The organism is Klebsiella sp. F11 (genome assembly GCF_056712265.1).
In genome coordinates this window covers 1132045-1244181 of the sequence record NZ_CM160060.1, presented here as the reverse complement: position 1 = coordinate 1244181, position 112137 = coordinate 1132045, and the positions used below count along the sequence as shown (strand labels likewise).

Here is a 112137-nt window from a genome sequence, read left to right as displayed (position 1 = left end):
TGAGATGGTCGCGCATAAAGCCCGCGAACAGGTGCTCAAGCGTGTGAATGCCTCTTTCCGGCATCACTTCCTGATTCGGTATGCAAAAACGCAGATCGAAAACGGTAATTTCATCGCCGTGCGGCGTGTTCATTTTCTTCGCGACGCGCACCGCAGGGGCTTCCATTCGGGTATGGTCGACTGTGAAACTATCTAACAACGGCATTCTTCACCTCCGATAGTGATTTTTTTTAAATAAAAATGAACTCTTTTGACACCCGCTAGTCTGAGTATGTGAAAGACGCGCATTTATTATCATCATCATCCCTGAATCAGAGATGAAAGTTTGGCCACATTGATGTGGCCTTTTTCTTTTGTACCGCTTTTTGCTACGCGTGTCTCGCTAACAGAGCACTAAACGGTTCGCTATCTTCCGCTTCTATCTTCTGCTGACGCACGGCTGACGCTTCACGCTCGGTAATGAAATCCTCTTCGCGTAAAATCTCCAGCGGCTCTTCCCGCAGCATCGTACGATACCGATCGGCCAGCCCTCTACCGGTGCCGCCAATCCCTTCTTCAAGCATAGAACGCAGAATGCGCGCTGAGAAAGTTAATTCCGGATCGTCGAAGCTGGCAACCAGCTCGTCGCACACCTGCTGATAGGCATCGCCGCCGTGAATACCGTCCAGTATCTGCGCAACGCGGCGCAAATCGCGGAACAGATCTTTACCCACCTTAGCCAGCGGGAACTGCGCGCTTTCGCAGCCGATCCCGAGAGTCAGGCCCGGCTTACGCCCTTCAAGAATCACCCGATTCCAGTTAGTGCGCGTGCACAGCAGCTCGTCGCTGCTCATTTCCGGCGCGTCGGCCAGCGCGCACCAGACCATAAACAGATCGAGGAAGCGCACCTGCTGCTCGTCCACGCCAATCGGCGAGAACGGGTTGATATCCAGCGAACGCACTTCGATATATTCGATTCCGCCGCGCAGCAGCGCGTCCGACGGCGTCTCGCCGCTACGGGCCACGCGTTTCGGGCGGATTGGCGCATAGAGCTCGTTTTCAATCTGCAGAATATTACTGTTAATTTGCAGGTACTTACCCTCTTTCTCGAGGCCAATTTCCGCATACTCTTGCGACGGGGTTTTAATCGCCCGCTTCAATCCTGCCACATACTCCTGCAGATCGTTAAACGTAATTCCGAGATTGCTTTGCGACTTATTGGTATAACCGAGATCGCTCAGGCGCAGGGAGGTTGCGTACGGCAGGTAGTACATGCCGTTTTCCGCTTTCTCAAACGGCAGCGTGGTCGGTTTCCCCTGCAGGAAAGAGGAGCAGATCGCCGGAGACGCGCCGAACAGATACGGGATCACCCAGCCAAAGCGGTAGTAGTTGCGGATCGAGCGGAAATAACCCGCCGAAATGGCCTCTTTCCCGCTCTCCTCATCCTCAACGCCGCACTTCGCCTGCCAGAACGCCATCGGCAGAGAGAAGTTATAGTGCACGCCCGAGATGGTTTGCATCAGCGCGCCGTAGCGGTTTTTCAATCCTTCACGATACAGCGTTTTCAGACGGCCGATATTCGAGGTGCCGTACTGCGCCAGTTCGATGTCCTGGCCGGGAGCAATATAGCAAGGCATGCTCAGCGGCCACATCCGCTCATCGCCGAGGTGGCGGGCGGTATAGCGATGAACATCGCGCATAAAGGTAAGCATGTGCTGAATATCGCCATCAACCGGCGTAATAAACTCCAGCAAGGCTTCAGCAAAATCGGTGGTAATCCATTTATGCGTCAGCGCCGAACCCAATGCCTGAGGGTGGCCGGTAGTGGCCAGCGAGCCATCGGCGTTAACGCGCAGCGTTTCGCGCTCAAGGCCGCGATGAATGCCCTTTAGCGCCTGCGGATTTTTTTCCAGCCAGGCCAGCGCCTGTGATACGTCCGGGATCAATTTGACCTCCCGCCTGTCGAAATCATTTGAATAAGCATAATTGTAATGGTGACCATACAGGTTATTCCAGCAGACGTTATTGTTACGGCCTGCCGGGAGTGCCTCAGCTCCACAATTAGTGCCACCATGTAATGCCCTGAAGCGTAACCAGCGCAATGACGATATAGCGCAGCGCTTTACCAAGGCATAAAAAAAAGAGCACTGGTCCCCAGGAAATGCGCATCCATCCCGCCAGTAAACACAGCAAATCGCCGATCACCGGCGCCCAGCTTAATAATAATGTGACCGCGCCGTAGCGCTTTAGCCAGCCGGATGCCTTCTCCTGCCAGCGCGAGGTTTTGCGCAGCGGAAACAGGCGCCCCAGAATAACGTTAGTTACCCCTCCAAGGCTATTGCCGATTGTTGCTATTAATACCAGAATCCACGGCTGGCTCGCTCCCGTAAGCAGCATCGCAACCAGCACAACTTCCGAATTGCCGGGAAGCAGCGTGGCGCTGAGAAAGCTGCTGGCAAACAGCGATATCAGCGCGAACGCGTCGCTCACAGCAGCCGAACGTCGACGGCATCCATTCCCGCACGCTGTGCGGCCTGCAGACCAAAGTCAGCGTCTTCAAACACCACGCATTTTCCCGGCGCAACGCCCATGCGCTCGGCGCACAGCAGGAAGGTATCAGGAGCAGGCTTGTGGTTGGTTACGTGATCGGCAGCAATGACCGCGGCGAAATAGTGGCGCAGGCCGAGATGAGCCAGCAGCGCTTCCGCAACGGCGCTTTCGCTGCCGGTACCCACCGACATCGGGCGGCGGCCGTGCCACTCTTTTACCACCTCAATCAGCGGTAAGGGGCGCACGCTATCCAGCAGCATCGCTTTGACGGCGCTGGTCTTTTCCAGCGCCAGCCGGTGGGGGTCTAAATCCGCCTGGTTCAGTTCGATAATCATCTGGGCAATACGCCAGGTCGGAGAACCATTGAGCGCAACCATCGCCTGCTCGTCGAAACGCATTCCGTAACGGCCCAGAACCTCGTGCCAGGCCTTGCGATGCGTCGGCTCGGTATCAAGAATAGTGCCATCCATATCAAAGATAAGTCCTGCGTAACGTTCGTACATCGTGTTCTCACCAACCGGATAGGAAAAGGCTACTTTATCGTAAAAGGCGCATATTGTCGCGGGCGGAGGCAGAAGCAGCAAAGGCGCCACAGGGCGCCTTTATCATAACCATACAGCGGCTTATTTGATTTTCAAATCATTCTCAACCACACGAACGCCCTGCACTCTGCGGGTCACCTCTACGGCGCGATTAGCATCCGTCTGCGACGAAACAAAGCCGCTCAGCTGAACGCGACCTTTGAAGGTCTGCACGCTAATTTCAGTGGATTTGATCTCTTTTTCGTTAAACAGCGCGGTTTTAACTTTGGTGGTCACGACGGTGTCGTCGATATAGCCGCCGGTGCTTTCCTTAGTGGCCGATCCGGCACAGCCAGCCAGAGATACGGCGACCAGAAGCGTCGCGCAAAAGGCAGGTATTGCTTTGAACCATCTCATGGATTTCTCTCCTTGCACTCATCTCACCCGAATCAGGTCGATATACAGGGGTAAATTATAGTGGAAAGAGCAACTTGCCAATATAAAAAAGTGCGGAAGAGCGTGCTGAAACGGCTAAGCGACGGCGGCTGACGGGAGGTTGGGCGACAATGTTTTCGAACGCGGGACTATTTCGCAGACCATGAAGCAATAATATTGGGAGTATTTTGGAGAAAATGGTGCATCCGGGAGGATGACTCACCGGGTTCGCCCTGCGGGCCGTCGCTTACGCGACGTTATCCTCCCTGGTACTGGCGATGATTTCGCAGACCATGAAGTAATAATGTTGGGGTTATTTCAGGAGAAAATGGTGCATCCGGGAGGATTCGAACCTCCGACCGCTCGGTTCGTAGCCGAGTACTCTATCCAGCTGAGCTACGGATGCATCAGGGGGAACTTCTTTACTACGCTATCTTCCCTGGCGCTGGCGATTATCTCGCAGACCATGAAATAACAGATTTGCTGTTATCTCGAAGAAGATGGTGCATCCGGGAGGATGACTCACTGGGTTCGCCCTACGGGCCGTCGCTTACGCGACGTTATCCTCCCTGGTGCTTGCGATTATCTCGCAGACCATGAAACAACAGCGTGGCTGTTATCTCAGAGAAGATGGTGCATCCGGGAGGATTCGAACCTCCGACCGCTCGGTTCGTAGCCGAGTACTCTATCCAGCTGAGCTACGGATGCATCAGGGGGAACTTCTTTACTACGTTAACTTCTCTGGCGCTGGCGGTTATCTCGCAGACCATGAAACAACAAAAGTGCTGTTATCTCGAAGAAGATGGTGCATCCGGGAGGATTCGAACCTCCGACCGCTCGGTTCGTAGCCGAGTACTCTATCCAGCTGAGCTACGGATGCATCAGGGGAACTTCTTTACTACCAGCAAGCGCCGCAAATTAAACATTGCCACGCTTCACAAGATGGTGCATCCGGGAGGATGACTCACTGTGTTCGCCCTACGGGCCGTCGCTTATGCGACGTTATCCTCCCTGGTGCTTGCGGTAATTTCGCAGACCATGAAACAACAGAGTCGCTGTTATCTCTGAGAAGATGGTGCATCCGGGAGGATTCGAACCTCCGACCGCTCGGTTCGTAGCCGAGTACTCTATCCAGCTGAGCTACGGATGCAAAATGGCGGTGAGGCGGGGATTCGAACCCCGGATGCAGCTTTTGACCGCATACTCCCTTAGCAGGGGAGCGCCTTCAGCCTCTCGGCCACCTCACCACACGCCTCTTTCGAGTGCTTCGAAGAACTTGTTTCTGCTCTTCGTCGCTGCGATGGCGCACATATTACTTTCTGATACTTATAAGTCAAACAATTTTTCGAGACCTTTTTTCCGTTTGCACACTTACCGCGCAATCAGCCTGCAAAAACGGCAAAAAGAGCGTTTAATCAACAGAAATTGAGGGTTTACGGCCTGCTACAGGCAAAAAATAAAGATAGTCGACGATGGGCAAGTAGCGGAAAAGAGAGGCGTCTGAAGTAGAAAATAGAGAGAAATCGGCTGGCGGCGGGATGCGCCTCACGAAATCGCGAGGCGCGAAAGCCTTAGTAACTGGACTGCTGGGATTTTTCAGCCTGGATACGCTGGTAGATCTCTTCACGATGCACGGAGACTTCTTTAGGGGCATTAACGCCAATACGTACCTGGTTACCCTTAACCCCTAAAACTGTCACAGTGACCTCATCTCCAATCATGAGGGTCTCACCAACTCGACGAGTCAGAATCAGCATTCTTTGCTCCTTGAAAGATTAAAAGAGTCGGGTCTCTCGTATCCCGGCATTATCCATCATATAACGCCAAAAAGTAAGCGATGACAAACGCCTCACGGCGTAACGCAGTCATGGCATCACATTCTGTTAAACCTAAGTTTAGCCGATATACACAACTTCAACCCGACTTTATCGTTATCAGTGCTTCTCTTGCAAGGTACCGTAATCCGCAGATCACGGTACCTATGCGTTTATAGTTATTACAGTTTTGCGCTTACCCAGCCTTTCACACTGGCTAATGCAGCGGGGAGAGCAGACGCATCGGTACCGCCGGCCTGAGCCATATCCGGACGACCGCCCCCTTTACCGCCCACCTGTTGAGCGACCATACCAACCAGCTCCCCTGCCTTCACGCGATCCGTCACATCCTTAGACACACCGGCAATCAGAGAAACCTTACCATCCGCCACCGTGGCTAACACAACAACCGTTGAACCTAGCTGGTTCTTCAGATCGTCAACCATGGTACGCAGCATTTTTGGCTCGACGCCGGCCAGCTCGCTGACCAGCAGCTTAACGCCGTTAATCTCTTCCGCTTTGCTGGAGAGGTTTGCGCTCTCCTGCGCTGCCGCCTGCTCCTTCAGCTGCTGCAGCTCTTTTTCCAGCTGGCGAGTGCGTTCCAGCGCGGAGCGTACCTTATCGCCGAGGTTATGGCTATCGCCCTTCAGCAACTGTGCGATATCGCCCAGCAGATCGCTTTGCGAATGCAGGCTCGCAATCGCGCCCTCGCCGGTCACCGCTTCAATACGGCGCACACCCGCGGCGGTCCCGGATTCGGAAGTGATGCGGAACAGGCCGATATCGCCGGTGCGTGAAGCGTGAGTCCCGCCGCACAGCTCGGTGGAGAAATCGCCCATTTTCAGAACGCGAACGCGGTCATCATACTTCTCGCCGAACAGCGCCATGGCGCCAGATTCACGAGCCGCATCGATATCCATAATGTTGGTTTCGATAGTCAGGTTGCGGCGAATTTGCGCATTGACCAAATCTTCAACCGCGCGGATCTCTTCCGGCTTCATTGCTTCAAAATGCGAGAAGTCAAAGCGCAGCGCTTTGTCATTTACCAGAGAGCCTTTCTGAGCCACGTGCGTACCGAGAACCTGGCGCAGCGCCGCATGCATCAGGTGGGTCGCGGAGTGGTTCAAACGGATACGCTGGCGACGGGCGCGATCGACATCGGCCTGCACCGCGTCGCCCACCTTCAGGGTACCGCCGGCCACTTTACCGATATGACCAATGGCCTGGCCGTACTTCTGCGCATCGCTGACGATGAGCGAGAAGCCCGTGCCTTTCAGCTCGCCCTTGTCGCCGACCTGGCCGCCGGACTCCGCATAGAACGGCGTCTGGTCCAGAATCACCACCGCTTCCTGGCCGGCGCTGACGGTATCAACCGCCTTGCCGTCGATGAACAACGCGGTGACCTTGCCGTTCAGCTCGAGGCTATCGTAGCCTTTAAACTCAGAAGCGCCCTCAACGCGAATCATCGCGTTGTAGTCGGCGCCGAAACCGCTGGACTCACGCGCGCGACGGCGCTGCTCTTCCATTGCCGCTTCGAAGCCCGCTTCGTCAACTTTGATATTGCGCTCGCGGCAAACGTCCGCGGTCAGGTCAACCGGGAAGCCGTAGGTATCGTACAGGCGGAAGGCCGTTTCGCCGTCGAGAGTGTCGCCTTTCAGCTTAGACAGCTCTTCGTCCAGCAGCGCCAGGCCGCGTTCCAGGGTACGAGCAAACTGCTCTTCTTCCGTTTTCAGAACCTGCTCAACCTGAGCCTGCTGCTGCTTCAGATCTTCGCCGGCGGATCCCATAACTTCGATCAGCGGCGCAACCAGTTTCCAGAAGAAGGTATCTTTTGCGCCGACCATATTGCCGTGGCGGACGGCGCGGCGAATGATACGACGCAGCACGTAGCCGCGGTTTTCGTTCGACGGGATCACGCCGTCGGCGATCAGGAACGCGCAGGAGCGAATATGATCGGCAATGACGCGCAGAGACTTGTTGGTCAGATCGGTGGCGCCGGTCACTTTGGCCACGTTCTCGATCAGCTGACGGAACAGGTCGATGTCGTAGTTAGAGTTCACGTGCTGTAGAACGGCGGCGATACGCTCAAGGCCCATTCCGGTATCCACGGACGGCTTCGGCAGCGGCTCCATAGTGCCGTCGGCCTGACGGTTAAACTGCATGAAGACGATGTTCCAGATCTCAATGTAGCGATCGCCATCCTCTTCCGGGCTTCCCGGAGGGCCGCCCCAGATGTGGTCGCCGTGGTCAAAGAAGATCTCGGTGCACGGGCCGCAGGGGCCGGTATCGCCCATCTGCCAGAAGTTATCGGAGGCAAACGCGCCGCCTTTATTGTCGCCAATGCGAATAATGCGCTCACGCGGAACGCCAACCTCGTTGGCCCAGATGTCGAACGCTTCGTCATCGGTTTCGTAAACGGTTACCCACAGCTTTTCTTTCGGCAGAGCGAACCAGCTTTCGCCGGTTAACAGCTCCCATGCGTACTTGATAGCATCCTGCTTGAAGTAGTCGCCGAAGCTGAAGTTGCCCAGCATTTCAAAGAAGGTATGGTGGCGCGCGGTGTAGCCGACGTTTTCCAGATCGTTATGTTTACCACCCGCGCGAACGCAGCGCTGCGAGGTGGTCGCACGCGAATAATTACGCTTGTCGAGGCCAAGGAACACGTCCTTGAACTGGTTCATCCCGGCGTTGGTAAACAGCAGGGTCGGGTCGTTGTGCGGCACCAGGGAGCTGCTGGCAACTACCTGATGTCCCTTACTATGGAAAAAGTCGAGAAACGCCTGACGGATCTCAGCAGTGCTCTTGCTCATAATTATCCTGAAATCAAGCTATACACTTCATCCTTCGCGCCGCCTCTACGCTGGCTGCGCTCGTGCACCTCAGTCACGTACCTGCGTACGCCTCAGGGACTCGCTCCGTTGCTGCCTTGATGCAGCGCGAATGATTTGTGTATAAGGAATAATCGCCCTGGGCGCTGACTGCCTTTTAAACAGCCAGCGGCCGGACGGAATAAAGTGGGAATAAGATAAGTTTTCTTTACGGGGAAGTAAAATCCCCGATGGGTCAATCTGCAAAATTTCGCCAGATTTCCTGGATATCTTCCATCAGGTAGCCGCGGTACAGCAAAAAGCGCTGAATTTTCACTTTTTCGGCAAATACGGTGGGGAGCGGATCGCCATACTTTCGCTGCGCCTGCTCTTTCGCCAGCAGCGCCCAGTCGATTTCGCACTCGCGCATCGCGCGCTCGCTCTCTTCGCGAGCGATACCTTTCTGGTTTAGCTCCTGGCGAATGCGCGCCGGACCGTAGCCTTTGCGGCTGCGGCTGGCAATAAACTGGCGGACAAAGCGCAGGTCATCGAGGTAGCGGTTTTCGATGCACCAGGCCACAACCCGGTCGACCTCTTCCGGCGTCACGTCCAGCGCCTCGGGGCCATTTTTCCCCATAACCGGCGCGGCCAGCTTGCGCCGCAGCTCCTGTTCGCTATGGTCGCGCATCGCCAGGATACGAATCGCGCGATCCAGCAGGCGGGCGTAGCCGGAGCGGCGGGATGAAGATTCAGTCACGGGCACCTCGATAATCAAAAAGCAAAAGGGCCGCATAAGCAGCCCCTCGTTTTCCCGTCTTATTCAAGCCGCATGCGCGCCGGCTTTGCCTGCCCTGCCACCTGAACGATTCGGGAGATAATTACCTGACGGTATCAGAAATCCTGTTCGCTTTCTTCTTCGCTTTTGCCATCAACCACGAAATCCGGCGTGGAGTCCTGGTTGTTCAGCAGCAGCTCGCGAATTTTCTTCTCGATCTCTTTCGCCGCGGCCGGGTTCTCTTTCAGCCAGGAGATAGCGTTCGCTTTACCCTGACCAATTTTGTCGCCGTTGTAGCTGTACCAGGCGCCCGCTTTCTCGATCAGCTTCTCTTTCACGCCCAGATCGACCAGCTCGCCGAAGAAGTTGATGCCTTCGCCGTAGAGGATCTGGAACTCAGCCTGCTTGAACGGCGCGGCGATTTTGTTCTTCACCACCTTCACGCGGGTTTCGCTACCGATGACGTTATCGCCATCTTTTACCGCACCGATGCGGCGGATATCCAGACGCACGGAGGCGTAGAATTTCAGCGCGTTACCGCCGGTGGTGGTTTCCGGGTTACCGAACATCACGCCAATTTTCATACGAATCTGGTTGATGAAGATCAGCAGCGTGTTGGACTGCTTCAGGTTACCCGCCAGCTTACGCATTGCCTGGCTCATCATACGCGCCGCGAGGCCCATGTGGGAGTCGCCGATCTCGCCTTCGATTTCCGCTTTCGGCGTCAGCGCCGCAACGGAGTCGACTACCAGCACGTCTACCGCGCCGGAGCGCGCCAGCGCGTCGCAGATCTCAAGCGCCTGCTCGCCGGTATCCGGCTGAGAGCACAGCAGGTTGTCGATATCGACGCCCAGCTTGCGGGCGTATACCGGGTCCAGCGCGTGCTCCGCATCGATAAAGGCGCAGGTTTTACCTTCACGCTGTGCGGCGGCGATAACCTGCAGCGTCAGCGTCGTTTTACCGGAAGATTCTGGCCCGTAGATCTCGACGATACGGCCCATTGGCAGACCGCCGGCGCCGAGGGCGATATCCAGCGAAAGCGAGCCGGTGGAGATAGTTTCCACGTCCATGGAACGGTCTTCACCCAGGCGCATGATGGAGCCTTTACCGAACTGTTTTTCGATCTGGCCCAGTGCTGCCGCCAACGCTTTCTGTTTGTTTTCGTCGATAGCCATTATTACTCCTGTCATGCCGGGTGGAACCGGGTAGTGAATTCTGTTCTGTTGAAGCAATTATACTGTATGCTCATACAGTATCAAGTGTTTTGTAGAAATTGTTGCCAGAGGAGCTGCAGGGCGTAGGCCGTGGCCTGACGGCGCACCGACTCGCGGTCGCCGGCGAAACTTTCGCGCCGCGTGACCCCCTGCCCGTTGGCGCAGGCCACGCCAAACCACACCGTTCCGACGGGCTTTTCCGCGCTGCCGCCGTCCGGCCCGGCCACGCCGCTCACCGAGATCGCGTAGGTGGCGCGCGCGGCGCGCAGTGCGCCAATCGCCATCTCCACCACCACCGGCTCGCTCACCGCGCCGTGCTCGAGCAGCGTCGCTTCGCTGACGCCGATCATCTGGGATTTAGCTTCGTTGCTGTAGGTGACAAAACCGCGCTCAAACCACGCCGAGCTGCCGGCGATATCGGTAATCACTTTCGCGATCCAGCCGCCGGTACAGGATTCCGCCGTGCTCACCGTCGCGCCCTGCGCCTTCAGCGCCTGCCCAATGCGCTCACTCAGCTGCATTAATTCTGAATCTGTCATCGTCGCCCCGTATAAGCCAGATAAAGAGGCCATCAAAGATAGCACTTTCAGCACCGATATGGGGATGAGGAGATGAATTTACGAGGGGGCTTGCGAAAATGAACGGTCCCGAGGGCCGGGACCGTGGAATAGCGCGCTACTTCATGCTGGCGGCAATCAGCTCAACGTTATGACGCATCATTTTCACGTAGCTGTCCGCCACGCCGCCCGGTTTGGACAGCGCTTCCGGATAGAGCTCGCCGCCCGGCTGCGCGCCCGTCGCGTTGGCAATCTGCTTCACCAGCCGCGGGTCGAGCTGGTTCTCCATAAACCAGGTGTGCACGTTATCGGCTTTGATCTGTTTAATCAGCGCTGCCACCTGCGCGGCGCTGGCTTCGCTCTCCGACGACAGACCCTGCGGCGCAAGGAAGGTCACGCCGTAGGCGCGGCCGAAGTAGCCGAACGCATCGTGGCTGGTCAGAACCTTACGTTTAGCCAGCGGAATGGCGCTGAACTGGTTCTTCGCCCAGCCGTGAATCTCGTTGAGCTGGCCGATATAGCGCTGCCCGGAGGTCTCAAGCGCTGCTTTATCCTCCGGGTCGGCTTTGACCAGCCCGGTAAGGATGTTTTGCGCGTAAAGCGCGCCGTTGGCGGCGCTGTTCCAGGCGTGCGGATCGGTCACCGTTTTCCCGTCTTCATCGAGGGTATGGGTTTTTACGCCCGTCGACGCCACCACCAGCTCGCCTTTAAATCCCGATGCCTTGATCAGCCGGTCGACCCCCCCTTCCAGCCCCAGGCCGTTGACCACCACCACGTCGGCCTTGCTGAGCAAAGCGCTGTCCTGCGGCGATGGCTCAAAGGTGTGCGGGTCGCCGTCGGGGCCAACCAGCGTATCGACGTGAACGTGCTCGCCGCCGACCTGCTGCACGATATCGCCCAGCACCGAAAAGCTGCTGACCACGTTGAGCGTTTTCGCCATCGCCCCCTGCGCCGCCAGGCCCAGCGCCAGCGCCAAAACTACCCCGGTACGTTTCATCATATTTTCCTTACCCCATTAATTTGCGCCAGCCGACCACCAGCCGGCTGCGCGCGCCAAAAAACACCGAAATAAAAAAGATCCCGCTAGCGGTCAGCACGATGGCGGGGCCGGCGGGCAAATTCGCCGCCCACGACAGGCTAAGCCCCATCCAGGCGCAGGCGCTGCCGATCAGCGCCGCCAGCAGCAGGATGGCGGGCAGCGTTCGCGCCCAGCAGCAGGCGGCCACCGCCGGGAGCATCATCACCCCCACCGCCATCAGGGTGCCCAGCACCTGGAAACCCGCCACCAGGTTCAGCACCAGCAGCGCCAGAAACAGGCCGTGCAGCAGCGCGGGCAGCCGGCGGTTATTCACCTGCAGCCACGCGCTGTCGAAAGCCTCGTTCACCAGCCCGCGATAGAGCAGCGCGATGCAAACCAGCGTCAGGCTGGCGACCCCGGCGACGAACAGCGCCGCGTCGTTATCCACCGCCAGAATCGAACCAAACAGCAGATGCAGCAGATCGACGCTGGAGCCGCGCAGCGATACCAGCGTTACCCCCAGCGCCAGCGATCCCAGATAAAACCCGGCGAAGCTGGCGTCTTCTTTAAGCGGCGTGCGGCGGCTGACCCACCCCGCCACCAGCGCCACCGCAATGCCGGCGATAAAACCGCCGACCGACATCGCCAGCAGCGACATGCCGTTAAGCAGATAGCCCACCGCCACGCCGGGCAAAATCGCGTGCGACAGGGCATCGCCCATCAGGCTCATGCGCCGCAGCAGCAGGAAAACCCCGAGCATGGTGGTGCTCAGCGAGAGCGCCAGGCATACCACCAGCGCGCGGCGCATAAAGCCGAATTCGATAAAAGGTTGAAAGAAGGTGTGCCAGATCATGCCAGCCTCGCGGAGTCAAAGGCGGGAAGCACGTTGCCGGTCTCGCCCCAGCGGGCGTTTCGCGACTCCAGCAGCAGGGTTTCCGGAAAGTATTCGGCGACGCGCTGATTGTCGTGCAGCACCGCCAGCACGGTCTGCCCCTGCCGGTGCATCTCGAGGATCAGCGTCATCAGCTCACGGCTGGTGGACTCATCGATCCCGGTAAAGGGCTCATCGAGCATCACCAGCGGGGCCTGCTGGACCATCACCCTGGCAAACAGCATGCGTTGAAACTGCCCGCCGGACAGCGCCTCAATCGGCGTTTTCGCCATTGACGCCAGGCCGACGCGATCCAGCGCCGCGTCAATGCGCCGGCGGATCTCGCCGCCCAGACCGCGCAGGAGCGAGACCTGCGGCCAGGCGCCCTGGCTCACCACGTCCCGAACCACGAGGGGAAACTGTGATTCCAGCGAATGCCGCTGCGCCAGCCAGCCGATGACCGGCCGCGACGTCGTCCAGCGCAGGCGACCGCTCACCGGGGGAATAAATCCGGCCAGCGTTTTCAACAACGTCGATTTACCGCAGCCGTTGAGGCCGACAATGGCCGTCAGGCTGCCCGCGGCGATAGCGCCGCTCAGCGCTGGGGTAATCGCCAGCTCACCATACCCGGCGACCAGGTTTTCCAGTTCAATCATGGCAGGGTTACCGCCCACCATGTCGCCAGCCACAGCAGCGCCAGCAGGGCGCAGGCGAAGCCCACGCGCAGCGCGGCCGAGCTCGAAAAAAGAGAGATGAACATCTTTGCCCCAATAAATATGTTATAACATAACATTATTGGATCGGCGGGATAATGTAAATCAGCGTCAACGAGGGGAAATGCTGCAAAATGTTACAGACTCCCCTCCGGGCGGAGGGGAGCCGGCGGGAAGGCTTACTGTCCGCGGGCCTGGGAAACGGCCAGGCCGAGCTGCCAGACGGCCATCGCGTAGTGGGTGCTGTGGTTATAGCGGGTAATGGTGTAGAAGTTCGGCAGCCCGTACCAGTACTGGTAGCCGGTGCCGATATCGAGGCGCAGCAGGCTCGCCTGCTGATGGTTGCCCAGCGGCTGCGTTGGCGTCAGGCCGGCCGCCGCCAGCTGCGATAGGCTGTAATTGGTTTTAAAGCCGTTCTCCAGCCCCGGCGCCTGGCCCATTGCCGGTACCGCGACCAGATCGCCGCTCGCCCAGCCGTGCTGCTTGAAGTAGTTAGCCACGCTGCCGATCGCATCCACCGGGTCCCACAGGTTGATATGCCCGTCGCCGTTGAAATCCACCGCGTACTGGCGATACGAGGAGGGCATAAACTGGCCGTAGCCCATGGCGCCGGCGAACGAGCCTTTGAGGTCCAGCGGGTCGTCGCTTTCGCTACGCGCCATCAGCAGGAAGGTTTCCAGCTCGCCGGAGAAGTACTCCGCGCGCCGCGGATAGCTGAAGGAGAGCGTCGCCAGCGCGTCGAGAATGCGGGTTTTCCCCATCACGCGGCCCCAGCGGGTTTCCACGCCGATAATACCGACGATGATTTCCGGCGGCACGCCGTAGACCTGCCAGGCGCGGTTCAGCGCGTCCTGATACTGATTCCAGAACGCCACGCCGTTTTGCACGTTATCCGGGGTGATGAACTGCTTTTTGTAGCGCAGCCACGCGCCGGTCGGCCCGGTCGGCGGCAGTCCGCTCGGCGCCTGGCGGTCCATCAGGCGCAGGACGTAATCCAGGCGCTTAGCCTGGGAGAGAATTTCGTGCAGCTGCTGCCGGTCAAACCCGTGCTTGCTCACCATTTTGTCGATGAACTGCTCCGCAGCAGGATTGTTGGCGAAATCTCCCCCCATATTCATAACGGTATGCTGCGGCTCCAGCAGGAAGCCACCGGATCCTCCCGTGGTCTCCGTTACTGCGGTGGCTTTAGGTTTGCTGCTGCAGGCAGCGAGGAGTACGCACAGCGGGAGTAATGCCAGATAGCGACGCTTCAACATGGGACTTCCATTTAACAAATTCGGCAAAGGGTAATTATGGTAAAGCATGCGGCCATCAACAAGGAAGCGGCAATCTATTGGCGGGCAAAATAGTCCTGCCCTTCGCCCTTTACTCCCGCCAGGTCCCTCTTCCCTGCACATTTTCAGGGTAAAATTTTCATCCCATCGGCAATAAACTTTCAAATTAAAATATTTATCTTTCATTTTGCGATCATTTTAACACTTTTAAATCTTTCAAAGTGATTAAAATCAGCTGCCAGTTAGCAAGAAAAATAACGCTACAGAGGAGAGAATAATGATCGAAGTTATTACCCACGGCGCCGAATGGTTTATCGGCCTGTTTCAGAAGGGGGGCGAGGTCTTTACCGGGATGGTAACCGGGATCCTGCCCCTGCTGATCAGCTTGCTGGTTATCATGAACGCGCTGATCAACTTTATCGGCCAGCAGCGGATCGAAAGGCTGGCGCAGCGCTGCGCCGGGAATCCCGTCTCCCGCTACCTGCTGCTGCCCTGCATCGGGACCTTCGTTTTCTGCAACCCGATGACCCTGAGCCTCGGGCGCTTTATGCCCGAGAAGTACAAGCCCAGCTACTACGCGGCGGCCTCCTACAGCTGCCACTCCATGAACGGCCTGTTTCCCCATATCAACCCCGGCGAGCTGTTCGTCTATCTCGGGATCGCCAACGGCTTAACCACCCTCGGCCTGCCGCTGGGGCCGCTGGCGGTGAGCTATCTGCTGGTCGGCCTGGTGACCAACTTCTTCCGCGGCTGGGTGACCGATCTGACAACCTCCATTTTTGAGAAAAAAATGGCCATCCAGCTTGCACAAAAAGTGCATCTGTCCGGAGCTGCATCATGACGCGTATTCGTATTGAAAAAGGGGCCAGCGGCTGGGGCGGCCCGCTGGAGCTGGACGCCGTAGAAGGCAAAAAAATAGTCTACATCACCGCCGGCACCCGCCCGGCCATCGTCGACAAGCTCGCTCTCCTCACCGGCTGGCAGGCCGTGGACGGTTTTAAAGAGGGGGAACCGCCGGAAGATGAGATCGGCGTCGCCATTATCGACTGCGGCGGCACCCTGCGCTGCGGCATCTATCCGAAGCGGCGTATTCCGACCGTCAATATCCACGCCACCGGCAAGTCCGGGCCGCTGGCGCAGTATATCCTTGAGGACATCTACGTCTCGGGCGTTAAGGAAGAGAATATCCATCCCGTCGACGGCGCCGACGCCGACGCCGGCGAACCGGCCCCGCCTCAGCCCGCGGGCCGCGATTACGACGCCAGTAAAAAAATCACCGAGCAGAGCGACGGCCTGCTGGCCAGGGTCGGCATGGGAATGGGCTCCGTGGTAGCAGTGCTGTTCCAGGCCGGGCGCGACACCATCGACACGGTGCTGAAAACCATCCTGCCGTTTATGGCCTTCGTCTCGGCGCTGATCGGCATCATCATGGCCTCGGGCATCGGCGACTGGATTGCCCACGGCCTGGCGCCGCTCGCCAGCCATCCGCTGGGGCTGGTGACCCTGGCGCTGATCTGCTCCTTCCCGCTGCTGTCGCCGTTCCTCGGCCCTGGCGCGGTGATCGCCCAGGTTATCGGCGTGCTGATCGGCGTGCAGATTGGCCTCGGCAATATTCCGCCGCATCTCGCCCTCCCCGCCCTGTTTGCGATTAACGCCCAGGCGGCCTGCGACTTTATTCCGGTCGGCCTGTCGCTCGCCGAAGCCCGGCAGGAGACGGTGCGCGTCGGCGTCCCGTCGGTGCTGGTCAGCCGCTTCCTGACCGGCGCGCCAACGGTGCTGATCGCCTGGTTCGTTTCCGGATTTATTTACCAATAAGAGGTTCCTGAAGATGACCGTGATTTACCAGACCACCATTACGCACATCGGCGCCAGCGCGACGATGGCGCTGGAGGATCGGATGCTGATTACCTTCCGCGAGGGCGCGCCGGCGGATATCGAAGAGTACTGCTTTATTCACAACCACGGCGAGCTTGTCGGCGCGCTGGCGCCGGGGGCGCAGCTCCAGCTGGGAGAACAGCGCTATCCGGTCACCGCGGTGGGCGAGGTGGCGGAACAGAATCTGCGCGAGCTGGGCCATATCACGCTGCGCTTCGACGGCCACCACGTGGCGGAGTTTCCGGGGACGGTGCACGTGGCCGGCCCCGTGCCGGAGGCGATCGCCCCCGGCTGCGTACTGAAATTTTTTGCTTAAGCTGTAAGGAGAGAACTATGAGTCAGGTTGCTGTTGTCATCGGCGGAGGACAAACCTTAGGTGAGTTTCTGTGTCGTGGGCTCGCCGCCCAGGGGTATCGCGTGGCGGTGGTGGATATTCAAAGCGATAAGGCCACCCGCGTGGCTCAGGCGATTAACGCCGAATATGGCGAAGGGACGGCGTACGGTTTCGGCGCCGATGCGACCAGCGAGGCCAGCGTCGTCGCCCTCGCCCGCGGCGTGGACGAGATATTCGCCCGCGTGGATCTGCTGGTTTACAGCGCCGGGATCGCCAAAGCGGCCTTTATTAGCGACTTTGCGCTGGGCGACTTCGACCGCTCGCTGCAGGTCAACCTGGTGGGCTATTTCCTCTGCGCCCGGGAGTTTTCACGGCTGATGATCCGCGACGGCATTCAGGGGCGCATCATTCAGATCAACTCCAAATCCGGCAAGGTGGGCAGCAAGCATAACTCCGGCTACAGCGCGGCGAAGTTCGGCGGCGTCGGGCTGACCCAGTCGCTGGCGTTGGATCTGGCGGAGTACGGCATTACCGTCCACGCGCTGATGCTCGGCAACCTGCTGAAGTCGCCGATGTTCCAGTCGCTGCTGCCGCAGTACGCCCACAAGCTCGGTATCGCCGAAGATCAGGTCGAGCAGTACTACATCGACAAGGTTCCGCTCAAGCGCGGCTGCGACTATCAGGACGTGCTTAACGTGCTGATGTTTTACGCCAGCCCGCAGGCCTCCTACTGCACCGGGCAGTCCATCAACGTCACCGGCGGCCAGGTGATGTTTTAACCGCCGGCTCCCGGATCGCGCCGCGGTCCGGGTTCTTCCCGATACCACGCCTTAAGGAAATGTTCATGGTTAGCGCATTGATTACCGTCGCCGCTATCGCCTGGATCGCCCAGCTCGCCTTCGGCGGCTGGCAGATCCGCCGCTTTAACCGCGCGTTTGATAAACTCTGTCTGCAGGGGCGCGTCGGCGTCGGGCGCTCGGCGGGCCGCTTCAAGCCGCGGGCCATCGTCGCCATCGCGGTTGATGAACACGACCGCGTCAGCGGCACGCTGCTGATGAAGGGCCTGACCGTCTTCGCCCGTCCGCAGCAAATCCCGGCGCTTGAAGGCAAACTTTTGCAGGAATTGCGGCCAGATATGATCTTCCCCCATGATTCGCTCTGTCGGAATGCACTATCATTAGCGCTTAAACCGAAACATGTATAATTTCGTTGTAAAAGTAAATATCTTGCGAAATTATCATATCGAAACTTTAAACGCAGGATATAACCGCTATGAAACCACGTCAGCGACAGGCAGCTATTCTTGAGCATCTGCAGTCGCAGGGTAAATGCTCGGTCGAAGAGCTGGCGCAACACTTCGATACCACCGGCACGACGATCCGCAAGGATCTGGTTACCCTCGAACACGCCGGCACCGTTATTCGCACCTACGGCGGAGTGGTGTTGAATAAAGACGAAAGCGACCCGCCTATCGATCATAAAACGCTGATCAATACCGCCAAGAAAGCGCGCATCGCCGAAGCCGCCGTGCGCTTCATCCACGACGGCGACTCGATCATCCTCGACGCCGGCAGCACGGTGCTGCAGATGGTGCCCCTGCTCAGCCGCTTCAATAACATCACGGTCATGACCAACAGCCTGCATATCGTCAACGCCCTCTCTGAGCTCGATAACGAACAAACGATCCTGATGCCCGGCGGCACCTTTCGCAAGAAATCGGCGTCCTTTCACGGACAGCTGGCGGAGAATGCCTTCGAGCAGTTCAGCTTCGATAAGCTGTTTATGGGGACCGACGGCATCGACCTCAACGCCGGCGTCACCACCTTCAACGAGGTGTATACCGTCAGTAAAGCGATGTGCAACGCCGCCCGGGAGGTGATCCTGATGGCTGACTCGTCGAAGTTTGGCCGCAAGAGCCCGAACATCGTCTGCGGTCTTGAAAGCGTGGATATGCTGATTACCGATGCCGGCATCGACCCGACGTTCCAGCGGGCGCTGGAAGAGCAAGGCATCAAAGTTATTATTACTGGAGAAGATCATGAGTAACTTTCTGTTAGAAGCCGGACGCCAGACCCTGCTGCTGGAGCTCCAGGAGGCGAGCCGCCTGCCCGAGCGCCTGGGCGACGACTTCATCCGCGCGGCGGAAACCATCATCCACTGCGAAGGCAAACTGATTGTTTCCGGCATCGGTAAATCGGGCCATATCGGCAAAAAGCTGGCCGCCACCTTTGCCAGCACCGGTACGCCGGCGTTTTTTGTCCACCCGGCGGAGGCGCTGCACGGCGATCTGGGGATGCTCGATAGCCGCGACGTGATGCTCTTTATCTCCTATTCCGGCGGGGCGAAGGAGCTCGACCTGATCGTGCCCCGGCTGGAGGAAAAATCGATTCCCCTGCTGGCGATGACCGGCAAATCGAAATCCCCGCTGGCGCTGGCGGCCAGGGCGGTGCTGGATATCGCCGTAGAGCGCGAAGCCTGCCCGATGCATCTCGCCCCGACCTCCAGCACCGTCAACACCCTGATGCTCGGCGACGCGCTGGCGATGGCGGTGATGCAGGCCCGCGGCTTCAACGAAGAAGATTTTGCCCGCTCGCATCCGGCCGGCGCGCTCGGCGCGCGACTGCTGAATAAGGTCCATCACCTGATGCGCCGCGACGATGACGTGCCGCGCGTTGACGTCGCCGCCAGCGTGATGACCGCCATGCTCGAACTCAGCCGCACCGGGCTGGGGTTGGTAGCGGTATGCGATGCGCAAAACCGCGTCGAGGGCGTATTCACCGACGGCGACCTGCGCCGCTGGCTGGTGGGCGGCGGCACCCTCGAGGATACCGTCAGCCGGGCGATGACCCGCAGCGGCGTGACGCTGCAGGCCGAGAGCCGCGCGATTGAAGCCAGGGAGCGCCTGATGAAGCACAAAATCAGCGCCGCCCCGGTGGTGGACGAGAGCGGCCAGCTGGTCGGCGCGATTAACCTGCAGAACTTTTATCAGGCCGGGATTCTTTAAGCCCCAGACGCTTCGCCAGCCGATGCAGGTTGGCGACGTCCAGCGCCAGCGCCCGGGCCGCCGCCGCCCAGCTGCGGTTATTCTCCGCCAGCGCCCTGGCGATCGCCTCGCGCTGGAAGGCCTCCGTCGCCTCGCGCAGGTTTATAGTCTGCGTCGGCGCCAGCGGCGCGGCGTTCGCCGGGTTCGGCGCGTCGCCGGCAAACTGAAAGTGCTGCGGCTCCAGCACGATTTCGTCCCCCGCCTGGGTTGCCCGCGCCAGCACCACCGCGCGATGAATCGCATGCTCCAGCTCGCGGACGTTGCCCGGCCACGACCAGGCGCCCAGCCTTGCCCGCGCGGCGCCGCTTAACACCACCTGCCCCAGCCCCATCCGCAGGCGGCACTGCTCGCAGAAATAGCCCGCCAGCAGCACCACGTCCTGATCCCGCTCGCGCAGCGCCGGCACCGACAGCGGAAAGACGCTCAGCCGGTGATAGAGATCGGCGCGAAAGCGCCCTTCGACCACCTCCTGACGCAGGTCGCGGTTGGTGGCCGCCAGCACCCGCACGTCCACCCGCAGGCTGCGATCGTCCCCGACGCGCTGAATGTCGCCATACTGCAGTACCCGCAGTAGCTTTGCCTGCAGCGCCAGCGACAGTTCGCCGATCTCATCGAGGAACAGCGTGCCGTTATCGGCCATTTCAAACTTGCCGCTGCGGTTGCTGATGGCCCCGGTAAACGCCCCTTTGACGTGGCCGAACAGCTCGCTCTCGGCCACGCTTTCCGGCAGCGCCGCGCAGTTAAGATAGACCAGCGGATTGGCGGCGCGCGGCGAGCCCTGATGCACGGCTTTCGCCACCAGCTCCTTGCCGGTGCCGGTTTCACCGTCAATCAGCACGTTGAGATCCGACGCCGCGACGATATCAATCTCCTTTTTCAGCTGCAGCATCGGCGCCGAAAGGCCGATAATCTCCTGCCGTTCGGCGGCCGGGTAGCTCGCGCTCGGCTCCGGCAGCACGTTCTGGTTCTCCAGGCGGGCGATCAGCAACGCGTTGTTGAGCGCCCCCGCCACCAGCGCGGCAATCAGCCGCAGCTCCTCATCGCTGAAGCTGTCAAAGCGGTCGGCGTCCATGCCGTCGAGGGTCAGCGCGCCGATCAGCGTCTGCCCGGCAAACAGCGGCAGCCCTACGCAGGCGTGAACCTTGAGGCTTTCCTGACCGGGGATCAGCCCGTCATACGGGTCCGGCAGGTCGCTATCCGCCGGGAAGCGCACCACGTCGCCGGCGCGGGCGATGGCCTCTAAACGCGGATGCCCTTCGAGGGAAAAGCGCCGCCCCAGCACGTCGTGGGCGAGGCCGTCGATGGCCAGCGGCACAAACTGATGCGCCTCATAGCGCAGCAGCGCCGAGGCATCGCAGCCGAGGATCTGCCGCAGGGTGGCAATCAGCCGCGAGAAGCGGTCGGCGTGGCCGATATCGCTTTGCAAATCAATGGCGATTTTCGCCAGCGCCTCTACGGAAAAGCTCATTGCCGCCTCGCTGTCATTTTGACAATCACAATAGTCATAACGACTATTTTAACCATTGTCATTTTGACATCAACGTTTTTAATCAAAAATAACAAAACAAACAAAATCAATAGATTAAAAAGTTGGCACGCAACTTGATATAAGCAAAACATCTTATTTTGAAAACGCTGAATTAATTGAGGTTGCTATGTCTATTCTGGTTAAAAATAACATTCATTGGGTTGGCCAACGCGACTGGGAAGTGCGCGATTTCCACGGAACCGAATATAAAACGCTGCGCGGCAGCAGCTACAACAGCTATCTCATTCGCGAAGAAAAGAACGTCCTGATCGATACCGTGGATCATAAATTCAGCCGCGAGTTCGTACAGAACCTGCGCGGCGAAATCGACCTCGCCGATATCGACTACATCGTAATTAACCATGCGGAAGAGGACCACGCCGGGGCGCTGACCGAGCTGATGAACTCGATCCCGGACACCCCGATTTACTGCACCGCCAACGCCATCGACTCCATCACCGGCCACCACCATCACCCGGAGTGGAACTTTAACGTGGTGAAAACCGGCGACAGCCTCGATCTCGGCAACGGTAAGCAGCTGATCTTCGTGGAAACCCCGATGCTGCACTGGCCGGACAGCATGATGACCTATATGACCGGCGACGCGGTGCTGTTCAGCAACGACGCCTTCGGCCAGCACTACTGCGACGAGCACCTGTTCAACGACGAAGTGGATCAGACCGAGCTGTTCGAGCAGTGCCAGCGCTACTACGCCAATATCCTGACGCCGTTCAGCCGCCTGGTGACGCCGAAAATTACCGAAATCCTCGGGTTCAACCTGCCGGTGGATATGATTGCCACTTCCCACGGCGTGGTATGGCGCGATAACCCGACGCAAATCGTCGAGCTGTATCTGAAATGGGCGGCGGATTATCAGGAAGATCGCATCACCATTTTCTACGACACCATGTCCAACAACACCCGCATGATGGCCGACGCGATCGCCCAGGGCATCACCGACATCGACCCGCGCGTGGCGGTGAAAATCTTTAATGTCGCCCGCAGCGACAAAAACGAAATTCTCACCAACGTCTTCCGCTCAAAAGGCGTGCTGGTGGGCACCTCGACCATGAACAACGTCATGATGCCGAAAATCGCCGGCCTGGTGGAGGAGATGACCGGCCTGCGTTTTCGCAACAAGCGCGCCAGCGCCTTTGGCTCCCACGGCTGGAGCGGCGGCGCGGTTGACCGCCTCTCTACCCGCCTGCAGGATGCCAGTTTTGAAATGTCCCTGAGCCTGAAGGCGAAATGGCGCCCGGACCTGGATGCGCTGGAAATTTGCCGCGAGCACGGCCGCGAAATCGCCCGCCAGTGGGCCCTCTCCCCGCTGCCGGCCAGCGCTGATAAAAAAACGTCGGCTGAACAGAGCGACTGCGCCTGCGCCGCGGCGGCAGCGGCCGACCTCGGCCCGTCAATGCAGTGCAGCGTGTGCCAGTGGATCTACGATCCGGCGAAAGGCGAACCGAACCAGGACGTCCAGCCTGGCACCCCGTGGAGCGACGTGCCGGATAACTTCCTGTGCCCTGAGTGCTCTCTCGGCAAAGATGTCTTTGACGTTCTGGCAACGGAGGCAAAATGAGTGATGGCATCGTCATCATCGGCTCGGGCTTCGCGGCCCGCCAGCTGGTAAAAAATATTCGTAAGCAGGACCCGCAGATCCCGCTGACGCTGATCGCCGCCGACAGCATGGATGAGTACAACAAACCGGATCTCAGCCACGTCATCAGCCGCGGTCAGAGCGCCGAGGATCTGACCCTGCAAACCGCCGGGGAGTTTGCCGAACAGTATAATCTGCGCCTGTTCCCGCATACCTGGGTGAGCGATATCGACGCCGAGGGCAAAGTGGTCAAAAGCCAGGATCGCGAGTGGCGCTATGACAAGCTGGTGCTGGCGACCGGCGCCGCGCCGTTTATTCCGCCGGTGCCGGGCCGCGAGCTGATGCTCACTCTCAACAGCCAGCGGGAGTACGGCGCCGCCCAAACCCGGCTCCACAACGCGCGCCGCGTGCTGATCGTCGGCGGCGGGCTGATTGGCTGCGAGCTGGCGATGGATTTCTGCCGCGCCGGCAAAGCGGTGACGGTGGTCGACAATTCCGCCAGCGTGCTGTCGGCGCTGATGCCGCCAGAGGCCAGCAGCCGCCTGCAGCATCGATTAACCGACATGGGCGTGCACCTGATGCTGAAAACCCAGCTCGAAGGGCTGGAGCAAACCGCCGACGGCATCCGCGTAACCGTCGACCGCCAGCGCAGCGTGACCGTGGACGCGGTTGTTGCCGCCGCCGGCCTGCGCCCGGAAACCGCCCTGGCGCGTCGGGCAGGCCTTGAGATTAACCGCGGCGTGGTGGTCGATAGCCGCCTGCGCAGCAGCCATCCGGCAATTTTTGCCCTCGGCGACTGCGCCGAAATTAACGGCATGGTGCTGCCGTTCCTGCAGCCTATTTTGCTCAGCGCCATGTGCCTGAGCAAAAATCTGCTGGAGCAGCCGGGCGAGCTGAAGCTGCCGCCGATGCTGGTGAAGGTGAAAACCCCGGATCTCCCGCTGCATCTGGCCGGAGATACGCGGCGCGAAGACCTGACGTGGAATATCGTGGCCGCCAACGACGGCCTGGTGGCTAAAGGCGTGGATGCGGAAAACCGGCTGCGCGCCTTTGTGGTCAGCGAAGACCGAATGAAAGAGGCCTTTGCCCTGCTCAAGCAGCTGGTGAGCTAAGCGCTTTCCCGGGTCGCGACGTCAACGCCTTGCCCGTGTATGGATCCCCCCGTTATACAACCCCTCTCTTTAGTTGTGTAACGGGGGTATATTGCGTTTGTATATCCGGCCCCTCTCTCAACACCATCACCATCGTATACGGCCAGAATGCTATCTGCGCCCCTGCTTCCTTTTGGGCTATCGACTTGTTTGTCAGAGCGCCTTAGCCAGGCCAGCTTATTATGAGAAATGTTTATCTGGTAACAATGCCCAACCAATTGCGTCCATTGCTCCCTGGTTTCGCAAAGTGAATGGGCTAACGCCAAAAGACGTGTGTGAAAGGTGAAGAGTACCCAGCAGACTTACGCTCCCCTGCCATGGACAGAATCACCGCAAAATCCTTCAGGATGAAAATTAATTTTACCCCTACATATAGTAATGGCTAAGTGAAGGAGGTTCATCTATTCTGCCTTTATCAGCGAGCAGGCCGGAGTTACTCTTTGTGGATAATCCCATTCTTCAGAAAACCCTCATCATCTTTATTCTCATCCTGTGGGTAATCGATGAATTCCGGACCAGGGCCAGGAAAATAAAAAATTCTGACCCCGCTATTGAAGCAGCTGATGCCAGGGAGCGCCATCAATGGCGCTATCTGAGATGGGGGTTCCGGGCAATACAAGCGGCAGCGACGGTGTATATCTTCGTTCAGCTGATTCAGGTCTTACTGAGATAGATGCCACAGGCAGGTACAGCTGGATAGAGACATTTTACTGTCCAGTTAGGACCAGGTGGGCGCCGTGGTGTAGATGCCATGAGTGCCAATAGCAGACATTCCTGATAAGTAACTTCCCATTTTTCCGAGGCATTGTTAGATTATTTATTAACGAGGGTTATTGCCAAAAAATCAATGGTGTAAGGAGAATGAAATGATATTCGAGATTAGAAAAGATGACAAAGCTATTGGTGTATCCGAATTAGAATTTGGTGATCCTCCGATGGGAATCGTTCATGGAGCTTTAAGACCAACTCAGTTCTACTCTCCAAATGCCGATACAACGGGCTGTAGATTATTCATTAGCGAAACTGATGAAGAAATAATCTGTGGTTTTATCGCTATCGAAGATTTCTCACAAGATCTGGATGAACCTGCTATAGCAGTTACCGTATTAATTAGTGATTCTAAGGATTACGATAAATTTTTCAAACATCATGTAGATATGTACGAAAAACAATTCAACTGATAGATATGCCAGTAGCATGCGTTTTCTGCAAATATCCATCATTCACTTTATTGACGGCACGTCAATATAAGACATGCTCTGTCTCCAGGTTTGCTTAACCTGTCGTCTCCTGTGTGCCAAAAGAAGGCAAATAATTATGATGCGCTGTATTTTGAATTTATATAGACATAAGTGGCATTCTTTCATGCCCAATATAGCAGGACTTCTCTCAGTTTTAACTGCATTTAAAGTCCTCTCCTCACTTATATACTCAATAAACTTCAAAGTGCAGATTGTTTCAGGGAGCCACATTAAGTCCTGCAGATGAAAATATTTATTTTTGACTTTATTGAGTGTTTTAACCTTGGTCTTTATTATCAGCAGCCATTAACTCCAGCAGATTTCCATCAGGATCCCGAAAGAAAACAGATTGTGATGGCTGACCTGAACTCGTTTCACGGGGCACCGGGCCATGGATTATTTCGATATCGTTTTTCTCAAGTAGCTCTAACACGCTGAGAATTGTCCCTCCCCACCGGAAGCATAAATCAGCACTCCCTGGCATTGGCCTTTTAGCTACAAGTTCCACGCCATTCTCAACCTGATGTAAACTCAGGACAATATCACCCAGCGATACCTGCCTTACAAGCAGTTTCCCAAAGGGGGCGTACTCTGCATGAATTTTTGCACCAAACAATTTATCGTAAAAACAGTAAGATACTTCAAGGTCGGCAACAGTTATTGCAACATGATCAATGAGAGTTATTTTGTTCACAGGTGAACACCTTACGCTATACGTCGTTATGTCTCTGACACGGAACTGAGCACCTGAAAATTGTCGTTGATACGACAGCCCAGTTTCTGCCCCAGTTCCGGCAGGGTTCGTTCAAAAAATCCTCTTATCGCGTCCCTGAAGGCTTTCGCTGACGCAAAATACCGGTTATTCCGCACATGCTCATTCATCACCTTCCACAACCGTTCTGTCGGGTTCAGGTTCGGGCTGTACGGCGGCAGATAATGCAGTTCAATATTCATCACGAAGGCCCAGTCCTTAACCAGCGATGCCCGGTGATAAGGCGCACCGTCCAGTATCAGATGCACTTTCTGCGACACCGGATAAGTCTGGCGAACTGCAATAAAAAAACGGCAGATAGCATCCGCATTAATCTGCGGATAATCACGGGTCACCGTCCGGGCCAGGTCGTTCACGCTGAGGGCGCTGATGATGTTCAGGCGGGTCCGGCTCCCGGTGGTTTTCACCGCTTTCAGTTCCCCCTTTCTTATCCAGCCACAGCTCAGCTTCGTTGACTGCGTCGGATGTACCGCATCCATAAACAGAATGGGTTCGCTGTCACCGGCAGCCTGCTTCAGCGCTTCATAATGCGTCATGAACTGCTGCTGTTGTGCCGGGCAGAACTTATGGGGAATACCTGACGGTTTTTTCCAGGTGAACCCGTTGCGGTGAAGCCACTTATTCATACCCGGAATGCTGTAGCGCACACCGAAGCGGTCACGGACAAGCGACACGATACTGGCCGTCGTGATGTGAACAGTGTCAGTCAGAAGCTGACGAAGTTCGGCAGACTCCCCGGGAGTCAGATGCTCCTGCGAACCGCCGTTATCAGAGGTGAGCTTACCGTCGCTGAGATAATCCGATAGATGACGCAGAACCGTGGTCTCATGAATGAGCTGAGACTGCGCAATCATGGCAGGAGACCAGCCCTGAGCAGAAAGCAGCACGCAGCGTATCCGGTCGCAGACACGGCGGTCACGACTCTGCCGGTGCTGAGCCTCAAGGGCGGCAATCTGTGCGGAGGTCAGTTTTACGTTCATGGCCTGAGCATGATCCTCAGCACCGACGAAATCAAGCAGTTTCAATGATCACGGGTATAGCTGCCCTTTAGCATTACCGTTCACCTTGTTGCCTGTAACATCTGGCTCGCCCCAGTTTCCAGGAGACCGGGAGAGGTATTCGTCAGTCCGCCATTCTTGACAGAAGACAGAGGATAGATACCCTCAATGCCGCGACCAATGGCAAAAGACCTGTATACTTTTATTAATAATGCAATGTTACATGAAGTTATATTATTTCCTGAATCCACGTCGCAATAATCAATATTGTCCATGAAATATATACTGTGTTTTTATTCAGTACAGTACAATAAATAAAGCCAGATAAGATCCTCACCTGTCATAACGGAAGGATGGAATAAGCAGGAAGATTTTTAAAGAGCGCGGTATGAAAGTGTTACCAGCACTTCCACACCGCTAACCACAGACAACTAAACCGGAGTTGAATATGGCTGAGCAGAATTTTAAGCCAGAAAGTGCTATTGCCAAAATAGATTCTGATGAATCAGAAATAAGTGGTAAAAATTGCGAGCTGGAACGTAAAAAACCCGTTAAGCACTTGCAGAATAAATCCACAACGGAGTCACCACTACCGCTTGACCGCACGGAGTTTTATGACCGTATGCGGCATGACTATATCCCGCTCCAGGGTGACTGGCTTTCGCAGGCCGGATTTACGTCGGGTATGCCGGTAAAAATCAGAGTGATGCCAGATTGCATTGTGATCACCGCCCAGAACAGCCGGGAGCTGTTCGGTTGTGCCGAAGGGTTAAGCGCGGCTCATTTCAGCAAGAAGAAAATGGACTTGTGGATCAAGACGTTTCCCGGTGCGCTTAACGATACCGGTGACCTGCCGGTCATCCGGCGGGAGAATCCCCGCTATGATTGCCTGAAGCGAAGCCGTGACTGACCCTTAAGGTAAAATCCCGGCTCAGGCGGCCGGGATTTTTATGAAGATCAATCAGGATCTGAAGGCGGTGGTTTACGGGCTTTTCGCTCTTCTAAATAGCTGCCTTTCCCGGCTCTGGTGAATAATGCGCGAGCCGGAACGATATCCCCCGACCTACTGCGCCAGATTATCGTATCCGCGCCAGCGATAGTTAATCACCGACAGCACCCAGCAGGCGACAAACAGCCCGATAACCACAAAGCCGGCGTTGCCAAGATTATCGTTCAGCGCCCCCACCCAGCGCCACGGCCCACCGCTGAGCGCAAACTTATCCATCAGCAGGCCCAGCGCTTCCATGCCGCCGATAAACAGCGCCACCACCACCGAAGTTCCGGTAATGGTCATATTGTAATAGAGCTTGCGCTGCGGCTTGCTGAACGCCCAGCCGTAGGCGCCTACCATCAGGACGTTATCGAGGGTATCCACCAGCGCCATGCCGCTGGCAAACAGCGCCGGGAAGACCATAATCGACCAGATAGAGATGCCGCTCGAGGCGCTGGCGGCGGAGATGCCGAGCACGCCAATTTCTGTCGCGGTATCAAAACCGAGGCCGAACAGAAAGCCGACCAGGTACATCTGCCAGCTGCGGCTAATCAGGCGGAAGGTTTTGCCGAACAGCCAGCTCATCATCCCGCCGCCCGCCGCCACCTCATCGCTCACCTTCTCCCCGCGCTTCCACGCCCGAAAGCTGCGCCAGACGCTGCGCAGAATAACCAGGTTGATAAAGGCCATCAGCAGCAGAAACAGCGCCGAAACGGCGGTGCCGATCGCGCTGCCGGTATCGTGAAACCAGCTCATCTGCTGGCCGAACGCCGTCGCGGTGGCGGCAATGGCGGCGGAGGCCAGCACCACAATAGACGAGTGCCCAAGCGAGAACCAGGCGCCCACGCCGAACGGACGCCGCCCCTGCTGCATCATCTTGCGCGTCACGCTATCGATCGCCGCAATATGATCGGCATCGACCGCATGACGCAGGCCGTATCCCCAGGCCAGCAGGCTGGCGGCCATCAGCGCGCCGCTATCGCCAAAGGCCTGCCACGCCCAGACCCAGGCGATCAGATTGGCCACAATAAGCCCCAGCACCAGCGCCGCCGCGCGCGGCTGCTGGCGTAAAATCGTCACTATCATGATGGTATCCTGTGAACCTGCCGGCGCCCGACCGAACGCGATTGTTCCATCACCGGCAGGCAGCTGATGCGGAAATAGCAGAGTAAAATCCACCAGATAAAACGTCAATCGGCAAACCAGCAGCCGGTTGTGCGGACGTTAGCGCAGGGCGCCTCTTCACACTAACGTCAGGCCGTTGACGCTCCTGATGACGATCTCAGGCGCCGGGACCAGCGGTAAGAGATTCGCGTTCAATCAGCTCGCCGGAGAAGGTTTGCTGGAGTTTGAAATCGCCGCCGTCGAGCATAAAAATCAGCCGGTTAATACTCTCTTTGATCATCTCCGGCACCGGAATTTTGACGCTGGAGAGCGCCGGGATCATATAGGGCGCCAGTACGATGTCGTCGAAGCCAATCACCGAGACCTGCTCCGGCACCTTCACACCGTGCAGATGCAGCTGCTTCATCGCGCCAATCGCCATATCATCGTTGCTCGCCACCAGCGCGCTGTAGCTGACGCCGCGCTGGCGCAGGGTCTCAACCCCGGCCGCGCCGGTTTCCGGGGTCCATTTCCCCTTCACGATTAGCGCTTCGTTGAGCGCGATATCGTGCTGAGCCAGCGCCTCTTTGTAGCCGGCAAGGCGCTCGATGCCGGTAGGGGAATCCAGCGAGCCGGTGATAAACGCGATCTCACGATGGCCGCGGGCGATGAGCTGCCGTACCGCGGCCAGGGCCGAGGCTTTTTGATCGGACCAGACGCAGTGGCTGGCGTTGCGCCGCAGGCGGCGGTTAAGCACCATGATCGGCCGGTCGTGCTGCTCAACGATGGCGTCCATTTCATCGACGCTGAGAAAACGCGGATAGATAATAATCGCGTCGCAGCGCAGGTCGAGCAGGTACTGAATCGCCGCCCGCTCTTCGTCGGCGCTGTGCTTGCCGTCGGCCAGAATCAGCTGCCGCCCCTTGTCTTCGGTCATCCGCGCAACCTGGAACAGCAGCTCGCTGAAGTAGACCCCGTGATAGAGGGTGTTGGTGACCACCAGTCCGAGGGTCTGGCTCTTTTTGGTGGCGAGGTTGCGCGCCAGCAGGTTCGGCCGGTAGCCGCTTTCGGCAACGGCCTGGAACACGCGATCTTTCGTCTCCTGGCTGACGTAGCCGTTGCCCGATAGCACCCGCGAAACCGTCGCTTTCGACACTCCTGCGCGCTTAGCGACCTCCAGCATCGTTGCCATGTTGTTCTTCCTGTTGCAAAAAGATGCCCGCAGTGTACTGCACGCCCTGCCGTTTTACAGCCTCCACGCGCGCCCCGGAGCGGATTCTTTTCCGCGGCATAATCCGATCAAAATCACAAAATGAAAATAGTATTTTTTTAGATCTTGTTTACCAGTATGAAACTCATCATGATTTTGTGGAACCGGTTTCCTACACATGCACGATGCCACGCCGCTTTATGGCGCGGTGAAAAGCCAGTACCTCATTGATAAACAGGATAAAATCCGATGTCTAAAAATTATGCAGCCCTGGCGCAGCAGATCGTTTCGGCGATTGGCGGCGTGGATAACGTCAGCGCCGTCACCTACTGCATGACCCGCCTGCGTTTCGTGGTCAAAGACAACGAGCGGGTGGATAGCGCGACCCTAAAAGGGCTGAAAGGCGTACTGGGCGTCGTGCGCAGCGATAACCAGTGTCAGGTGATCGTCGGCAACACCGTTTCCCAGGCCTACCGTGAAGTGATGAGCCTGCTGCCGGGTGAGATGCGCCCGGCGGAGCCCGTCGGCAAGCCGCCGCTGACCTTCAGGCGGGTCGGCGCCGGGATCCTCGATGCGCTGATCGGCACCATGTCGCCGCTGATCCCGGCGATTATCGGCGGATCGATGGTCAAACTGCTGGCGATGATCCTCGAAATGAGCGGCGTCCTGACGAAGGGCGCGCCAACGCTCACCATTCTGACGGTGATTGGCGACGGCGCCTTCTTCTTCCTGCCGCTGATGGTCGCCGCCTCCGCGGCGGTCAAATTCAAAACCAATATGTCGCTGGCGATTGCCATTGCCGGGGTGCTGGTGCATCCGAGCTTTATCGATCTGATGGCCAAAGCCGCTCAGGGCGAACACGTCGAATTCGCCTTTATTCCGGTCACCGCGGTGAAATATACCTACACCGTGATCCCGGCGCTGGTGATGACATGGTGCCTCTCTTATATCGAGCGCTGGGTCGACAGGATCACCCCAGCGGTGACGAAAAACTTCCTCAAGCCGATGCTGATCGTACTGATCGCCGCGCCGCTGGCCATTCTGCTGATCGGCCCGCTGGGGATCTGGATCGGTAGCGCCATCTCGGCGCTGGTTTACACCGTGCACCACTATCTCGGCTGGCTGTCGGTGGCGATTATGGGCGCCCTGTGGCCGCTGCTGGTGATGACCGGGATGCACCGCGTCTTTACGCCGACTATCATTCAGACCATTGCCGAAAGCGGCAAAGAGGGGATGGTGATGCCGTCGGAAATCGGCGCCAACCTGTCGCTGGGCGGCTCATCGCTGGCGGTGGCCTGGAAAACGAAAAACCCGGAGCTGCGCCAGACGGCGCTGGCGGCGGCCGCGTCGGCCATTCTCGCCGGGATCTCCGAGCCGGCGCTGTACGGGGTTGCGATACGGCTCAAGCGCCCGCTGATCGCCAGCCTGATCAGCGGCTTTATCTGCGGCGCGGTCGCCGGCATCGCCGGGCTTGCCAGCCACTCCATGGCGGCGCCGGGCCTGTTTACCAGCGTCCAGTTCTTCGATCCGGCGAATCCAATGACTCTCGTCTGGGTCTTCGGCGTGATGGCGCTGGCGGTGGTGCTGTCGTTTGTTCTGACCCTGCTGCTCGGCTTTGAGGATATCCCGGTGGAAGATGCCGCCGCCGATGCCCGGCAGCGCCAGGCGACGAGCGAAGCATCCCACGCCTGAATATAATTTTTGATACAGAGGTAACGCATGGCGACTTTTCCACAAGGATTTTTATGGGGCGGCGCGCTGGCCGCTAACCAGGCTGAAGGGGCATATCTGGAGGGCGGCAAAGGGCTGACCACCGTCGATACCCTTCCCCACGGCGCCAGGCGCCTGCCGGTCAAGCTGGGGCTGGAAAAGCGCTTCCAGCTGCGTGACGATGAGTTCTATCCCAGCCATACGGCGATAGACTTTTATCATCGTTATAAAGAGGACATCACCCTGATGGCGGAGATGGGCTTTAGCGTATTCCGCACCTCCATCGCCTGGAGCCGCCTGTTCCCCAACGGCGACGAGCGGGAGCCGAACGCGCAGGGGATCGCCTTCTACCGTTCGCTGTTTGAGGAGTGCAAAAAGCACAATATCGAGCCGCTGGTAACCCTGTGCCACTTCGACGTGCCGATGCACCTGGTGACCGAGTACGGCTCCTGGCGCAATCGCAAAATGGTCGGTTTTTTTACCCACTACGCCCGCACCTGCTTTGAAGCCTTTGACGGGCTGGTGAAGTACTGGCTGACCTTTAACGAGATCAACATCATGCTCCACAGCCCCTACTCCGGCGCCGGCCTGGCGTTCGAAGAGGGGGAGAATCAGGATCAGGTGAAGTATCAGGCCGCGCACCACGAGCTGATTGCCAGCGCCCAGGTGACCAAAATCGCCCACGAGGTGAACGCGCAGAACCAGGTGGGTTGCATGCTGGCGGGCGGCAACTTCTATCCTTACTCCTGCAAGCCGGAAGATGTGTGGATGGCGCTGGAGAAAGATCGCGAAAACCTGCTCTTTATCGACGTGCAGGCGCGCGGCGCCTGGCCGGTATGGGCGGCGCGGATGCTCCGCGAGAAAGGCGTGACGATTGTCAAAGAGCCGGGCGACGACGAGATCCTGCGCAACACCGTCGATTTTGTCTCCTTCAGCTACTACGCCTCGCGCTGCGCCTCGGCGGAGATGAACGCCAGCAACACCAACGCGGCCAATATCGTGAAGTCGTTAAAAAACCCCTATATTCAGGCCAGCGAATGGGGCTGGGGAATCGACCCCCTCGGCCTGCGCATCACCATGAATATGATGTATGACCGCTACCAGAAGCCGCTGTTCCTCGTGGAAAACGGCCTCGGCGCGCGGGATGAAATCGACGCCAACGGCGAGATTAACGACGACTACCGCATCAGCTATCTGCGCGAGCATATCAAAGCGATGGGCGACGCTATCGCTGACGGTATTCCGGTAATGGGCTACACCAGCTGGGGCTGCATTGACCTGGTGGCCGCCTCCACCGGCGAGATGAGCAAACGCTACGGCTTCATCTACGTTGACCGCGATGACGCCGGCAACGGCACCCTCGACCGTAAGCGCAAGAAATCGTTCTGGTGGTATAAAAAGGTCATTGCCAGCAACGGCGAAGATCTGGCGTAACGGTCATCCCCCGGATGGCGGCGCGGCCCGTCCGGGGAAGCCTCACCTCGCCAGCGCTTCCGGCGCCCGGGCCTAAAGCGTCCCCCCTGCTTTCGCGGATGAAAAGATGGGGCATGTCCAAAGATGAGCTACTATAGGTTCGACACGCACTCAATCGGGTACATAAGGAGATTCTATGGCGGTATCAGCACGTAACCAGCTCGCCGGCACGGTCAGCGCGGTAGCCACGGGCGCAGTCAACGATGAGATTGAATTAACCCTCGCGGGCGGCGCGAAGCTGGTGGCAATTGTCACCCACAGCAGCAGGGAGGCGCTGGGCCTGGCCGCAGGAAAAGAGGCCATCGCGCTGATTAAAGCGCCGTGGGTCACCCTCGCGACCGAAGATTGCGGGCTGAAGTTCTCCGCGCGCAACCAGTTTGCCGGTAGCGTGACCCGCGTAACGCAGGGCGCTGTCAACGACACCGTACATATTCAAACCGATGCCGGTTTTGAGGTTGTCGCCGTGGTCACCAACGAAAGCCAGCAGGAGATGCAGCTCGCCCAGGGCAGCCGCGTCATCGCGCTGATCAAAGCGTCGGCGATCCTCATCGCCACCTGCGCTTAAGTCATGCTCAAAACGCCGCTGCACTCTACGTTGCGTGAAGCGGCGTTGTTCATTAAGAACGCCCGCTAACCGGCGGCGCTACGCCGATCTATTCTTCCCACGCTCATTATTACCCCGCCATCTAAATAATAATCATTTCCATTTATCAATAGCCTGTGCTATATAACATAGCACAGGCTATAAATGATGCTTAATTAATCGCAACGTTGTGAGGGAACCTATGCTGCACCTGCCACCGCTGAAACACCTGATATTTGCCGCCACCCTGGCGATCTTCGCCGCCGCCCCCGCGCAGGCGAAGGAGAAATTTAAGGTCATCACCACCTTTACGGTGATCGCCGATATGGCGCAGAACGTGGCCGGCGACGCCGCCGAGGTCAGCTCAATTACCAAACCGGGAGCCGAGATCCATGAGTATCAGCCCACGCCGGGCGATATCAAGCGCGCCCAGGGAGCGCAGCTCATTCTCGCCAACGGCCTGAACCTCGAACTGTGGTTCGCCCGCTTCTATCAGCACCTCAACGGCGTGCCGGAAGTGGTGGTCAGCAACGGCATTCAGCCGATGGGCATCAGCGACGGCCCCTATAACGGCAAGCCCAACCCGCACGCGTGGATGTCGGCGGACAACGCCCTAATCTACGTCGATAACATCCGCGACGCGCTGGTGAAATACGATCCCGACAACGCCGACGTCTATCGCCGCAACGCCGAGGCCTATAAGGAAAAAATCCACCAGACCATGGCGCCGCTGAAAGCGCAGCTGGCGAAGCTGCCGGAGGATAAGCGCTGGCTGGTCACCAGCGAAGGTGCATTCTCCTACCTCGCCCGCGATAACGGCCTGCAGGAGCGCTACCTATGGCCGATTAACGCCGACCAGCAGGGCACGCCGCAGCAGGTGCGCAAAACCATCGACACCATGAAAAAAGAGCATATCCCGACCATCTTCAGCGAAAGCACCATCTCCGATAAGCCGGCGCGCCAGGTCGCGCGGGAAGCGGGCGCCCACTACGGCGGCGTGCTCTACGTTGACTCCCTGAGCGCCGCCGACGGCCCGGTACCGACCTATCTCGATCTGCTGCGGGTGACCACGCAAACCATCGTCCAGGGCATCAACGACGGCCTGAGGAAACAGTCATGAGTACAGAGTCGGCGGGGCTGGTCATCGACAGGGTCAGCGTCACCTACCGCAACGGCCATACCGCGCTGCGGGATGCCTCCTTCAGCGTCCCGCAGGGTTCGATTGCCGCGCTGGTCGGCGTCAACGGCTCGGGGAAATCAACCCTGTTTAAAGCGCTGATGGGCTTCGTGCGTCTGGCGCGCGGCGAGATTGCGATCCTCGGTCGGCCGGTCAACCAGGCGCTGCGGCAAAATCTGGTGGCCTACGTCCCGCAGTCCGAGGAGGTCGACTGGTCGTTCCCGGTGCTGGTGGAGGACGTGGTGATGATGGGCCGCTACGGCCATATGGGCTGGCTGCGGCGGGCAAAAGCTCGCGACCACCAGATCGTTGACGCGGCGCTGGCGCGCGTGGGGATGAGCGAATACCGCCAGCGGCAGATCGGCGAACTCTCCGGCGGCCAGAAGAAGCGCGTGTTCCTTGCCAGGGCCATCGCCCAGCAGGGCAAGGTGATCCTGCTGGATGAACCCTTTACCGGCGTCGACGTGCAGACCGAAGCGCGGATCATCTCCCTGCTGCGGGAGCTGCGCGACGAAGGCTGCACCATGCTGGTCTCAACCCACAATCTCGGCTCGGTCAGCGAATTTTGCGACTACACCGTGATGGTCAAAGGCACCGTCCTCGCGAGCGGCCCAACCGAGACCACCTTTACCGCCGAGAATCTCGAGCTTGCCTTTAGCGGCGTGCTGCGCCACGTGGTGCTCAAGGGCGGCGAGGAACGGATTATTACCGACGATGAGCGGCCGTTTATCAGCCGCCGGGCGACGGGAGGAGAAGGATGAGCTGGCTGCTGGAGCCGTTTGGCTATCAATATATGCTGAACGCGATGTGGGTCTCGGCGCTGGTGGGCGGCGTGTGCGCGTTTCTCTCGTGCTACCTGATGCTGAAAGGCTGGTCGCTGATTGGCGACGCCCTTTCCCACTCGATCGTTCCCGGCGTGGCGGGGGCCTATATGCTCGGCCTGCCCTTTGCGCTGGGCGCCTTTCTCTCCGGCGGGCTGGCGGCGGGCAGCATGCTGTTTCTCAACCAGCGCTCTAAGCTCAAGGAAGACGCCATTATCGGGCTGATTTTCTCCTCCTTCTTCGGCATCGGGCTGTTTATGGTGTCGCTCAACCCCACCTCGGTCAATATTCAGACCATTATCCTCGGCAATATTCTGGCGATTGCTCCGGAGGATATTATCCAGCTGGCGGCGATCGGTTTTATTTCGATAATCATCCTGCTGCTGAAGTGGAAAGATCTGATGGTGACCTTTTTCGATGAAAGCCACGCCCGCTCCATCGGCCTCAACACCACCGGGCTCAAGCTGCTGTTCTTCACCCTGCTGGCGGCCTGTACCGTGGCGGCGCTGCAGACCGTGGGCGCGTTTCTGGTGATTTGCCTGGTGGTCACCCCCGGCGCCACCGCCTGGCTGCTCACCGACCGCTTTCCGCGCCTGCTGGCGATTGCCGTCGCCATCGGCAGCCTGACCAGCTTTTTCGGCGCCTGGCTGAGCTACTATCTGGACGGCGCCACCGGCGGCATTATCGTGGTGGCCCAAACGCTGCTGTTTCTGGCGGCATTTATTTTCGCGCCAAAGCACGGCCTGCTTGCCAGCCGCCATCGCACCAGGGAGGCCTCATGCTGACCGCTCTGCTCGACCCGTTCCAGTTCCCTTTTATGATCAACGCCATGCTGGTGGCGGCTATCGTTGCCGTTCCCTGCGCGCTGCTGTCGGTGTTTTTGGTGCTTAAAGGCTGGGCGCTGATGGGCGACGCCATGAGCCACGCGGTGTTTCCCGGCGTGGTGGTGGCGTACATCGTCGGCATTCCGTTCGCCATCGGCGCCTTTATTGCCGGGCTGTTCTGCGCCATTGCCACCGGCTATCTTGATGACAACAGCCGCATCAAGCGCGATACGATTATGGGGATCGTCTTTTCCGGCATGTTTGGCGCCGGCCTGGTGCTGTACGTCGCCATTCAGTCCGAGGTCCATCTCGACCATATTCTGTTCGGCGATATGCTGGGCATCTCCGCCAGCGATATCGCGCAAACCTCGCTAATCGCGCTGGCTATTGCGCTGATTATTGGGCTGAAGTGGCGCGATTTTCTGCTGCACGCCTTCGACCCACATCAGGCTAAGGCCAGCGGCCTCCGCTGCGGGCTGCTGCACTATGGGCTGCTGTGCATGATTGCGCTGACGATCGTCGCGACGCTGAAAGCGGTGGGGATTATTCTGTCGATTTCGCTGCTGATCGCCCCGGGCGCTATCGCCCTGCTGCTGACCCGGCGTTTTATCAGCGCCCTGCTGCTGGCTGTGGCGCTCGCCGTGGGCTGTTCGTTGGGCGGCGTCTGGCTGTCGTTCTATCTCGATAGCGCCCCGGCGCCCACCATCGTGGTGCTGTTCACCGCGCTGTTCGTCATGACGTTCGTTTATACGACGATGCGCGATAGCCGGACGCAGGCCGAATCCGCGGAGGCCGAGAGCTAGCGCCGGCTATTTTTTAGGCCGGTACTTTTCCGGCAGCTCGGGGACCGGCCGCTTATCGTCAATCAGATGACGGATGGTTAATATCGGGTGGCGCCAGAGCATTCGCGGCCCCGCCCAGCGCATGATCTGCTTCATCTCTTCGCGTCTTGCCGGCTGATAGCAGTGCACCGGGCACTGCTTGCAGGCCGGCTTTTCTTCACCAAACACGCATTTATCCAGCCGCTTATCGGCATAGGCATTGAGCGCCTGATAGTGCTCCGCGTCGGCGAGGGCATCCGGACAGCGGCGCTGATAGAGCGAAATCATCCTGCTGATGGTCTCTTTTTCGCGATCGATACGTTTACCCGCCATAGCCTGCCCTCGGCAACAAAGATGCACCTATAATACACCTTCAGACGGCGCGGCGCAGCCGCTTACTCCCTGAGGATTAGGCCGGTTTATCCACGTGTCCCAGCGATTTTTCCGGGAAGCAGACGTCGCGCACCCGCCGCTTAAGCTCCGCCGCATCGGGGAAGCCCTCATCCTGCTTGCGATCCCAGATTTGCACATCGTCCACGCTGATGGTGAATATTCCCCCGGTTCCCGGCACCAGCGTGACCGAGGCGATATCGGTGCTGAAGGTGTGCAGCAGCTCCTGCGCCATCCAGCTGGCGCGCAGCATCCAGTTACACTGGGAGCAGTAGGTGATGGTAATGGCGCGTTTAGTCATTGTTGTCCTCAATAATCCTTACCCAAATGATCAGGTACGTTAATCGTTAAGCCGAATTGTAATCAACTTTATGGATAAAATGTGGAGATATAATGAATTGGTTGCAAATGGAAATACTTATCATTAGTATTAGCAGGATCACAGGGAAGGAATTCGCCAGCAAAGGGAAATCACGGGGTGAATCGACCAATCTGGAAGTAACGCGTGGGCCAATACTAATAATTATCAAGGCGTGGCTACTATGTACAAATCCACTCAGTCAACGGCATGGTTTAAAAAAAGCCTGCTGGTGACTTCTTTGCTCGCAGCAATTTATCAGACCACCGCCGGGGCGGCTGACAGCACCAATAAAAACCTTACCAGCGATGCATCATCCGATGATAGCTCGGAGGTGATGACCGTGACCGCACCGGCTCCCGTGCTGAAAGCAGGCAGCGAACACTCCATTAGCGCTCAGGATCTGCAGGACAAAGGCGCCAAAGATTTCGGCTCCATCATGCGCTATGAGCCGCTGATTGGCGCCACCGGCGCCAGCGGCGGATCGGGCAACGGCAAAAGCGGCTTCGACCGCGGCGGCTACACCGGCTACAACATTCGCGGCATGGAGAGCAACCGCGTCGGTATCGACGTCGACGGTATCGCCCAGCCGAACGCCACCGGACGCAGCTACGTCAGCCGCGCGGGCCTCAACACCTTCGGCATCGGCCGCGACTACATTGACCCGTACATGTACGGCAGCATTGATATTCAGTCCGGCGCCACCTCCACCGAAACGGCCAACAGCTCCATCGGCGGTAACGTCTCTTTCCGTCCGAAATCTGCCGATGACTACCTGCGTCCGGGCAAAACCAGCGCCTTCGGCTACCAGAGCGGCTACGACTCCGCCGACCGCAGCTGGCACAACGGCGTCACCATCGCCGGCGGCGATGAGACCCTGCGCGGGATCTTCGTCTACAGCCGTCGCGACGGTCAGGAAACGGAAAATAACAGCGGAACGATCGATTCATACCCGGCCAACTGGCACTCCGACGCCTTTATGACTTCCGGGATCTGGCAGCCAAATGAAGAGCACAAGCTGACCGGCACCTTCGATTACTACCATAAAACCAACCATACGCATTACGACACCTGGGACTCCAGCGGCAGCAGCGTTATCGGCACCGCCAACCAGACCAGCCAGACGCGTCGCTGGGGCCTGAGCCTGAAAGACGACTGGACGCCGATGAACGACTATATCGATAGCATGTCGACTAAGGTCTACTACCAGCATACCGAGGCCCATGACTGGACCTATATGCCGGATAGCACCACCCTGGCAATGGAGACCGTGAACTCGAACTTTGACACCGACACCTGGGGGTTCCAGACCGCGCTGGCCAAATCCGTGGGCCGTCATGACCTGAGCGGCGGCCTCAACGCCAGCACCAGCAAAACCCAGCGTCCGTTCAGCCAGTCCCCGGTGCCGAGCGTCTACAGCGCGATCATGCAGCCGGAAGCGGATAGCCGCGGCTACGTCATCGCCGGCTTCGTGCAGGATAAGATTAACTTCGATCTAGACAGCCATAACTTCGCCGTGATCCCGGGCATTCGCGTAGTGCACCAATCTACCAAGCCTGAGAACCTCTCGGATCTGACCACCAACAGCAGCGTGCTGACCGGCTCCGCCGTCTCGACGCTGTACGGTAAGAACTCCGATACCCAGGCGCTGCCGTCGCTGACCCTGCAGTACGAGATGACTCCGCGCCTGATGACCTACCTGCAGTACCAGCGCGGCGCGCAGTTCCCGAACGCCAGCCAGCTGTACGGCTCATGGAACCTCGGTTCCAGCTATGCCGGACGGGCGCAGTACGCGCTGATCGGCAACACCGATCTGAAAACCGAAACCAGCGATAACTTCGAGTGGGGGATGAAGGGCGAGGTGACGGAAGGCATCACCATGCGCACCGCGCTGTTCTACAACAGCTATAAAAACTTTATCGCTTATAGCCGCTATACCCGCTCCGGCAACCCGGATCACTTCACCAACGTGCCGTCAAATATCTACACCATTTACCAGGCGGAAAACCGCGATAAGGCCTATATCTACGGCGGCGAAATCAGCGCCAAATTTAACTTTGGCACCTGGTTTGAAGAGGTTAACGGCCTGAGCGCCACCCTCGCCTACGGCTATAGCGAAGGGAAATCGAAGTCCAGCTATAACGGCGACAAGTACGTTGACCTCGATAGCGTCGCGCCAATGAAGGCTATCGTCGGCGTGGCGTGGGACGACCCGGCAAAAGTGTACGGTACCGCGCTGACCGCGACCTTTGTTAAGGGCAAACGTGCCAGCACCACCAACCGCGAAAGCTATACCAACACCGGCTCGGCGATCACAGATTCCACCAGCGAATATATGCGCGTGCCCGGCTACGGCATGCTCGACTGGACCGCTTACTGGCAGGTGGCGAAGAACGTGCGCCTGAACGGCGGGATTTACAACATTACCGATCGTAAATACTGGGATTACCTGAGCAGCCGTAATATTGAGACATCGACCAACCAGGATGCCAACGACAAAGCGCTGGCGACGATGCCTGGCCGTACCTGGCAGCTGGGCGTGAACGTCGATTTTTGATCGGCCAGATAATAAGAAACCTGCCCCCGGCCATCGTGCCGGGGATACTCATCGTAGAGAAGGATGTGAATTATGCGAGACGCTCAACATCAACATGCCCCGCTGTGGCAGCGCTATCTGACCACTAAAGCGCAATCTTCCGCCAAATACGCCCGCGATATCGCCGCCGAAATGGGGATTAGCGAAGCCGAACTGACCGAAGCTCGCCTCGGCTACGATGCCGTGCGTCTGCAGGACGACGCGCGCGCGATTCTGGCCGCGCTGGAAGCGGTCGGCGAAACGAAGTGCATTTGCCGCAACGAATACGCGGTACACGAGCAGGTCGGCGAATTTACCCACCAGCACCTCACCGGCCACGCCGGGCTGGTGCTCAACCCGCGGGCCCTCGACCTGCGCCTGTTTCTCAGCCAGTGGGCTAGCGCGTTCCACCTGACCGATAACGATCGTCAGAGCATTCAGTTCTTCGATCATCACGGCGACGCGCTGCTGAAGGTCTACGCCATCGAGCAAACCGATATGGTCGCCTGGGACGCGCTGATCGCTGAGCATACCCAAAACGAACCAACGCCGCTGAAAATTCGTCCGGCGGAGATCGCAAAATATGCCGATACCGTCGACGCAGCCGCGCTGGAGAGCGAATGGCGCGCGATGACCGACGTGCACCAGTTCTTCGTCCTGCTGAGAAAGCACAATCTGTCGCGCCAGCAGGCTTTCCGGGCGGTGAGCGACGACCTCGCCTGCCGCATTGAAAACGATGCCCTGCCGCGCCTGCTGGGCACCGTCCGCGAAGAGGGCAACGAAATTATGATTTTCGTCGGCAACCGCGGCTGCGTGCAAATTTTCACCGGCGCGCTCGAAAAGCTGCTGCCGATGCGCGGCTGGCTCAATATTTTCAATAGCACCTTTACGCTGCACCTGCGCGAAGACAGCGTTGATGAGGTTTGGGTGACCCGCAAGCCGACCGCTGACGGTCACGTCACCAGCGTCGAGCTGTTCGCCAAAGATGGCACGCAGATCGCCCAGCTCTTCGGCCAGCGCAGCGAAGGCCACCCGGAGCAGGAGCAGTGGCGCAGCCAGGTTGACCGTCTGACGACGGAAGGACAGACCGCATGAAGCGCTGGCTCGTACTGCTGACGGCCTTGCCGCTGTTTGCCAGCGCCGCCGCCGAGCGCATCATCACCCTCGGTGGCGACGTCACCGAAGTGGTTTACGCCCTCGATGCCCAGCAGCAGCTGGTCGCCAAAGACAGCACCAGCACCTGGCCCGCCGAGGCCCAGTCGCTGCCGGACGTTGGCTATCTGCGCCAGCTCAACGCCGAAGGGATCCTCTCGCTGCGTCCGACCCTCGTGCTGGCCAGCGCCCAGGCCCAGCCTTCGCTGGTGCTAAAAAAGGTGCAGGAAAGCAGCGTGAAGGTCATCGACGTACCGGGCGGCTACGATCTGGCGGCGATCGACAACAAGGTCGCTACGATTGCCGGGGCCTTAGGCAAACAGGCACAGGGCGATGCGCTGCTGCAGACGCTGCACCAGCAGATCGCGCAGATCCCCACCCGGCCGCTTAACAAGCGGGTGCTGTTTATTCTCAGCCACGGCGGAATGAGCACCCTGGTTGCCGGGAAGCAGACGGCGGCCGATGGCGCAATCCGCGCCGCCGGCCTGCAGAACGCGATGCAGGGCTTCGACCACTACCGCAGCATGTCCCAGGAGGGGGTGATCGCCAGCCTGCCGGACCTGGTGGTGATTTCCGCCGACGGGCTTAAGGGCATGGGAGGCGAAGCGGGCCTGTGGAAGCTCCCCGGCCTCGCGCAAACCCCGGCGGGCCGCAATAAGCAGGTGCTGGTGATTGACGATATGGCGCTGCTCGGGTTCGGCCCGCGCACGCCGCAGGCGGTGCTCGAACTGCGGCAAAAAGCGGAGCAGCTGCCCTGATGCGCGTTGCTCCCGCCCGAACGCTGTGGCTCATGCTGCTGCTGCTGGCAGGGCTGACGCTGTTCGCCACCACTCTCGGGGCGATGCGTCTGCCGCTCGCCAGCCTGTGGCCGTCCGGCGATGAAGTGCTGCGCCATATCTGGCTGACGATTCGCCTGCCCCGCGTGCTGCTGGCGCTGCTGGTGGGTGCCGCGCTGGCGCTCTCCGGCTGCGTGATGCAGGGGCTGTTTCGCAACCCGCTCGCCGACCCCGGCCTGCTGGGGATCAGCAGCGGCGCGGCGCTGGCGGTAGCCTGCTGGCTGGTGCTGCCGCTGTCGGTCCCGGTGCTGGTGGCGCTCTACACCCCGATGCTGGCGGCGTTTATCGGCAGCATGGCGGTCATGGTGGTAATTTTTATCCTCAGCCGGGCCGGCGGCGGCTCGCTGTCGCGCCTGCTGCTGGTCGGGATTGCCATCAACGCGCTGTGCGGCGCGCTGGTGGGCGTGCTGGCGTGGATAAGCAACGACACGCAGCTGCGCCAGCTTTCGCTGTGGGGAATGGGCAGCCTCGGACAGGCCGAGTGGCCTACGCTGCTGGTGGCGGCCACGCTGATGGTTCCGGCGTCAGCGGCGGTATGGCTGATGGCGACGCGCCTCAATTTACTGCAGCTCGGCGATGAAGAAGCGCACTACCTCGGGGTCAACGTCCGGGCGCTGCAGCGACTTCTGCTGCTGTGCAGCGCGCTACTGGTGGCGGCGTCGGTCGCCGTCAGCGGAGTGATCGGCTTTATTGGCCTGGTGGTTCCGCATCTGATGCGGATGTGGCTGGGGCCGGACCATCGCGGCCTGGTCCCCGGCTCGCTGCTCGCCGGCGCGATTTTACTGCTCCTCGCCGATACCCTCGCCCGCACCGTCGCCGCGCCCGCCGAAATGCCGGTCGGCCTGCTGACCAGCATGCTCGGCGCGCCGTGGTTTTTATGGCTTATTTTCCGCCAGCAGAGGACGCTCAATGGATAACAGCTATATCGCCCGCTCTCTGTCGCTGCGCGTCGGCCAACGCCTGCTGATTAACGATATTTCTCTGCAGCTGAGCGCAGCCGGAATGACGGCGCTGATTGGCCCGAACGGCGCGGGCAAATCGACCCTGCTCCGCCTGCTGACCGGCTTTTTAACCCCCGACAGCGGCGAACGGATCGTGGAGGACCGGCCGCTGGAAAGCTGGACGCCGGAGGCGCTCTCCCGCCGCCGGGCGGTGATGCTGCAGCGCACGCAGCTGCACGCCGACTGGCCCATTGAGACGGTGATCGCCATGGGGCGCTCGCCGTGGGGCAAAACCCCCGACCTGCAGACGGTACGCAGGGTGATGGCGGAGACCGGCTGCGACCATCTGGCCGGCAGGCGCTACCCTTCGCTCTCCGGCGGCGAGCAGCAGCGGGTGCAGCTGGCCCGCTGCCTCGCCCAGCTGTGGCGCGACAACGCGCCGCAGGGCTGGCTGTTTCTTGATGAGCCGACCTCGGCGCTGGATCTCTACTATCAGCAGCACCTGCTGCGCCTGCTGAAGCGGCTGACCCGCAGCGGCATGCTGCACGTCTGCATCGTGCTGCACGATCTTAACCTCGCCGCGCTGTGGGCCGACCATATCCTGCTGATGCATCAGGGGAAGCTGGTGGCGGAAGGCACGCCGCATGAGGTGATACAGCAGCCGATCATCAGCCGCTGGTACGGCGCCGACGTGCGCACCGGCCAGCACCCCGACCACGCGATCCCGCAGGTCTATCTGGCGCCCTAATCCCGCCGCGGGTAGCGCGATCGTCCGCGCTACCCGCTTTAGCAACTGGAACGCGGATCGCTGCATCTCGTTTCGTCACTTTCCCTGAAAGTCGTATCTCCGTTATGATGTCTCTCCAATGTGATACCAACGAAAACAAAAAAGATCGCAACCCATTAAAACCCAGGGAGCTGGATAACTTTCTATGAGTACAATCGACAATCTCGACGCCCACACCCCAATGATGCAGCAGTATTTTTTATGTTTTTTAACACGTTGATTTAAAACAAGAATAATAATTGTAAGGAAGTTTGAGTTACTTATGGGTTACTTCTTGGGGGATTAAAAAACGTACAGAATGGTGAGAAGGTCTAAAGTAACACCCGAACAAAACAATGTCGAGTGTTAATGAGGCGTATACTTGTATTTTTTGTGCTTCTCAGGTTTAGGCCCTGGTCGAGGGCGTGGATTAGGCTCGGATTGCTCCCTGATTTTTTTCTCGCGTTCAAACAGAGCCTTGTTGTTTTCTGTACTGTTGTAGTTGTTTGAGTACTCTGTCATTTTGTCCCATTGAACTGTTGAAATCATTCTTCTGGTAACGGGATCAACCATGACGCTATCGTCTTTCTTCTCGGTAATGCACCCAACTTGCTGATTTAGTGTATGATGGTGTTTTTGAGGTGCACCTGTGGCTTCCGTCTCCGTCTGCTGTCCCTCCTGTTCCGCCACTGAGGGCGTGATGCGTAACGGCAAAAGTACTGCCGGGCATCAGCGTTATCTCTGCTCTCACTGCCGTAAAACATGGCAGCTTCAGTTCACTTATGCCGCTTCTCAGCCCGGTACACACCAGAAAATCATTGATATGGCCATGAACGGAGTCGGTTGCCGCGCTACCGCACGCATTATGGGCATTGGCCTCAACACCATTTTCCGCCATTTAAAAAACTCAGGCCACAGTCAGTAACCTCCCGGATAAATCCGGGAAGTGACGTCATCGTCTGTGCGGAGATGGACGAGCAGTGGGGTTACGTCGGGGCCAAATCGCGCCAGCGCTGGCTGTTTTACGCGTATGACAGGATACGCAGGACGGTGGTGGCACACGTCTTTGGTGAGCGGACCATGGCCACACTGGAACGTCTTCTGAGCCTGCTGTCGGCTTTTGAAGTGGTGGTATGGATGACAGACGGCTGGCCGCTGTATGAATCCCGTCTTAAGGGAAAGCTGCACGTTATCAGCAAGCGTTACACGCAGCGTATTGAGCGGCACAACCTGAACCTGAGGCAGCATCTGGCGCGGCTGGGCAGGAAGTCGCTGTCGTTCTCAAAATCAGTGGAACTGCATGACAAAGTCATTGGGCACTATCTGACGATAAATCATTACCAATAAATTGGAGTCATTACCTTTCTTCTCTTGTTGAATAGCAGGACTCTTTAAAACACTATTACTGACAGCCCCTTGATGGTTGGATTCTTCTTTTGTTTTTTTCTCAAACTTACCTGCAAAAATGTCTTGTATACGATTTACGAACGCCATCATTAATGCCCCTGCCATTTTAGATAGCTGTTTTCCTGGGGTGTCGTTTTTCTTTGCTTTATGAACGTCTAACACCTTATTTTCGCTATTGGCACTCGTTCCAGCATATGAAGATGCTGGTTTACGTGCGAGCGGGGATTTTATCTCATTGTTTTTAGATGTTGTATCAGGAGAGGAAAACATAACTTTATTGCGTGGTCTTCTGACTTTTACAATTTCAACAGGTTTAGATTCTTTTTTTTTCTTCTCTGGTTTTTTAAGATCAATAATAATAGGCTCCTTTGTATTTAATATATTTTTAAATGATTGGTATTCCTCATCAACTTTTTTATCGTGTTCTTGTCTTTCGTAGACACGTTGATTTTTCACATCATCATTAAAATCACGCCTGTTAATGTATTTAGTTGCAGGTCTGTCTAACTCAATAACCTTTTTATAATTTTCGGCGGATGGATCTGATTCAAAGTTATCAAGAGCATCTTTTAACTGTGCTTCAAGTGTACGGTGATCAATGCGTGTTTGATGGCCATATTTTGCAAGATGCTTATTTGCTATATCAGCCCAACCTTTTCGCCACTGCTCTAACATTTCATCGTTATTCCATGTTCTTCCGATCACGTTCTTTTTTGCAAACTCCTTACCGTTTATGGCAAGTTCCCTTGTCGTTGTCATAATGTGGGCATGAATATTTTCAGGGTTATCAATATGAATAGCATAGTTTGCAATCATGCCCTGTTTAGTAAAATGTTCCGTGATGAAATCTTCAAGTAGTTCTCTATTCTGCTCATGCTTTAACTCATTAGGTAAAGCAATAATGAACGAACGAGCAAGGCGACTGTTAGAACGATTTTCTTTCTTTTCTACTTCGTTCCAAAGATAAGAAGCATCTTTAAATTTAAGGTCTGCACCCTCTGGAAGCAAAACATCAGAATGATAAATATCATCATGCTTTTTCGCATACTTCCATGTTGAACCATCACGATCATTATGTAGATCTTGACGATTAATATATGCAGCATGAGCGACTGCATTATTGAGTTTTCCTGCACGGGAAACTATCTTACATTGAAAACTATATATAGCCATGTGTAATCCTTTTCTCTTGTGTTTCTCTTTTTTTGCTTTTGATTTTAGAGGCTCCCGCCAGACCCGCTACAAAAATAAGCGCAGCGAAATTTTTGTGTAAGCGGGCATTGCTTTGTTATTTTTCATCGCTGGTCGCTCTGAAAATAACTGCAATGAAAATCTCGTTTTTCTTTATATATAAGTTTTAACATGGATATTCACTTTTGACAAATTGACGGAAATATATTAATAAATAGACATAATAAAAATGCAATGCATTAAATCCAATATTTAAATAAATGCATCAAAAAAATATTTTATTATTTGCGATCGGCACGGCGAGCGAAGCGATACAATGCCTATGGCAAGAATTCCACAAAATAATAAGAGAGGTAAAAAATGGCAGGAAAAACACTAGAAGAAAAACTCATATATCATCAACAAAAACTTAATGCGATTAAAAATAAAGTGGTACAACGAAATAGAAAACAGAAAGAAGCAGAAAGAAGAGAACGCACGCACAATATTATTGTTTTCAGCACTGCGATAATGAAACTATTAGATTTAGACCATAAAGAGCTTGAAAATAACTTACCTTTTATGCTCGGTTTTCTGGAACGTAAAAAAGACTATATTAATCAAAAACAGAATAAAGACCGAGGATTAGAGATTTTAAACGCGTGGCGTTTAAATAATGATAAGCCTAAAAATGAAGATCAGCCCACGGCAAAGGTTCCGCCCCTTTCAAATGCTGATAAAACTGATAAGAAACCAGAATTATCAGAAGATGCATTAGCATTGTTGGATATGAATAGATAAAGTATATCAGCTAGGATTCGACCTGACACACCCATGGCACAGAGAAAAACCTAATCTGACAGGCAGCCCTGTGCCATAAGCGAAAGTTGATGGGGCAACTTAAACGCGAACATTATACGACAAAGCTCTTGATATTGTATCTGTATACTGTATATTTAAACATAATTTAAATTGAAATGGACATTTTAGATGAATAGTATTGTCGAAGAGATAAATTTAGAAGTCTGCGCAAATCCTGACGCTACACAATTACTTCCTATTGAAGAAGGTCTTAACAATTTCAACGAATTAATGACAGGGATGAGTGATCGCCAGCCATTGGCTGTATTAATAAAATCAAATAAAAATGGTGAAGTACTAGGGGGAATGCAAGGGCGCTCTTCATTAGGTCTACTTTTTATAGATCTTTTCTATCTTCCACCGGAGTTGCGGAATATGGGGATTGGCACAGAAATCCTTTTCCGCTTTGAGGAGGAAGGAAGGAAAAGGGGCTGTACTGCAGCATTCTTATACACAATTAGCTTTCAGGCCCCTGAATTCTACAAAAAACACGGTTGGGAAGAATTCGGGCGAATTGACTGCAAACCCGAGGGAACGAGCCGTATCTTTATGAAAAAGTCTTTATAAACTATCAGCTCAAATCTGAGCTGATACAGATAATAACCCTTTTTTTAGACCCTTTTATAAGTTTCGTACTTAGCAAAATGAATGATAGCTCTTTGTTTTAAGCTATCTAACATATCAAAATGAGTTAGTATTAGTTCAATGTTTGGTTTTCCATCGTTCCTAAACATAAAATCTTTTCTCATTTTTTCATCTTCGAAATATTCGCCTATCATGTCCAGTTCTGCATCATCAAGAGTGCTAATCTCTTGTACCACTATTTCTACTCTTTCTTTGTCTGTAAATACCACACAACACCCCATAGTTTAAATTGTCAAACGCTAAATCGGAGGTTCCCTTTTAAGGGTTCCGATTTAGTGATTGACAACTCTACCATAGAAAAACTTGGCAAGGGTAGAAGGCGAACGAAGTGAACCCTCTACCTATTAGACAAATGATTTTAATGACCAATTTGATCGGTAACAACGATCATATTTCACTATATGATAGCCTAAAACTATCAAAACACATATCATCGATCGGTAAAACAATTGATTTAATCGATCAATAAAAGATAATATAATAGTTAAAACCTATCATAATTTGATTTTTGATCGATACAAACGATATGACAGTCCTTTCGAAAGGGATCAATTATATCAATTAGTTATGAACTCATACTAAGGAAAGAACATGTCAGAGTGCCCATTTTGTAAAGCCGCAGTTCATGAGGAAGCTACGGTTTGTCGTGGTTGTGGGGCTGAAAAAGTCAGCTCACTTGCTCGTCATTTGCAGAAGCAGGAAAGACAAGTTGCTGCCACAATCATTCCATGCGGTATCTTTGGTGCGATTTTCGGTGTTTGTGCTGGGGTGATGGCGCACAGTTCAGTGGTTGGATATGGCATTTTCATCTTGATGTTGCTCCTCCCTATTCTGGTAATTTATTTTTCAAAAAGAAATAAAACCATCTGGTACAGATAGCTTTATTAAAAGACATAGGTGCATCTTAATGAAAAGAACCATTGCCGCTTTATGCTTTCCATCGTTGGTAATGCCTCCAATCAGTAGAACATGTACTTTTCGATGAAGGCACCGATGACCTTTTCGTGCAATTCGATGGAACGTGAAAAACATATTGTTTTGCGTGCCAGCCGCTTGATACGGGTTCGCAGCGTCAGATTGTTTCGCTCAATGCGCTGTGTGAAAATTTTACCAGTCAGATGTATCTCCTTCGGCACCTCTCTGGCATAACTGCCCCAGTTATCGCTGGTAATCATGCCGATGCTAAAGGGCGTCAACAGGGCCAACAGTTCCCGACATGTCTCATCGGTACGTGGGCCGAAAGTATAAGCCAGTACGCCACCCGTTTTGGTATTGTAAGCATACCAGAGCCAGTGCTGCCGGGCTTTACTGCCAACAAAGCCCCACTGCTCATCAAGCTCGCAGATGAGTGCCACATCGGCATGAGCGACAGGAGAAGCGGTTATCCGGGACGGCGAGAGCTTTTTAATGTCCGTATGACGGTATTGATACCGACCTTAAGAACTCTGGCGGTATCGCGGACGCCGGCACCGTTGTGTGCCAGTTCAACTATCTGTTCTTTTACACCGGGTTTTCTGGCTTCATAGGTATAAGCCAGCTGAAAAACGCGGCGACATGACCGGCAACGAAAGCGCTCGTGCCCGGAACAGCTGTGCCCATGGCGATAAACAGAATCGGAATGGCAACGAGGACAATGAACAGTAACGGTAGCCATAGAAAGCCCTAAATACCAGTAGCATATCATGGTTTTCTATCGATTGAAGGCATTACCCCATCGTTTTTGATGACAGCAGGGTGCCAGCAGTTAAATAATGCTGCTGATACATTAAGCTCGTCATTCTCTTCTTTAAATAGTGTTTTAAGCCCTTCTGGTAATAAAAGTAGTACATCCGAAGCGGATAACCTTCCCGTCAACACTGTTAACGGATTAGGGGCTATTTGCCGTGATTATGAAGCTAATGCAATGGCCGGTAAGAAAAATTGGATTGGCAAAAGAGTTTCTATAAATAACGCAACAGTGTTAGAAGCACAGGAAGCTTATGATACTATGAAGTATCTTGGTGCACAGCGTGATCATAAAACCTATGCGATTATCTTCAAGACTTCCGACACCAATTACTGTGGCGGCGCAGTTCTGTTGAACTACTATGCTGGTCAAGATGATGATATTCTGAAATACAAAAAAGGTCAGAAAGTGAATATTACTGGCGTTGACATTGGTGACAGAACGTTTAATACACACAATAATGGAAACATGGCATGGAAAGTTATTAAGATGAAAAGTGGTGTTATTCGTTAAATATGATAGCCATTTTAAATAAGGGGGGATTCCCCCTTATTGTCCCTTCCTAATAAGCATTGCAAAAATATCAACAAAAAATAAAACATTGCAGAAAATGAAATATGGCGCACATTGTCCGCGCCCCTCCCCTTGATATATATAGAAACAACTCGCAATGCACAATATGCTTGCAAGCCTTACGGAACGGGGCTTGCAAGCATATTGTTCGTAAGAAAAAAGAGTTGTTTCTATATATTTTGGGATGCCCTGCTGCGGGTATTTTTATAAAAATACCTAAGAGCTGATAAAAAACTAAAAATAGACAAAGGATTATGATGGAAATACTATGATAATATATTTATTCGGAATACTTATATTTGACAAAAAGAAAAAAACCTCTTATCTATTAACTTACGAAGGCTAAATAAATAAAGAGGTTTTAAATCGTTTACATGTTTAATATTATACAAGAAAAACAAAATGTCAAATATAATAATAAAGAACCAGCAAAAAACTTTAAAAATATATTTGACTCTATCTATAATTCTAACGTTATTAGTTCATTGAGACTAAAAGACATAGCTCCTGCAAATGCAGGTATATTGAATAAAAGAAAGTCTCATAATATAGAAATAGCAAAACACGTCTATAAAAAAGCCAATGTTTCTAAAAACAACACTATTCTAAAAAGGGCTGGTAGAATCTATGCTTGTCGCCAAAAAGGTTTTTATCTTGTCGCGAATGATAAAGCTACAAGCCTTTTAAATCATCGCTGTCGTGATAGATTATGTCCTTACTGTCAGAGAATAAGATCTTTTCTCTTACAGGATCAGATAAAACAAATTGTTCCCAGGGTGTCAGAAGAAAGAGATAATGACAGTTTTTTAATGCCAACCTTCACAGTTAAAAACCCTCTCATAGAAGATGAGAATAAAGTCATGTCTGCTATGAGTTGGGCGCATAGCGAAATGCTTCGTAGAGAACCTTTTACAAAGTTCCTTATTGGTGGTTTCAGATGTTTTGAAACTACACGAGGAAAAACAGGTCCTAAACATTGCCACCCTCATATACATGATCTTTGGCAAGTAAAAAATAGCTATTTCTGCAACTATTATCTATCAGAAAAAAAACTATCTGCAATCTGGACTATGTGGCTTAAAAAAGGATTTAAAAGATATGGATTAGAGTGGAATGACGCTGATTATCCTGATGGTGCTATTGTTAATATTAGAAGATTATTATCTGACAAGGGCATAGAGAAAAATAAAATAAACGAACAGAAGAAAAAAGAGCGAAAAAAGAAGAAGAAAACAGGCATAGAATTGACAGCAGAAGACGATCTGGAAAAACTAGCTGTTGAAGATTATTTAACTACTAAAAACTTCTTTGATAATGACAATGCTGAAAGAGCAATCTATTACGTAACGAAATATATGACGAAAGATGACAGTATATTTAATGGTGATAACTGGTCATGGGAACATGATAAACAGATTAGGGGTAAAAGATTGATTTCTTTTTTCGGTGCTTATAAAGAAGAAAAAGCAAAAATAAAAAAAGAAAACACTGGTAAATACTATAATGAAAAAGAGTTTTTAGATAATATAAAAGATAAATGCAATCTTGATGAAATAAAAGATAGCCATATCTTTCTTGCTGGTTTCTCTGAAAAAGAAAAAGAATACTACGTTGAAAAATCAACATTAGAAACTGCCTTCTTTAACAAACGTTTTTCTATTGTAAAATCCATTGAAAACAAAAAGGTCGAAATGGATATATTTAAGAAAGCGATGAATATCGATTACGACAAAAATATTCATCTAAAAATGCAATTGTATGATGATGCACCAACCTCTCGTAATCTTAAAGAACTTAATAATAGTATTATAGAACTTAATGAAGAGAAAAAAGCTAAGAGGAGAGATCACAGGAGACTTGTTGATTGTGGTCATAGAGTTATGATTAATGAATATGAGTACTACATGGTTCATGACAGAAATCATGTATACGATATATTTGATTTCTGTGCTGATTTAGACCTAGTGGAGCCAGAATGCAATATATTTATCGATAGCCTAAATTTTATAGACTGTTTAAGTCAATTGGATTTTTAGGTGTTGGTTAGCATAAAAGAAAAATAATCATTGACTATATGACGCGAAGGTGATAAAGGGAAACCTTATACCACATTAAGGTTAAATATTAACATGAGCACGTATAAAAAAATAGCCTTAACTATAATCATATCTATGACAAGTATTTCAGCTTTGGCTGATTCATCATTTGAAACTGATATTTATTCCAGAGTAAGCACTGGGGTTAAACAAAAGCTTAAAAGCTGTCAAGATATAAGTGTTGACAATGCTTCTTATATTGATTGCTACGATACAGCTATAAAAGATGAAGATGTATATCTTTCTTTTTTACGAGCGCATATACAAAATAACATTATAAATAATAAATCAACATTAATTGAATTTGATAAAGATGTTAAATGCAGTAAATCTATGGAGGAAAAAATTTCAAATAATACGGGATCAGTGTGGCCTGGAATAGCACTTAATTTTTGTTTAATTTCTAAAGATAATGCTTTTAGAAAATGGAGTTTCTTTTATGACTCATTAAAATCGTCAGAGCAATATCAAAAAAACATGAGAGGAATGTTTGATGAGCAATAAATATAAAATAACATATACAGTTAATAATAAATCTACCACTCCAACAACCAATACAATTATCATTACTTGGAATTGCGAACCTACAAGCGATCAGATAGTCGAATACTTGCTGAATCCCTCTAACTCTTTGACAGAGGTCAAAGGTGGGATGGATTCTATTACTGTACATTCTATAGAAAATATATAATATCAACATTTTTCTATCACTACTGATGGTACTAAATAAGGGCACATGGTATAAAAATGTGCCCTTATAATATATTAAAATACTTCACATATTTAAGGGTGGATATTTCTCAGATGCAAGAAGATCGTTATAGAGCCGTGGCGACTTAGACAAAATATTTAGTTCAATGCGTTGCAAGGATTCTTTTAATCGGTTCCAATCAGGATCGGCATAACGTTCTGTTGGGTCAATCGTATTTCTGTGATTGAGCAATCTTTTAACTACTGAATAAGAGGCTAGTTCTTCCGCAACACGCCCAAATGTTCGGCGTAGATCATGCATACCTAACTTTACTAATCTTGCTTCTTTGCAAAGTTTAATGCGTAACTCTTGTGAGTCAGAATAATGCCCCGTCTTACTTCTTTTAGAGCGAGCAGGGAAAACATATTTTTCTAGCCGGGCATAGCCTATGTAAGTCTCTTCGACGAGATCTCTTCTATCTTCTAAAATTCTATACATAGCATCACATATAGGCAATGTATGATTATTTCTGTTTTTCGTATCGTAGAAAAACATAACTCGATTATCTAAATCAACATAGTTAGTTATTTTGGCTTCTTCGTCTGTTATTTTTTCACGCCAGCATAGCGAAGCTGACTCTTCTTTTCTTGTGCCGCTCAAAATTGTGACGAGCAAATAATCAGCCCCTAACCGATTTGTAAAGCGTTTATAGTACAACGCATCTAAAAACTGTTTCAGCGTGTCTCGTGGTGAAAGCGGGTTTCTTACGTTCTTTTCTCTGTACGATTCTTCAAGCTCTGAGCGTGTTCTATACTTCTTTTGGACAGATAAAATCGTAAAAGGGTTGTAAGTCAATGACGCTGCACGCTGCTGTGTTTGGGCGTTGATTGCTTCCATCTCTATTGCATGCCGTACAGCTACATTAGCCCACCGAAATGTTTGCTCTGCTGCTGTTCGTGCTCTTGAAGCGATTTCATCAAACTTGTTTAAAATCGCTGCACCTGACAGATCTTTGATTCTGTATCTACGCCACTCATTTAAGCGATTTTCTGCTTTGTCGAAAACAGCTAATGTATTAGGTTTAGCGGGCTTAGCTCTTGATGTGAGATGATTCCTGTACTGAGCGAATACCTCACTTAATGTTAATTCTGCTGCATCAAGTTCACGCCTGATCGCATTAGGATTTCGCTTTGTGCTCACCATTGTTTGAGCAAGTAGCCTAGCGGCATCACGTGCTTGTTCTAATGATGAAAAGTCTTCGATGTTTCCTACCTTCGCTTTGATGACTCTTGATTTACCACTTTCTCTTGTGCTGATACGATCAGATGCAACTCGACGTTGTAGAACATACGTTTTCTTTGTAGCACTGACCTTAACGCCGAAACCCACAGGAGCGTCACGATGAGCATCAAAGACGATGTAAGGCTTACGATCTGGATTTGGCTCATAGTCAATCAAACCATCAAAAGTAACCCTGGGTCGCACGTCTATTGACAACTTGTTGAGAATCATTGTTTTAGAAAGAATTATGTTCATAAATCAACCTGTGTAGCCTAGTTGTGTTTTTTTCTGATACCAAAATCATAACTGAGTTACACGTGGGCTACAAATTGAACTTTTGAGTGTGTTATATGTAGCCTAACACACTCACTTGAAAACTAGCGCAAAAGGCTAAAAATGTGTAAAATCAATGATAAACATAACGAAGCACAAGGCTTAGAAAGCCATACCCCCATGATGCAGCAGTACCTTAAACTGAAGGCGCAGCATCCGGAGATCCTGCTGTTCTACCGCATGGGCGACTTTTACGAGCTGTTCTATGACGACGCAAAGCGCGCCTCGCAGCTGCTGGATATCTCGCTGACCAAACGCGGCGCCTCGGCGGGCGAGCCGATCCCGATGGCCGGGATCCCCCATCATGCGGTGGAAAACTACCTCGCGAAGCTGGTGAATCAGGGCGAGTCGGTGGCGATTTGCGAACAGATTGGCGATCCGGCCACCACCAAAGGGCCGGTCGAACGCAAAGTGGTACGCATCGTCACGCCCGGCACCATCAGCGACGAAGCGCTGCTGCAGGAGCGCCAGGATAATCTGCTGGCCGCCATCTGGCAGGACAGCAAAGGCTTCGGCTATGCGACGCTGGATATCAGCTCCGGGCGTTTTCGCCTCAGCGAGCCCGCGGATCGCGAAACCATGGCCGCGGAGCTGCAGCGCACCAACCCGGCAGAGCTGCTATATGCCGAAGATTTTGCCGAAGCGGCGCTGATTGAAGGCCGCCGCGGCCTGCGCCGTCGCCCGCTGTGGGAGTTTGAAATCGACACCGCGCGCCAGCAGCTGAATTTACAGTTCGGCACCCGCGACCTGGTGGGCTTCGGGGTCGAGAACGCCCCGCGCGGCCTGTGCGCGGCGGGCTGCCTGCTGCAGTACGTCAAGGATACCCAGCGCACCTCCCTGCCGCATATCCGCTCGATTACCATGGAGCGCGAGCAGGACAGCATCATTATGGATGCCGCCACCCGCCGCAACCTCGAGATCACCCAGAACCTGGCCGGCGGCACCGACAATACCCTCGCCTCGGTGCTCGACTGCACCGTCACCCCGATGGGCAGCCGGATGCTTAAACGCTGGCTGCATATGCCGCTGCGCAATTCCGCGGTGCTTTGCGAGCGCCAGCAGACCATCGGCGCCCTGCAGGAGCGCTACGGCGAGCTGCAGCCGGTGCTGCGTCAGGTCGGCGATCTGGAGCGTATTCTGGCGCGCCTGGCCCTGCGCACCGCACGGCCGCGCGATTTAGCCCGCATGCGCCACGCCTTCCAGCAGCTGCCGGCGCTGCGCGAAATGCTGGCCGACGTCCCCTGCGCCCCGGTGCAGCAGCTGCGCGATAAAATGGGCGAGTTCGCCGAGCTGCGCGAGCTGCTGGAAAAAGCCATTATCGACGCGCCTCCGGTGCTGGTGCGCGACGGCGGCGTGATTGCCCCGGGCTATAACGAAGAGCTCGACGAGTGGCGCGCGCTGGCCGATGGCGCCACGGACTATCTCGATAAGCTTGAGCTGCGCGAACGCGAACGGCTGGGGCTGGATACGCTGAAAGTGGGCTACAACGCGGTCCACGGCTACTACATCCAGATCAGCCGCGGCCAAAGCCAGCACGCGCCGATTCACTACGTCCGTCGCCAGACGCTAAAAAACGCCGAGCGCTACATTATTCCCGAGCTCAAGGAGTATGAAGACAAGGTGCTGACCTCGAAGGGCAAGGCGCTGGCGCTGGAGAAACAGCTCTACGATCGCCTGTTTGATATGCTGCTGCCGCACCTTGCCGACCTGCTGCAGAGCGCCAGCGCGCTGGCGGAGCTGGACGTGCTGATTAACCTCGCCGAGCGCGCCGAAACCCTCAATTACTGCTGCCCGACCTTTAGCGATAAGCCGGGCATCCGCATTGTCGAAGGTCGCCATCCGGTGGTGGAACAGGTGCTAAAAGAGCCGTTTATCGCCAACCCGCTGGCCCTGTCGCCGCAGCGCCGGATGCTGATTATTACCGGCCCGAACATGGGCGGTAAAAGTACCTATATGCGCCAGACCGCGCTGATTGCGCTGCTGGCGTGGATCGGCAGCTACGTTCCGGCGCAAAAGGTCGACATCGGCCCCATCGACCGCATCTTCACCCGCGTCGGCGCGGCGGACGATCTGGCAAGCGGCCGTTCTACCTTTATGGTGGAAATGACCGAAACCGCCAATATTCTGCATAACGCCACCGAGCACAGCCTGGTATTGATGGACGAAATTGGCCGCGGCACCTCGACCTACGACGGCCTGTCGCTGGCGTGGGCCTGCGCCGAGAACCTGGCGAATAAGATAAAAGCGCTGACGCTGTTTGCCACCCACTACTTCGAGCTCACCCAGCTGCCGGAGAAAATGGAAGGGGTGGCGAACGTCCATCTCGACGCACTGGAGCACGGCGACACCATCGCCTTTATGCACAGCGTTCAGGACGGCGCGGCAAGCAAAAGCTACGGCCTGGCAGTCGCAGCGCTGGCGGGGGTGCCGAAAGAGGTGATCAAGCGCGCGCGGCAGAAGCTGCGCGAGCTGGAGAGCATTTCGCCCAACGCGGCGGCAACCCAGGTTGACGGCACGCAGATGTCGCTGCTGTCGGCTCCGGAAGAGACCTCCCCGGCCCTCGAAGCGCTGGAGCATCTTGACCCCGATACGCTGACGCCGCGTCAGGCGCTCGAGTGGATTTATCGGCTGAAGAGCCTGGCGTAACGGCCCCCTTCTGTGGACGTCATTCCCGGGCGGGCGGCAGCGCTTCGCCCGGGTACTGAAGCGCAGGACCGGCTGAAAAAGCCGCTGAATTACCCCACCCGCAGGCGTAAAAAATCGATAAACGCCCGCACCTTAGTCGGCACGTGCCGCGCATCCGGATAGACCGCATACACTCCCTGCGACGGAAAGCTCACCTCCGGCAGCAAATGGATCAATCGCTCCTGCGCCAGCGATGAGGCCACCAGCCACTCCGGCAGCAGCGCCACGCCACTGCCGGCAAGGGCGAAGGCCATTAGCGCATTGGCGCTATCCGCCGACAGACGCGGGGTCTTTTTAATCTCAAAGCCAATAGCCTTCTCCGCCAATCCGCTCAGCTGCCAGCGCAGCGGGGTTTGCAGGCGCTCATGAATAATCCACTCGGCCTGAGCCAGGTCTTCGAGGGTACCCAGCGGATGCTGCTCCAGCCACGCGGGAGCGGCCACAGGCAGGATCGCGAAACGCGAAATTAGCGCCGCGCGGTAGCGCGAGTCCGCCAGCGTCCCGAGACGAATGGCGACATCAAAGCGTTCAGAAATTAAATCGGCATGATGCGAGGAGGAAACGTGGCGCACGCGCAGCGCCGGGTGCAGCTGGCTAAACTCGGCCAGGGCGGGAATAATCACCCGCGCGCCGTACTCCGGGGTGGTGGTGATGCGTAGCTCGCCGCTCAATCCGACGTGGCTGGCCCGCACCTCGTCCTGGAGATTTTCCGCCGCCTTCAGCAGCCCGACGCCGCGCTGATAAAACAGCGTCCCGGCGTCCGTCAGGGTCAGCCGCCGCGTGGAGCGTAACAGCAGAGTGACGCCAAGCTCGCTCTCCAGCTGGCGCACGTTAAAGCTCACCACTGCCTTGGTCTGGGCCAGAGCGGCGGCGCGGCGGTGCTCTATCGCGAAACGCAGACCCTTCCCGGTCAGGCGGCGACGGTGCGCTGGTCAACGGTGGTGTTCAGGCAGGAGAATGACCGGATTTTGTGGCGCCACCTGCAGGAGACCTCGCAGGGGTAGAGTCATGCGGGGCTAAAAAAGGAAAAGGCCCAATCGCACGATCGGGCCTTTTTTATGAAATGTCTTATTCGCGGAATAGAGCTTCGATGTTCAGCCCCTGACCCTGCAGGATTTCCCGCAGGCGGCGCAGGCCTTCAACCTGGATCTGACGCACGCGTTCGCGGGTCAGGCCAATTTCACGACCTACATCTTCAAGCGTAGCGGCTTCATAGCCCAGCAGGCCAAAACGGCGCGCCAGGACTTCACGCTGCTTGGCGTTCAGTTCGAACAGCCATTTGACGATGCTTTGTTTCATGTCATCGTCCTGCGTGGTGTCTTCCGGGCCGTTATCTTTTTCATCGGCCAGAATATCCAGCAGCGCTTTTTCCGAGTCACCGCCCAGCGGAGTATCCACTGAGGTGATGCGCTCGTTCAGACGCAGCATACGGCTTACATCATCAACCGGCTTATCCAGCTGTTCGGCAATCTCTTCCGCGCTCGGCTCATGGTCCAGCTTATGGGACAGCTCACGCGCGGTACGCAGATAGACGTTCAGCTCTTTAACAATATGGATAGGTAAACGAATGGTACGGGTTTGGTTCATGATCGCCCGTTCAATCGTTTGACGGATCCACCAGGTCGCATAAGTCGAAAAACGGAACCCACGTTCCGGGTCAAACTTTTCAACCGCGCGGATCAGCCCCAGGTTGCCCTCTTCAATCAGATCCAGCAGCGCCAGACCACGATTGCTATAACGACGGGCAATTTTTACCACCAGACGCAGGTTGCTTTCTATCATCCGGCGGCGTGAAGCAACATCACCACGCAATGCACGTCGGGCGAAGTAGACCTCTTCTTCAGCCGTCAGCAGCGGGGAATAACCAATCTCACCAAGATAGAGCTGAGTCGCATCAAGCACGCGCTGCGTTGCGCCTTGCGACAGGAGATCTTCCTCGGCCAGATCGCTATCACTGGGTTCCTCTTCTACTAAGGCCTTCTCGTCGAAAGCCTCAACTCCGTTCTCATCAAATTCCGCGTCTTCATTTAAATCATGAACTTTCAGCGTATTCTGACTCATAAAGATGGCTCCTACCCGTGATCCCTGAGCAAAGCACCTTCGCTAAATGTCATTCAAACGTCGCCAGGACAGGGTCCTAATACAGAGCACCGCCCCGGCGCCTTTTAACTGACGTTATGCTTATGCGTACTTCGCCAAATTATCGCTGCGGTAAATACTGCAGCGGGTTGACGGATTTCCCCTTGTAACGAATTTCAAAATGCAATCTTGTCGAGCTGGTTCCGGTGCTACCCATGGTAGCAATTTTCTGCCCCGCTTTAATTTCCTGCTGCTCCCGGACCAGCATAGTATCGTTGTGAGCGTAGGCACTCAGGTAATCATCGTTGTGTTTGATGATAATTAGATTACCGTAACCGCGCAGCGCGTTACCGGCATAGACGACGCGTCCATCAGCGGTCGCGACGATAGCCTGTCCTTTACTGCCTGCAATATCGATACCTTTATTACCGCCCTCAGCGCCGCTAAAGTTCTCAATAATCTTGCCATCAGTCGGCCAGCGCCATGAAGAGATCGGCGAACTGGTTGACGTGCTGCTTGCAGTCGGTTGGTTGCTGCTGATAGCTGGAGCCGTAACCGGCGCAACGACCGTGGTCGCAGGCTTATTGTTCGGCAACATCTTATTAGCATTCTGTTCACCTGAGGATTCAGAATACGTAATAGTTGGTTGCGACGCAACCACTGCGGTTGATTTTTGTGCAGGATGTGAGGCCGCCGTCGCACCTCCGCTGGCCTGAGCGCTGGCCTGGGCAACGGCGTTATCGCCGGTGATCGGCTGGCCTGCAGCGTTACCGACCTGCAGCGTCTGGCCGACGTTCAGGGCGTACGGCGCCGGGATATTATTGCGCTGCGCCAGGTCGCGGAAATCGTTGCCGGTGACCCAGGCAATATAGAACAGCGTGTCGCCGCGTTTGACGGTGTAGGTGCTGCCGCCGGTGTAGCTACCTTTCGGAATATCACCATATTTGCGGTTGTAAACGATCTTGCCGTTCACGGTCTGCAGCGGCTGCTGGGCTACCGGCTGCGGGGACATCGGCTGAATTTGCGTCGGCCGGGTCTGAACCGGCTGTACCTGAGGCACGGCGGTAACGCCCGTTTTCGCCGGCGGGGTAATCAGCATCCCGGAGCTGGTCCCGGAGGAGGAGGCGCCTCCAGCCGAACTGACCGGCGCAGGCGGATTATTCGTATTCGAACAGCCTGCCAGCCAGAGTGAAACCAGCGATAGTGCCGCAATACGGCTTAAGGTAAATTTTGGGCTTCCCGCGCTCATTTATCCCCCAGGAATAGGTTAACTACCAATATCTTGCTTACCGGGCAACGCCCGGCCAGGACACTGAAAATGTGTCCACCCTACGCCTAAAATCAGGCAAAAAAAACCTGGAATAATCCGGGTCTCACGCCAGCTCGCCCTGGACCAGGGGAACGAAGCGAACGGCTTCAACGGTATCAATCACAAACTCATTACCGCGACGACGGATCCGTTTCAGAAACTGATGCTCTTCACCTACCGGTAAAACCAGCACGCCGCCCTCATCCAGCTGCGCCAGCAGCGCCGGCGGAATTTCCGGCGGCGCGGCGGTGACGATAATCGCATCAAAAGGCGCTCGCGCCTTCCAACCCTGCCATCCATCGCCGTGACGGGTTGAAACATTATGTAAATCAAGTTGTTTAAGGCGACGCCGCGCATGCCACTGCAGGCTCTTAATTCGCTCGACCGAACAGACGTGGTGCACCAGCTGCGCCAGGATCGCCGTCTGATAGCCCGAGCCGGTGCCAATTTCCAGCACCCGGGACTCTGGCGTCAGCGTCAGCAGCTCCGTCATCCGCGCCACCATATAGGGCTGCGAAATGGTTTGCCCCTGGCCAATCGGCAGCGCGGTGTTTTCCCACGCCTTATGTTCGAAAGCCTCATCGACAAACTTTTCCCGCGGCACAAGCGCAATGGCTTCGAGCACGCGCTCGTCGACAATGCCCTGAGTGCGGAGCTGATTCAGCAGGCTTTCAACACGTTTGCTTACCATTGGCTGTCTACTCCGACGCGATCGAGCCAGTCGGTGACCACTTCATGGGCCTGGTGGGCGGTTAAATCAACGTGCAGCGGCGTCACCGACACGTAGCCTTCATCTACCGCCGCAAAGTCGGTATCGGGCCCGGCATCGTGCTTCTCGCCCGGCGGGCCAATCCAGTACAGGGTATTGCCGCGCGGATCTTTCTGCGGGATCACCTGATCGGCCGGATGGCGGCTGCCGCAGCGGGTCACGCGGATGCCTTTAATTTGCTCAAGCGGCAAATCGGGGACGTTGATATTGAGAATCCGCCCGGTGCGCAGCGGCTCGCGGCTGAGCGCGCGAAGAATGGTGCAGGTGATGGCCGCCGCGGTGGCGTAATGCTGATGGCCATTTAGCGAAACGGCCAGCGCCGGAAAGCCGAGGTGACGCCCCTCCATCGCGGCGGCTACGGTACCGGAGTAGATAACGTCATCGCCAAGATTCGGCCCGGCGTTAATACCGGAAACCACGATATCCGGACGGGGGCGCATCAGGGCGTTAACGCCGAGATAGACGCAGTCCGTCGGGGTGCCCATCTGGACGGCGATATCGCCATTGTCAAAAGTGAAGGTGCGTAGAGAGGACTCCAGCGTCAGGGAGTTCGATGCGCCGCTGCGGTTACGATCGGGTGCGACAACCTGGACCTCAGCGAATTCCCGTAAGGCCTTCGCCAGGGTCTGAATGCCCGGCGCATGTATCCCGTCATCGTTACTCAGCAATATTCGCATAGTCACCCGTTGTGTTGATAAGTTCCCTTACCATGCTGGTGGCGAAGCTGCCCGCCGGCAGCCAGAAACGCAGTTCAACGGTTACGTCATCCCACCAGTTCCAGCGCATCTGCTGCGGATAGAGCAGCATCGCCCGGCGCGCGGCCTCTACTTTTTCCCGCACCAGCAGCGCCTGCAGCTGCGTCTCGTCGGCCACGGCCGCCTGCTCTGCGGCCAGCGCATCACGCTGGCTGCCCCAGTCGCCGCTCCCCGGCAGCGCAGCGGTAATCAGCAGCTCGCGGCTATCAACCCGCGCCTGCAGCGCCGCCAGCTCTTCAGGCGCGGCGACAAACCAACTGCCGCGCCCCGCTAATTGTAGCGCATCGCCATCAACAACCTGATTAAATTCTGTTTTTTTTAATCTAATACTGACCTGCTGATTAAACAAGCCGCTACGCGCCGCCGATAGCCAAAAACTGCGTTTATTGCGATCCCGCACTGGGGCGCCGCTCTCGGCCCAGCGCAGCGCGCCCAGCAGGTTGCTGCCGCCAATGCCAAAGCGCTGGGCGCCAAAGTAGTTCGGCACCCCGCCGGCAGCGATGGCCTGCAGGCGCTGCTCGACGTCATCGCGATGGCTGACTTCGCGCAGGATCAGGGTGAACTGATTGCCCTTCAGCGCGCCGAGGCGCAGCTTGCGCTTATGGCGCGCGTACTCCAGCACCTGGCAGCCTTCGAGCTGAAATTTGCTGAGGTCAGGCATCTCTTTACCCGGCACCCGGGCGCAGAGCCACTGTTCGGTCACCGCGTGCTTGTCCTTCTGCCCGGCAAAGCTCACTTCCCGGGCATGTATTTTAAGGAATTTCGCCAGCGCGTCGGCGACGAAGCGCGTGTTGCACTCCTTTTTGAGGACCCGCACCAGCACGTGCTCACCTTCGCCGTCGGGCGCAAAGCCGAGGTCTTCTACCACCATGAAGTCTTCCGGGCTGGCTTTCAGCAGCCCCTGCCCCAGTGGTTTACCGTGCAGCCAGGTGAGTTCGTTGAAGGCGATCATTGTGCCGCCTTACGCAGCAGCGCCACCGCTTCACAGGCAATGCCTTCGCCGCGGCCGGTAAAGCCGAGCTTTTCGGTGGTCGTCGCCTTCACGTTGACATCGTCCATATGGCAGCCCAGATCTTCGGCGATGAAAACACGCATCTGCGGAATATGCGGCAGCATTTTGGGCGCCTGGGCAATGATGGTGACGTCAACGTTGCCGAGGGTATAGCCCTTCGCCTGAATCCGGCGCCAGGCTTCGCGCAGCAGCGCGCGGCTGTCGGCGCCCTTGAAGGCCGGATCGGTGTCCGGGAACAGCTTGCCGATATCCCCCAGCGCCGCCGCCCCCAGCAGAGCATCGGTCAGCGCATGCAGCGCGACGTCGCCATCGGAGTGGGCCAGCAGCCCCTTCTCATAGGGAACGCGCACCCCGCCAATAACGATCGGGCCTTCACCGCCAAAAGCGTGTACGTCAAAACCATGTCCAATTCGCATTAAGCCTTCTCCTGGTGTCGGGAACGGGTAAGGTAAAATTCTGCCAGCGCCAGGTCTTCCGGGCGCGTCACTTTAATATTATCCGCGCGTCCGGCCACCAGTTCTGGATGGAAGCCGCAGAACTCCAGCGCCGACGCTTCGTCGGTGATGGTCGCGCCTTCGTTGAGCGCGCGCGTCAGGCAGTCAAAAAGTAATTCACGCGGGAAAAACTGCGGCGTCAGCGCATGCCACAGGTCGTTGCGATCGACGGTATGGGCAATGGCGACTTTGCCGGGCTCGGCCCGCTTCATGGTATCGCGAACCGGCGCCGCAAGGATGCCGCCAACGCGGCTGGTTTCACGCAGCGCCAGCAGGCGGGTGAGATCGTCCTGATGCAGGCACGGGCGCGCGGCGTCATGCACCAGCACCCATTGCGCATCGGGCAGCGCCTTGAGGCCAGCAAGCACGGAGTCGGCGCGTTCACTGCCGCCGTCAACGACGGTAATCTGCGGGTGGGAAGCCAACGGCAGTTGGCTAAAGCGGACGTCGCCGGGGCTGACGGCAATCACCACGCGCTGGACGCAGGCGTTGGCCAGCAGCGCGGCAACCGCGTGCTCGAGAATCGTTTTGTTACCGATTGAGAGATATTGTTTCGGGCATTCCGTTTGCATACGACGGCCAAAACCGGCCGCCGGCACCACGGCGCAAACGCCCGGAAAAGTGGCTGCCATGTCGTAATCCTGGGCTTATTTTTAGCGATTATTCTGCGCCGATCCCTGATTGCGTTTAGACGCATCCGGGACCAGACGATAAAACGTTTCACCCGGGCGGGTCATACTTAGCTCGTTGCGCGCGCGTTCTTCAATCGCTTCCTGACCGCCGTTGAGGTCGTCGATTTCCGCAAACAGCTGATCGTTGCGCGCCTTTAATTTATTGTTAGTGTCCTGCTGAGCGGAGACATCGTCATTAACCCGACTATAGTCATGCAGACCATTTTTACCGAACCACAGCGAGTACTGTAGCCAGACCAGCAAAGCCAATAATAGCAGCGTTAATTTACCCATCCTGCCCCCTGAAAAACGGCATCATCATCCGATAACTCGTCCAAGCGTTCTACTCCGACGCGCGGACGATGCCGCGTAACGCGGGGACTGTACCACATTTTTGTCGTCGATACCCAGGCTTGATTCATACGCCAAAAGGACTATCCCAGCAGCCACAGGAACAGCAGGCCGAACATCAGTCCGATAGCCAAAATCGTCGCGCACGAGCTATAGAGGAGTTTACCATTCAACAACGAATGCAGCGCAATACCGACCACAACGGCTACCGGCATCAGTGCAAGGAAGAACGGCCAGGTGTAGAGAAGAAAAAACAGCGTATTGCTGCCATAGATAAGGAAGGGAATACCCAGCGCCAGCAGCCACGAGATAAATCCCACGGCGGCTCCTGACAAAGACCAGGTGGTCTCGTCACTCGCCACCGGAGGTGGTTCTGAACGAATCATACTGAGGTTCTGGGTATTGCGCATATCAAATCCTGTTCACCGGGCGACCAGCATCTCAGTGCCGCCACCGTTTCAGGATCTGATAATATCTCGCTGTCTGAGCAGGTCTAATAGTTGGTGCACCAAATTTGTTACCAATTGTTCACCATCCAGATGAATTTCCGCCTTTTCCGGTGCCTCATACACGGAGTCAATCCCGGTGAAATTGCGTAGTTCGCCCGCTCGCGCCTTCTTGTACAGCCCTTTTGGATCTCGCGCCTCGCAGATCGCCAGCGGCGTATCGACGAACACTTCGATAAAGCGCCCTTCCCCCAGACGCTCGCGCACCGTCTGGCGCTCGGCGCGGTGCGGGGAGATAAAGGCCGTCAGGACCACCAGCCCGGCCTCCACCATCAGCTTGGCCACTTCACCCACGCGGCGGATATTCTCTTTGCGATCGTCGTCGCTGAAGCCCAGGTCGCTGCACAGGCCGTGGCGAACGTTATCGCCGTCCAGCAGATAGGTGCTGACGCCCGCCTGCTGGAGCGCCTCCTCCAGCGCGCCGGCAACGGTAGATTTACCGGAGCCGGAGAGGCCGGTAAACCACAGCACCACGCCGCGATGGCCGTGGCGCTGCTCGCGCTGCTGCTGAGTGACCGGATGGGCATGCCAGACGACGTTTTCGTCATGCTGCGCCATTACTTGCCTCCCAGCAGATCGCGCGCGTCCCAGTGCGGGAAATGCTTGCGGATAAGCTGGTTGAGCTCCAGCTCAAACGCGCTGAACGACGAAGCGGACGTTTGGGCCTGCTCCTGCGGCTCGCGCACCATGCCAGCGCCGACGGTGACGTTCGACAGGCGGTCGATAAAAATAAGCCCCCCGGTCACCGGGTTGTTCTGGTATTTGTCCAGCACCAGCGGCTCGTCAAAGGTCAAATCCACAAGGCCGATGCCGTTGAGCGGCAGCGCTTCCACCTCCCGCTGGGTCAGATTGTTAATATCAACCTGATAGCGAATGCCGTCCACGCGGGCGCGGGTTTTCTTGCCAGCAATTTTAATATCAAAGCTCTGGCCCGGAGAGAGCGCCTGTTCAGCCATCCACACTACGTCAATGCTGGCGCTCTGCACGGCCGGCAGCGATGCCTGCGCATCGACCAGCAGGTCGCCGCGGCTGATATCGATCTCATCCTTCAGCACGATAGTAATCGCTTCCCCGGCGCCGGCTTCCTGCAGGTCGCCGTCAAAGGTCACGATACGCGCTACGCTCGACTCCACGCCCGACGGCAGCACCTTCAGGCGCTGGCCGACCGTCACCTTGCCGGAGGCTACGGTGCCGGAGAAACCGCGAAAATCGAGGTTTGGACGGTTAACAAACTGCACCGGGAAACGCAGCGGCTGGCTTTCGACCTGGCGATGGATCTCAACGGTTTCCAGCACTTCCAGCAGCGTCGGGCCGCTGTACCAGCCCATTTTGTCGCTCTGGCTGGCAACGTTGTCCCCTTCCACCGCGGAAAGCGGCACGAAGCGAATATCGAGGTCGCCCGGCAGCTGTTCGGCAAAGGTCAGGTACTCTTCGCGAATCTGATTAAAGCGCTCTTCGCTGAACGCTACGAGGTCCATTTTATTGACCGCCACCACCAGGTGTTTAATGCCCAGCAGCGTTGAAATAAAGCTGTGACGACGGGTCTGATCCAGCACGCCTTTGCGCGCATCGATCAGCAGGATCGCCAGATCGCAGGTCGAGGCGCCGGTCGCCATATTGCGGGTGTACTGCTCGTGCCCCGGGGTGTCGGCGATAATAAACTTGCGCTTTTCGGTAGAGAAATAGCGGTAGGCCACGTCGATAGTGATGCCCTGCTCGCGCTCCGCCTGCAGGCCATCCACCAGCAGCGCCAGATCCAGCTTCTCGCCCTGGGTTCCGTGACGCTTGCTGTCGTTATGCAGCGATGAGAGCTGATCTTCATAGATCTGGCGGGTATCGTGCAGCAGTCGGCCAATCAGCGTACTTTTGCCGTCATCGACGCTGCCGCAGGTCAGAAAACGCAGCAGGCTTTTGTGCTGCTGCGCGTGCAGGTAGGCTTCGACGCCGCCTTCATCAGCAATTTGTTGTGCAATTGTCGTATTCATGGCGGCTCCTTAGAAATACCCCTGACGTTTCTTCAGCTCCATCGAGCCTGCCTGGTCGCGGTCAATCATGCGGCCCTGACGTTCGCTGGTAGTGGAGACCAGCATCTCTTCAATAATTTCCGGCAGCGTTTGCGCGTTGGACTCCACCGCGCCGGTCAGCGGCCAGCAGCCAAGGGTGCGAAAACGCACCATCTGCCGTTTGATAACCTCGCCCGGCTGCAGGTCGATGCGATCGTCATCGATCATCATCAGCATGCCGTCACGTTCCAGAACCGGGCGCTCTGCCGCCAGGTACAGCGGCACGATTTCGATATTTTCCAGGTAGATGTACTGCCAGATATCCAGCTCGGTCCAGTTGGAGAGCGGGAATACGCGGATGCTTTCGCCTTTGTTAATCTGGCCGTTATAGTTGTGCCACAGCTCCGGGCGCTGATTTTTCGGATCCCAGCGGTGGAAGCGGTCGCGGAAGGAGTAGATCCGCTCTTTGGCGCGGGACTTCTCCTCGTCGCGGCGGGCGCCGCCGAACGCGGCATCGAAGCCATATTTATTCAGCGCCTGCTTGAGGCCTTCGGTCTTCATGATGTCGGTATGCTTGGCGCTGCCGTGGACAAACGGGTTAATGCCCATCGCCACCCCTTCCGGGTTTTTGTGCACCAGCAGCTCGCAGCCGTAGGCCTTCGCGGTGCGGTCACGGAACTCGTACATCTCACGGAATTTCCAGCCGGTATCCACGTGCAGCAGCGGGAACGGCAGGGTTCCCGGATAGAACGCTTTACGCGCCAGGTGCAGCATCACGCTGGAATCTTTGCCGATGGAGTACATCATCACCGGATTGGAGAATTCGGCGGCCACCTCGCGAATGATATGGATGCTTTCCGCCTCCAGTTGTCGCAGGTGAGTGAGTCGTTTTTGGTCCATTACCGTTCCTTATAAAGCCTGTTGCACCGGGCCTAAGCCAGATTGACCACAGAAGAGCCAAAGCCTTCTGCGTTCGTTGTATGTTGAAACCAGGCGAGCTGCTGATGTAATTGCACCACCTCACCCACCACCAGCAGGGCCGGCATCGGGGCGTCTTTCGCCAGCTGTTCCAGTTGTTCTAACGTGCCGACCGTCGTTTGCTGATCGGCGCGGGTGCCGCGAGAGATAACCGCTACCGGCGTACTTCCGTCGCGCCCGTGGGCGATGAGCTGAGCGCTGATGACCGCCGCCTTCATCGTGCCCATATAGATAGCCAGCGTTTGCCGGCTCTGCGCCAGCAGCGCCCAGTCGAGCGAATCGCTGTCAGCCTTATAGTGGCCGGTGACAAAGGTCACGCTCTGCGCATAATCGCGGTGGGTCAGCGGAATTCCGGCATAGGCCGTCGCGCCCGCAGCTGCGGTCACGCCGGGGACAACCTGAAACGATATTCCCGCTGCCGCTGCCGCCTGCAGCTCCTCGCCGCCGCGGCCGAAAATAAACGGATCGCCGCCCTTCAGGCGCACCACGGTTTTGCCCTCTTTCGCCGCCTCGACCAGCATCCGATTGGTTTCGTGCTGCGGCACCGAATGCTCGCCGGCGCGTTTGCCAACGCAGATCATCTCCGCGTCGCGGCGCACCAGCTCGCGAATCTCCGGCGTAACCAGATGATCGTAAAACACCACGTCCGCCCGCTGAACGGCCTGCAGGCCGCGCAGGGTCAGGAGCCCCGCGTCACCCGGCCCGGCGCCGACCAGGATGATTTCACCCAGCCGCTTTTCCGGCCGATAAAGCTCCTCCTCCAGCGCCTTATTCGCGGCGGCTTTATCACCGGCAATCATCAGGCTGGCAAAGCGGCCGTTGAAAACGCGCTCCCAGAAACGACGCCGCGCCGCGGTGGTGGTCAGATGGGTTTTAATATGCTGCCGCCAGCCACCCGCTGCTTCGGCAACGCGTCCGAGATTGCTCGGCAGCAGCGCTTCAATTTTTTCGCGGATCAGCCGCGACAGAACCGGCGCCGTTCCGCCGGAAAAGATCGCCACCAGCAGCGGGGAGCGATCGACAATGGAGGGAAAGACCGCCGAGCAGAGCGGCTGATTGTCCACCACGTTAACCAAACGGAAACGGGCGTTCGCCGCGGCGGAAACCCGCTGGTTCAGCGCGTCGTCTTCGGTGGCGGCAATCACCAGGAAAACGTCATCGATCTGCTGTTCCTGAAACGCTTGCGCGCGCCACGCGATTTCCCGGCGCTCGACCTGTTCCGCAAGCTCATCGGATAGCGCAGCGGCCACAACCTGCACCTTCGCCCCAGCCCGACGCAGAAACATTATCTTGCGCTCGGCAATCTCGCCGCCGCCGATAACCAGCACCGGCCGCTCTTTTAGTTCGGCAAATAGGGGCAAATAATCCACGCTGCAACAACTCGCTTACAATCAGTCATGGTGCGACTATAGGGTGCCGCTTAGAGCAAATGAAATTACGAAATGGAATGAGTTGTTACTCAAAGGAATAACGGCATGGGAAAGCAAAGTTCAAAAAGTGCTTAACATGCGACTTTTCCGCTATTTAAGAGCAAATGAAATTGTTTAAGCCCGGTCACAGTTTCATACTAAGCGGGTCAAATTGTTATGTTGCCGTAAGGACCCTCATATGTTTTCCGCGTTGTGCCGCCGCCTGCTTCCACTGGCGCTTGGCGCAGGTTTTGTCTTCTCCGCCCCGGCTTTTAGCGCTATGGGCGAAACCGCCAATACGCAGGCTCGTCATATCGCGACTGTTTTCCCCGGAAGAATGACCGGCTCGCCCGCAGAGATGCTGTCGGCGGACTACCTGCGTCAGCAGTTCGCGCAGATGGGCTACCAGAGCGATATCCGCAGCTTTCATACGCGCTATATCTACACCACCAAAAATCAGCGGCAGAACTGGCAAAACGTTACCGGCAGCACGGTCATTGCCGCCCACGAGGGCAAGGCGCGCCAGCAGATCATCATCATGGCGCATCTCGACACCTACGCGCCCATGAGCGATAGCGACGTGGAAAAGAACCTCGGCGGCCTGACCCTGCAGGGGATCGACGATAATGCCCTTGGCCTTGGCGTGATGCTGGAGCTGGCCGAACGACTCAAAAACGTGCCCACCCATTATGGGATTCGCTTTATCGCTTCCAGCGGTGAAGAGGAGGGGCGTCTCGGGGCGCAGAATCTGCTGCAGCGGATGAGCGACGAGGAGAAGAAAAACACCCTGCTGGTGATCAACCTCGATAACCTGGTGGTCGGCGACAAGCTCTATTTTAATAGCGGCCGCAGCACGCCGGCGCCGATTCGCAAGCTCACCCGCGACCGGGCGCTGGCCATCGCGCGTAGCAAAGGAGTTGCCGCTTTCAGTAATCCAGGACTGAACCGCGACTATCCGCAGGGCACCGGCTGCTGTAACGACGCCAGCGTTTTTGACAGCGCCGGGATCCCGGTGCTGTCGGTAGAAGCCACCAACTGGTCGCTCGGTAAGAAAGATGGTTTCCAGCAGCGGGCAAAATCCCCCGCCTTCCCTGACGGCTCAAGCTGGCACAACGTTCAGCTGGATAATCAGCAGCATATCGACAAGGCGCTGCCCGGCCGTATCGAACGCCGCAGCCGCGACGTCGTCAAGGTGATGCTGCCGCTGGTAAAAGAGCTGGCGAAGGCCGATAAGCGCGGCTAGCTGGTGTTTTGCTGCTGTAGTAAGAGTACGTTCCTACGTTATCTGGCAGTAATGCACACTGCGGTTTATATCCGCAGGGGTGGAGAACATAAGATAACGAGTTGGTAATGGATATCGTGAATGGTTTATCCCCGCTGACGCGGGGAACACATGATCCCAAGCCAGACTTTAAAGTCCGTATCCGGTTTATCCCCGCTGACGCGGGGAACACTTTAATCCACTGCCGGAAACAGGAGTCCGGAACGGTTTATCCCCGCTACCGCGGGGAACACCGTAGCCAGCAAAGTCGCCATTTTAAAATTCTCGGTTTATCCCCGCTGCCGCGGGGAACACATTCCAGAACGAGGCATCCACGTTCAGCCCGCCGGTTTATCCCCGCTGCCGCGGGGAACACGATATCCGCCATCAAGTCATCGACCGACATGTCGGTTTATCCCCGCTGGCACGGGGAACACGACTACCAGCCGGCCGTTACGTACATGCCAGGCGGTTTATCCCCGCTGGCGCGGGGAACACACGTCGGTTTTACCGTCAGCAAGACCATCGCGCGGTTTATCCCCGCTAGCGCGGGGAACACTGCAGCCAGGCGAACGTTATATTCCTGTTCGCCGGTTTATCCGTAAGCGTCTCATCCAGACCGTATTGACGCTTATGTAGATGTGAGATACGCCTTCAACGTCAGCGGGTCGCGCCGCCGGTTATGGCCGCATCCCAGCTTGCCTGCGCTGCGAGCATGGCATCCATATTGTTTTCCACCCAACGAGCGACGACCGTAACGGTTTCGGTCAGCGTCTGACCCAGAGGAGTCAGGCTGTACTCCACCGTCACCGGCACAGTTGCATAAACCTCGCGTGAGACAAGCCCATCCCGTTCCAGTTTGCGCAGTGTCTGGGTCAACATTTTCTGGGTGATGCCCCTGATATCACGCCGCAGGGCATTGAACCGGGCTGGGCCGCGCTCCAGACGACCAAGAATAAGTAACGCCCATTTGTCGGCCAGCCGGGCCAGCACATCGCGCGTGGGACAACGATCATCATAAACATCGTAAGTAAAATGCATATTAGTCATAACGATAGCTTCTCCTCTCAGGTTTCATTAGTGATACCTGGTGGCATTAGGGTGCCTTATTCCTTGATCTGAAGATCATGTGTATAAATAGGCCGCAGTTTCTATTTGATACTAAGAGGCCAAAAATGGCAAAAGTTCTGACGCGAGGAAATACCATGTTACGTAACAAACTGCTCCCGGCCATACTGGTTGCTGCCGTCACTGTCGGATTTTCCGGCGTTACTGTGGCACAGGAAACTGATCCGCACAGAGTGCCACAGGCTACCGATGCTGAATTTTCCCCACTCGGGAAATCTTATAACGTCGATTTTGGCGATCAGAAATTCCGGCTTGATTTCCCTTCAGCCCATGAAATGCACTTTACGTCACCCGATGGCAAAAACACGGCTACGGTGCCGATTACCGTAACGCCGATGGGGAATGACGTATATATGATCTACTGGTCACGCCGTGCGGGTCAGCATGTGGTCCATGTGGATGATTTCCGTAACGGAATTGCTTATACCAATATCTTCTTACCGGACGGCTCAGCTTCCCGCCGGAAAGGTACACTGACTGAAATAAAGAAATAAAAAGAGAAACAGAAAATGTTAAATCGGTTTAATTCTGCATTTAGCCAGTATACGAATCATCCAGATTTCGGGAGGCTTTTACTGCGGCTCACGTTTGGAATATTAGTGATATTCCACGGCGTGGCTAAAATAAGCCACGGTGTTGACTGGATTTCTGGTCTGCTGGAAGCCAGAGGACTTCCCGGATTTATTGCTTATGGCGTATTTATCGGTGAGATTATCGCGCCAGTCTTTATCATTCTCGGCTGGTTCACCCGGCCTGCGGCATTCGTTTATGCGTTCAATATTCTGATTGCCACGTTACTGGTTGGTATGGGGAAATTTTTCACGATTACCAAAGTAGGAGCCTGGGGGCTTGAAAACGAAGCACTCTATTTCATAGGCGGATTGTGCATTATGTTTCTGGGCGCGGGTAAATACCGTCTGCCATCCGGAAATGAATAGTCCAATTTAATCAAGGAGATATTTCATGAGTATCGTAGTAGTTTATTATTCCGGTTATGGTCATACAAAGCGCGTGGCAGAAAAAGTGGCATCAGGTGCTCAGGCTGAGTTGATTGCCGTTGATGAATATGGCGACATTCAGGAGAGTGACTGGCAAAAACTGAATGATGCGAAGGCCATTATCTTTGGTGCGCCTACCTATATGGGTAGTGTACCGTGGCAGTTCAAAAAGTTTGCGGACGCCACCTCCAAAGTCTGGTTCACCCGTGGCTGGCAGGATAAAATTTTTGCCGGATTCAGCAACAGCGCCAGCCTGAACGGTGACAAACAGGTTTCTCTGCAATACCTGCAAACACTGGCCTCCCAGCATGGTGGGATCTGGGTAAGTCTGGGACTACCGCCATCCAATACGTTATCAGCCACTCGCGAGGATGTTAATAACCTGGGTGGTTCTGTCGGTCTTCTCGTCCAGTCACCTTCAGATGCAGGCGCGGATAAAATTGCATCCGGTGATCTGGAAACTGCGGTTAAATTTGGCGAACGGGTTGCGGCAATTACCGGACGGTTTAACTAAACAGAAATTTCCACTTGTTTGTGAGTATGCCCGACCTGGCGGTGATACCGCCTGGCCGGGCGTTTTTTTCTGCTACGTTTCCGGTATGAATGTCAGCATCACATACAGACCCTATTAACGCTTACGCAGACGAGCATCAGATCAGACTTCATCTGATAGATTTCGCTGATAGAACATAATCTAATCATAAGCGTCACACCCAGATCGTATTGACGCTTATGCAGATGTGAGATCGGCTTTCCACGGCAGCAGATCCCGCAGCCGGTTCACCGGCCAGTCCTGGATATGCCCCAGCACATAGCGCAGCCACGCCTCTGGCTCCACGCCGTTCAGCCGGCAGGTGCCGAGCAACGAGTACAGTACCGCTGCTCGCTCCCCGCCCGCATCCGAACCTGCGAACAGCCAGTTTTTCCGGCCCAGTGCTACGCCACGAAGAGCGTTCTCTGCGATATTGTTGTCGATTTCCACCCATCCGTTACGGCAGTACAGGTTCAGCGCATCCCACTGCTTAAGCAGGTACGCGAATGCCTTCGCCGTATCCGAGTGGCGTGACAGCACCGTCATCTGCACCTGTATCCAGTCGTACAGTGACTGCATCAGCGGGATGGTTTTCTCTTTCCTTGCCGCCAGCCGTTCATCTGCGGGGCTGCCGCGTATTTCCGCCTCGATGGCGTACAGCTCGCCGATGCGCTTCAGCGCTTCGGTGGTGATATCCGTTGGTGTACGGACGTGAACGTCGTGGATTTTCCGCCTTGCATGCGCCATGCAGGCCGCTTCCGTGATAACTCCGTCTTCGTACAGCGCGTTGTAGCCACCGTAAGCATCTGCCTGCAGGATACCGCTGTACCCGGCAAGGTGATGCTGCGGATGAACGCCTTTTCTGTCCGGTGAGTACGCGAACCAGACCGCGGGCGGAAGCTGTGACCCCGCGTTGCGGTCATCCCGCACGTACACCCACAGCCGGGCCGTACGGGTTTTTCCGCTGCCCGGCTCCTGAACCGGTACCGGGATATCGTCGGTATGCACTTTGCCCGGCATCAGCACGTACTGTTTCAGCAGGTCATACATCGGCTCCAGCAGTTCACTTACCGCCCCGGACCATCTCCCCAGCGTGGCCCGGCTCAGCTCCACGCCCTGACGACGGTATATCTCTGACTGACGATAATGCGGCGTATGTTCTGCGAACTTCGCCGTGACGATTCGGGCCAGCAGACCGGGGCTGGCATAGCTGCGCTCAATGGGTTTGGAGGGCATCGGGGTCTGAACGATATGGTCACACTTGCAGCAGGCCAGCTTCGGCCGCTGTGTTTCGATAACTGATCTGGTCAAGTTAAACAGGACACTTTTTTCTCAGCCATCTGTTCATATCGCACTGGCGATAAATACCCATTCGAAGCATGGTTTCTGTCAAGATTGTAATAACGCATATAGTCTGCAACATCACGTTTCATACCTGCCCGCGTCTGCTGCGGGATCAACAGCACCCATTCATGTTTCAAACTGCCCCAAAAACGCTCCATTACCGCGTTATCCCAGCAGGCGCCAACATCTCCCATGCTGCTTCTGAGTCCGTAACTGGTTAACTGCGTTTGGAAGCGCTTGCTGGTATACTGCGCTCCACGATCGGTATGGACGACCAGCCCTGTCGGTGGATTGCGCAGGTTGTAAGCCTGCATGAGAGCCCGGCAAACCAGCGACGATGTCATTCTCTTGTCAATGTGCCAACCGACGATCCGGCGGGAATATAAATCCATGATCGCAGCCAGGTACAACCAGCCTTCACCCGTTTTCAGATACGTAATATCACTCACCCATATCTGGTCCGGTCCGGGAGGATTGAAGTTCTGATTCAACAGATTTGGTGCAAAATCAGCCCCTTTCTTCGGTTTCGTTGTGACCTTCCAGGCACGGCGTTGCCGGCAGAGAAGTCCCTCTTCGCTCATGATTTTTCTAACGCGCCAACGACTTATGGTGACGCCTTCTTCACGGAGCTTTTTAACCAGCGTTCGGCTCCCGGCACTTTCCCGACTGGCAGAGAATAACGCCTTGAGCATCACCCTGACTGCGGTATCTTTCGACGGGCAGGCTATCGGCTTTTTTCGCCAGGCATACCATGCGGACGGGCTAATGCGCATCACGCGACAAAGCGTCCGTAGCCTGTAATTACCTGCGTTATCGAGGATAAACTGGTATCTCACGACATGTGCTTCGCAAAGAAGGCGCTCGCCTTTTTTAATATTTCCTTCTCAATGCGTAACTCTTTGTTTTCTAGACGTAGCCTTCGGAGTTCAGCTTGTTCATCTTCACTAAGCGGACTTTCATGGCGCTGGCGCGCGGCGGCGACCCAACTGCGCAATGTTTTGGCGCTGATCCCCAAAGAAGTTGCGGCACGCGCAATGGAGTAATTTTGCGTCAGCACCAGGGCCACCGTTTCCTTCTTAAATTCTGGCGTAAACTTTCGCTTCTGATTCACTAAACACCTCCATTTTGGATGTAAGTTTAGTGTCCTGATTATTCGACCACAGCAAACCTTAAAGGCGCTGCTGATAAGCTCCAGCTGCTCCGACACGTCGCAGCTCAGCGGGCTGAGGTTACCGCCGCACGCCGGACAGGCGGTTTCGGCAGGCGGCAGAATGCGGGTTTCTCGGGGAAGCGAGGCAGGCAGAGGTTTACGGGCGGAAGACTGGCGCAGCGGCTGAGGCAACTCCGGATCATGCTGCTCACCCAGAACTTCCGCCATCTCTTCCTGCAGAGCGCTGATGCGTTCTTCAGCTTCGCGCACCTGACGTGCCGTTTTCTCACGCAGCTTTTCAGAGCTCTTGCCGAACTGCATGCGCTGCAGTTTCGCGACCAGCGCCTTCAGCCGGTTTATCTCGCTGGCGTACGCCGCCACCCGCTGTGAGAGGAGGCGGTTATACTCCGTCATCTGGCGGAGGGTGTTCTGCTGCTCCTGCAACAGTGCCCTGAGCCGGGCATTTTCATCAGGGTTCGGGGTGTCCATACCATCACTTTACAGCAGCTTATATGCGTATTCCAGGGCGTTCCGTCCGCTGCGGGTGTTTCCAGTTAATGCCTTCCAGCAGCATTCCCAGCTGTGCGGGCGTCAGGTGGACTTTTCCGTCGCGGGTCACCGGCCACACGAAGCGCCCCCGTTCCAGCCTTTTGGTGAACAGGCACAGACCGTCACGGTCAGCCCACAGCACCTTTATCATGTCACCACGCCGGCCGCGGAAGATAAACAGGTGCCCGCTGAACGGGTCCGTGCTCAGCGTGTTCTGCACTTTCACCGCCAGCCCGTTGAAGCTGCAGCGCATATCTGTCACGCCGGCGACCAGCCAGATGCGCGAGCCAGCCGGAAAGTTAATCATGCCTTACCCTCCCTGAGTTCGCTGACCAGTGCACGCAGCAGCTCCGGCGTCAGTGGCCCGGTCAGGCTCAGGCTGCCGCCCGGCAGTGTCAGCTTACAACTGATGACCGGTGGCTGGTCTGATGATACGGCCCCGTTGTGTCTGGATGGCGGCGAAAGCGGCTCCACGGTGACCGGAATGAGAGCGGCCCTGCTGGCAGGGTCCAGCAGTCCCTGTCGATGAAGATTACGCCAGTTAAACACCAGGTTATCGTTAACGCCATGTTCCCGCGCCAGTTCTGCCACACAGGCCCCCGGCTGCAGGCTCAGCTCCGCCATGCGGATTTTGAACTCCAGTGGCCAGTCCGGGCGGCGTTTTTTGACAGGAAGATTTGTTTCAAGATTAAAGGCATAAAGTTCCTCTTCGAGGCGCTCAGGCGTGTAATCCTCTGGCAACGGCCAGTTGATACCCGTGCGGCGAAAACGCTTGAACATTTTATGCGTAGCGGAGGTACTGATGCTCAGTTGCTCAGCGATTTCACGGTAAGTCAGTGCGTCGTTAAACCGCAGGCTGAGTGCAGCAGTGATCCAGGGCCTTCTGGAGTATGGCGTATTTTTGTCCACGGTAGTGTCCATGTTCGCGAAAGTGTCCATGGTAGGAAACACGGGCAAAAATTAAAGACGGCCTGTATGAGCCGCTTACGTTTATCCCCGCTAGCGCGGGGAACACCGTGAAGTGGTCACCGTGCCGGTGATGCGCATCGGTTTATCCCCGCTAGCGCGGGGAACACGCCGACAGCTGAACAATTCGCAGTGATTTTGGCTGTTTATCCCCGCTAGCGCGGGGAACACTGAATATGGGGAGGATTCTCTAATGGGGTTTCCGGTTTATCCCCGCTAGCGCGGGGAACACGCCGAGGTATCAGCACCCAGTTTCATGTCTGCCGGTTTATCCCCGCTGGCGCGGGGAACACACATCCCAGTGCAGACCACGGGCATGGCATGACGGTTTATCCCCGCTGGCGCGGGGAACACAGGAATCAAGGTAACACGGGCGAAATTGTCGGCGGTTTATCCCCGCTGGCGCGGGGAACACAAGGGTGGGAGGATGAATTCCATCCGTTAATCCGGTTTATCCCCGCTGGCGCGGGGAACACTTCGTATAGCCCCAGCACGTCAGCGCACTCTCGGTTTATCCCCGCTGGCGCGGGGAACACCTGCGGCTCGGTCAGCGCGCATAGCCGTATGGCAGTTTATCCCCGCTGGCGCGGGGAACACTCCAATCCAAGCCATGCCCAGGTGCGAGCACGCGGTTTATCCCCGCTGGCGCGGGGAACACATATCCGGAGCCTCGACGCCGGCAAAAACAGTCGGTTTATCCCCGCTGGCGCGGGGAACACTATGACGGCGGCACCCTGCTCTGGATGGATACCGGTTTATCCCCGCTGGCGCGGGGAACACCTCACTGCTACCAATGGCTACCGCCAGTGGCGCGGTTTATCCCCGCTGGCGCGGGGAACACGTCAGAAGATTGGGAATTACTGCGCCAATCCCTGGTTTATCCCCGCTGGCGCGGGGAACACCCGCGTATAGCAGCTGCGCTGTCACACTCAGACGGTTTATCCCCGCTGGCGCGGGGAACACCGGGTCTTGCTCCCGGCCTTAACCGCCGTCGCCGGTTTATCCCCGCTGGCGCGGGGAACACCAAAGCTCAGGTGGAGCCTAAAGTCGATGGCGCGGTTTATCCCCGCTGGCGCGGGGAACACTGCGGGAACTAGCAGAAAGCCTGCCGCGCATTCGGTTTATCCCCGCTGGCGCGGGGAACACTTACCGTCACCGCCTTTCTCTGATACCACAAGGGGTTTATCCCCGCTGGCGCGGGGAACACTCTTATCCTATACAACTGAACTAAAAGACTTTTTTCAACACACAAAATCCCACCAACTTTTTCGTATTTTTAAAGAACACTAACTTATTGAATTTTAATGGGTAAAAATGACACTAGTCTCAAGCCATCCAGGTCTACCGGAATACGTCGGTTTTCACCAAAAGTCTGAAACTCAAATCCTGATTCAGTATTTGTTGCCCATACCATCACGACATTTCCCTCTTGCGCCAAAGCTGTGACTTGTTGCCATATCATCTCGCGAACTTTGGTCGACACATCGCCAACATAAACCCCAGCGCGGACCTCCAGAAGCCAGACTGCCAGTCTTCCTCGCAGTCGCGGTGGTACATTTTCAGTCACAACAACCAGCATGCTCATCTTCAGCTACTCCGATGGCCTGAATCTCCCAAAGAGACAGGAAGCGGGATCGCAACGGGTTGTGAATCTTCAGGTGGAGTTGGAGGTTGAATTTCCCCCGCGGGGTAATGCCTTCAATCGATAGAAAACCATGATATGCTACTGGTATTTAGGGCTTTCTATGGCTACCGTTACTGTTCATTGTCCTCGTTGCCATTCCGATTCTGTTTATCGCCATGGGCACAGCTGTTCCGGGCACGAGCGCTTTCGTTGCCGGTCATGTCGCCGCGTTTTTCAGCTGGCTTATACCTGTGAAGCCAGAAAACCCGGTGTAAAAGAACAGATAGTTGAACTGGCACACAACGGTGCCGGCGTCCGCGATACCGCCAGAGTTCTTAAGGTCGGTATCAATACCGTCATACGGACATTAAAAAGCTCTCGCCGTCCCGGATAACCGCTTCTCCTGTCGCTCATGCCGATGTGGCACTCATCTGCGAGCTTGATGAGCAGTGGGGCTTTGTTGGCAGTAAAGCCCGGCAGCACTGGCTCTGGTATGCTTACAATACCAAAACGGGTGGCGTACTGGCTTATACTTTCGGCCCACGTACCGATGAGACATGTCGGGAACTGTTGGCCCTGTTGACGCCCTTTAGCATCGGCATGATTACCAGCGATAACTGGGGCAGTTATGCCAGAGAGGTGCCGAAGGAGATACATCTGACTGGTAAAATTTTCACACAGCGCATTGAGCGAAACAATCTGACGCTGCGAACCCGTATCAAGCGGCTGGCACGCAAAACAATATGTTTTTCACGTTCCATCGAATTGCACGAAAAGGTCATCGGTGCCTTCATCGAAAAGTACATGTTCTACTGATTGGAGGCATTACCAACGTGGGCATACCACATCAATCTTTGCCATCAGAAATCCAAAAAGCAAAGCATACTACAACACTAAATTTGAGTCATGACCGCCGAATTTACACCACGTCCTAAGACTCTACCCTCATTCATCGAGAAATACATGTTCTACTAATTGGAGGCATCACCCCCCGCGGCAAGAACATCTTCAATGAGCGGAATAAGTTTCGCTAACGTCTTACCACTACGAAAAATATCCCGACAAGCCAGACGAACTTCCCTGTCAGGTTCGATCGGATTGCGGCGGGCAATTTCAAACGCTTTTGGCACCACGGTGTCGAATTTAATGATATCTGCGATATCGTAGACAAAGGAAAGGGGTTTACCGGTATGCACAAAGCCAATAGCTGGCGCATATCCGGCAGCCAGTACGGCTGCCTCCGTCACGCCATAGAGACAAGCCGTCGCTGAACTAATGCATTATCGCCCTTCTCCCAATCCCTGGGATCGTAGCGGCGACCTTGCCACTTAACTCCGTACTGTTTCGCCAGCAATGAATAGGTCGCACGAACCCGACTCCCTTCAATTCCACGTAGCTGATCTACCGAACGACGGCCCGGCGCCGGCTCACCAAAGCGCAGCTCAAACATCCTGCGCACGACTTTCAAACGCAAATCATCATCCAGCGCCAGCTTTGCCTGATACAGTAATTTATCTGAACGCGCACCGCCCGGCTGACCCGATGCATACACGCGAACTCCTGCCTCCCCCACCCATACCAGAAGCGTCCCCACCTGAGCGGCTAAACGAACGGCGGCATGAGAAACACGCGTTCCCGGCTCAAGCATAATACAAGCTACAGATCCAACAGGAATATGGGTACGAACTCCCGTTTTGTCGATTAATACAAACGCACCGTCGATCACATCTATCTGCCCGTACTGAAGGAAGATCATCGACACACGATCTTTCAATGGGGTCGGGTTAAGAGGAAGCCAACTCATCAGCGCCTCCTTTTCACCATCAACATCCCGCATCCCATCGCTTTGCTTTTGCCTAACCCAGAAAACAGCGCCTGTTCAAACAATAAAGCATTGGTAATCACAAGCGTGCCGGAAAAATCGACGCTGCTAAAAGCAATCGGATTATCCTGCGCTTTGCGAACAAAACGGTGCTGTTGATACGCCTGCACGCATCCGCACCGCGTCTGTATCTCACTGCTATCCGTGCCGGCCCATTGGGTAAAATCATCAGGTTCCGGTTCAAGCAAACGGAAACCATGTTGATTCCCCTGCCTTTCCAGCCAGTCCTGCGCAGCCTGCTGCTGTAGTTCCCACCACTTTTCCTGCGCCAGACCGTTCGCCTTCGCCTCGTGTTTTGCATTCATCATGACATCGCTACGTTTACCATTGCGGGTAATCACCGGATTAGCGCGTAGCTGAAAATCAAGCACCAGCCCCTCAGCCAGCTGCGGATTAAATGATTTAGTTTCGACGAAAAATAGAGCGTGCTGCGTTAACGGCGGCGTTGTTGAGAGCATAAAAAAACCGCCATGTTCTTCCTGACGGAACAAAAACTGGCGTTCTTTCTGTTCGGGAAAGAGCTGCCATAACCACTGATGGCTGGCGTAAGGCCGGGCCGAATCCCATTTTTTCAACATTTCCGGTTGTAAATGATTAAACCGGAGCTGGATACGAGACAGGTACATTAGGATCTCCCCTGCAATGGCCCGCTGAAGCGGGTATAGCTACTAAACTGCCAGCGCTGGCGGCTTACGGGTTGATTATTGCTACGCTGTTTTTGCTGCCAGGCCAGGCTGACCTCATCAGGGTCATCCCAGTAACAAACGCCTTCACTCAAGGTGGCGCCGCTTAATTCCACCGGGCACATTTCCTGCCTCGCCTGGATAAAGACGTCCTTTAAAGCACCGAGCATTAAACGAGGCGCCAGCGGTAATGCCAGAGGACAGGACTTACGCCCAAGATAGAGAGGGAAATGTGGAGTCAATAATGCATTGTGTAATTCCGCAAGCGTACACGGCGAGCCGGGCGTGGCGCTTAATGCCACGTGCCAGTAACCGTCACAACGATACTCCCGCTGCGAAATCAGCGTTCCGACCTCATCCGGCGCGAGGGTAAGCTCATCCCGTCGCGTATGGTAACGATACTTTTTGTTTTCTCGCGGTGCGCTTACGGTGTGGTAGTCCCGGAGCCATCGTTCCTGAGAAGAAAGCGCGTGCACGGCCAGATGGTAATGCTGATTAAAACTATTCAGCCGCTCTTCTTCATCCCGCCGAATACCCAGCGCTGCGGCAAGTAATCCCAGCAATGCTGAGCGTGTAGGAACCGCCGCCGAAGGACGGATCTCACCGGGAGCTTCTTCGCCCCACGATGCCAACGGCGCATACAGTTGGAAAACTAAATATTCCTTCATCATTCATCCTTACTGGCTAACAAAGGCCAGTAATTCCGCCAGCGATCCTTCACTTTTCTGTACGTTCAATTCTTTATAATCATCAGTACAGTTCCCATATACGCGATCAAAGCTGTCGCGCTGCTGCTTTAAGCGGGTAACAGCTGCCGTAATTTGATCGGCATCGCGTACCGGTTGGAAAAATGCCGCAGCCAAAGAGCGCGGCTGTTTTTTACCGATTTCCGCTAGCGCATAGGAAGCATAAGCTCGAGAAGCAAAGCTGTTTTGTTTACCGGTTGGAGAAACCGTAAGCGCCGTTTCGGTAAGCGCCGCAATAGCACGCTTCGCCAGCTCCTCATTACCGCCAAGGTTTTCCACCAGTAAATCGCGGCTGATACAGACGTAGGTATAGAAAAGCGCCGAAGCAAAGCCCTGCTCGCCCATATGACCGGAGCCGGTGTCTTCTTCCTTATTATTCAGATCGTCAACGGCGGTGAAAAAATCAGATTCAATGTGATCTTGACCCGCCATCTCCGGACAGCTTTTGTATCTTAAGTTAACGATGCCCGCTGCCGCCGGTACTCTCTCGGAGAGTGATATCCCAGCGCACTGTGCGGGTGATTTTCATTGTAGTGATTGAACGCCGCTGCAAGGTTCTGTAGCGCTGTTCCCACATCTGGTTTTGGCATGAACGCGATGTAATCTTCCTTCATCGTTTTCACGAACCGTTCGGCCATGCCGTTACTTTGTGGGCTGCTCACCGCTGTTGTACACGGCTCCAGATTCAGTTCTCGCGCGAACTTCTTCGTTTCATGCGCGGTGTACGCTGAACCGTTATCTGTCAGCCACTGCACTGGTTTACCCGGCAGCGTGCTACCGAAGCGCCTTTCCACTGACCTCAGCATCACATCCTGTACCGTTGAACTGTCGTAGCCTCCCGTGCTCGCTGCCCAGTCTATGGCCTCCCGGTCGCAACAGTCCAGTGCGAACGTCACCCGAAGCTTCTCGCCGTTGTCACAACCGAACTCGAAGCCGTCTGAACACCAGCGCATATCGCTTTCCGCTACCGCGATTTTGCCTTTATGCTCCCGCTTCGGACGCTCTGGTTTATCACGCAACAACAGCAGGTTATGCTCGCTCATTATCCTGTAAAGCCGTTTGGCGTTCACCGGTGGAAGTCCCTCTACACGGCGTTGCTTACGCAGGATACCCCACACCCGCCGGTAACCGTAGCTGGGCATGTCGCTGATGATGCCGAGGATCTCCGACAGTATCTCTGCATCAGCTTCGTCATTACGCCGGTTGCTGCGCCTGTCCTGCCAGTCGGCAGAGCGGCTCACCCGCAGTGATAACTGCGCACGCGACACGCTCATGGTGCGACTAACCAGAGCTATTCCCCGTCCTTTGGCAACAAGGGCGCGTGCGCTATCCATTTTCGCGACTGGCCGTACTCCACCGCTTCTTTGAGGATCTCAACTTCCATCGTCTTCTTACCCAGGAGACGCTGTAGTTCCCGGACCTGTTTGAGTGCAGTCGCCAGCTCCGAAGCCGGAACCACTTCCTCTCCGGCCGCAACGGCGGTGAGGCTACCTTCCTGATATTGCTTCTTCCATTTAAACAGCAGACTGGGCTGAATACCGTGCAGACGAGCAACGTGGGAGACATTCATACCCGGCTCCATTGTTTGCTGGATGATGGCAATTTTCTCTTGCGGAGTCTTACGCTTACGGGCTTCTTGCCCTAACAGGATCCCGGTCATCTCAAAATTAACATGGTTGTTAGACATATATTTAAGCCTATCTCTTATCTGGAGATACAGCTACTGTCCGGTGTTTCAGGGGGCTACATCAAAATCAGATTCAATGGTCACGGCGCTCACCCCTAGCGGATGCGAAACCTGGCAGGCAGCTTCGACATTAAACTCCGGCGTTGATGCCAGCATACGACCAAACAGCGCCATATCTACGCTACGCTGCTCCTTTCTCAGCAGCTTAACTTCTTCTTCACTGGGTTCACGCTTATCGGCAATTAGCGTATCAACCAGCTGTTTAATTAACGTAATTTCGTGATGGCTAACATGGACAATTTGTTCAATTTCGAGATTTTTTTCATCGGGCGCATTTTTATCGTTTTTTAGCTTACCGAACTGAGCCGCAATTTTTTCTGCCGCCCCTTTCGCTACTTTCGCCGTAATACCGCCGGCAATCATCGGCCGGAAAACGTAATCCACGCCAATGCGTCGGGTACGCTTGCCGATGAATCCATCCAGCGCTTCTTCAAAGGTGTCAGATACGCGCCAGGCGCGCTTCAGGCTTTGCGACGAAACGCGCAGACGCTCCACGCCCCCCATATATGCTGTTTTAGGTCTACCGGATTCATCGCGGTTAAGGTTGGCAGGCGCGTAGGCGGTTAATAAATGCAGTTGAATAAAGGTTGTCATCGTTAAATCCTTCTAAAAATGATTATTTGCTATATGACGCAGAAAGATATTCATTCGCCCAGCGGATGCGATTTCGCTCAAAGGGATCGCGAGGTTCCGACTTATGCTCTTCTCGTCTTTGCCACTCTTCCATCCACAAAAAAATGCTGTCGGCCAGCGATAAGACATTAACCCCTTCATGACCGCGAATCGTCACCGCGTGGATTAACAGCTGACAAAACGTTTCCGGATCGGAAGCCTTTTGCAAACGTTCAAAGCGTAGAGTAGAAACACATGGCGTCGATCCGTTGAGTTTTTCCCCCAGCTGCGCGGCAAAACTTGTTTTTTCGTTATGCTTCTTAATATGCGCGGCGACGCTGGCAAACAGCGCCAGCGCCATTTCATCAAGAGGTTGCAGCGGCATATGTTCAAGTAGAGACTGACGAAGCGCGCCGTATCTTTCACACATCATTGCGCCATAAGGCGGATCCATTCTTTTCAGCTCTGCCCGCCAGGCGCGGCCGTTAATGCGCTGATTCTCGCGCGTCGAGTACCTCTCAGATAGCGCGGAAAACCAGTTAATCAGCGCTTTTTGTGCCTTGGGATGGGTGATTCTGCGCAATGCCGCAGTATGACTATTCAGCATTTTTAACCTCCTCCTGTTATTCAATCAGCGCCAGTACATCCTTATACGCTTTATGTTTACGATAGCTGCTTTCAAGCTCCTGCCGCGCCTTCAGCTGACGCAGCAGGATATCGTCCGGGCTATCGGCGTCAGTCAGTATTTCGCGGTCAAAAACGTGAAAGAGATAGGCGTGTAGCTCACGTTCCCATACCTTCACTGCGCCATGAGTCGATGTCTCTTTACGCAATGAATCCACCGCCAGGACACCTTGCAGCGTTCGGAAAGCAGGCTCAGTTTCCTGCCAGAAGGCGACATCTATCATGCTGAAGTCAACTTTGGCTTCTTTCGGATTAGCAAACCGGGCGCTTTTCAGCGCATTTCTCAGTAACAACAGCGCCTCTGAAGCCAGTACCACGACTTTATTGAGCGCTTCCAGAAATTGTTCCGCATGAGAGGTGCTGATTAACGGAATGCGGTGCTGGTACCAGCAGCGGGCTTTGGCATTATCCATATCCCATGCAAAACACCACAGTCCGATATTTTTTCGTTGGCTGGCGGAGCGGACCACCTTTGCAGGCTGCATTTTGTTAAATTTATCCTCACGTTCGAGAATAAGCCCCAGCCAGTCTTTATAGCTGATGCCGCCCGGCTGCCCTTTTAACGCCAGCCAGGGCGAGGAAGGATCTTTCAGCGCCTGGCGATAGGGGGAAAACGGATGCCGCCAACCGTCATATTGAACGCCATAGTTTTTGCCGCGCATTTGCCGCAACAGCGACTCATGCTCTCCGCCGCATAAATCACAGATCCCCGCCTCAGTATGGGTAAAATCCAGCTCAATACGTCGCGGCATTCCCCAGTACGCCTGCAAAGGATGCGCATTTTCCGGCGTGACTACATTCCCCGCTTTTTCACTGGTTCTGGTCGGCGCAAGCCAGGGGAAAATCAGGGGAAACTGCGCTGAGGTCGGCGCACTTTCCTGGGGTAAAACGTTGAGCCAGAGCTTCCGCCAGAGCGGGAACTTGTCTTCTTCCTGCGGAACCACCAGCGTGGTAAGCGGCCCGCCGCCGCGCATTCCGACCCGATAGCCCGCGCCGCCGGCCGGAGAGTTAGTTTGTACCGCAAACAAGGCTATCGCCGCACAGTGGGGGCATATTTGTTCAACGCTACCTCGCTTAACAAAATGATCTTTATTGAGCTTTAGCGTATTGCCACCGGGCGCATCAATCAGCAGCCCGGCGATGGTGCTATATTCGGCATCAAGGGGATCGTAGCTTTGTAGAAAGGAGGGCTTTTGTTCGCCAAACTGTAGAGCGGGAGAGAGGGTACGCAATGCCTGCCGCCATCTTTCTGGCTCAATACCCTCATTCCAGGTATCTCCCCAGTCGTCTTTATCTTCAGGCGCGATGGCGCATTGCAGGATGCCCGTCAACATTTGCCATGCCGCCCCCTGAAAATCAGCCCGAGGAAACGCGACATCCTGAATTCTGTTATCCAGAATATCGCATAGCGCAACTTTCGTTTTTTCTCCGTCGGAGAAAAGGACAGGAAGCCATTTTTCCGTACTCAAATCCATAGAGTTACTCCTGTAAAACTGGAATGCAGCAGAACCAACCGCTTATTTAAAGAGAAAAACAGGATTGGCACCCTGCCCAAAATTTGCGTAGAAAACATCGTAACCAGGTTTTAGAATGCCATCAATAATAGAACAAGAAGCAGCTTATAATAAATCAAGAAGATATTTAATCTTGCCAAAGTTACTATCACCTGCATTTTAATACTAATAATTAGAAAAAAAATGAACCAGTCTCCCAATTGCAAATGATTTACCGCGTCTGCAGGAATAAAAAGTGTCTATAGAGGATCGAAAGCTGTTGCCCTCATAGCCAGTAAGCTATAATCTTGTCATAGCTTACTGGCTATGAGGGATCGCAATGTGGGACATAGAAACTACGGATGCTTTCGATGAGTGGTTTGAAGCGCAAACAGGCGCACTGCAGGAAGACATGCTGGCCGCGATGGTGATTTTATCCGAGTATGGGCCGCAGTTAGGCAGACCGTTTGCGGACACCGTGAATGATTCTGCTTTTCCAAACATGAAAGAGTTGCGCGTACAGCATCAAGGTAATCCCATCAGGGCCTTCTTTGCGTTTGATCCTTCCCGCCATGGCATCGTGCTATGTGCCGGGGACAAAACGGGATTAAACGAAAAGAAATTTTATAGGGACATGCTCAAACTTGCCGATAATGAATACCGTAAGCACCTGAATAAATGAGGAATGAATTATGGCCACCCTTAAAGAACTTATGGCTAAGCAAAATCCAGAAAGCCGGGAGCGTATTGCCGAAAAAGTGGAAGAGCTTCGCCAGACAATCGCTTTGAATATGCTTAGGGAAGAGCTGAATATTTCTCAAACGGAGCTGGCGGCGGCGATGGGCGTTAAGCAGCCAACGGTAGCAAAAATGGAGCAGGCGGATAACGATCCCCGCCTGTCGACCCTGAAACGTTACGTCACCGCTCTGGGCGGCGAGCTGAGTATCGACGTGAAGCTCCCGACGGGTAAAAGGGTCGCATTTCACCTCTGAAAAATGGCGTGCCGGCTGGCGGTCCAGGAGACCTTCCCTGCGAAACTGAACGGCCGGCCAGCCCCTGCATCTTTGCCCTGGAAATCAAAAGATGATGACTGAAAGCCTGCAGTATCTCCGCTACTGGGGAAAGACAGCAAAAACAGCGGACAGCAAAACGAACCCTTATCATCTGCTGGCATATCATTGCCTTGACGTCGCAGCATGCGGATATTTCATCGTTAAAAACAATATTTTCAACACTAAAGATATATTAAGAGAATGCGGCATTACGGGGGCAGACGCAGAAAACTGGCTCGTCTGGCTCCTTGCCAGCCACGATATCGGAAAATATGCGCGAGGATTTCAAAAATATGCGCTATTTCCCGACTCACCGTTGGTTCCTCCCATTAACGGTATTTCAGCTTTTGAGCGGCACGATTCTTTAGGCTTTTATTTATGGAATAAATTATTTGCAGCATGGTCTGAAGGTAATAATGAAATTATTTCAGGTATTGCCTCGGAAAATCGCTCCGGTTTTGAAAGTGCCTTAAATATCTGGATGCTTGTCAGCACCGGCCACCACGGAATCCCCCCTGATACGCTGAAAAATAGCAGCCCTCTGGCATTCAGTGACGAAGATATCGCAGCAGCAACGCATTATCTGGAAACATTAAGTCAGCTATTTCCCTTTACGCTGCCTCCAGAATGGAAAGTCAAAGCGGGAAGAAAGCGCTTAAAGCAGCACAGCTGGTTTTTTGCCGGCATAGTCACCATCGCCGACTGGATGGGCTCGGACGAAACACAATTTCCACCGCTCAGCAGCCCTATGACTTTGGGAGCCTACTGGCCCTTTGCCTGCGAAAAGGCACAACGAGCCATCCTCAAAATCCCGCAGCGGTCACAGCATAGCCGCTATCTGGACCATCGAGCACTATTCCCTTTTATTCAAACTCTTACGCCTCTCCAGCAGCGAGCAACTACGCTGGATATCTCTGCGCCAGGTCCGCAGTTGGTCATCCTGGAAGATGTTACCGGAGCAGGGAAAACCGAAGCGGCGTTAATCCTGACTCATCGTTTAATGTCCGCCAACAAAGGGCACGGGCTCTACGTTGGACTGCCAACAATGGCGACAGCAAACGCCATGTATCAACGCCTGACGGCGGCTTATCACGCGCTGTTTACCACAGATGCCAGGCCGTCGCTGATGCTGGCGCACGGTGGTCGACAGATGTCGGACGCGTTCCGACAGTCGGTCTGGCAGCCAACAGGGGAAGCGGCTAAAGATTATTCTCGCGACGACGGTAACGCCGCCGGTGAATGCCATATCTGGTTTGCCGACTCGCGAAAAAAATCGCTTCTGGCGGAAGTTGGGGTGGGGACCTTAGATCAGCTATTAATGGCCGTCATGCCCTTCCGCCACCAGTCGCTACGCCTGCTGGGAATGCGCGACAAAATTTTGCTGCTGGATGAGGTCCATGCCTACGACGGCTATATGGTGAAACTACTGGAAGGGTTACTTCGCTTCCATGCTGCCCAGGGCGGAAGTGCCATTATTTTAAGCGCGACGCTCCCCGCCGCCCTGCGCGAAAAGTTACTCAGCGCATTTAATGACGGCGCGGGATTTACCGCTACCGAAACGGCGAATGATGCAGGCTATCCCTGGTTAAGCCATCTCTCCTCCACGGGGCTGACAGAAGAGGCGCTCTCCACGCGCCCCGAGGTTCAGCGTACCGTTGCCGTCAGCTGGATTCAGCAACGTCGGGAAGCGCTGGATATTATTTATCATGCGGTGCAAGCCGGGCAATGCGTATGCTGGATCCGCAATACGGTTGATGACGCACGTGAAGCTTATCAGCAGCTATTACATGAAAAGCGCATTCCTCAACAGGACCTGCTACTTTTCCACAGCCGCTTCGCCTTTGCCGATCGTATTGCCATTGAGGATAAAACCCTCGGCTGGTTTGGCAAAGATGCCCTCGTTTCATCGCGGAGGGGTAAAGTACTAATCGCGACACAGGTTGTTGAACAAAGCCTCGATCTGGATTTTGACTGGATGATCTCGGATCTGGCGCCAATAGATTTATTGATCCAACGCGCCGGTCGGCTACAGCGCCATATCCGCAGTGCCGACGGCGAGCGTAAAGCGATGCCGCCCGATGAACGTCAGCCGCCGATACTGCATATTTTAGCTCCCGAATGGCAGGAACAGGCCGGGCAGGGTTGGCTGGGACAAGAACTGCGAGGTACCGGCTTCGTTTATTCCGACCACGCCTGCTTATGGCGTACTCAGACGCTGCTGCGTCAATATGGCGAAATCAGGATGCCGGAAAATGCCAGAGCGTTAGTTGATGGCGTCTATGAACAAAAAATTCCCGCCCCGGCCAGCCTGCAGGCGCTTTCCGACGTCGACTTCGGCAAAGTGTTGAGCCAGCGTTCCGTCGCAACGCAAAATCTGTTGCGCTACGATATTGGCTACGATCGGGAGGCCAGCGATTTCTTATGGGATAAAGACCGGGAGTTTTCGACCCGCCTGGGCGAAGAGAGCGTTGACGTCTACCTCGCCTGGCAGGACGAGGAAGGTGAGCTGCATCCTGTCGTGACGGAGGGCGACTTCCGCTGGGAAATGAGTCGGTTATCGGTACGTCTATCATGGTGGAAAAAGCGATCGGCAGGATTCTTACTCCCCGGCGAGGAGGCGCTTGAACGGTTTCGCAAGAAACAACACCGGCCGTCCGCGCAGGTGGTACTGGTATCGTCAGAAGGCGAAGCGAGTTATTACAGTAAACGGGAGGGCCTGGCTGGCAGCGCCTCTGAGTAAAAGACCCGGCGCAGTATTCCCGGACGACGCCAAACGCCGTCCGGGATTGGTCTCAACCCTCGTGCAGCCCGCACTCACGCTTCAGGCCGAAGAAGCGCGTCTCTTCCTCCGCCATCCCCGGCTCCCATTTGCGGGTGGTGTGGGTGTCTCCCACCGAGAGATATCCCTGATCCCACAGCGGGTGGTATTTCAGGCCGTGCTTCTGCAGATACTGATAAACGGTGCGGTTATCCCAGTCGATAATCGGCAGCACCTTAAAGACCCCGCGCTGAATCGCCAGCACCGGCAGGGTTGCCCGGCTGCCGGACTGTTCGCGGCGCAGGCCGGCAAACCAGGTATGGGTGTTCAGCTCCTGCAGAGCGCGGTTCATCGGCTCGACCTTGTTGATGTCATTGTATTTCTCAATGCCCTCAACGCCCTGCTCCCACAGCTTGCCGTAGCGGGCCTCCTGCCAGGCGGGGCTGATCTCAGCGCGGTAAACCTTCAGATTGAGCTGCAGCTTATCGGTAAGCTCATCGATAAACTGATAGGTTTCCGGGAACAGGTAGCCGGTATCGGTGAGGATCACCGGAATATCCGGACGGATCTGGTTAACCAGATGCAGGCTAACCGCCGCCTGAATACCAAAGCTTGAAGAGAGCGCGTAGTCGCCGGGCAGGTTTTCCAGCGCCCACGCCACGCGCTCCTCGGCGCTGAGCTTCTCCAGCCGGGCGTTGGTTTCCGCCAACTGCAGCACGCGTTCAACTTTCGGCAGCTCATTTAGCGCGTTGAGATCGAGTACGGACATAGTTACCTCGTTATTTTCCCCTCGCCTCATTCCCTCCCCGTAGCTGGGGAGGGGATCGTCAGGCGCGGATAAAGACGTTTATTCCCAGAAATCACGGGCTGGATCGAGCACCGGGCGCACGATACCCGCACGCACCGTAAAGTCGCCGAAGCCTTCACCCGCTTCGCGCTCTTTCGCCCAGCGCCCGACCAGTTCGTCTATCGAGTCGAGAATTTCCGACTCGGTAATGTTTTCGCGATACATGCGCGGGATCCGCGTTCCGCTGCGGTTGCCGCCGAGATGCAGGTTGTAACGGCCCGGCGCTTTACCCACCAGGCCCACTTCCGCCAGCATCGCGCGGCCGCAGCCGTTCGGGCAGCCGGTGACGCGGGTGACGATATGCTCCTCGCTCACGCCGTGCTTGCTCATCACGCCGTCCACCTTATCAATAAACGACGGCAGGAAGCGCTCCGCCTCGGCCATCGCCAGCGGGCAGGTCGGGAAGGAGACGCAGGCCATCGAGTTTTCACGCTGCGGGGTGACGCTGTTCATCAGCCCGTGATCGCGAGCCAGCTTTTCGATCTTCGCCTTCTGATCTTCCGGCACGCCGGCAACGATCAGGTTTTGGTTGGCCGTAATGCGGAACTCGCCTTTATGGATCTTAGCAATCTTCAGCAGGCCGGTTTTCAGCGGACGTCCCGGATAATCAAGAATACGACCGTTTTCAATAAACAGCGTCAGGTACCAGTTATTGTCGATACCTTTTACCCAGCCGATCCGATCGCCGCGGCCGGTAAACTCGTAGGGGCGAATCGGCTCGAACTTAATGCCGGCGCGGCGCTCAACTTCGGCCTTGAAGGTCTCAACGCCAACGCGTTCCAGGGTGTATTTGGTTTTCGCGTTTTTACGGTCGGTACGGTTGCCCCAGTCGCGCTGGGTGGTGACCACCGCTTCCGCCACGGCCAGAGTGTGCTCAAGCGGCAGATAGCCGAATTCGCAGGCGGTGCGCGCGTAGGTTTTCTTGTTGCCGTGCTCAATCGAGAGGCCGCCGCCGACCAGCAGGTTAAAGCCCACCAGCTTGCCGTTTTCGGCAATCGCCACGAAGTTCATGTCGTTGGCGTGCAGATCGATATCGTTCTGCGGCGGGATCACCACGGTGGTTTTGAACTTACGCGGCAGATAGGTCTGCCCCAGGATCGGCTCTTCGTCGGTGGTGGCAACCTTCTTCTGATCGAGCCAGATCTCGGCGTAGGCGCGGGTGCGCGGCAGCAGATGCTCGGAAATCTTTTTCGCCCACTCGTAGGCCTCGGCGTGCAGCTGAGACTCGTTTGGGTTAGAGGTGCAGAGCACGTTACGGTTCATATCGTTGGCCGTCGCCAGCGCGTCCAGCCCCACCGAGTGCAGCATCTGGTGCACCGGCTTGACGTTCTTCTTCAGAATGCCGTGGAACTGGAAGGTCTGACGGTTGGTCAGACGAATGCTACCGTAGATCGTGTTATCGGCGGCAAACTTATCGATTGCCTGCCACTGCTTAGTGGTGATCACTCCGCCCGGCAGGCGGCAGCGGAGCAGCATCGCGTGACGCGGCTCCAGCTTCTGCGCCACACGTTCGGCGCGGATGTCGCGGTCATCCTGCTGATACATGCCGTGAAAGCGGATCAGCAGGAAGTTATCGCCTTTAAAGCCGCCGGTGAGGGGGTCGTTTAAGTCTTCCGCGATGGTGCCGCGCAGGTAGTTGCTCTCTACCTTCATCCGCTCGGCGTCGGTCAGTTTACCTTCGACCACCAGCGGTCCAGGATGTTTTTCGCTCATTAGTAGACATCTCGCTGATAACGGCGCTCAACGCGCAGCTCACTTAAAAATTCGTCCGCCGCTTCGGCGTCCATCGCACCGAATTCGGCAATCACTTCCAGCAGCGTCCGCTCAACGTCTTTCGCCATGCGATTGGCGTCGCCGCAGACATAAATATGGGCACCGTCATTAATCCAGCGCCACAGTTCGGCCCCCTGCTCGCGCAGCTTGTCCTGAACGTAGACTTTTTGTTGTTGAGCGCGGGACCAGGCCAGATCGATGCGGCTCAGTACGCCCTCTTTGACGTAGCTTTGCCACTCAACCTGGTACAGGAAATCTTCCGTAAAGTGCGGGTTGCCGAAGAACAGCCAGTTCTTGCCCTCGGCCCCCTCCGCCGCGCGCTGCTGCATGAAGGCGCGGAATGGCGCAATGCCGGTACCCGGGCCAATCATGATCACCGGAGTCTGCGGGTTGGCAGGCAGGCGGAAGTTGTCATTGTGTTCGATAAAGACGCGGACTTCGCCATCTTCTTCCACGCGATCGGCGAGGAAGCTGGAAGCGCCGCCGGCGCGCGCGCGGCCTTCGATCTCATAGCGCACCACGCCGACGGTCACGTGAACTTCGTTTTCAGTTTCCGCCTGCGAGGAGGCGATCGAGTACAGGCGCGGCGTGAGCGGGCGCAGCAGGTCGATCAGCACCTGGGCATCCAGCTGCGCCGGAGAGAAGCGCACCATATCGACGACCGGCGTGGTGGCGGCATAGTGCTGCAGCTGCGCCTTATCGCCCACCAGCGGCAGCAGCGTTTCGCTGCGGGTTAATGTCGCGTAATTCTCAACGATGTTAGCGGTATTGACCGTTAACTCGAAATGCCACTCCAGCGCTTCCGCCAGCGGCAGGGTTTTGCCTTCGACGGTAACCGGCTCGTCGCCCTTCAGCCACAGCAGCTCGGCCAGCTCTTTGACCAAAGCCGGATCGTTCTGGTACCAGACGCCCAGCGCGTCGCCGGGCTGATAGCGCAGGCCGGAGTCGCCAAGATCGATTTCAATATGACGCACGTCTTTCTCGGAGTCGCGGCCGGTGATTTTTTGGTTTACCGAGAGCGTCGCGGTCAGCGGCGCTTCTTTGGTATAGGGGCTGGTGTGAATGTCGTTGACCGCGCCGCTGGTCGCCAGCTGAGCCGGCGTCGCCGCCGGCGCGCGGGCTTTCAGCACCTCGACCACGCGGGCGCGCCATTCGGCCGCGGCGCCCTGATACTCAACGTCGGAATCGACGCGATCGAGCAGGCGCTCCCCGCCGAGCTCGGCCAGCCTGCTGTCGAAATCTTTACCCGACTGGCAGAAGAATTCGTAGGAGGTATCGCCGAGGCCAAACACCGCAAAGGCGGTGCCTTCGAGCTTCGGCGCTTTTTTCGAGAGCAGGAATTTATGCAGCGCGACGGCTTCTTCCGGCGGCTCGCCTTCGCCCTGGGTTGAGGTCACGACGATCAGCAGCTTTTCGGAGGCTATTTGTTTGAATTTGTAGTCGCCTGCGTTAACGAGTTTTACGTTCAGCTGCGCAGCCTGGAGGTCGTCACGCAGCGCTTCGGCCACGCGGCGGGCGTTGCTGGTTTGCGAGGCTGAAAGCAGCGTAATGCTCGGGACTTCCGCAGCCGGGGCCGGAGCGGCAGCCGCCGCGCCGGAATGCTGGTTCAGCACGCCCCAAAAATAGCCGGAAACCCAGGCCAGCTGGGTCGGGGTGAGATCTGTCGTGGCCGCCTGCAGGCGCGCCATCTGCTCCGGGTTAAGCGGCAGCAAATTGGAAGGTGGGACCTGTGTCGTCATGCGTCGTTATGTTCCAGTAAGCAAAGCTGTTATTCGCACCCTGTCAGCGCGGCAAAAACAGAAGAGAATGTAAGGTTAACGGCGCTGATAATAACAATTAAAGAAGTGATGGAAATAACAAATAACCAAATGGACTAACCTGTTTTACTTATAGTTATTAACAACAAAATCGATTAAACAACCATATGAAATATAAAGAGATAATTGACATGAGCGCGGCAAAGGCGGCGATTTTCCGCTCAGGGCCGTTTTAGTTAATGCTAAAAAATGTGCTTTCCGGTACCCTACGGCGGTTTTTTGTCTTATTGAGAGTAAAAGATGTCCACCACCCTGTTCAAAGATTTCACCTTCGAAGCCGCCCACCACCTGCCCCACGTACCGGAAGGTCATAAGTGCGGCCGCCTGCACGGTCACTCTTTTATGGTACGTCTGGAGATCACCGGCGAAGTCGATCCGCATACGGGTTGGATCATGGATTTTGCCGAGCTTAAGGCCGCCTTCAAGCCGACCTACGATCGCCTGGATCACTACTACCTGAACGATATTCCAGGGCTCGAGAACCCGACCAGCGAAGTGCTGGCGCGCTGGATTTGGCAACAGATTAAACCCGTTGTGCCGCTGCTGAGCGCAGTGATGATTAAAGAGACCTGCACGGCGGGCTGCGTCTATCGCGGCGAGTGATTAAAGCCTTTGTGTCGATGGTCAATATTCCTTAAATAACGTCATGTTAGCCTATGCGCTCTGGGTCACTGGGGCGTAACATGGCTGACGATTTTGATATTATTATCATCGGTGCGGGAATAGCCGGCACCGCCTGCGCTCTACGCTGCGCGCGGGCGGGGCTGTCGGTTCTGCTGCTCGAACGCGGAGAGCTTCCCGGCAGTAAAAATCTCTCCGGCGGGCGCCTGTACTGCCGCGCGCTCGCCGACCTTCTCCCCCACTTTCAGCAATCCGCTCCGCTCGAACGCCGCATCACCCAGGAAAACCTGACCCTGCTGACCGACGATGGCGCCACGGCCTACTCCAGCCTGCAGCCCGGCGGCGACTCCTGGAGTTTGCTGCGCGCCCGTTTCGATCCGTGGCTGGTTAGCCAGGCCGAAGGCGAAGGCGTCCAGTGCATTACCGGCGCGACGGTGACGGCGCTGTATCGTGAAAACGGCCGGGTTTGCGGCGTTATTTGCGATAGCGAAACGCTGCGCGCCCGCTACGTCGTGCTGGCGGAAGGGGCCAACAGCGAGCTGGCGGAGCGCCACGGCCTGCTCCCGCGCCCTTCTCCAGCCTCTATGGCGCTGGGGATCAAAGCGGTGCTGGCTATGGAGCGAAAAACGCTGGAAGATCGTTTCCGCCTCGAGGGCAACGAGGGGGCGGCCATGATATTCACCGGCGGGGTCTGCGGAGATTTACCCGGCGGCGCGTTCCTTTACACCAATCAGGATACGCTCTCCTTCGGTATCGTCTGCCCGCTCTCCTCGCTGGGCAAAGGCGCGGTGCCTGCCGCCGGGCTGCTGGAGCGGCTTAAATCTCATCCGGCCCTGCGCCCGCTGCTGCGCGGCAGCGAAACGCTGGAATACGGCGCGCATCTGGTACCCGAGGGCGGTCTGCACAGCATGCCGGCGCAGTATGCCGGAGAGGGCTGGCTGCTGGTCGGCGACGCGCTGCGCACCTGCGTCAATACCGGCTTCACCGTGCGCGGTATGGACATGGCCTTAATCGGCGCCCAGGCGGCGGCGCACACGTTAGTCAAAGCCTGCCGGCACGATGCGCCGCAAAATCTGTTTGCGCCATACCATCAGGAGATCGAGCGCAGCCTGCTGTGGGACGTTCTCCAGCGCTACCGGCACGTTCCGGCGCTGCTGCAGCGCCCCGGCTGGTATCGCCGATGGCCCACGCTGATGGACGATATCTCCCGCGAACTCTGGCAGCAGGGCGAAGCCCCCGTCCCGCCGCTGCGCCAGATAGTCTGGCGTCACCTTCGCCGTCACGGCCTGCGTCATCTGGCAGGCGATCTTGTCAGGAGCATACGATGTCTGTAGCACGTAACGTCTGGCGTCCCGCCGCCGGTCCGCATATTGTCCCGGCGTCGGCGCCCGACCGGGAAGTCGTCGAGCTGCTCATTGCCTCCTGTCCCGCCGGGCTTTTTTCACGAACGGCGGACGGCGGCGTGCAGGTCGACTACCGGGGATGCCTGGAGTGCGGCACCTGCCGGCTGTTATGCGATGAGGCAACGCTGAAAGAATGGCGCTATCCTGAATCTGGATTCGGTATTACGTTCCGTTTCGGCTAATAAAACGACTCGTTATAATTCAGGCTGCAGGAACGCTCGCGCATCTGCAGCCTGAATTATAACGAGTAAAATATAAAGGACACACCATGCCCCTGTTACACCTGCTACGACAAAATCCGGTCATCGCGGCCGTCAAAGATAACGCCAGCCTGCAGTTAGCCATCGATTCCGAGTGCCAGTTTATCTCCGTGCTGTACGGCAATATCTGCACCATCAGCAACATCGTGAAGAAAATCAAAAACGCCGGTAAGTACGCGTTTATTCATGTCGACCTGCTGGAGGGGGCGTCGAATAAAGAGGTGGTGATTCAGTTTTTGAAGCTGGTGACCGAAGCGGACGGCATCATCAGCACCAAAGCGCCGATGCTAAAAGCGGCCAGGGCGGAGGGCTTTTTCTGCATCCACCGCCTGTTTATCGTCGACTCTATTTCCTTTCACAATATCGACAAGCAGGTGGCGCAGTCCAACCCGGACTGTATTGAAATCCTGCCGGGCTGTATGCCAAAAGTGCTGGGGTGGGTGACGGAGAAGATTCACCAGCCGCTGATTGCCGGCGGCCTGGTCTGCGACGAAGAAGACGCGCGCAATGCGATGAAAGCCGGCGTTGCGGCCCTGTCGACCACCAACACCGGCGTCTGGAAATTAGCAAAGCAGCTTAGCTAATCCTGCGCGCTGGCTGCCAGTGCTTCAAGCACCGGTAGCCAGTCATCCACGATGCCAACATCCGCCTGAGAGAACACCGGCGCGTCGGCGTCATTATTAATCGCCACGATAAATCGGCTATCGCGCACTCCCGCCATCAGCGCCGCCGCCCCCGATGCGCCCGCCACAATGCAGAGCTTCGGGGCCAGAAGATGGCCGGATATCCCCACCAGACGATCGGCGTCGTAGCCGCCATTCATCACCCGCGCCCGGCTGTAGCCCGCCTCCGCGCCCAGCCGCCGCGCGAGCGCCGCAATGCTTTCCGCATCGGCCCCTTCCCCGCCCTGCCCGACAACCAGCACCCGCTCCGCCGCCGCCAAAGGGTGCGCGCCCGCGCGCTCAACGCGCTCAATCTCCGTTAGCCACTCGGGCTGCGCCGCGGGGACGATACGGCGCTCCGGCAGGTCAGCGGGAAAATCTCCGCCCGCCTTCACCCCGGGCCGGCGCGCCAGGGAGAGACACAGCGGCCGGGAGCTCGCCTCCAGGGTGGCCGTCAGCGCGTTGCCCCAATGGGACTTCGTCACCCAACCTTCCGCCGCGTTCAGCGATAGCGCCTGGCATACGCTGCCGCCCCCCAGGCGCCAGGCCAGCCGCGTGGCCAGCTCATCGGCCAGCGCCCCCGCCGGGAATAGCACTATATCCACCGGCGTCTGCCGCCACTGAACCACCAGCGCATCCAGAAGCTGCCCGGCAACCTCCGCCTCGCCGTCGATAGTCCAGCGCTCGAGATCCGCCTGCGCGAGATCGTTTGCCGCCAGCCAGCCGCCCACCGCGGCGCTATCGCCGGGCGCCATCACCACCGCAATCTTCATGGCCGCATCCTCTGGCATAAATAGTTCTCCCACAGCGCCATGGCTTTCTCCTGCGCCGTTGCGCCCTCAACGATAGCGGCCGCCTGCTGCGGAGCCGGGCGCGTCAGGCGCAGGCACCGAACGTCGGGCTGCGCCTCCGTGGTCGCCGCCTGACGCACGATATCCGCCTTCGCCGCCGCCAGGCGCTGGCGCATGCCGGGCACCGGGAGCGCCACTTCGCCGCACTGCCTGACGGCAATCACCGCCGGTAGGCGCACCCGGCAGCGGCGGATGCCGGCGTCCGTTCGCTGCTCGACAACGGCGAAAGGCGGTTCGAGCGTAAAGCGTTCAACCTGGGTGAAACAGGGCCAGCCGAGCATTTCCGCCAGCAGAAACGACGTCTGGCCATTTTGCCCTTCGCTGCTCTGGCAGCCGGTCACGATCAGCTCTCCGCCGTGGCCGCGCTGCCAGTCGGCAATCTGTCCGGCGATAAACGACGGCGCGAAGCGCAGATCCGCAGCCGCTTCCAGCAGCACATGCCGGTCAAAGCCCAGCGCGGCAAAGTAGCGCAGCCAGTGCAGTGCGCGATCGTCGCCAATGCTTAATGCGGTCAAGGTCATTTCAAGGCCCGCGCCGCGCTGGGCCAACAGCAGCGCGGCGGCGGCCTGCTCATCGGCGCCGATGGCACTGCGCAACAATGCGACATCCGGCCCGCGGGTATCCAGCGCTGCGGCCTGCCAGTCTTTTTCCGCCAGCATGCCGGCGTCCGGCTCCGGCTTAAACGCCAACAGAACGTTCATTCGCGCCTCCTTGTCTTTTATCGCCGCTCCCGGCGGCCACCAGCGGCAGCGCTTTGGTTTCCGGAGCCCACAGCCAGGTCACCACAAAGCCGATCAGCAGTACGCCGGCCAATAGCAAAAGAGTAATCGTCATCCCCCACTGCGCCAGGGTCCAGGGCAGCAGGCCGGTGCTGATGGCGGCCCCAAGCCGGCTCATGGCGGTTGCGAAACCAACGCCCAGCGAGCGGATATCCGTCGGAAAGCTTTCCGCCGGTAAAATCCCCACCAGGTTGCTGACCGCCGAAATCGTGGTGCTGAATAAGATAAAAAGCAGTAGCGTCCAGTGGCTGCCCGCCGGCAGGCAGGCCATAACGATTAGCGTCGCCGCCAGCAGCAGAAAGCTGCCGAGCAGGAAATGACGGTGGGCCAGCAGATGGGTTAATACCAGGCCCAGCAGCGCGCCAACGATCAGCAGCGCGTTCAGCAGCAGGCTGGCGGTCAGCGCATCTTCAAGACCAATGGTTTCCGCGATGGTGGGCAGCCAGGTATAGATAACGAACCACGGGATCACCAGGCAGACGAAAAAGATGCTGTTAAATGCCGTTCGCCGCCAGTAGCGCGGTGAAAACAGCGTTCCGATCCGTTTATTGCTTGCCGCCGCCACCTCATCGCCGAGCAGCACATGCGGACCAAAACAGCGGCGCACCACGGCATGGGCCTCGGCAAAGCGGCCCTGGCGCAACAGCCAGCGCGGAGACTCCGGCGTCCCCCAGCGCAGCAGCGTGATTAGCAGGGCCGGCAGCGCGGACGAGGCCAGCAGCCAGCGCCAGGCCTCCGGGTTGTCGCTGATAAAATGGTGCCCGGCGAGGCTTGCCAGAACGTAACCGACGGTCCACACCACGCTAAACGCGCCGAGCAGGATGCCCCGATGCCGGCGAGGCGCGAATTCGGCCAGCAGCGTATGGCCCACGGAGTAATCCCCGCCCAGGCCAATGCCTATCAGGATCCGCAGGCCAATGAGCTGTTCAGGCGTGGTGGCGAAAAACTGTAGAAAAGAGGCGACGGTAATCAGGACAAAGCTGAGGTTGAAAATCTTCTGCCGGCCAATATGATCCGAGACCCACCCGAGGATCAGGCTGCCGATAAACAGGCCAAGCAGCGCCGCCCCGCCGATCATCCCGGCCATAAAAGGCGTCAGGCGCATGGCGGTAGTCAGCTGGATAATGGCGTAACCGATGACGCCGAGGACGTAGCCGTCAACCAGATGCGCGCCGAAGGTTAGTGCGGCAATGCGGCAGTGAAAGCCGTTAAGCGGCAGGTCGTCCATTCGCACCGGTGAAGCGTTCATGTCTACCCCTTCATGGTCCGGTAAAAGCGGCTTCCCCGCTGGGAAGCCGTGTATAGCCGTCATACTTCAAGCCGCCTGCTACGTTTGCCTATCCCTGGCGCAACGCTATCCATGCTCCATCTTGCCGTCCGCAAGCAACCCGAAATATTTTGGGTATGGCCGTTATTTTTCAATCGGGTAAATCGTTCCGGTATTCATGATACCGTTTGGATCAAACTGCTTCTTCAGCCCTTCCAGCAGCGGCCACGCGCTGCCGTGCTCCAGCTTGCTCCAGTGAACGCGGTGTTTACCAATTCCGTGGTGATGCACCATCGAGCCGCCGAGGCGAATGGTCTCTTCGCAGATAATCTTGTTGAGCGGGTTGTGGTACTTATCAATCTCCTCTTCCGGCCTACAGTCCACCACGTTGTAGTCGTAGACGAAATACATGTTGGTGCCGTTCATATAGCTATGGGAAGAGTGACCGCCCAGCATGGTGATGTCGTCGGCATGCGGGAACTCGGTGCGGATGCGATTGATCACGCTTTCGTAGATCTCATTGATGCAGCTCCAGCAGCCCGATACCTCGGTGGTGAAGCCCATGTTGCCGGTTTTAAGGATCTGCACGCGTTCAGCGGCCACCTTTTCCGGGCCCCAGTTGAGGTGGTTGAACCAGGTTTCGATCAGCTTGCTGTCTACGCGCTGGCACTGCGGATAGCGCGCAACGACCTGCGCAATCCCTTCGCCGGTGGCTTTCGCTATCAGCGGGTTGCCTTCGGCCATAAAGATCAATACGCATTTACCATCGGCAAAATGGGTGAAGTGCTGGGTGCCGTCCTCGGCATCGTACAGACGGGCAATCGACGGACGGTAGCCTTCCACCATCACTTCGCGCAGGATGCTGAAGCCCACCTTCATATCGTCCAGCACGTATCCGTAGAACAGGTTATTTTCCGGCGTGAACTTGAAGATTTTCACCGTCACTTCGGTGATATAGCACAGCGCCCCTTCGTTGCCGATGATGATATGGCGAATATCCGGCCCGGCGGCGCGGCGCGGAACGTTTTTGATGCGGGTGACGGTGCCGTCGGGCAGCACGGCTTCCAGCCCGACAACCATATCTTCGATCGCCCCGTACAGCGTGGAAAACTGGCCAATGCTGCGGGTTGCCACCAGGCCGCCCATCTGCGCCAGCGGCTTAGACTGCGGCGAGTGGCCGGTGGTGTAGCCTTTTGCCCGCAGCGCGTTTTCGAGCACTTCCAGCGGCACCCCGCACTGCGCGGTTGCCTGCATGTTTTCGATATCAATATTCAGGATTTGGTTCATCCCGGCGCCGTCCAGCACCACCGAGTTTTCCACGACGGTTTCGAGGCCGCCTTCGGTCGCCGAAGCGCCGGTACGCGGGACCCCGTTGATCTTATGCTGGTTCATAAACGACAGCACGCTTGAAACCTGTTCGGTTGAGCCTAGCTTAACGACCGCGGCGGGCAGCGGCAGCGTAAAGACGCCGTGGATGTCGGCATATTTACGAAAGCGGTCAATACTGTTGCGCTTTAAAACGGTTTCATCGGTAATCACGCGATCGGAACCGACGATTTCTTTTATACCCGTGATCATTGAAACTGCTTGATTTCGTCGGTGCTGAGGATCATGCTCAGGCCATGAACGTAAAACTGACCTCCGCACAGATTGCCGCCCTTGAGGCTCAGCACCGGCAGAGTCGTGACCGCCGTGTCTGCGACCGGATACGCTGCGTGCTGCTTTCTGCTCAGGGCTGGTCTCCTGCCATGATTGCGCAGTCTCAGCTCATTCATGAGACCACGGTTCTGCGTCATCTATCGGATTATCTCAGCGACGGTAAGCTCACCTCTGATAACGGCGGTTCGCAGGAGCATCTGACTCCCGGGGAGTCTGCCGAACTTCGTCAGCTTCTGACTGACACTGTTCACATCACGACGGCCAGTATCGTGTCGCTTGTCCGTGACCGCTTCGGTGTGCGCTACAGCATTCCGGGTATGAATAAGTGGCTTCACCGCAACGGGTTCACCTGGAAAAAACCGTCAGGTATTCCCCATAAGTTCTGCCCGGCACAACAGCAGCAGTTCATGACGCATTATGAAGCGCTGAAGCAGGCTGCCGGTGACAGCGAACCCATTCTGTTTATGGATGCGGTACATCCGACGCAGTCAACGAAGCTGAGCTGTGGCTGGATAAGAAAGGGGGAACTGAAAGCGGTGAAAACCACCGGGAGCCGGACCCGCCTGAACATCATCAGCGCCCTCAGCGTGAACGACCTGGCCCGGACGGTGACCCGTGATTATCCGCAGATTAATGCGGATGCTATCTGCCGTTTTTTTATTGCAGTTCGCCAGACTTATCCGGTGTCGCAGAAAGTGCATCTGATACTGGACGGTGCGCCTTATCACCGGGCATCGCTGGTTAAGGACTGGGCCTTCGTGATGAATATTGAACTGCATTATCTGCCGCCGTACAGCCCGAACCTGAACCCGACAGAACGGTTGTGGAAGGTGATGAATGAGCATGTGCGGAATAACCGGTATTTTGCGTCAGCGAAAGCCTTCAGGGACGCGATAAGAGGATTTTTTGAACGAACCCTGCCGGAACTGGGGCAGAAACTGGGCTGTCGTATCAACGACAATTTTCAGGTGCTCAGTTCCGTGTCAGAGACATAACGACGTATAGCGTAAGGTGTTCACCTGTGAACAAAATAACTCTCATTGATCATGTTGCAATAACTGTTGCCGACCTTGAAGTATCTTACTGTTTTTACGATAAATTGTTTGGTGCAAAAATTCATGCAGAGTACGCCCCCTTTGGGAAACTGCTTGTAAGGCAGGTATCGCTGGGTGATATTGTCCTGAGTTTACATCAGGTTGAGAATGGCGTGGAACTTGTAGCTAAAAGGCCAATGCCAGGGAGTGCTGATTTATGCTTCCGGTGGGGAGGGACAATTCTCAGCGTGTTAGAGCTACTTGAGAAAAACGATATCGAAATAATCCATGGCCCGGTGCCCCGTGAAACGAGTTCAGGTCAGCCATCACAATCTGTTTTCTTTCGGGATCCTGATGGAAATCTGCTGGAGTTAATGGCTGCTGATAATAAAGACCAAGGTTAAAATACTCAATAAAGTCAAAAATAAATATTTTCATCTGCAGGACTTAATGTGGCTCCCTGAAACAATCTGCACTTTGAAGTTTATTGAGTATAACTGGTCAACAATCGCTTCACGGGATAAAGACATAATAATACCTTCCTGATAATGAATTCGGAATAAACACGTCATCCTTCAGGCTGCTTCTTTATTAATGGCCGATATAAACCCCAATAACACTGCGTTCTATGTTACCGGAGATTTATTATTTACGGCCCCGACGCATCCTGAATGATATTGTGTGACATAATTAATACAAATACAGAAACCACCGGTTGAAAATTAACGTACCAGATAGCCGCCATCGACTACCAGCAGATGGCCGTTAACATAATTTGACGCCTGACTGGCTAAAAACACCGCTGCCCCCATCAGGTCCTGAGTATCACCCCAGCGGTTTGCCGGAATATGGTCCAGAACGCGCTGATTGGTTTCCGGATTGCTGCGGGTAGCCAGCGTAATATCGGTTGCATAATAGCCAGGGGCGATGCCGTTGACCTGAATATTATACTGACCAAGCTCATCGCAATATGCCTTAGTAAAACCGGCAAGCGCGTGTTTCGTCGCCGAATAAGCCGGTGACCACTGGCCGCCAAGATAAGAAAATAATGAGCAGATATTAATAATTTTGCCACTGTTTTGCGGGATCATAATTTTTGCCGCTTCGTGGCTGAGCTCGAACGGCGCCGTCAGGTTAACATCGATCATCGGATCCCAATCCGCGCGGCCGAAGTCCAGCACCTTGTTCAGCTTACAAATTCCGGCATTGTTGACCAGGATATCCACCGTGCCAAAGCGCTCACAGCAGGCGGCGATGATCCGCTGCGGCGCGCCTTTAGTGGTAATATCCACCTGCATAAACTCAACTTCAACACCCTGTTTTTCAATAATTTATTTTGTCTCTCCGTTATCCTTGACGACGCTTGGGATAAACAGATTCGCGCCGGCTTTCGCCAGCGCCATGGCAAAAGCCTGACCCAGTCCGCTATTGCCGCCGGTGACAATTGCCGGTTTACCTTTCAGAGAGAAGAAATCCATTGAGAACGCGTTAAGAGATTCGATTGACATAGCTGGCTCCAAATTCCTTTAGGCAAAAAAAAAGAAAGGTAACTTCCCCCACGAGAGGGAAGTTACCTTTCTCATTGTCTCTGGTAACTGAGCTAAATTTTTAGCACAGCGTCCGGACACCTAATGTGATCGCAATCACAGATAAATATTTCATTCATAATTTACGCGTAAAACTACGAAGCGTGATTATTCTCACACTAAAACCCACGTCGGCATGTTATTCCTAATCGCAATTACTAGAGACCAGAGAAAAGTAATCCACCTGCAAAGGCGGTTTACTTTTCTCTTTTTTTCGTCTATTCAAAATGAGATCACGATATGCAACAGAATTCATATCGCCGTTGGATAACCCTCGCCATTATTAGTTTTAGCGGCGGAGTCAGCTTTGACCTTGCCTATTTGCGCTATATTTATCAAATCCCAATGGCAAAATTTATGGGGTTTAGCAATACCGAAATTGGCTTAATTATGAGCACTTTTGGTATTACCGCCATTATTCTCTATGCGCCCAGCGGGGTTATTGCCGATAAATTCTCGCATCGCAAAATGATTACTTCGGCAATGATCGTTACCGGCCTGCTTGGCCTAATAATGGCGACCTATCCACCGCTGTGGGCCATGCTTTGCATTCAGGTCGCCTTTGCCATCACCACCATTCTGATGCTGTGGTCAGTGTCAATTAAGGCCGCCTCGCTGCTCGGCGATCATAGCGAGCAGGGAAAAATCATGGGCTGGATGGAGGGGCTGCGCGGCGTTGGCGTTACGTCGCTGGCGGTATTTACCATGTGGGCGTTTTCCCGCTTCGCGCCCGATGATAGCAATAGCCTGAAGGTCGTTATCCTGATTTACAGCGTGGTTTACATCCTGCTGGGGATATTGTGCTGGTTCTTTGTCAGCGATGCGCCCCAGCGCGGCGGCGCGGCGCAGGAAGAGAAAAAAACGTTTCAGCTTAGCGATATTCTCGCCGTCCTGCGTATCAGCACTACCTGGTACTGCAGCATGGTCATTTTTGGCGTCTTTACCATCTACGCCATCCTCAGCTACTCCACCAACTACCTGACGGAAATGTACGGTATGTCGCTGGTGGCCGCGAGCTACATGGGGATTGTCATTAACAAAATCTTCCGCGCGATTTGCGGCCCGCTGGGCGGCATTATTACCACCTACAGCAGAGTCAAATCCCCAACCCGCGTCATTCAGCTGCTGTCGATCGTCGGGGTGCTGGCGCTTGTCGCCCTGCTGGCCACCAATTCAAATCCGCAGTCCGTGGCGATGGGGATCGGCCTGATTCTGCTGCTGGGCTTCACCTGCTACGCTTCGCGCGGCCTCTACTGGGCCTGCCCCGGCGAAGCAAGAACGCCGGGCTATATTATGGGAACCACCGTCGGTATCTGCTCGGTCATTGGCTTCCTGCCCGACGTTTTTGTCTATCCGATCGTCGGCCACTGGCAGGACACTCTTCCCGCCGCGGACGCCTACCGCAACATGTGGCTGATGGGCCTCGCCGCGCTGTGCATGGTGATCCTCTTTACCTTTTTGCTGTTTCGAAAAATACGCCGCACCGACGCCGCGACAGAACGCGAGGCACCGCTGGCCGCAGAGACTGCCGGCGAGTGATGATGAAAATTTAAAGGAGAATAATAATGTCGAAGAAATACATCATTGGAATCGATGGCGGGAGCCAGAGCACCAAGGTCGTGATGTACGACCTGCAGGGAAACGTGGTCTGCGAGGGAAAGGGCCTGCTGCAGCCGATGCACACGCCGGACGCCGATACGGCGGAGCATCCTGATGATGATTTGTGGACCTCGCTGTGCTGCGCCGGAAAGGATCTGATGAGCCGGTTTACCGGCCAGCAAGCGGATATTGTCGGCATCGGTCTCGGCTCGATTCGCTGCTGCCGCGCGCTGCTTAAAGCCGACGGTACGCCCGCAGAGCCGCTGATTAGCTGGCAGGACGCCCGCGTCACCCGGCCTTATGAACATACTAATCCCGACGTAGCCTGGGTCACCTCATTTTCCGGCTATCTCTCGCACCGCTTAACCGGCGAGTTTAAGGACAATATCGCCAACTACTTTGGCCAGTGGCCGGTGGATTATAAAACCTGGGGGTGGAGCGACAATCCTGAGGTCGTTAAGCAGTTTAATATCCCGCGCCGGATGCTATTCGACGTGCAGATGCCCGGAACGGTGCTGGGCTATATTACCGGCCAGGCGGCCCTTGCCACCGGCTTCCCGGCGGGGCTGCCGGTTATCTGCACCACCAGCGATAAGCCGGTTGAAGCGCTCGGCGCAGGGCTACTGGATGATGAAACGGCGGTTATCTCATTGGGCACCTACATCGCCCTGATGATGAACGGCAAAGCGTTGCCGAAAGATCCCGTCGCCTACTGGCCGATTATGTCCTCCATTCCCGAGACGCTGCTGTATGAGGGGTACGGCATTCGCAAGGGGATGTGGACGGTGAGCTGGCTGCGGGACATGCTGGGCGAATCCTTGATTAAGGACGCCGGGGCCCAGGGCCTGTCGCCGGAAGATCTGCTAAATAAAAAGGCCGCCGCGGTGCCACCGGGCTGCAACGGGCTAATGACCGTGCTGGACTGGTTAACGAATCCCTGGGAGCCCTATAAGCGCGGGATCATGATCGGTTTTGATTCCAGCATGGATTACGCGTGGATTTATCGCTCCATTCTCGAGAGCGTTGCGCTGACGTTGAAAAATAACTACGACAATATGTGCGATGAAATGAATCACTTCGCCAAACATATCATCATTACCGGCGGTGGTTCGAACAGCGATCTCTTTATGCAGATCTTCGCCGACGTCTTTAACCTGCCGGCCAGACGCAACGCGATTAACGGCTGCGCCAGCCTCGGCGCGGCAATCAACGCCGCGGTTGGCCTGGGTTTGTACCCCTCTTACGCGGCCGCGGTGGCAAATATGGTGCGGGTAAAAGATACATTCATGCCGGTAGAAGAGAATGCCAGCCGCTATGAAGCGTTAAATAAGGGGATTTTCAGGGAGTTAACCACGTATACCGATCCAATTTTGAAAAAGTCGTATGCGGTCATCCACGGAAATCTGGAAAACGTAGACGCGATTCAAAGCTGGTCGAACGCGTAGCGGAGGCGCCGGGCAGAGGAGCTCTACCCGGCGGTTTATCAGGCAATATTCAGATACTTATGCGTTTGCATCGAGAGCCGCCAGTTGCGGGCGATGCAGGTCTCAATGCACAGACGCGTCGCATCCTCTTTCTGGCTGATGGGCTGCAGAGCAATAATCCGCGGCTTGTCGTCGGTCAGCGTTTCCAGCAGTTCATCCAGCGCTTCGATATCGCGCACGCGGCCAACCGGGTGCTTGATTTCATCCGCGCGCAGCAGCGCCTGCGACAGCACGTCGTAACCGCCGCGCATGTTGACCTTCGGTGAAACCGTCACCCAGGTGCGCGGGCTGCAGCGCACTTCGTGGGTGCCGCTGGTTTCAATCTGACAGCTGAAGCCGTTATGCTCAAGCAGGGTCGTCAGCGGGGTGAGATCGTGAATACAGGGCTCACCGCCGGTGATCACCACGTGACGAGCGGTCCACCCCTGGCGGCCAATAATCGCCAGCAGATCTTCGCCGCTGGCCGGGCCCCACTTGTCGCTCTCTTTGGTTTTAGCCAGAATGCTAAACAGCGACACTTCCCGATCGGCAAGTTTGTCCCAGGTATGTTTGGTATCGCACCAGGCGCAACCAACCGGGCATCCCTGCAGGCGAATAAAAATGGCGGGCACGCCGGTAAAGTAACCCTCGCCTTGCAAGGTCTGGAACATCTCGTTAATCGGGTACTGCATAATCATCTCTGTTTAGGTGCTAAACGATCATTATCGCAGATTTGCGCGCCCAGGTCTTGTCCTCAGCTGCGGCGGCGCCCCGTTATCTCGCGGCGATAAAACTGCGGCTATTCTGACTCTTCGTGCCGCTATGTTTATGCATGACCCGCGCCGAATTAATCATTCATTTTATTTTTTAGATTTACATCGTTGATGTAACAAAAAATTTTAAATATTACATTAATGAAAAATATAAAAACCTGAAAGATAAATAAAATAGTCAACAAAAACATAATAGTACAAACGGATACATGAAACTTCGAATCTTTATAAATAGTCTGATGTCGAATCCGATCCGCGCCCGCTCATAACCTTAATACGGCCTTAAGAATTGATTTAAATGGCCCATTTCCCATTTATCCGCCGTTTAGTTTGGCCCGCCTAGAATCCACCCGACTAACCATGATGAGACTGTATTCATGAAGACATTATTAATTACAGGCGTTACCGGATTTCTGGGTGGGGCAGTTTTAGAGAATATCCTGAAGCAAAAAAATCGGGTGAATCTGCTGCTTTTGGTTCGTGCCAGTAATGGTGAAGCAGCGCTTGCCCGGGTTAAAGACAATCTGCGTAAATTCAACATCGCCGAGGAGACGCTGGCGACGCTGAGCGTCCGGCACATCCTGCTGGGTGATTTGGCCAATCCGGAAGAATTTCTTGCCGATCCGCGCCTCAACGGCGTTACCCACGTGCTCAACTGCGCCGCCGTCGCCTCGTTCGGCAATAACCCGCTGATCTGGAAAGTCAACGTTGAGGGAACGATCCGCTTTGCCCAACGCATGGCCGAGGTCTCCGGGCTGCAGCGCTTCCTGCACGTTGGTACGGCAATGTCGTGCTCGCCGGAGCCTGACTCTCTGGTCGCGGAAAGCGCCGAATTCCGCGAGCGCGCCGAGCACCTTGTCGAGTACACGCACTCTAAATCGGCCATCGAGCGCCTGATGCGCCAGGAGTGCCCGACGCTGCCGCTGGCGATCGCCCGCCCCTCTATCGTCGTCGGCCATACCCACCACGGCTGCCAGCCCTCCAGCAGCATCTTCTGGGTATTCAGCATGGGCCTGATGCTGCAAAAGTTCATGTGTTCGATGGAGGACAGGATCGACGTGATTCCCGTTGATTACTGCGCCGACGCGCTGCTGATGCTGCTCGATAGCCCGCTGCCCCGCGGTGAAGTAGTACATATCTCGGCGGGGGAAGAAAACAGCGTCAGGTTTGCCGAGATTGACAGCGCGATGGCCTCCGCACTGGAGCGGCTGCCCGTCGGCGAAAGCTATGCCCAGGTGAGCTATGAGACGCTGGTGAAGATGCGCCGGGAGCTAAAAGATATCTTTGGTCCGTGCAATGAGCGCCTGATGCTCAAAGCCATGCGCCTGTACGGCGCCTTCGCCGGGCTTAACGTGCGATTCAGCAACGATAAGCTGCTGAGCATGGGGATGCCGAAACCGCCGCGCTTTACCGACTATATTGACCGCTGCGTGCAAACGACCCGCGGGCTTTCCATTCCGCAGCAGATGGCCGTCGACTTTAAATAACCGCCGCTCTGCAGGCAAAAAAAATGCCAGTCAGCAGACTGGCATTTTCATATCAGATAAAGACGGGCTTATGCCTGACCTTTGATCTCTTTACGACCGTTGTACGGTGCTTTTTCGCCCAGCGCTTCTTCGATACGAATCAGCTGGTTGTATTTAGCAACGCGGTCAGAACGGCTCATAGAACCGGTTTTGATCTGGCCTGCAGCAGTACCTACCGCCAGGTCAGCGATGGTAGCATCTTCAGTTTCGCCTGAACGGTGAGAGATAACGGCAGTGTAGCCAGCGTCTTTCGCCATTTTGATCGCAGCCAGAGTTTCGGTCAGGGAACCGATCTGGTTGAATTTGATCAGGATGGAGTTAACGATGCCTTTCTCGATGCCTTCTTTCAGGATCTTAGTGTTGGTTACGAACAGATCGTCGCCAACCAGCTGGATTTTGTCGCCC

General features: G+C 55.6%; 108 protein-coding genes, 5 tRNA genes, 10 pseudogenes and 2 CRISPR repeat arrays (2 of these 125 cut by a window edge). Of the genes and pseudogenes, 51 read left to right on the top strand and 72 right to left on the bottom strand.

Annotated elements, in window-relative coordinates:
- From luxS to mltB, 19 genes are all read right to left on the bottom strand, one after another.
- On the bottom strand, nucleotides 1-205 hold the beginning of the coding sequence (gene luxS, locus AC1M2H_RS06250) for an S-ribosylhomocysteine lyase (RefSeq protein ID WP_426812170.1). It extends 311 nt beyond the left edge of the window; the window shows 205 of its 516 coding nt (coding positions 1-205); its start codon is at nucleotides 203-205; its stop codon lies beyond the left edge, outside the window.
- A 163-nt stretch (nucleotides 206-368) separates the two neighbouring features.
- A complete protein-coding gene (gene gshA, locus AC1M2H_RS06245) occupies nucleotides 369-1925 on the bottom strand; it encodes a glutamate--cysteine ligase (protein WP_480150708.1) in 1557 nt (518 codons plus the stop codon).
- Between the two features lie 115 nt (nucleotides 1926-2040).
- Entirely contained in the window at nucleotides 2041-2469 is a 429-nt protein-coding gene (locus AC1M2H_RS06240; protein ID WP_480150707.1) for a YqaA family protein, read from the bottom strand.
- Nucleotides 2466-3032 (bottom strand): fructose-1-phosphate/6-phosphogluconate phosphatase, encoded by a 567-nt coding sequence (gene yqaB, locus AC1M2H_RS06235; protein WP_480150706.1) that lies wholly within the window; start codon nucleotides 3030-3032, stop codon nucleotides 2466-2468. Before yqaB ends, AC1M2H_RS06240 begins: the two co-directional genes overlap by 4 nt.
- A 120-nt stretch (nucleotides 3033-3152) precedes the next feature.
- Nucleotides 3153-3467, bottom strand: a complete 315-nt coding sequence (locus tag AC1M2H_RS06230; RefSeq protein ID WP_426812166.1) for a BON domain-containing protein — start codon at nucleotides 3465-3467, stop codon at nucleotides 3153-3155.
- A gap of 347 nt (nucleotides 3468-3814) precedes the next feature.
- A tRNA-Arg gene (locus AC1M2H_RS06225) sits at nucleotides 3815-3891 on the bottom strand.
- 225 nt (nucleotides 3892-4116) lie between these two features.
- A tRNA-Arg gene (locus AC1M2H_RS06220) sits at nucleotides 4117-4193 on the bottom strand.
- A gap of 95 nt (nucleotides 4194-4288) precedes the next feature.
- Nucleotides 4289-4365 (bottom strand) — tRNA-Arg (locus tag AC1M2H_RS06215).
- 193 nt (nucleotides 4366-4558) lie between these two features.
- A tRNA-Arg gene (locus AC1M2H_RS06210) sits at nucleotides 4559-4635 on the bottom strand.
- Between the two features lie 4 nt (nucleotides 4636-4639).
- Nucleotides 4640-4732: transfer RNA gene (locus AC1M2H_RS06205), tRNA-Ser, on the bottom strand.
- A 324-nt stretch (nucleotides 4733-5056) separates the two neighbouring features.
- Nucleotides 5057-5242: a carbon storage regulator CsrA gene (gene csrA, locus AC1M2H_RS06200; protein WP_000906486.1), complete on the bottom strand. Its 186-nt coding sequence runs from the start codon at nucleotides 5240-5242 to the stop codon at nucleotides 5057-5059.
- A 239-nt stretch (nucleotides 5243-5481) separates the two neighbouring features.
- On the bottom strand, nucleotides 5482-8109 hold the full coding sequence (gene alaS / locus AC1M2H_RS06195; RefSeq protein ID WP_480150705.1) for an alanine--tRNA ligase: 2628 nt from the start codon (nucleotides 8107-8109) through the stop codon (nucleotides 5482-5484).
- A 253-nt stretch (nucleotides 8110-8362) separates the two neighbouring features.
- The gene (gene recX / locus AC1M2H_RS06190) at nucleotides 8363-8863 is read right to left on the bottom strand and encodes a recombination regulator RecX (protein ID WP_480150704.1); all 501 of its coding nucleotides are present in this window, start codon (nucleotides 8861-8863) and stop codon (nucleotides 8363-8365) included.
- Nucleotides 8864-8997: 134 nt separating this feature from the next.
- A complete protein-coding gene (recA, locus tag AC1M2H_RS06185; RefSeq protein ID WP_480150703.1) occupies nucleotides 8998-10056 on the bottom strand; it encodes a recombinase RecA in 1059 nt (352 codons plus the stop codon).
- Between the two features lie 80 nt (nucleotides 10057-10136).
- Entirely contained in the window at nucleotides 10137-10634 is a 498-nt protein-coding gene (gene pncC, locus AC1M2H_RS06180; RefSeq protein WP_480150702.1) for a nicotinamide-nucleotide amidase, read from the bottom strand.
- A gap of 136 nt (nucleotides 10635-10770) precedes the next feature.
- The gene (locus AC1M2H_RS06175; protein ID WP_480151856.1) at nucleotides 10771-11649 is read right to left on the bottom strand and encodes a metal ABC transporter substrate-binding protein; all 879 of its coding nucleotides are present in this window, start codon (nucleotides 11647-11649) and stop codon (nucleotides 10771-10773) included.
- Between the two features lie 10 nt (nucleotides 11650-11659).
- Nucleotides 11660-12523: a metal ABC transporter permease gene (locus tag AC1M2H_RS06170; protein ID WP_480150701.1), complete on the bottom strand. Its 864-nt coding sequence runs from the start codon at nucleotides 12521-12523 to the stop codon at nucleotides 11660-11662.
- Nucleotides 12520-13218, bottom strand: a complete 699-nt coding sequence (locus AC1M2H_RS06165; protein ID WP_480151855.1) for a metal ABC transporter ATP-binding protein — start codon at nucleotides 13216-13218, stop codon at nucleotides 12520-12522. The genes AC1M2H_RS06170 and AC1M2H_RS06165 overlap by 4 nt, the downstream gene beginning before the upstream one ends.
- A 215-nt stretch (nucleotides 13219-13433) precedes the next feature.
- The gene (gene mltB / locus AC1M2H_RS06160) at nucleotides 13434-14510 is read right to left on the bottom strand and encodes a lytic murein transglycosylase B (RefSeq protein WP_480150700.1); all 1077 of its coding nucleotides are present in this window, start codon (nucleotides 14508-14510) and stop codon (nucleotides 13434-13436) included.
- A gap of 295 nt (nucleotides 14511-14805) precedes the next feature.
- Here mltB and srlA point away from each other — a divergent pair, with 295 nt between their 5' ends.
- From srlA to gutQ, 7 genes are all read left to right on the top strand, one after another.
- The gene (gene srlA, locus AC1M2H_RS06155) at nucleotides 14806-15369 is read left to right on the top strand and encodes a PTS glucitol/sorbitol transporter subunit IIC (RefSeq protein ID WP_132513143.1); all 564 of its coding nucleotides are present in this window, start codon (nucleotides 14806-14808) and stop codon (nucleotides 15367-15369) included.
- On the top strand, nucleotides 15366-16343 hold the full coding sequence (gene srlE / locus AC1M2H_RS06150; RefSeq protein ID WP_480150699.1) for a PTS glucitol/sorbitol transporter subunit IIB: 978 nt from the start codon (nucleotides 15366-15368) through the stop codon (nucleotides 16341-16343). The genes srlA and srlE overlap by 4 nt, the downstream gene beginning before the upstream one ends.
- A 13-nt stretch (nucleotides 16344-16356) precedes the next feature.
- Complete coding sequence (srlB, locus tag AC1M2H_RS06145; protein ID WP_480150698.1) at nucleotides 16357-16719, top strand: PTS glucitol/sorbitol transporter subunit IIA; 363 nt, start codon at nucleotides 16357-16359, stop codon at nucleotides 16717-16719.
- A gap of 17 nt (nucleotides 16720-16736) precedes the next feature.
- Complete coding sequence (gene srlD, locus AC1M2H_RS06140) at nucleotides 16737-17516, top strand: sorbitol-6-phosphate dehydrogenase (RefSeq protein ID WP_480150697.1); 780 nt, start codon at nucleotides 16737-16739, stop codon at nucleotides 17514-17516.
- A gap of 65 nt (nucleotides 17517-17581) precedes the next feature.
- Complete coding sequence (gutM, locus tag AC1M2H_RS06135; protein WP_480150696.1) at nucleotides 17582-17941, top strand: transcriptional regulator GutM; 360 nt, start codon at nucleotides 17582-17584, stop codon at nucleotides 17939-17941.
- A 68-nt stretch (nucleotides 17942-18009) separates the two neighbouring features.
- Nucleotides 18010-18783 carry a glucitol operon DNA-binding transcriptional repressor SrlR gene (srlR, locus tag AC1M2H_RS06130; RefSeq protein WP_095098414.1) on the top strand — a complete coding sequence of 258 codons (774 nt, stop codon included), beginning with the start codon at nucleotides 18010-18012 and terminating at the stop codon, nucleotides 18781-18783.
- Nucleotides 18776-19741, top strand: coding sequence for an arabinose-5-phosphate isomerase GutQ (gutQ, locus tag AC1M2H_RS06125; RefSeq protein ID WP_480150695.1), 966 nt, complete (start codon nucleotides 18776-18778; stop codon nucleotides 19739-19741). Before srlR ends, gutQ begins: the two co-directional genes overlap by 8 nt.
- Here the strand turns inward: gutQ and norR are convergent.
- Nucleotides 19704-21248, bottom strand: a complete 1545-nt coding sequence (norR, locus tag AC1M2H_RS06120) for a nitric oxide reductase transcriptional regulator NorR (RefSeq protein WP_480150694.1) — start codon at nucleotides 21246-21248, stop codon at nucleotides 19704-19706. The two genes, gutQ and norR, sit on opposite strands and share 38 nt — an antisense overlap.
- Before the next feature lie 187 nt (nucleotides 21249-21435).
- Here norR and norV point away from each other — a divergent pair, with 187 nt between their 5' ends.
- The 4 genes from norV to AC1M2H_RS06100 all read left to right on the top strand — a co-directional run bounded on the left by norV (nucleotide 21436) and on the right by AC1M2H_RS06100 (nucleotide 25237).
- A complete protein-coding gene (gene norV / locus AC1M2H_RS06115; protein ID WP_480150693.1) occupies nucleotides 21436-22887 on the top strand; it encodes an anaerobic nitric oxide reductase flavorubredoxin in 1452 nt (483 codons plus the stop codon).
- Nucleotides 22884-24017: an NADH:flavorubredoxin reductase NorW gene (gene norW / locus AC1M2H_RS06110; RefSeq protein ID WP_480150692.1), complete on the top strand. Its 1134-nt coding sequence runs from the start codon at nucleotides 22884-22886 to the stop codon at nucleotides 24015-24017. The genes norV and norW overlap by 4 nt, the downstream gene beginning before the upstream one ends.
- A gap of 481 nt (nucleotides 24018-24498) precedes the next feature.
- Nucleotides 24499-24729, top strand: coding sequence for a hypothetical protein (locus AC1M2H_RS06105; protein ID WP_480150691.1), 231 nt, complete (start codon nucleotides 24499-24501; stop codon nucleotides 24727-24729).
- A 193-nt stretch (nucleotides 24730-24922) separates the two neighbouring features.
- Nucleotides 24923-25237, top strand: coding sequence for a hypothetical protein (locus AC1M2H_RS06100; protein ID WP_480150690.1), 315 nt, complete (start codon nucleotides 24923-24925; stop codon nucleotides 25235-25237).
- Between the two features lie 337 nt (nucleotides 25238-25574).
- Here the strand turns inward: AC1M2H_RS06100 and AC1M2H_RS06095 are convergent, their stop codons facing one another.
- Complete coding sequence (locus AC1M2H_RS06095; RefSeq protein WP_480147914.1) at nucleotides 25575-25991, bottom strand: VOC family protein; 417 nt, start codon at nucleotides 25989-25991, stop codon at nucleotides 25575-25577.
- Between the two features lie 26 nt (nucleotides 25992-26017).
- Nucleotides 26018-27049 carry an IS630 family transposase gene (locus AC1M2H_RS06090; RefSeq protein ID WP_480151833.1) on the bottom strand — a complete coding sequence of 344 codons (1032 nt, stop codon included), beginning with the start codon at nucleotides 27047-27049 and terminating at the stop codon, nucleotides 26018-26020.
- 466 nt (nucleotides 27050-27515) lie between these two features.
- Between AC1M2H_RS06090 and AC1M2H_RS06085 the strand changes: the two genes are divergently transcribed.
- Nucleotides 27516-27977: a SymE family type I addiction module toxin gene (locus AC1M2H_RS06085; RefSeq protein WP_480150689.1), complete on the top strand. Its 462-nt coding sequence runs from the start codon at nucleotides 27516-27518 to the stop codon at nucleotides 27975-27977.
- Nucleotides 27978-28130: 153 nt separating this feature from the next.
- Here AC1M2H_RS06085 and AC1M2H_RS06080 read toward each other — a convergent pair whose 3' ends face one another.
- The 3 genes and pseudogenes from AC1M2H_RS06080 to AC1M2H_RS06070 all read right to left on the bottom strand — a co-directional run bounded on the left by AC1M2H_RS06080 (nucleotide 28131) and on the right by AC1M2H_RS06070 (nucleotide 30354).
- Entirely contained in the window at nucleotides 28131-29144 is a 1014-nt protein-coding gene (locus AC1M2H_RS06080) for a HoxN/HupN/NixA family nickel/cobalt transporter (RefSeq protein ID WP_480150688.1), read from the bottom strand.
- A 24-nt stretch (nucleotides 29145-29168) separates the two neighbouring features.
- Nucleotides 29169-29276 (bottom strand): annotated as a pseudogene (locus AC1M2H_RS06075) (hypothetical protein); the annotation flags it as partial.
- 64 nt (nucleotides 29277-29340) lie between these two features.
- Nucleotides 29341-30354, bottom strand: a complete 1014-nt coding sequence (locus AC1M2H_RS06070; protein WP_480150687.1) for a LacI family DNA-binding transcriptional regulator — start codon at nucleotides 30352-30354, stop codon at nucleotides 29341-29343.
- Nucleotides 30355-30621: 267 nt separating this feature from the next.
- On the opposite strand from AC1M2H_RS06070, the gene ascF reads away from it, so the two are divergent.
- The 7 genes from ascF (at nucleotide 30622) to sitD (ending at nucleotide 37763) form a co-directional block, all read left to right on the top strand.
- Nucleotides 30622-32064: a PTS cellobiose/arbutin/salicin transporter subunit IIBC gene (ascF, locus tag AC1M2H_RS06065; RefSeq protein WP_480150686.1), complete on the top strand. Its 1443-nt coding sequence runs from the start codon at nucleotides 30622-30624 to the stop codon at nucleotides 32062-32064.
- Between the two features lie 27 nt (nucleotides 32065-32091).
- Nucleotides 32092-33516 carry a 6-phospho-beta-glucosidase gene (locus AC1M2H_RS06060; protein ID WP_480150685.1) on the top strand — a complete coding sequence of 475 codons (1425 nt, stop codon included), beginning with the start codon at nucleotides 32092-32094 and terminating at the stop codon, nucleotides 33514-33516.
- 175 nt (nucleotides 33517-33691) lie between these two features.
- Nucleotides 33692-34120, top strand: coding sequence for a TOBE domain-containing protein (locus AC1M2H_RS06055; protein WP_480150684.1), 429 nt, complete (start codon nucleotides 33692-33694; stop codon nucleotides 34118-34120).
- A gap of 220 nt (nucleotides 34121-34340) precedes the next feature.
- Nucleotides 34341-35258, top strand: a complete 918-nt coding sequence (locus AC1M2H_RS06050; protein ID WP_480150683.1) for a metal ABC transporter substrate-binding protein — start codon at nucleotides 34341-34343, stop codon at nucleotides 35256-35258.
- Nucleotides 35255-36076 (top strand): manganese/iron ABC transporter ATP-binding protein, encoded by an 822-nt coding sequence (locus AC1M2H_RS06045; RefSeq protein WP_480150682.1) that lies wholly within the window; start codon nucleotides 35255-35257, stop codon nucleotides 36074-36076. The genes AC1M2H_RS06050 and AC1M2H_RS06045 overlap by 4 nt, the downstream gene beginning before the upstream one ends.
- On the top strand, nucleotides 36073-36921 hold the full coding sequence (sitC, locus tag AC1M2H_RS06040) for an iron/manganese ABC transporter permease subunit SitC (protein WP_480150681.1): 849 nt from the start codon (nucleotides 36073-36075) through the stop codon (nucleotides 36919-36921). The genes AC1M2H_RS06045 and sitC overlap by 4 nt, the downstream gene beginning before the upstream one ends.
- Complete coding sequence (gene sitD, locus AC1M2H_RS06035) at nucleotides 36915-37763, top strand: iron/manganese ABC transporter permease subunit SitD (protein WP_480150680.1); 849 nt, start codon at nucleotides 36915-36917, stop codon at nucleotides 37761-37763. Before sitC ends, sitD begins: the two co-directional genes overlap by 7 nt.
- A gap of 6 nt (nucleotides 37764-37769) precedes the next feature.
- Here sitD and AC1M2H_RS06030 read toward each other — a convergent pair whose 3' ends face one another.
- Both AC1M2H_RS06030 and AC1M2H_RS06025 read right to left on the bottom strand, forming a co-directional pair.
- Complete coding sequence (locus AC1M2H_RS06030) at nucleotides 37770-38114, bottom strand: nitrous oxide-stimulated promoter family protein (protein ID WP_480150679.1); 345 nt, start codon at nucleotides 38112-38114, stop codon at nucleotides 37770-37772.
- A gap of 76 nt (nucleotides 38115-38190) precedes the next feature.
- Entirely contained in the window at nucleotides 38191-38472 is a 282-nt protein-coding gene (locus tag AC1M2H_RS06025) for an Rdx family protein (protein ID WP_426812134.1), read from the bottom strand.
- Nucleotides 38473-38713: 241 nt separating this feature from the next.
- On the opposite strand from AC1M2H_RS06025, the gene AC1M2H_RS06020 reads away from it, so the two are divergent.
- The 5 genes from AC1M2H_RS06020 (at nucleotide 38714) to AC1M2H_RS06000 (ending at nucleotide 44781) form a co-directional block, all read left to right on the top strand.
- Nucleotides 38714-41086, top strand: coding sequence for a TonB-dependent receptor domain-containing protein (locus tag AC1M2H_RS06020; RefSeq protein WP_480150678.1), 2373 nt, complete (start codon nucleotides 38714-38716; stop codon nucleotides 41084-41086).
- 72 nt (nucleotides 41087-41158) lie between these two features.
- Nucleotides 41159-42199, top strand: coding sequence for a hemin-degrading factor (locus tag AC1M2H_RS06015; RefSeq protein WP_480150677.1), 1041 nt, complete (start codon nucleotides 41159-41161; stop codon nucleotides 42197-42199).
- Nucleotides 42196-43014 (top strand): heme/hemin ABC transporter substrate-binding protein, encoded by an 819-nt coding sequence (locus tag AC1M2H_RS06010; RefSeq protein WP_480150676.1) that lies wholly within the window; start codon nucleotides 42196-42198, stop codon nucleotides 43012-43014. Before AC1M2H_RS06015 ends, AC1M2H_RS06010 begins: the two co-directional genes overlap by 4 nt.
- Nucleotides 43014-44009 carry a FecCD family ABC transporter permease gene (locus AC1M2H_RS06005; protein WP_480150675.1) on the top strand — a complete coding sequence of 332 codons (996 nt, stop codon included), beginning with the start codon at nucleotides 43014-43016 and terminating at the stop codon, nucleotides 44007-44009. Before AC1M2H_RS06010 ends, AC1M2H_RS06005 begins: the two co-directional genes overlap by 1 nt.
- Nucleotides 44002-44781 carry a heme ABC transporter ATP-binding protein gene (locus tag AC1M2H_RS06000; protein WP_480150674.1) on the top strand — a complete coding sequence of 260 codons (780 nt, stop codon included), beginning with the start codon at nucleotides 44002-44004 and terminating at the stop codon, nucleotides 44779-44781. The genes AC1M2H_RS06005 and AC1M2H_RS06000 overlap by 8 nt, the downstream gene beginning before the upstream one ends.
- A 384-nt stretch (nucleotides 44782-45165) precedes the next feature.
- Here the strand turns inward: AC1M2H_RS06000 and AC1M2H_RS05995 are convergent, their stop codons facing one another.
- Nucleotides 45166-45372: a hypothetical protein gene (locus AC1M2H_RS05995; protein ID WP_480150673.1), complete on the bottom strand. Its 207-nt coding sequence runs from the start codon at nucleotides 45370-45372 to the stop codon at nucleotides 45166-45168.
- A 76-nt stretch (nucleotides 45373-45448) separates the two neighbouring features.
- Between AC1M2H_RS05995 and AC1M2H_RS05990 the strand changes: the two genes are divergently transcribed.
- Nucleotides 45449-46146 (top strand): IS1 family transposase gene (locus AC1M2H_RS05990; RefSeq protein WP_480149585.1). Its coding sequence is split into 2 segments (ribosomal slippage): nucleotides 45449-45698 and nucleotides 45698-46146, totalling 699 coding nucleotides; the frame shifts between segments, so codons are not numbered across the junction.
- Here the strand turns inward: AC1M2H_RS05990 and mobQ are convergent.
- Nucleotides 46087-47379, bottom strand: a complete 1293-nt coding sequence (gene mobQ / locus AC1M2H_RS05985; protein ID WP_480150672.1) for a MobQ family relaxase — start codon at nucleotides 47377-47379, stop codon at nucleotides 46087-46089. The genes AC1M2H_RS05990 and mobQ overlap by 60 nt on opposite strands.
- A gap of 378 nt (nucleotides 47380-47757) precedes the next feature.
- Between mobQ and AC1M2H_RS05980 the strand changes: the two genes are divergently transcribed.
- Together AC1M2H_RS05980 and AC1M2H_RS05975 are read left to right on the top strand one after the other, a co-directional pair.
- Nucleotides 47758-48177 carry a hypothetical protein gene (locus tag AC1M2H_RS05980; RefSeq protein WP_480150671.1) on the top strand — a complete coding sequence of 140 codons (420 nt, stop codon included), beginning with the start codon at nucleotides 47758-47760 and terminating at the stop codon, nucleotides 48175-48177.
- 189 nt (nucleotides 48178-48366) lie between these two features.
- Nucleotides 48367-48804 (top strand): GNAT family N-acetyltransferase, encoded by a 438-nt coding sequence (locus tag AC1M2H_RS05975; RefSeq protein WP_480150670.1) that lies wholly within the window; start codon nucleotides 48367-48369, stop codon nucleotides 48802-48804.
- A 44-nt stretch (nucleotides 48805-48848) separates the two neighbouring features.
- Here AC1M2H_RS05975 and AC1M2H_RS05970 read toward each other — a convergent pair whose 3' ends face one another.
- Nucleotides 48849-49091 carry a hypothetical protein gene (locus tag AC1M2H_RS05970; protein WP_480150669.1) on the bottom strand — a complete coding sequence of 81 codons (243 nt, stop codon included), beginning with the start codon at nucleotides 49089-49091 and terminating at the stop codon, nucleotides 48849-48851.
- 382 nt (nucleotides 49092-49473) lie between these two features.
- Between AC1M2H_RS05970 and AC1M2H_RS05965 the strand changes: the two genes are divergently transcribed.
- Nucleotides 49474-49761, top strand: a complete 288-nt coding sequence (locus AC1M2H_RS05965; protein WP_480150668.1) for a hypothetical protein — start codon at nucleotides 49474-49476, stop codon at nucleotides 49759-49761.
- Between the two features lie 80 nt (nucleotides 49762-49841).
- On the opposite strand, the gene AC1M2H_RS05960 is transcribed toward AC1M2H_RS05965, so the two are convergent.
- Nucleotides 49842-50536, bottom strand: a protein-coding gene (locus AC1M2H_RS05960) for an IS1 family transposase (RefSeq protein WP_480147781.1) whose coding sequence is annotated in 2 segments (ribosomal slippage) — nucleotides 49842-50290 and nucleotides 50290-50536 — 696 coding nt in all. Because the reading frame shifts where the segments join, the coding sequence is not laid out codon by codon here.
- A 69-nt stretch (nucleotides 50537-50605) separates the two neighbouring features.
- Here AC1M2H_RS05960 and AC1M2H_RS05955 point away from each other — a divergent pair.
- The 3 genes from AC1M2H_RS05955 (at nucleotide 50606) to AC1M2H_RS05945 (ending at nucleotide 53781) form a co-directional block, all read left to right on the top strand.
- Entirely contained in the window at nucleotides 50606-51121 is a 516-nt protein-coding gene (locus tag AC1M2H_RS05955) for a hypothetical protein (RefSeq protein ID WP_480150667.1), read from the top strand.
- Nucleotides 51122-51555: 434 nt separating this feature from the next.
- On the top strand, nucleotides 51556-53217 hold the full coding sequence (locus AC1M2H_RS05950) for a protein rep (RefSeq protein ID WP_480150666.1): 1662 nt from the start codon (nucleotides 51556-51558) through the stop codon (nucleotides 53215-53217).
- Between the two features lie 135 nt (nucleotides 53218-53352).
- Entirely contained in the window at nucleotides 53353-53781 is a 429-nt protein-coding gene (locus AC1M2H_RS05945) for a hypothetical protein (protein WP_480150665.1), read from the top strand.
- A 271-nt stretch (nucleotides 53782-54052) separates the two neighbouring features.
- Here the strand turns inward: AC1M2H_RS05945 and AC1M2H_RS05940 are convergent, their stop codons facing one another.
- The gene (locus tag AC1M2H_RS05940) at nucleotides 54053-55504 is read right to left on the bottom strand and encodes a tyrosine-type recombinase/integrase (RefSeq protein ID WP_480150664.1); all 1452 of its coding nucleotides are present in this window, start codon (nucleotides 55502-55504) and stop codon (nucleotides 54053-54055) included.
- A gap of 141 nt (nucleotides 55505-55645) precedes the next feature.
- Between AC1M2H_RS05940 and mutS the strand changes: the two genes are divergently transcribed.
- Nucleotides 55646-58228, top strand: coding sequence for a DNA mismatch repair protein MutS (gene mutS, locus AC1M2H_RS05935; protein ID WP_480150663.1), 2583 nt, complete (start codon nucleotides 55646-55648; stop codon nucleotides 58226-58228).
- Between the two features lie 89 nt (nucleotides 58229-58317).
- On the opposite strand, the pseudogene AC1M2H_RS05930 reads toward mutS, so the two are convergent.
- Nucleotides 58318-59139: pseudogene (locus tag AC1M2H_RS05930) on the bottom strand (LysR family transcriptional regulator); the annotation flags it as partial.
- Here AC1M2H_RS05930 and AC1M2H_RS05925 point away from each other — a divergent pair.
- A pseudogene (locus AC1M2H_RS05925) lies at nucleotides 59137-59271 on the top strand (DUF4440 domain-containing protein); the annotation flags it as partial. The pseudogenes AC1M2H_RS05930 and AC1M2H_RS05925 sit on opposite strands and share 3 nt — an antisense overlap.
- Before the next feature lie 64 nt (nucleotides 59272-59335).
- Here AC1M2H_RS05925 and rpoS read toward each other — a convergent pair.
- Together rpoS and nlpD are read right to left on the bottom strand one after the other, a co-directional pair.
- Nucleotides 59336-60328: an RNA polymerase sigma factor RpoS gene (gene rpoS, locus AC1M2H_RS05920; protein ID WP_123756740.1), complete on the bottom strand. Its 993-nt coding sequence runs from the start codon at nucleotides 60326-60328 to the stop codon at nucleotides 59336-59338.
- Between the two features lie 139 nt (nucleotides 60329-60467).
- On the bottom strand, nucleotides 60468-61544 hold the full coding sequence (nlpD, locus tag AC1M2H_RS05915) for a murein hydrolase activator NlpD (RefSeq protein ID WP_480151854.1): 1077 nt from the start codon (nucleotides 61542-61544) through the stop codon (nucleotides 60468-60470).
- Here nlpD and AC1M2H_RS05910 point away from each other — a divergent pair.
- Nucleotides 61486-61617: a peptidase gene (locus AC1M2H_RS05910; protein ID WP_241723694.1), complete on the top strand. Its 132-nt coding sequence runs from the start codon at nucleotides 61486-61488 to the stop codon at nucleotides 61615-61617. The genes nlpD and AC1M2H_RS05910 overlap by 59 nt on opposite strands.
- A 102-nt stretch (nucleotides 61618-61719) precedes the next feature.
- Here the strand turns inward: AC1M2H_RS05910 and AC1M2H_RS05905 are convergent, their stop codons facing one another.
- The 11 genes from AC1M2H_RS05905 to cysG form a co-directional block, all read right to left on the bottom strand.
- Nucleotides 61720-62346: a protein-L-isoaspartate(D-aspartate) O-methyltransferase gene (locus tag AC1M2H_RS05905; RefSeq protein WP_426812129.1), complete on the bottom strand. Its 627-nt coding sequence runs from the start codon at nucleotides 62344-62346 to the stop codon at nucleotides 61720-61722.
- Complete coding sequence (gene surE, locus AC1M2H_RS05900; RefSeq protein WP_041146941.1) at nucleotides 62340-63101, bottom strand: 5'/3'-nucleotidase SurE; 762 nt, start codon at nucleotides 63099-63101, stop codon at nucleotides 62340-62342. The genes AC1M2H_RS05905 and surE overlap by 7 nt, the downstream gene beginning before the upstream one ends.
- A complete protein-coding gene (gene truD, locus AC1M2H_RS05895; protein ID WP_480150662.1) occupies nucleotides 63082-64131 on the bottom strand; it encodes a tRNA pseudouridine(13) synthase TruD in 1050 nt (349 codons plus the stop codon). The genes surE and truD overlap by 20 nt, the downstream gene beginning before the upstream one ends.
- Nucleotides 64128-64607 carry a 2-C-methyl-D-erythritol 2,4-cyclodiphosphate synthase gene (ispF, locus tag AC1M2H_RS05890; protein WP_480150661.1) on the bottom strand — a complete coding sequence of 160 codons (480 nt, stop codon included), beginning with the start codon at nucleotides 64605-64607 and terminating at the stop codon, nucleotides 64128-64130. The genes truD and ispF overlap by 4 nt, the downstream gene beginning before the upstream one ends.
- A complete protein-coding gene (gene ispD, locus AC1M2H_RS05885) occupies nucleotides 64607-65317 on the bottom strand; it encodes a 2-C-methyl-D-erythritol 4-phosphate cytidylyltransferase (RefSeq protein WP_480150660.1) in 711 nt (236 codons plus the stop codon). The genes ispF and ispD overlap by 1 nt, the downstream gene beginning before the upstream one ends.
- Nucleotides 65318-65338: 21 nt before the next feature.
- Entirely contained in the window at nucleotides 65339-65650 is a 312-nt protein-coding gene (ftsB, locus tag AC1M2H_RS05880; protein WP_426812126.1) for a cell division protein FtsB, read from the bottom strand.
- Between the two features lie 140 nt (nucleotides 65651-65790).
- On the bottom strand, nucleotides 65791-66117 hold the full coding sequence (locus tag AC1M2H_RS05875) for a DUF3561 family protein (protein ID WP_426812125.1): 327 nt from the start codon (nucleotides 66115-66117) through the stop codon (nucleotides 65791-65793).
- 48 nt (nucleotides 66118-66165) lie between these two features.
- Nucleotides 66166-66771 carry an adenylyl-sulfate kinase gene (gene cysC / locus AC1M2H_RS05870; RefSeq protein WP_133600386.1) on the bottom strand — a complete coding sequence of 202 codons (606 nt, stop codon included), beginning with the start codon at nucleotides 66769-66771 and terminating at the stop codon, nucleotides 66166-66168.
- Nucleotides 66771-68198 (bottom strand): sulfate adenylyltransferase subunit CysN, encoded by a 1428-nt coding sequence (cysN, locus tag AC1M2H_RS05865; RefSeq protein WP_480150659.1) that lies wholly within the window; start codon nucleotides 68196-68198, stop codon nucleotides 66771-66773. The genes cysC and cysN overlap by 1 nt, the downstream gene beginning before the upstream one ends.
- 9 nt (nucleotides 68199-68207) lie before the next feature.
- On the bottom strand, nucleotides 68208-69116 hold the full coding sequence (gene cysD, locus AC1M2H_RS05860) for a sulfate adenylyltransferase subunit CysD (RefSeq protein WP_464415167.1): 909 nt from the start codon (nucleotides 69114-69116) through the stop codon (nucleotides 68208-68210).
- A 32-nt stretch (nucleotides 69117-69148) separates the two neighbouring features.
- On the bottom strand, nucleotides 69149-70555 hold the full coding sequence (cysG, locus tag AC1M2H_RS05855) for a siroheme synthase CysG (protein ID WP_480151853.1): 1407 nt from the start codon (nucleotides 70553-70555) through the stop codon (nucleotides 69149-69151).
- 247 nt (nucleotides 70556-70802) lie between these two features.
- Between cysG and AC1M2H_RS05850 the strand changes: the two genes are divergently transcribed.
- Nucleotides 70803-71846, top strand: coding sequence for an aminopeptidase (locus AC1M2H_RS05850; protein WP_480150658.1), 1044 nt, complete (start codon nucleotides 70803-70805; stop codon nucleotides 71844-71846).
- 121 nt (nucleotides 71847-71967) lie between these two features.
- Nucleotides 71968-72423: a CRISPR direct-repeat array (repeat unit 29 nt; unit sequence CGGTTTATCCCCGCTGCCGCGGGGAACAC).
- 101 nt (nucleotides 72424-72524) lie between these two features.
- Here AC1M2H_RS05850 and AC1M2H_RS05845 read toward each other — a convergent pair.
- Complete coding sequence (locus tag AC1M2H_RS05845) at nucleotides 72525-72914, bottom strand: winged helix-turn-helix transcriptional regulator (protein WP_480150657.1); 390 nt, start codon at nucleotides 72912-72914, stop codon at nucleotides 72525-72527.
- 155 nt (nucleotides 72915-73069) lie between these two features.
- On the opposite strand from AC1M2H_RS05845, the gene AC1M2H_RS05840 reads away from it, so the two are divergent.
- From AC1M2H_RS05840 to AC1M2H_RS05830, 3 genes are read left to right on the top strand one after another with little or no spacing between them, the layout of a single operon-like run.
- On the top strand, nucleotides 73070-73486 hold the full coding sequence (locus AC1M2H_RS05840) for a MoaF-related domain-containing protein (protein WP_480150656.1): 417 nt from the start codon (nucleotides 73070-73072) through the stop codon (nucleotides 73484-73486).
- 15 nt (nucleotides 73487-73501) lie between these two features.
- Entirely contained in the window at nucleotides 73502-73930 is a 429-nt protein-coding gene (locus AC1M2H_RS05835) for a DoxX family protein (protein WP_480150655.1), read from the top strand.
- Nucleotides 73931-73955: 25 nt separating this feature from the next.
- The gene (locus AC1M2H_RS05830; protein ID WP_480150654.1) at nucleotides 73956-74504 is read left to right on the top strand and encodes a flavodoxin family protein; all 549 of its coding nucleotides are present in this window, start codon (nucleotides 73956-73958) and stop codon (nucleotides 74502-74504) included.
- 216 nt (nucleotides 74505-74720) lie between these two features.
- Here AC1M2H_RS05830 and tnpC read toward each other — a convergent pair.
- The 7 genes and pseudogenes from tnpC to AC1M2H_RS05795 form a co-directional block, all read right to left on the bottom strand.
- Nucleotides 74721-75824 (bottom strand): annotated as a pseudogene (tnpC, locus tag AC1M2H_RS05825) (IS66 family transposase); the annotation flags it as partial.
- A 5-nt stretch (nucleotides 75825-75829) separates the two neighbouring features.
- Nucleotides 75830-77016 (bottom strand): IS3 family transposase gene (locus AC1M2H_RS05820; RefSeq protein WP_480151852.1). Its coding sequence is split into 2 segments (ribosomal slippage): nucleotides 75830-76740 and nucleotides 76740-77016, totalling 1188 coding nucleotides; the frame shifts between segments, so codons are not numbered across the junction.
- Nucleotides 77017-77031: 15 nt separating this feature from the next.
- Nucleotides 77032-77505 (bottom strand): annotated as a pseudogene (locus AC1M2H_RS05815) (transposase domain-containing protein); the annotation flags it as partial.
- A gap of 19 nt (nucleotides 77506-77524) precedes the next feature.
- Entirely contained in the window at nucleotides 77525-77872 is a 348-nt protein-coding gene (gene tnpB / locus AC1M2H_RS05810; RefSeq protein ID WP_480150653.1) for an IS66 family insertion sequence element accessory protein TnpB, read from the bottom strand.
- Nucleotides 77869-78486 (bottom strand): IS66-like element accessory protein TnpA, encoded by a 618-nt coding sequence (tnpA, locus tag AC1M2H_RS05805; protein WP_480152313.1) that lies wholly within the window; start codon nucleotides 78484-78486, stop codon nucleotides 77869-77871. The genes tnpB and tnpA overlap by 4 nt, the downstream gene beginning before the upstream one ends.
- Nucleotides 78487-78551: 65 nt before the next feature.
- Nucleotides 78552-79738: a CRISPR direct-repeat array (repeat unit 29 nt; unit sequence CGGTTTATCCCCGCTGGCGCGGGGAACAC).
- Between the two features lie 84 nt (nucleotides 79739-79822).
- A complete protein-coding gene (gene cas2e, locus AC1M2H_RS05800; protein WP_480150651.1) occupies nucleotides 79823-80116 on the bottom strand; it encodes a type I-E CRISPR-associated endoribonuclease Cas2e in 294 nt (97 codons plus the stop codon).
- A 2-nt stretch (nucleotides 80117-80118) separates the two neighbouring features.
- Nucleotides 80119-80217 (bottom strand): annotated as a pseudogene (locus tag AC1M2H_RS05795) (type I-E CRISPR-associated endonuclease Cas1e); the annotation flags it as partial.
- Between the two features lie 59 nt (nucleotides 80218-80276).
- Here AC1M2H_RS05795 and AC1M2H_RS05790 point away from each other — a divergent pair.
- Nucleotides 80277-80971 (top strand): IS1 family transposase gene (locus AC1M2H_RS05790; RefSeq protein ID WP_480148370.1). Its coding sequence is split into 2 segments (ribosomal slippage): nucleotides 80277-80523 and nucleotides 80523-80971, totalling 696 coding nucleotides; the frame shifts between segments, so codons are not numbered across the junction.
- Between the two features lie 155 nt (nucleotides 80972-81126).
- Here the strand turns inward: AC1M2H_RS05790 and cas1e are convergent.
- From cas1e to casA, 8 genes and pseudogenes are all read right to left on the bottom strand, one after another.
- Nucleotides 81127-81959 (bottom strand): annotated as a pseudogene (gene cas1e, locus AC1M2H_RS05785) (type I-E CRISPR-associated endonuclease Cas1e).
- On the bottom strand, nucleotides 81959-82663 hold the full coding sequence (gene cas6e, locus AC1M2H_RS05780; RefSeq protein WP_480150650.1) for a type I-E CRISPR-associated protein Cas6/Cse3/CasE: 705 nt from the start codon (nucleotides 82661-82663) through the stop codon (nucleotides 81959-81961). Before cas6e ends, cas1e begins: the two are co-directional and overlap by 1 nt.
- Nucleotides 82663-83388 (bottom strand): type I-E CRISPR-associated protein Cas5/CasD, encoded by a 726-nt coding sequence (gene cas5e, locus AC1M2H_RS05775; RefSeq protein WP_480151851.1) that lies wholly within the window; start codon nucleotides 83386-83388, stop codon nucleotides 82663-82665. The genes cas6e and cas5e overlap by 1 nt, the downstream gene beginning before the upstream one ends.
- Before the next feature lie 9 nt (nucleotides 83389-83397).
- Nucleotides 83398-83880: pseudogene (locus AC1M2H_RS05770) on the bottom strand (type I-E CRISPR-associated protein Cas7/Cse4/CasC); the annotation flags it as partial.
- 38 nt (nucleotides 83881-83918) lie between these two features.
- Nucleotides 83919-85126 (bottom strand): IS3 family transposase gene (locus AC1M2H_RS05765; RefSeq protein WP_480151850.1). Its coding sequence is split into 2 segments (ribosomal slippage): nucleotides 83919-84805 and nucleotides 84805-85126, totalling 1209 coding nucleotides; the frame shifts between segments, so codons are not numbered across the junction.
- 81 nt (nucleotides 85127-85207) lie between these two features.
- A pseudogene (locus tag AC1M2H_RS05760) lies at nucleotides 85208-85807 on the bottom strand (type I-E CRISPR-associated protein Cas7/Cse4/CasC); the annotation flags it as partial.
- A gap of 22 nt (nucleotides 85808-85829) precedes the next feature.
- Complete coding sequence (gene casB / locus AC1M2H_RS05755) at nucleotides 85830-86432, bottom strand: type I-E CRISPR-associated protein Cse2/CasB (protein ID WP_480150649.1); 603 nt, start codon at nucleotides 86430-86432, stop codon at nucleotides 85830-85832.
- A gap of 16 nt (nucleotides 86433-86448) precedes the next feature.
- Nucleotides 86449-87984: a type I-E CRISPR-associated protein Cse1/CasA gene (gene casA / locus AC1M2H_RS05750; RefSeq protein WP_480150648.1), complete on the bottom strand. Its 1536-nt coding sequence runs from the start codon at nucleotides 87982-87984 to the stop codon at nucleotides 86449-86451.
- Between the two features lie 358 nt (nucleotides 87985-88342).
- Between casA and AC1M2H_RS05745 the strand changes: the two genes are divergently transcribed.
- From AC1M2H_RS05745 to cas3, 3 genes are all read left to right on the top strand, one after another.
- Nucleotides 88343-88684 carry a type II toxin-antitoxin system RelE/ParE family toxin gene (locus tag AC1M2H_RS05745; protein ID WP_480150647.1) on the top strand — a complete coding sequence of 114 codons (342 nt, stop codon included), beginning with the start codon at nucleotides 88343-88345 and terminating at the stop codon, nucleotides 88682-88684.
- Between the two features lie 10 nt (nucleotides 88685-88694).
- Nucleotides 88695-88994 carry a helix-turn-helix domain-containing protein gene (locus AC1M2H_RS05740; RefSeq protein ID WP_416239327.1) on the top strand — a complete coding sequence of 100 codons (300 nt, stop codon included), beginning with the start codon at nucleotides 88695-88697 and terminating at the stop codon, nucleotides 88992-88994.
- A 91-nt stretch (nucleotides 88995-89085) separates the two neighbouring features.
- Complete coding sequence (gene cas3, locus AC1M2H_RS05735) at nucleotides 89086-91794, top strand: CRISPR-associated helicase Cas3' (RefSeq protein ID WP_480150646.1); 2709 nt, start codon at nucleotides 89086-89088, stop codon at nucleotides 91792-91794.
- A gap of 52 nt (nucleotides 91795-91846) precedes the next feature.
- On the opposite strand, the gene cysH is transcribed toward cas3, so the two are convergent.
- The 3 genes from cysH to cysJ all read right to left on the bottom strand — a co-directional run bounded on the left by cysH (nucleotide 91847) and on the right by cysJ (nucleotide 96171).
- Nucleotides 91847-92581 carry a phosphoadenosine phosphosulfate reductase gene (gene cysH, locus AC1M2H_RS05730; RefSeq protein WP_480150645.1) on the bottom strand — a complete coding sequence of 245 codons (735 nt, stop codon included), beginning with the start codon at nucleotides 92579-92581 and terminating at the stop codon, nucleotides 91847-91849.
- Nucleotides 92582-92659: 78 nt separating this feature from the next.
- A complete protein-coding gene (gene cysI, locus AC1M2H_RS05725) occupies nucleotides 92660-94372 on the bottom strand; it encodes an assimilatory sulfite reductase (NADPH) hemoprotein subunit (RefSeq protein ID WP_480150644.1) in 1713 nt (570 codons plus the stop codon).
- Entirely contained in the window at nucleotides 94372-96171 is a 1800-nt protein-coding gene (cysJ, locus tag AC1M2H_RS05720; RefSeq protein ID WP_480150643.1) for an NADPH-dependent assimilatory sulfite reductase flavoprotein subunit, read from the bottom strand. Before cysJ ends, cysI begins: the two co-directional genes overlap by 1 nt.
- A gap of 318 nt (nucleotides 96172-96489) precedes the next feature.
- On the opposite strand from cysJ, the gene queD reads away from it, so the two are divergent.
- The 4 genes from queD to AC1M2H_RS05700 all read left to right on the top strand — a co-directional run bounded on the left by queD (nucleotide 96490) and on the right by AC1M2H_RS05700 (nucleotide 99117).
- Nucleotides 96490-96852 (top strand): 6-carboxytetrahydropterin synthase QueD, encoded by a 363-nt coding sequence (queD, locus tag AC1M2H_RS05715; protein WP_480150642.1) that lies wholly within the window; start codon nucleotides 96490-96492, stop codon nucleotides 96850-96852.
- Between the two features lie 80 nt (nucleotides 96853-96932).
- A complete protein-coding gene (locus AC1M2H_RS05710) occupies nucleotides 96933-98204 on the top strand; it encodes an FAD-dependent oxidoreductase (RefSeq protein ID WP_480150641.1) in 1272 nt (423 codons plus the stop codon).
- Nucleotides 98195-98455: a ferredoxin family protein gene (locus AC1M2H_RS05705; protein WP_480150640.1), complete on the top strand. Its 261-nt coding sequence runs from the start codon at nucleotides 98195-98197 to the stop codon at nucleotides 98453-98455. Before AC1M2H_RS05710 ends, AC1M2H_RS05705 begins: the two co-directional genes overlap by 10 nt.
- A gap of 86 nt (nucleotides 98456-98541) precedes the next feature.
- Entirely contained in the window at nucleotides 98542-99117 is a 576-nt protein-coding gene (locus tag AC1M2H_RS05700) for a glycerol-3-phosphate responsive antiterminator (RefSeq protein WP_480150639.1), read from the top strand.
- On the opposite strand, the gene AC1M2H_RS05695 is transcribed toward AC1M2H_RS05700, so the two are convergent.
- The 4 genes from AC1M2H_RS05695 to AC1M2H_RS05680 all read right to left on the bottom strand — a co-directional run bounded on the left by AC1M2H_RS05695 (nucleotide 99114) and on the right by AC1M2H_RS05680 (nucleotide 103670).
- Nucleotides 99114-99968, bottom strand: coding sequence for an electron transfer flavoprotein subunit alpha/FixB family protein (locus AC1M2H_RS05695; RefSeq protein ID WP_480150638.1), 855 nt, complete (start codon nucleotides 99966-99968; stop codon nucleotides 99114-99116). The genes AC1M2H_RS05700 and AC1M2H_RS05695 overlap by 4 nt on opposite strands.
- On the bottom strand, nucleotides 99965-100747 hold the full coding sequence (locus tag AC1M2H_RS05690) for an adenine nucleotide alpha hydrolase family protein (protein ID WP_480150637.1): 783 nt from the start codon (nucleotides 100745-100747) through the stop codon (nucleotides 99965-99967). The genes AC1M2H_RS05695 and AC1M2H_RS05690 overlap by 4 nt, the downstream gene beginning before the upstream one ends.
- Nucleotides 100725-102137: an MFS transporter gene (locus AC1M2H_RS05685; RefSeq protein ID WP_480150636.1), complete on the bottom strand. Its 1413-nt coding sequence runs from the start codon at nucleotides 102135-102137 to the stop codon at nucleotides 100725-100727. The genes AC1M2H_RS05690 and AC1M2H_RS05685 overlap by 23 nt, the downstream gene beginning before the upstream one ends.
- A gap of 99 nt (nucleotides 102138-102236) precedes the next feature.
- Nucleotides 102237-103670 (bottom strand): FAD-binding oxidoreductase, encoded by a 1434-nt coding sequence (locus AC1M2H_RS05680; protein ID WP_480150635.1) that lies wholly within the window; start codon nucleotides 103668-103670, stop codon nucleotides 102237-102239.
- 44 nt (nucleotides 103671-103714) lie between these two features.
- On the opposite strand from AC1M2H_RS05680, the gene AC1M2H_RS05675 reads away from it, so the two are divergent.
- Together AC1M2H_RS05675 and AC1M2H_RS05670 are read left to right on the top strand one after the other, a co-directional pair.
- Nucleotides 103715-104746: an IS630 family transposase gene (locus tag AC1M2H_RS05675; RefSeq protein WP_480151833.1), complete on the top strand. Its 1032-nt coding sequence runs from the start codon at nucleotides 103715-103717 to the stop codon at nucleotides 104744-104746.
- Nucleotides 104747-104772: 26 nt separating this feature from the next.
- Entirely contained in the window at nucleotides 104773-105189 is a 417-nt protein-coding gene (locus AC1M2H_RS05670) for a VOC family protein (RefSeq protein ID WP_480147914.1), read from the top strand.
- A 318-nt stretch (nucleotides 105190-105507) separates the two neighbouring features.
- Here AC1M2H_RS05670 and AC1M2H_RS05665 read toward each other — a convergent pair.
- Nucleotides 105508-106293: pseudogene (locus AC1M2H_RS05665) on the bottom strand (SDR family oxidoreductase).
- A 318-nt stretch (nucleotides 106294-106611) separates the two neighbouring features.
- On the opposite strand from AC1M2H_RS05665, the gene AC1M2H_RS05660 reads away from it, so the two are divergent.
- Both AC1M2H_RS05660 and AC1M2H_RS05655 read left to right on the top strand, forming a co-directional pair.
- Complete coding sequence (locus tag AC1M2H_RS05660; RefSeq protein WP_480150634.1) at nucleotides 106612-107910, top strand: MFS transporter; 1299 nt, start codon at nucleotides 106612-106614, stop codon at nucleotides 107908-107910.
- Nucleotides 107911-107936: 26 nt separating this feature from the next.
- Nucleotides 107937-109415, top strand: a complete 1479-nt coding sequence (locus AC1M2H_RS05655) for an FGGY-family carbohydrate kinase (protein WP_480150633.1) — start codon at nucleotides 107937-107939, stop codon at nucleotides 109413-109415.
- A gap of 38 nt (nucleotides 109416-109453) precedes the next feature.
- Here the strand turns inward: AC1M2H_RS05655 and queE are convergent, their stop codons facing one another.
- A complete protein-coding gene (gene queE / locus AC1M2H_RS05650; protein WP_426812117.1) occupies nucleotides 109454-110125 on the bottom strand; it encodes a 7-carboxy-7-deazaguanine synthase QueE in 672 nt (223 codons plus the stop codon).
- A 458-nt stretch (nucleotides 110126-110583) separates the two neighbouring features.
- On the opposite strand from queE, the gene AC1M2H_RS05645 reads away from it, so the two are divergent.
- Nucleotides 110584-111693: an SDR family oxidoreductase gene (locus AC1M2H_RS05645; protein WP_480150632.1), complete on the top strand. Its 1110-nt coding sequence runs from the start codon at nucleotides 110584-110586 to the stop codon at nucleotides 111691-111693.
- 68 nt (nucleotides 111694-111761) lie between these two features.
- On the opposite strand, the gene eno is transcribed toward AC1M2H_RS05645, so the two are convergent.
- Nucleotides 111762-112137, bottom strand: the 3' end of a protein-coding gene (gene eno / locus AC1M2H_RS05640; RefSeq protein ID WP_045857537.1) for a phosphopyruvate hydratase. 923 nt of this gene lie beyond the right edge of the window; only the last 376 of its 1299 coding nucleotides appear in the window; the start codon falls outside the window, past its right edge; the stop codon is at nucleotides 111762-111764.

Excerpts from the sequence above, each read along its gene's own strand:
- AC1M2H_RS05905 (WP_426812129.1), bottom strand. The coding sequence starts at position 62,346 with ATGGTAAGCAAACGTGTTGAAAGCCTGCTGAATCAGCTCCGCACTCAG.
- cysH (WP_480150645.1), bottom strand. The coding sequence starts at position 92,581 with ATGTCCGTACTCGATCTCAACGCGCTAAATGAGCTGCCGAAAGTTGAA.
- alaS (WP_480150705.1), bottom strand. The coding sequence starts at position 8,109 with ATGAGCAAGAGCACTGCTGAGATCCGTCAGGCGTTTCTCGACTTTTTC.
- AC1M2H_RS06170 (WP_480150701.1), bottom strand. The coding sequence starts at position 12,523 with ATGATCTGGCACACCTTCTTTCAACCTTTTATCGAATTCGGCTTTATG.
- AC1M2H_RS06025 (WP_426812134.1), bottom strand. The coding sequence starts at position 38,472 with ATGACTAAACGCGCCATTACCATCACCTACTGCTCCCAGTGTAACTGG.
- recA (WP_480150703.1), bottom strand. The coding sequence starts at position 10,056 with ATGGCTATCGACGAAAACAAACAGAAAGCGTTGGCGGCAGCACTGGGC.
- AC1M2H_RS05740 (WP_416239327.1), top strand. The coding sequence starts at position 88,695 with ATGGCCACCCTTAAAGAACTTATGGCTAAGCAAAATCCAGAAAGCCGG.
- srlD (WP_480150697.1), top strand. The coding sequence starts at position 16,737 with ATGAGTCAGGTTGCTGTTGTCATCGGCGGAGGACAAACCTTAGGTGAG.
- sitD (WP_480150680.1), top strand. The coding sequence starts at position 36,915 with ATGCTGACCGCTCTGCTCGACCCGTTCCAGTTCCCTTTTATGATCAAC.
- mltB (WP_480150700.1), bottom strand. The coding sequence starts at position 14,510 with ATGTTGAAGCGTCGCTATCTGGCATTACTCCCGCTGTGCGTACTCCTC.
- norW (WP_480150692.1), top strand. The coding sequence starts at position 22,884 with ATGAGTGATGGCATCGTCATCATCGGCTCGGGCTTCGCGGCCCGCCAG.
- AC1M2H_RS06005 (WP_480150675.1), top strand. The coding sequence starts at position 43,014 with ATGCGCGTTGCTCCCGCCCGAACGCTGTGGCTCATGCTGCTGCTGCTG.
- AC1M2H_RS05945 (WP_480150665.1), top strand. The coding sequence starts at position 53,353 with ATGACAAGTATTTCAGCTTTGGCTGATTCATCATTTGAAACTGATATT.
- srlB (WP_480150698.1), top strand. The coding sequence starts at position 16,357 with ATGACCGTGATTTACCAGACCACCATTACGCACATCGGCGCCAGCGCG.
- queD (WP_480150642.1), top strand. The coding sequence starts at position 96,490 with ATGTCCACCACCCTGTTCAAAGATTTCACCTTCGAAGCCGCCCACCAC.
- AC1M2H_RS06090 (WP_480151833.1), bottom strand. The coding sequence starts at position 27,049 with ATGAACGTAAAACTGACCTCCGCACAGATTGCCGCCCTTGAGGCTCAG.
- ispF (WP_480150661.1), bottom strand. The coding sequence starts at position 64,607 with ATGCGAATTGGACATGGTTTTGACGTACACGCTTTTGGCGGTGAAGGC.
- AC1M2H_RS06020 (WP_480150678.1), top strand. The coding sequence starts at position 38,714 with ATGTACAAATCCACTCAGTCAACGGCATGGTTTAAAAAAAGCCTGCTG.
- AC1M2H_RS06100 (WP_480150690.1), top strand. The coding sequence starts at position 24,923 with ATGATATTCGAGATTAGAAAAGATGACAAAGCTATTGGTGTATCCGAA.
- AC1M2H_RS05695 (WP_480150638.1), bottom strand. The coding sequence starts at position 99,968 with ATGAAGATTGCGGTGGTGATGGCGCCCGGCGATAGCGCCGCGGTGGGC.
- AC1M2H_RS06050 (WP_480150683.1), top strand. The coding sequence starts at position 34,341 with ATGCTGCACCTGCCACCGCTGAAACACCTGATATTTGCCGCCACCCTG.
- AC1M2H_RS06085 (WP_480150689.1), top strand. The coding sequence starts at position 27,516 with ATGGCTGAGCAGAATTTTAAGCCAGAAAGTGCTATTGCCAAAATAGAT.
- AC1M2H_RS05955 (WP_480150667.1), top strand. The coding sequence starts at position 50,606 with ATGACAGCAGGGTGCCAGCAGTTAAATAATGCTGCTGATACATTAAGC.
- srlE (WP_480150699.1), top strand. The coding sequence starts at position 15,366 with ATGACGCGTATTCGTATTGAAAAAGGGGCCAGCGGCTGGGGCGGCCCG.
- cysI (WP_480150644.1), bottom strand. The coding sequence starts at position 94,372 with ATGAGCGAAAAACATCCTGGACCGCTGGTGGTCGAAGGTAAACTGACC.
- AC1M2H_RS06045 (WP_480150682.1), top strand. The coding sequence starts at position 35,255 with ATGAGTACAGAGTCGGCGGGGCTGGTCATCGACAGGGTCAGCGTCACC.
- yqaB (WP_480150706.1), bottom strand. The coding sequence starts at position 3,032 with ATGTACGAACGTTACGCAGGACTTATCTTTGATATGGATGGCACTATT.
- AC1M2H_RS05950 (WP_480150666.1), top strand. The coding sequence starts at position 51,556 with ATGTTTAATATTATACAAGAAAAACAAAATGTCAAATATAATAATAAA.
- AC1M2H_RS05705 (WP_480150640.1), top strand. The coding sequence starts at position 98,195 with ATGTCTGTAGCACGTAACGTCTGGCGTCCCGCCGCCGGTCCGCATATT.
- cysN (WP_480150659.1), bottom strand. The coding sequence starts at position 68,198 with ATGAATACGACAATTGCACAACAAATTGCTGATGAAGGCGGCGTCGAA.
- queE (WP_426812117.1), bottom strand. The coding sequence starts at position 110,125 with ATGCAGTACCCGATTAACGAGATGTTCCAGACCTTGCAAGGCGAGGGT.
- casA (WP_480150648.1), bottom strand. The coding sequence starts at position 87,984 with ATGGATTTGAGTACGGAAAAATGGCTTCCTGTCCTTTTCTCCGACGGA.
- AC1M2H_RS05980 (WP_480150671.1), top strand. The coding sequence starts at position 47,758 with ATGGCAGGAAAAACACTAGAAGAAAAACTCATATATCATCAACAAAAA.
- sitC (WP_480150681.1), top strand. The coding sequence starts at position 36,073 with ATGAGCTGGCTGCTGGAGCCGTTTGGCTATCAATATATGCTGAACGCG.
- AC1M2H_RS06080 (WP_480150688.1), bottom strand. The coding sequence starts at position 29,144 with ATGATAGTGACGATTTTACGCCAGCAGCCGCGCGCGGCGGCGCTGGTG.
- AC1M2H_RS05660 (WP_480150634.1), top strand. The coding sequence starts at position 106,612 with ATGCAACAGAATTCATATCGCCGTTGGATAACCCTCGCCATTATTAGT.
- cas3 (WP_480150646.1), top strand. The coding sequence starts at position 89,086 with ATGATGACTGAAAGCCTGCAGTATCTCCGCTACTGGGGAAAGACAGCA.
- mobQ (WP_480150672.1), bottom strand. The coding sequence starts at position 47,379 with ATGGCTATATATAGTTTTCAATGTAAGATAGTTTCCCGTGCAGGAAAA.
- tnpA (WP_480152313.1), bottom strand. The coding sequence starts at position 78,486 with ATGGACACTACCGTGGACAAAAATACGCCATACTCCAGAAGGCCCTGG.
- AC1M2H_RS05830 (WP_480150654.1), top strand. The coding sequence starts at position 73,956 with ATGAGTATCGTAGTAGTTTATTATTCCGGTTATGGTCATACAAAGCGC.
- gutM (WP_480150696.1), top strand. The coding sequence starts at position 17,582 with ATGGTTAGCGCATTGATTACCGTCGCCGCTATCGCCTGGATCGCCCAG.
- srlA (WP_132513143.1), top strand. The coding sequence starts at position 14,806 with ATGATCGAAGTTATTACCCACGGCGCCGAATGGTTTATCGGCCTGTTT.
- srlR (WP_095098414.1), top strand. The coding sequence starts at position 18,010 with ATGAAACCACGTCAGCGACAGGCAGCTATTCTTGAGCATCTGCAGTCG.
- AC1M2H_RS06060 (WP_480150685.1), top strand. The coding sequence starts at position 32,092 with ATGGCGACTTTTCCACAAGGATTTTTATGGGGCGGCGCGCTGGCCGCT.
- AC1M2H_RS05655 (WP_480150633.1), top strand. The coding sequence starts at position 107,937 with ATGTCGAAGAAATACATCATTGGAATCGATGGCGGGAGCCAGAGCACC.
- AC1M2H_RS06230 (WP_426812166.1), bottom strand. The coding sequence starts at position 3,467 with ATGAGATGGTTCAAAGCAATACCTGCCTTTTGCGCGACGCTTCTGGTC.
- cysD (WP_464415167.1), bottom strand. The coding sequence starts at position 69,116 with ATGGACCAAAAACGACTCACTCACCTGCGACAACTGGAGGCGGAAAGC.
- AC1M2H_RS05675 (WP_480151833.1), top strand. The coding sequence starts at position 103,715 with ATGAACGTAAAACTGACCTCCGCACAGATTGCCGCCCTTGAGGCTCAG.
- AC1M2H_RS06165 (WP_480151855.1), bottom strand. The coding sequence starts at position 13,218 with ATGGTGGGCGGTAACCCTGCCATGATTGAACTGGAAAACCTGGTCGCC.
- cas2e (WP_480150651.1), bottom strand. The coding sequence starts at position 80,116 with ATGAGCATGCTGGTTGTTGTGACTGAAAATGTACCACCGCGACTGCGA.
- casB (WP_480150649.1), bottom strand. The coding sequence starts at position 86,432 with ATGCTGAATAGTCATACTGCGGCATTGCGCAGAATCACCCATCCCAAG.
- AC1M2H_RS05680 (WP_480150635.1), bottom strand. The coding sequence starts at position 103,670 with ATGATCACGGGTATAAAAGAAATCGTCGGTTCCGATCGCGTGATTACC.
- AC1M2H_RS06000 (WP_480150674.1), top strand. The coding sequence starts at position 44,002 with ATGGATAACAGCTATATCGCCCGCTCTCTGTCGCTGCGCGTCGGCCAA.
- AC1M2H_RS05975 (WP_480150670.1), top strand. The coding sequence starts at position 48,367 with ATGAATAGTATTGTCGAAGAGATAAATTTAGAAGTCTGCGCAAATCCT.
- AC1M2H_RS05850 (WP_480150658.1), top strand. The coding sequence starts at position 70,803 with ATGTTTTCCGCGTTGTGCCGCCGCCTGCTTCCACTGGCGCTTGGCGCA.
- gutQ (WP_480150695.1), top strand. The coding sequence starts at position 18,776 with ATGAGTAACTTTCTGTTAGAAGCCGGACGCCAGACCCTGCTGCTGGAG.
- AC1M2H_RS06070 (WP_480150687.1), bottom strand. The coding sequence starts at position 30,354 with ATGGCAACGATGCTGGAGGTCGCTAAGCGCGCAGGAGTGTCGAAAGCG.
- tnpB (WP_480150653.1), bottom strand. The coding sequence starts at position 77,872 with ATGATTAACTTTCCGGCTGGCTCGCGCATCTGGCTGGTCGCCGGCGTG.
- AC1M2H_RS06055 (WP_480150684.1), top strand. The coding sequence starts at position 33,692 with ATGGCGGTATCAGCACGTAACCAGCTCGCCGGCACGGTCAGCGCGGTA.
- AC1M2H_RS05700 (WP_480150639.1), top strand. The coding sequence starts at position 98,542 with ATGCCCCTGTTACACCTGCTACGACAAAATCCGGTCATCGCGGCCGTC.
- norR (WP_480150694.1), bottom strand. The coding sequence starts at position 21,248 with ATGAGCTTTTCCGTAGAGGCGCTGGCGAAAATCGCCATTGATTTGCAA.
- csrA (WP_000906486.1), bottom strand. The coding sequence starts at position 5,242 with ATGCTGATTCTGACTCGTCGAGTTGGTGAGACCCTCATGATTGGAGAT.
- ispD (WP_480150660.1), bottom strand. The coding sequence starts at position 65,317 with ATGGCAGCCACTTTTCCGGGCGTTTGCGCCGTGGTGCCGGCGGCCGGT.
- norV (WP_480150693.1), top strand. The coding sequence starts at position 21,436 with ATGTCTATTCTGGTTAAAAATAACATTCATTGGGTTGGCCAACGCGAC.
- AC1M2H_RS05845 (WP_480150657.1), bottom strand. The coding sequence starts at position 72,914 with ATGACTAATATGCATTTTACTTACGATGTTTATGATGATCGTTGTCCC.
- AC1M2H_RS05745 (WP_480150647.1), top strand. The coding sequence starts at position 88,343 with ATGTGGGACATAGAAACTACGGATGCTTTCGATGAGTGGTTTGAAGCG.
- AC1M2H_RS06010 (WP_480150676.1), top strand. The coding sequence starts at position 42,196 with ATGAAGCGCTGGCTCGTACTGCTGACGGCCTTGCCGCTGTTTGCCAGC.
- rpoS (WP_123756740.1), bottom strand. The coding sequence starts at position 60,328 with ATGAGTCAGAATACGCTGAAAGTTCATGATTTAAATGAAGACGCGGAA.
- pncC (WP_480150702.1), bottom strand. The coding sequence starts at position 10,634 with ATGACAGATTCAGAATTAATGCAGCTGAGTGAGCGCATTGGGCAGGCG.
- cysJ (WP_480150643.1), bottom strand. The coding sequence starts at position 96,171 with ATGACGACACAGGTCCCACCTTCCAATTTGCTGCCGCTTAACCCGGAG.
- AC1M2H_RS05965 (WP_480150668.1), top strand. The coding sequence starts at position 49,474 with ATGTCAGAGTGCCCATTTTGTAAAGCCGCAGTTCATGAGGAAGCTACG.
- AC1M2H_RS05645 (WP_480150632.1), top strand. The coding sequence starts at position 110,584 with ATGAAGACATTATTAATTACAGGCGTTACCGGATTTCTGGGTGGGGCA.
- AC1M2H_RS05835 (WP_480150655.1), top strand. The coding sequence starts at position 73,502 with ATGTTAAATCGGTTTAATTCTGCATTTAGCCAGTATACGAATCATCCA.
- truD (WP_480150662.1), bottom strand. The coding sequence starts at position 64,131 with ATGATCGCCTTCAACGAACTCACCTGGCTGCACGGTAAACCACTGGGG.
- ascF (WP_480150686.1), top strand. The coding sequence starts at position 30,622 with ATGTCTAAAAATTATGCAGCCCTGGCGCAGCAGATCGTTTCGGCGATT.
- AC1M2H_RS05690 (WP_480150637.1), bottom strand. The coding sequence starts at position 100,747 with ATGAACGTTCTGTTGGCGTTTAAGCCGGAGCCGGACGCCGGCATGCTG.
- cas6e (WP_480150650.1), bottom strand. The coding sequence starts at position 82,663 with ATGTACCTGTCTCGTATCCAGCTCCGGTTTAATCATTTACAACCGGAA.
- AC1M2H_RS05875 (WP_426812125.1), bottom strand. The coding sequence starts at position 66,117 with ATGCGCAATACCCAGAACCTCAGTATGATTCGTTCAGAACCACCTCCG.
- ftsB (WP_426812126.1), bottom strand. The coding sequence starts at position 65,650 with ATGGGTAAATTAACGCTGCTATTATTGGCTTTGCTGGTCTGGCTACAG.
- mutS (WP_480150663.1), top strand. The coding sequence starts at position 55,646 with ATGTGTAAAATCAATGATAAACATAACGAAGCACAAGGCTTAGAAAGC.
- AC1M2H_RS06015 (WP_480150677.1), top strand. The coding sequence starts at position 41,159 with ATGCGAGACGCTCAACATCAACATGCCCCGCTGTGGCAGCGCTATCTG.
- AC1M2H_RS05840 (WP_480150656.1), top strand. The coding sequence starts at position 73,070 with ATGTTACGTAACAAACTGCTCCCGGCCATACTGGTTGCTGCCGTCACT.
- AC1M2H_RS06030 (WP_480150679.1), bottom strand. The coding sequence starts at position 38,114 with ATGGCGGGTAAACGTATCGATCGCGAAAAAGAGACCATCAGCAGGATG.
- AC1M2H_RS05940 (WP_480150664.1), bottom strand. The coding sequence starts at position 55,504 with ATGAACATAATTCTTTCTAAAACAATGATTCTCAACAAGTTGTCAATA.
- AC1M2H_RS05995 (WP_480150673.1), bottom strand. The coding sequence starts at position 45,372 with ATGGTTGATCCCGTTACCAGAAGAATGATTTCAACAGTTCAATGGGAC.
- AC1M2H_RS05710 (WP_480150641.1), top strand. The coding sequence starts at position 96,933 with ATGGCTGACGATTTTGATATTATTATCATCGGTGCGGGAATAGCCGGC.
- AC1M2H_RS05685 (WP_480150636.1), bottom strand. The coding sequence starts at position 102,137 with ATGACGGCTATACACGGCTTCCCAGCGGGGAAGCCGCTTTTACCGGAC.
- cysC (WP_133600386.1), bottom strand. The coding sequence starts at position 66,771 with ATGGCGCAGCATGACGAAAACGTCGTCTGGCATGCCCATCCGGTCACT.
- surE (WP_041146941.1), bottom strand. The coding sequence starts at position 63,101 with ATGCGAATATTGCTGAGTAACGATGACGGGATACATGCGCCGGGCATT.
- AC1M2H_RS06175 (WP_480151856.1), bottom strand. The coding sequence starts at position 11,649 with ATGAAACGTACCGGGGTAGTTTTGGCGCTGGCGCTGGGCCTGGCGGCG.
- cas5e (WP_480151851.1), bottom strand. The coding sequence starts at position 83,388 with ATGAAGGAATATTTAGTTTTCCAACTGTATGCGCCGTTGGCATCGTGG.